The sequence below is a fragment of the Hydrogenophaga sp. SNF1 genome (genome assembly GCF_034421675.1).
Classification (GTDB): Bacteria; Pseudomonadota; Gammaproteobacteria; order Burkholderiales; family Burkholderiaceae_C; genus Hydrogenophaga; species Hydrogenophaga borbori.
The window spans coordinates 110,733-221,598 of sequence record NZ_CP139793.1 but is presented as its reverse complement, the minus strand read 5'-3'; the positions used below and the strand labels follow the sequence as shown (position 1 = coordinate 221,598).

At 70.8% G+C, this 110,866-nt stretch carries 107 protein-coding genes and 1 riboswitch (2 of these 108 only partly in view); of the genes, 50 read left to right on the top strand and 57 right to left on the bottom strand.

The genetic code is table 11. The annotated features are described in order from the left end of the window. Positions 1–423, bottom strand: partial view of a CoA-acylating methylmalonate-semialdehyde dehydrogenase gene (locus SOM08_RS01075; protein ID WP_116958945.1) — the beginning only. 1,095 nt of this gene lie to the left of the window's left edge; the window shows 423 of its 1,518 coding nt (coding positions 1–423); its start codon is at positions 421–423; the stop codon falls past the left edge of the window. Positions 424–531: 108 nt separating this feature from the next. On the opposite strand from SOM08_RS01075, the gene SOM08_RS01070 reads away from it, so the two are divergent. From SOM08_RS01070 to SOM08_RS01015, 12 genes are all read left to right on the top strand, one after another. After that, the gene (locus SOM08_RS01070; protein WP_322469880.1) at positions 532–1,485 is read left to right on the top strand and encodes a LysR family transcriptional regulator; all 954 of its coding nucleotides are present in this window, start codon (positions 532–534) and stop codon (positions 1,483–1,485) included. Between the two features lie 133 nt (positions 1,486–1,618). Beyond that, positions 1,619–2,635, top strand: coding sequence for a sulfate ABC transporter substrate-binding protein (locus SOM08_RS01065; protein ID WP_116958946.1), 1,017 nt, complete (start codon positions 1,619–1,621; stop codon positions 2,633–2,635). A gap of 266 nt (positions 2,636–2,901) precedes the next feature. Beyond that, positions 2,902–3,564 carry a hypothetical protein gene (locus SOM08_RS01060; protein WP_322469879.1) on the top strand — a complete coding sequence of 221 codons (663 nt, stop codon included), beginning with the start codon at positions 2,902–2,904 and terminating at the stop codon, positions 3,562–3,564. After that, complete coding sequence (locus SOM08_RS01055; RefSeq protein ID WP_322469878.1) at positions 3,546–6,254, top strand: hypothetical protein; 2,709 nt, start codon at positions 3,546–3,548, stop codon at positions 6,252–6,254. The genes SOM08_RS01060 and SOM08_RS01055 overlap by 19 nt, the downstream gene beginning before the upstream one ends. Positions 6,255–6,382: 128 nt before the next feature. Continuing rightward, complete coding sequence (locus tag SOM08_RS01050) at positions 6,383–7,375, top strand: sulfate ABC transporter substrate-binding protein (RefSeq protein WP_116959258.1); 993 nt, start codon at positions 6,383–6,385, stop codon at positions 7,373–7,375. 16 nt (positions 7,376–7,391) lie between these two features. Further along, complete coding sequence (cysT, locus tag SOM08_RS01045) at positions 7,392–8,267, top strand: sulfate ABC transporter permease subunit CysT (RefSeq protein WP_181936475.1); 876 nt, start codon at positions 7,392–7,394, stop codon at positions 8,265–8,267. Then, a complete protein-coding gene (gene cysW / locus SOM08_RS01040; protein ID WP_116958949.1) occupies positions 8,264–9,151 on the top strand; it encodes a sulfate ABC transporter permease subunit CysW in 888 nt (295 codons plus the stop codon). Before cysT ends, cysW begins: the two co-directional genes overlap by 4 nt. Before the next feature lie 58 nt (positions 9,152–9,209). Continuing rightward, on the top strand, positions 9,210–10,214 hold the full coding sequence (locus tag SOM08_RS01035) for a sulfate/molybdate ABC transporter ATP-binding protein (protein WP_116958950.1): 1,005 nt from the start codon (positions 9,210–9,212) through the stop codon (positions 10,212–10,214). Between the two features lie 76 nt (positions 10,215–10,290). Further along, positions 10,291–10,950, top strand: coding sequence for an exopolysaccharide biosynthesis protein (locus tag SOM08_RS01030; RefSeq protein WP_116958951.1), 660 nt, complete (start codon positions 10,291–10,293; stop codon positions 10,948–10,950). 51 nt (positions 10,951–11,001) lie between these two features. Beyond that, positions 11,002–12,468 (top strand): UbiA family prenyltransferase, encoded by a 1,467-nt coding sequence (locus SOM08_RS01025; protein WP_322469877.1) that lies wholly within the window; start codon positions 11,002–11,004, stop codon positions 12,466–12,468. After that, complete coding sequence (locus tag SOM08_RS01020) at positions 12,465–12,824, top strand: DMT family transporter (protein ID WP_116958953.1); 360 nt, start codon at positions 12,465–12,467, stop codon at positions 12,822–12,824. Before SOM08_RS01025 ends, SOM08_RS01020 begins: the two co-directional genes overlap by 4 nt. Positions 12,825–12,930: 106 nt before the next feature. Next, positions 12,931–14,472 (top strand): ArnT family glycosyltransferase, encoded by a 1,542-nt coding sequence (locus tag SOM08_RS01015; RefSeq protein ID WP_116958954.1) that lies wholly within the window; start codon positions 12,931–12,933, stop codon positions 14,470–14,472. A gap of 100 nt (positions 14,473–14,572) precedes the next feature. On the opposite strand, the gene SOM08_RS01010 is transcribed toward SOM08_RS01015, so the two are convergent. The 4 genes from SOM08_RS01010 to alr form a co-directional block, all read right to left on the bottom strand. Next, positions 14,573–15,181, bottom strand: coding sequence for a DJ-1/PfpI family protein (locus SOM08_RS01010; RefSeq protein ID WP_322469876.1), 609 nt, complete (start codon positions 15,179–15,181; stop codon positions 14,573–14,575). Positions 15,182–15,273: 92 nt separating this feature from the next. After that, positions 15,274–15,711, bottom strand: coding sequence for a VOC family protein (locus SOM08_RS01005; RefSeq protein ID WP_322469875.1), 438 nt, complete (start codon positions 15,709–15,711; stop codon positions 15,274–15,276). Positions 15,712–15,799: 88 nt separating this feature from the next. Then, on the bottom strand, positions 15,800–16,621 hold the full coding sequence (locus tag SOM08_RS01000) for a helix-turn-helix domain-containing protein (RefSeq protein ID WP_322469874.1): 822 nt from the start codon (positions 16,619–16,621) through the stop codon (positions 15,800–15,802). A gap of 33 nt (positions 16,622–16,654) precedes the next feature. Beyond that, on the bottom strand, positions 16,655–17,767 hold the full coding sequence (gene alr, locus SOM08_RS00995; RefSeq protein ID WP_116958958.1) for an alanine racemase: 1,113 nt from the start codon (positions 17,765–17,767) through the stop codon (positions 16,655–16,657). Between the two features lie 187 nt (positions 17,768–17,954). Here alr and lplT point away from each other — a divergent pair, with 187 nt between their 5' ends. Further along, entirely contained in the window at positions 17,955–19,226 is a 1,272-nt protein-coding gene (lplT, locus tag SOM08_RS00990) for a lysophospholipid transporter LplT (protein ID WP_116958959.1), read from the top strand. A gap of 21 nt (positions 19,227–19,247) precedes the next feature. Here lplT and SOM08_RS00985 read toward each other — a convergent pair whose 3' ends face one another. Beyond that, positions 19,248–20,474 carry a hypothetical protein gene (locus SOM08_RS00985; protein WP_322469873.1) on the bottom strand — a complete coding sequence of 409 codons (1,227 nt, stop codon included), beginning with the start codon at positions 20,472–20,474 and terminating at the stop codon, positions 19,248–19,250. A 161-nt stretch (positions 20,475–20,635) separates the two neighbouring features. Between SOM08_RS00985 and SOM08_RS00980 the strand changes: the two genes are divergently transcribed. Then, complete coding sequence (locus tag SOM08_RS00980) at positions 20,636–21,121, top strand: glutathione peroxidase (protein ID WP_116958960.1); 486 nt, start codon at positions 20,636–20,638, stop codon at positions 21,119–21,121. On the opposite strand, the gene SOM08_RS00975 is transcribed toward SOM08_RS00980, so the two are convergent. After that, the gene (locus SOM08_RS00975) at positions 21,058–22,812 is read right to left on the bottom strand and encodes a hypothetical protein (protein ID WP_322469872.1); all 1,755 of its coding nucleotides are present in this window, start codon (positions 22,810–22,812) and stop codon (positions 21,058–21,060) included. The two genes, SOM08_RS00980 and SOM08_RS00975, sit on opposite strands and share 64 nt — an antisense overlap. A gap of 221 nt (positions 22,813–23,033) precedes the next feature. Here SOM08_RS00975 and SOM08_RS00970 point away from each other — a divergent pair, with 221 nt between their 5' ends. After that, on the top strand, positions 23,034–23,462 hold the full coding sequence (locus tag SOM08_RS00970) for a CesT family type III secretion system chaperone (protein WP_322469871.1): 429 nt from the start codon (positions 23,034–23,036) through the stop codon (positions 23,460–23,462). A 179-nt stretch (positions 23,463–23,641) separates the two neighbouring features. On the opposite strand, the gene SOM08_RS00965 is transcribed toward SOM08_RS00970, so the two are convergent. The 5 genes from SOM08_RS00965 to SOM08_RS00945 all read right to left on the bottom strand — a co-directional run bounded on the left by SOM08_RS00965 (position 23,642) and on the right by SOM08_RS00945 (position 28,037). Beyond that, on the bottom strand, positions 23,642–24,382 hold the full coding sequence (locus tag SOM08_RS00965) for an LrgB family protein (protein ID WP_116958963.1): 741 nt from the start codon (positions 24,380–24,382) through the stop codon (positions 23,642–23,644). After that, positions 24,379–24,741: a CidA/LrgA family protein gene (locus tag SOM08_RS00960; RefSeq protein WP_116959262.1), complete on the bottom strand. Its 363-nt coding sequence runs from the start codon at positions 24,739–24,741 to the stop codon at positions 24,379–24,381. The genes SOM08_RS00965 and SOM08_RS00960 overlap by 4 nt, the downstream gene beginning before the upstream one ends. Positions 24,742–24,771: 30 nt before the next feature. Beyond that, positions 24,772–26,004 (bottom strand): glycolate oxidase subunit GlcF, encoded by a 1,233-nt coding sequence (gene glcF, locus SOM08_RS00955; protein WP_116958964.1) that lies wholly within the window; start codon positions 26,002–26,004, stop codon positions 24,772–24,774. Position 26,005: 1 nt separating this feature from the next. Further along, positions 26,006–27,172, bottom strand: coding sequence for a glycolate oxidase subunit GlcE (glcE, locus tag SOM08_RS00950; RefSeq protein WP_322469870.1), 1,167 nt, complete (start codon positions 27,170–27,172; stop codon positions 26,006–26,008). Between the two features lie 76 nt (positions 27,173–27,248). Beyond that, positions 27,249–28,037, bottom strand: coding sequence for an IclR family transcriptional regulator (locus SOM08_RS00945; protein ID WP_116958965.1), 789 nt, complete (start codon positions 28,035–28,037; stop codon positions 27,249–27,251). 121 nt (positions 28,038–28,158) lie between these two features. Here SOM08_RS00945 and SOM08_RS00940 point away from each other — a divergent pair, with 121 nt between their 5' ends. Genes SOM08_RS00940 through SOM08_RS00925 form a run of 4 tightly spaced genes read left to right on the top strand, consistent with a single transcriptional unit; the run spans position 28,159 to position 33,128 of the window. Then, positions 28,159–29,580 (top strand): FAD-dependent oxidoreductase, encoded by a 1,422-nt coding sequence (locus tag SOM08_RS00940; RefSeq protein ID WP_322469869.1) that lies wholly within the window; start codon positions 28,159–28,161, stop codon positions 29,578–29,580. 37 nt (positions 29,581–29,617) lie between these two features. After that, positions 29,618–30,583, top strand: a complete 966-nt coding sequence (locus SOM08_RS00935; RefSeq protein WP_116958967.1) for a Bug family tripartite tricarboxylate transporter substrate binding protein — start codon at positions 29,618–29,620, stop codon at positions 30,581–30,583. Positions 30,584–30,627: 44 nt separating this feature from the next. Continuing rightward, positions 30,628–31,641, top strand: a complete 1,014-nt coding sequence (locus SOM08_RS00930) for a tripartite tricarboxylate transporter substrate binding protein (protein WP_322469868.1) — start codon at positions 30,628–30,630, stop codon at positions 31,639–31,641. Continuing rightward, the gene (locus SOM08_RS00925; protein ID WP_322469867.1) at positions 31,641–33,128 is read left to right on the top strand and encodes a M81 family metallopeptidase; all 1,488 of its coding nucleotides are present in this window, start codon (positions 31,641–31,643) and stop codon (positions 33,126–33,128) included. Before SOM08_RS00930 ends, SOM08_RS00925 begins: the two co-directional genes overlap by 1 nt. A 29-nt stretch (positions 33,129–33,157) precedes the next feature. On the opposite strand, the gene SOM08_RS00920 is transcribed toward SOM08_RS00925, so the two are convergent. The 3 genes from SOM08_RS00920 to SOM08_RS00910 form a co-directional block, all read right to left on the bottom strand. Then, complete coding sequence (locus SOM08_RS00920; protein ID WP_116958970.1) at positions 33,158–33,394, bottom strand: hypothetical protein; 237 nt, start codon at positions 33,392–33,394, stop codon at positions 33,158–33,160. A 156-nt stretch (positions 33,395–33,550) separates the two neighbouring features. Next, positions 33,551–34,942, bottom strand: a complete 1,392-nt coding sequence (gene amt / locus SOM08_RS00915; protein WP_322469866.1) for an ammonium transporter — start codon at positions 34,940–34,942, stop codon at positions 33,551–33,553. Positions 34,943–34,978: 36 nt separating this feature from the next. Continuing rightward, entirely contained in the window at positions 34,979–35,317 is a 339-nt protein-coding gene (locus SOM08_RS00910) for a P-II family nitrogen regulator (RefSeq protein ID WP_070400158.1), read from the bottom strand. Positions 35,318–35,605: 288 nt separating this feature from the next. On the opposite strand from SOM08_RS00910, the gene SOM08_RS00905 reads away from it, so the two are divergent. Both SOM08_RS00905 and SOM08_RS00900 read left to right on the top strand, forming a co-directional pair. Then, positions 35,606–37,138 carry a YifB family Mg chelatase-like AAA ATPase gene (locus SOM08_RS00905; RefSeq protein WP_322469865.1) on the top strand — a complete coding sequence of 511 codons (1,533 nt, stop codon included), beginning with the start codon at positions 35,606–35,608 and terminating at the stop codon, positions 37,136–37,138. Then, positions 37,135–38,694 (top strand): hypothetical protein, encoded by a 1,560-nt coding sequence (locus tag SOM08_RS00900; protein ID WP_322469864.1) that lies wholly within the window; start codon positions 37,135–37,137, stop codon positions 38,692–38,694. The genes SOM08_RS00905 and SOM08_RS00900 overlap by 4 nt, the downstream gene beginning before the upstream one ends. A 64-nt stretch (positions 38,695–38,758) precedes the next feature. Here SOM08_RS00900 and metH read toward each other — a convergent pair whose 3' ends face one another. Further along, positions 38,759–41,503, bottom strand: a complete 2,745-nt coding sequence (gene metH, locus SOM08_RS00895) for a methionine synthase (protein WP_116959266.1) — start codon at positions 41,501–41,503, stop codon at positions 38,759–38,761. 31 nt (positions 41,504–41,534) lie between these two features. Continuing rightward, positions 41,535–41,630: riboswitch (S-adenosyl-L-homocysteine riboswitch) on the bottom strand. 150 nt (positions 41,631–41,780) lie between these two features. Here metH and SOM08_RS00890 point away from each other — a divergent pair. Together SOM08_RS00890 and SOM08_RS00885 are read left to right on the top strand one after the other, a co-directional pair. Then, positions 41,781–42,827, top strand: coding sequence for a hypothetical protein (locus SOM08_RS00890; RefSeq protein ID WP_322469863.1), 1,047 nt, complete (start codon positions 41,781–41,783; stop codon positions 42,825–42,827). 75 nt (positions 42,828–42,902) lie between these two features. After that, complete coding sequence (locus tag SOM08_RS00885) at positions 42,903–44,117, top strand: cation:proton antiporter (RefSeq protein WP_116958975.1); 1,215 nt, start codon at positions 42,903–42,905, stop codon at positions 44,115–44,117. Here the strand turns inward: SOM08_RS00885 and SOM08_RS00880 are convergent. Then, the gene (locus tag SOM08_RS00880; RefSeq protein ID WP_322469862.1) at positions 44,114–45,154 is read right to left on the bottom strand and encodes an RNA methyltransferase; all 1,041 of its coding nucleotides are present in this window, start codon (positions 45,152–45,154) and stop codon (positions 44,114–44,116) included. The genes SOM08_RS00885 and SOM08_RS00880 overlap by 4 nt on opposite strands. Before the next feature lie 78 nt (positions 45,155–45,232). On the opposite strand from SOM08_RS00880, the gene SOM08_RS00875 reads away from it, so the two are divergent. Next, positions 45,233–46,105 carry a pirin family protein gene (locus SOM08_RS00875; RefSeq protein ID WP_116958977.1) on the top strand — a complete coding sequence of 291 codons (873 nt, stop codon included), beginning with the start codon at positions 45,233–45,235 and terminating at the stop codon, positions 46,103–46,105. Here SOM08_RS00875 and SOM08_RS00870 read toward each other — a convergent pair. The 9 genes from SOM08_RS00870 to SOM08_RS00830 all read right to left on the bottom strand — a co-directional run bounded on the left by SOM08_RS00870 (position 46,102) and on the right by SOM08_RS00830 (position 54,461). Beyond that, positions 46,102–46,341 (bottom strand): hypothetical protein, encoded by a 240-nt coding sequence (locus SOM08_RS00870; protein WP_322469861.1) that lies wholly within the window; start codon positions 46,339–46,341, stop codon positions 46,102–46,104. The genes SOM08_RS00875 and SOM08_RS00870 overlap by 4 nt on opposite strands. 163 nt (positions 46,342–46,504) lie before the next feature. Next, a complete protein-coding gene (gene cynS / locus SOM08_RS00865) occupies positions 46,505–46,948 on the bottom strand; it encodes a cyanase (RefSeq protein WP_116958979.1) in 444 nt (147 codons plus the stop codon). A gap of 68 nt (positions 46,949–47,016) precedes the next feature. Then, positions 47,017–47,892: an ABC transporter ATP-binding protein gene (locus SOM08_RS00860; RefSeq protein WP_322469860.1), complete on the bottom strand. Its 876-nt coding sequence runs from the start codon at positions 47,890–47,892 to the stop codon at positions 47,017–47,019. Continuing rightward, entirely contained in the window at positions 47,882–48,751 is an 870-nt protein-coding gene (ntrB, locus tag SOM08_RS00855) for a nitrate ABC transporter permease (RefSeq protein WP_322469859.1), read from the bottom strand. Before ntrB ends, SOM08_RS00860 begins: the two co-directional genes overlap by 11 nt. A 2-nt stretch (positions 48,752–48,753) precedes the next feature. Further along, entirely contained in the window at positions 48,754–50,160 is a 1,407-nt protein-coding gene (locus SOM08_RS00850) for a CmpA/NrtA family ABC transporter substrate-binding protein (protein WP_322469858.1), read from the bottom strand. Between the two features lie 134 nt (positions 50,161–50,294). Next, positions 50,295–50,987 carry a response regulator transcription factor gene (locus SOM08_RS00845; RefSeq protein WP_322469857.1) on the bottom strand — a complete coding sequence of 231 codons (693 nt, stop codon included), beginning with the start codon at positions 50,985–50,987 and terminating at the stop codon, positions 50,295–50,297. Beyond that, positions 50,984–52,195 (bottom strand): PAS domain S-box protein, encoded by a 1,212-nt coding sequence (locus tag SOM08_RS00840; RefSeq protein ID WP_116958984.1) that lies wholly within the window; start codon positions 52,193–52,195, stop codon positions 50,984–50,986. Before SOM08_RS00840 ends, SOM08_RS00845 begins: the two co-directional genes overlap by 4 nt. A gap of 55 nt (positions 52,196–52,250) precedes the next feature. Then, the gene (locus SOM08_RS00835) at positions 52,251–53,201 is read right to left on the bottom strand and encodes a TerC family protein (protein WP_116958985.1); all 951 of its coding nucleotides are present in this window, start codon (positions 53,199–53,201) and stop codon (positions 52,251–52,253) included. A 216-nt stretch (positions 53,202–53,417) separates the two neighbouring features. Continuing rightward, positions 53,418–54,461 carry a homocysteine S-methyltransferase family protein gene (locus SOM08_RS00830; RefSeq protein ID WP_116958986.1) on the bottom strand — a complete coding sequence of 348 codons (1,044 nt, stop codon included), beginning with the start codon at positions 54,459–54,461 and terminating at the stop codon, positions 53,418–53,420. A gap of 71 nt (positions 54,462–54,532) precedes the next feature. On the opposite strand from SOM08_RS00830, the gene SOM08_RS00825 reads away from it, so the two are divergent. From SOM08_RS00825 to SOM08_RS00815, 3 genes are all read left to right on the top strand, one after another. Then, the gene (locus SOM08_RS00825) at positions 54,533–54,952 is read left to right on the top strand and encodes a rhodanese-like domain-containing protein (RefSeq protein WP_116958987.1); all 420 of its coding nucleotides are present in this window, start codon (positions 54,533–54,535) and stop codon (positions 54,950–54,952) included. Next, positions 54,949–56,937, top strand: a complete 1,989-nt coding sequence (locus SOM08_RS00820; protein WP_322469856.1) for a RecQ family ATP-dependent DNA helicase — start codon at positions 54,949–54,951, stop codon at positions 56,935–56,937. The genes SOM08_RS00825 and SOM08_RS00820 overlap by 4 nt, the downstream gene beginning before the upstream one ends. Positions 56,938–57,116: 179 nt before the next feature. After that, on the top strand, positions 57,117–57,461 hold the full coding sequence (locus SOM08_RS00815) for a hypothetical protein (RefSeq protein WP_116958989.1): 345 nt from the start codon (positions 57,117–57,119) through the stop codon (positions 57,459–57,461). Positions 57,462–57,548: 87 nt separating this feature from the next. On the opposite strand, the gene SOM08_RS00810 is transcribed toward SOM08_RS00815, so the two are convergent. Continuing rightward, entirely contained in the window at positions 57,549–59,816 is a 2,268-nt protein-coding gene (locus SOM08_RS00810; protein WP_416187028.1) for an ATP-binding protein, read from the bottom strand. A gap of 268 nt (positions 59,817–60,084) precedes the next feature. Between SOM08_RS00810 and SOM08_RS00805 the strand changes: the two genes are divergently transcribed. The 4 genes from SOM08_RS00805 (at position 60,085) to SOM08_RS00790 (ending at position 64,151) form a co-directional block, all read left to right on the top strand. After that, the gene (locus SOM08_RS00805) at positions 60,085–61,284 is read left to right on the top strand and encodes a threonine ammonia-lyase (RefSeq protein WP_322469855.1); all 1,200 of its coding nucleotides are present in this window, start codon (positions 60,085–60,087) and stop codon (positions 61,282–61,284) included. A gap of 47 nt (positions 61,285–61,331) precedes the next feature. After that, the gene (locus tag SOM08_RS00800; protein ID WP_322469854.1) at positions 61,332–61,736 is read left to right on the top strand and encodes a PaaI family thioesterase; all 405 of its coding nucleotides are present in this window, start codon (positions 61,332–61,334) and stop codon (positions 61,734–61,736) included. Positions 61,737–61,805: 69 nt separating this feature from the next. Next, a complete protein-coding gene (locus SOM08_RS00795) occupies positions 61,806–61,946 on the top strand; it encodes a hypothetical protein (protein WP_175442869.1) in 141 nt (46 codons plus the stop codon). 348 nt (positions 61,947–62,294) lie between these two features. Beyond that, positions 62,295–64,151 carry a phosphoenolpyruvate carboxykinase (GTP) gene (locus tag SOM08_RS00790; RefSeq protein WP_322469853.1) on the top strand — a complete coding sequence of 619 codons (1,857 nt, stop codon included), beginning with the start codon at positions 62,295–62,297 and terminating at the stop codon, positions 64,149–64,151. Between the two features lie 85 nt (positions 64,152–64,236). On the opposite strand, the gene SOM08_RS00785 is transcribed toward SOM08_RS00790, so the two are convergent. After that, positions 64,237–64,767: a hypothetical protein gene (locus SOM08_RS00785; protein ID WP_116958994.1), complete on the bottom strand. Its 531-nt coding sequence runs from the start codon at positions 64,765–64,767 to the stop codon at positions 64,237–64,239. A gap of 120 nt (positions 64,768–64,887) precedes the next feature. On the opposite strand from SOM08_RS00785, the gene SOM08_RS00780 reads away from it, so the two are divergent. The 3 genes from SOM08_RS00780 (at position 64,888) to SOM08_RS00770 (ending at position 67,182) form a co-directional block, all read left to right on the top strand. Further along, the gene (locus SOM08_RS00780; RefSeq protein WP_116958995.1) at positions 64,888–65,865 is read left to right on the top strand and encodes a LysR family transcriptional regulator; all 978 of its coding nucleotides are present in this window, start codon (positions 64,888–64,890) and stop codon (positions 65,863–65,865) included. After that, entirely contained in the window at positions 65,865–66,680 is an 816-nt protein-coding gene (locus SOM08_RS00775; RefSeq protein WP_322470724.1) for a metallophosphoesterase, read from the top strand. The genes SOM08_RS00780 and SOM08_RS00775 overlap by 1 nt, the downstream gene beginning before the upstream one ends. Positions 66,681–66,759: 79 nt before the next feature. Continuing rightward, entirely contained in the window at positions 66,760–67,182 is a 423-nt protein-coding gene (locus tag SOM08_RS00770) for a universal stress protein (RefSeq protein ID WP_322469852.1), read from the top strand. A gap of 56 nt (positions 67,183–67,238) precedes the next feature. Here SOM08_RS00770 and SOM08_RS00765 read toward each other — a convergent pair whose 3' ends face one another. After that, positions 67,239–68,156, bottom strand: a complete 918-nt coding sequence (locus SOM08_RS00765; RefSeq protein ID WP_116958998.1) for a LysR family transcriptional regulator ArgP — start codon at positions 68,154–68,156, stop codon at positions 67,239–67,241. A 177-nt stretch (positions 68,157–68,333) separates the two neighbouring features. Here SOM08_RS00765 and SOM08_RS00760 point away from each other — a divergent pair, with 177 nt between their 5' ends. Then, the gene (locus SOM08_RS00760; protein ID WP_322469851.1) at positions 68,334–69,680 is read left to right on the top strand and encodes a D-amino acid dehydrogenase; all 1,347 of its coding nucleotides are present in this window, start codon (positions 68,334–68,336) and stop codon (positions 69,678–69,680) included. Here SOM08_RS00760 and SOM08_RS00755 read toward each other — a convergent pair. From SOM08_RS00755 to SOM08_RS00745, 3 genes are read right to left on the bottom strand one after another with little or no spacing between them, the layout of a single operon-like run. After that, a complete protein-coding gene (locus SOM08_RS00755) occupies positions 69,653–70,918 on the bottom strand; it encodes an acyl-CoA dehydrogenase family protein (protein ID WP_416186987.1) in 1,266 nt (421 codons plus the stop codon). The genes SOM08_RS00760 and SOM08_RS00755 overlap by 28 nt on opposite strands. A gap of 24 nt (positions 70,919–70,942) precedes the next feature. Beyond that, the gene (locus tag SOM08_RS00750) at positions 70,943–71,758 is read right to left on the bottom strand and encodes an alpha/beta hydrolase (RefSeq protein WP_322469850.1); all 816 of its coding nucleotides are present in this window, start codon (positions 71,756–71,758) and stop codon (positions 70,943–70,945) included. Continuing rightward, complete coding sequence (locus SOM08_RS00745; protein WP_322469849.1) at positions 71,755–72,807, bottom strand: peptidase M29; 1,053 nt, start codon at positions 72,805–72,807, stop codon at positions 71,755–71,757. Before SOM08_RS00745 ends, SOM08_RS00750 begins: the two co-directional genes overlap by 4 nt. Positions 72,808–72,881: 74 nt before the next feature. On the opposite strand from SOM08_RS00745, the gene SOM08_RS00740 reads away from it, so the two are divergent. From SOM08_RS00740 to SOM08_RS00730, 3 genes are read left to right on the top strand one after another with little or no spacing between them, the layout of a single operon-like run. Then, on the top strand, positions 72,882–73,403 hold the full coding sequence (locus tag SOM08_RS00740) for a flavin reductase family protein (protein WP_116959002.1): 522 nt from the start codon (positions 72,882–72,884) through the stop codon (positions 73,401–73,403). Beyond that, positions 73,400–73,912, top strand: coding sequence for a MarR family winged helix-turn-helix transcriptional regulator (locus SOM08_RS00735; RefSeq protein ID WP_322469848.1), 513 nt, complete (start codon positions 73,400–73,402; stop codon positions 73,910–73,912). The genes SOM08_RS00740 and SOM08_RS00735 overlap by 4 nt, the downstream gene beginning before the upstream one ends. Before the next feature lie 54 nt (positions 73,913–73,966). Further along, entirely contained in the window at positions 73,967–74,875 is a 909-nt protein-coding gene (locus tag SOM08_RS00730; protein WP_116959004.1) for a DMT family transporter, read from the top strand. A 12-nt stretch (positions 74,876–74,887) separates the two neighbouring features. On the opposite strand, the gene SOM08_RS00725 is transcribed toward SOM08_RS00730, so the two are convergent. Continuing rightward, the gene (locus SOM08_RS00725) at positions 74,888–75,802 is read right to left on the bottom strand and encodes a LysR family transcriptional regulator (protein WP_322469847.1); all 915 of its coding nucleotides are present in this window, start codon (positions 75,800–75,802) and stop codon (positions 74,888–74,890) included. 98 nt (positions 75,803–75,900) lie between these two features. Between SOM08_RS00725 and SOM08_RS00720 the strand changes: the two genes are divergently transcribed. After that, positions 75,901–76,545: an NAD(P)-dependent oxidoreductase gene (locus tag SOM08_RS00720; RefSeq protein ID WP_116959006.1), complete on the top strand. Its 645-nt coding sequence runs from the start codon at positions 75,901–75,903 to the stop codon at positions 76,543–76,545. Here SOM08_RS00720 and SOM08_RS00715 read toward each other — a convergent pair. After that, positions 76,529–78,637: an acetoacetate--CoA ligase gene (locus SOM08_RS00715; RefSeq protein ID WP_416186986.1), complete on the bottom strand. Its 2,109-nt coding sequence runs from the start codon at positions 78,635–78,637 to the stop codon at positions 76,529–76,531. The two genes, SOM08_RS00720 and SOM08_RS00715, sit on opposite strands and share 17 nt — an antisense overlap. Positions 78,638–78,736: 99 nt before the next feature. Here SOM08_RS00715 and SOM08_RS00710 point away from each other — a divergent pair, with 99 nt between their 5' ends. From SOM08_RS00710 to SOM08_RS00700, 3 genes are all read left to right on the top strand, one after another. After that, a complete protein-coding gene (locus SOM08_RS00710; RefSeq protein WP_322469845.1) occupies positions 78,737–79,414 on the top strand; it encodes a TetR/AcrR family transcriptional regulator in 678 nt (225 codons plus the stop codon). Between the two features lie 89 nt (positions 79,415–79,503). Next, complete coding sequence (locus tag SOM08_RS00705) at positions 79,504–80,796, top strand: solute carrier family 23 protein (RefSeq protein ID WP_322469844.1); 1,293 nt, start codon at positions 79,504–79,506, stop codon at positions 80,794–80,796. 2 nt (positions 80,797–80,798) lie between these two features. Beyond that, positions 80,799–81,224 carry a hotdog fold thioesterase gene (locus SOM08_RS00700; protein ID WP_116959008.1) on the top strand — a complete coding sequence of 142 codons (426 nt, stop codon included), beginning with the start codon at positions 80,799–80,801 and terminating at the stop codon, positions 81,222–81,224. 25 nt (positions 81,225–81,249) lie between these two features. Here SOM08_RS00700 and SOM08_RS00695 read toward each other — a convergent pair whose 3' ends face one another. Together SOM08_RS00695 and SOM08_RS00690 are read right to left on the bottom strand one after the other, a co-directional pair. Then, complete coding sequence (locus tag SOM08_RS00695) at positions 81,250–81,588, bottom strand: hypothetical protein (protein ID WP_116959009.1); 339 nt, start codon at positions 81,586–81,588, stop codon at positions 81,250–81,252. After that, positions 81,585–82,151 carry a cob(I)yrinic acid a,c-diamide adenosyltransferase gene (locus SOM08_RS00690; protein ID WP_116959010.1) on the bottom strand — a complete coding sequence of 189 codons (567 nt, stop codon included), beginning with the start codon at positions 82,149–82,151 and terminating at the stop codon, positions 81,585–81,587. The genes SOM08_RS00695 and SOM08_RS00690 overlap by 4 nt, the downstream gene beginning before the upstream one ends. Positions 82,152–82,344: 193 nt before the next feature. On the opposite strand from SOM08_RS00690, the gene SOM08_RS00685 reads away from it, so the two are divergent. Both SOM08_RS00685 and SOM08_RS00680 read left to right on the top strand, forming a co-directional pair. Next, positions 82,345–82,557 (top strand): hypothetical protein, encoded by a 213-nt coding sequence (locus SOM08_RS00685; protein WP_116959011.1) that lies wholly within the window; start codon positions 82,345–82,347, stop codon positions 82,555–82,557. Between the two features lie 53 nt (positions 82,558–82,610). Continuing rightward, positions 82,611–84,038 (top strand): FAD-binding oxidoreductase, encoded by a 1,428-nt coding sequence (locus tag SOM08_RS00680; RefSeq protein ID WP_322469843.1) that lies wholly within the window; start codon positions 82,611–82,613, stop codon positions 84,036–84,038. A 25-nt stretch (positions 84,039–84,063) separates the two neighbouring features. Here the strand turns inward: SOM08_RS00680 and SOM08_RS00675 are convergent, their stop codons facing one another. Then, positions 84,064–84,978 carry a helix-turn-helix transcriptional regulator gene (locus SOM08_RS00675; protein WP_322469842.1) on the bottom strand — a complete coding sequence of 305 codons (915 nt, stop codon included), beginning with the start codon at positions 84,976–84,978 and terminating at the stop codon, positions 84,064–84,066. Between the two features lie 176 nt (positions 84,979–85,154). On the opposite strand from SOM08_RS00675, the gene SOM08_RS00670 reads away from it, so the two are divergent. Next, positions 85,155–85,658, top strand: a complete 504-nt coding sequence (locus SOM08_RS00670; protein WP_116959014.1) for a cupin domain-containing protein — start codon at positions 85,155–85,157, stop codon at positions 85,656–85,658. A gap of 21 nt (positions 85,659–85,679) precedes the next feature. Here the strand turns inward: SOM08_RS00670 and SOM08_RS00665 are convergent, their stop codons facing one another. The 6 genes from SOM08_RS00665 to mnmG form a co-directional block, all read right to left on the bottom strand. After that, the gene (locus SOM08_RS00665; RefSeq protein WP_116959015.1) at positions 85,680–86,600 is read right to left on the bottom strand and encodes a ParB/RepB/Spo0J family partition protein; all 921 of its coding nucleotides are present in this window, start codon (positions 86,598–86,600) and stop codon (positions 85,680–85,682) included. Further along, a complete protein-coding gene (locus tag SOM08_RS00660; RefSeq protein ID WP_116959275.1) occupies positions 86,601–87,146 on the bottom strand; it encodes an RBBP9/YdeN family alpha/beta hydrolase in 546 nt (181 codons plus the stop codon). A gap of 16 nt (positions 87,147–87,162) precedes the next feature. Then, positions 87,163–87,933: a ParA family protein gene (locus SOM08_RS00655; protein WP_116959016.1), complete on the bottom strand. Its 771-nt coding sequence runs from the start codon at positions 87,931–87,933 to the stop codon at positions 87,163–87,165. 6 nt (positions 87,934–87,939) lie between these two features. Continuing rightward, positions 87,940–88,554 (bottom strand): LysE family translocator, encoded by a 615-nt coding sequence (locus SOM08_RS00650; protein WP_116959017.1) that lies wholly within the window; start codon positions 88,552–88,554, stop codon positions 87,940–87,942. Between the two features lie 69 nt (positions 88,555–88,623). Beyond that, positions 88,624–89,286 carry a 16S rRNA (guanine(527)-N(7))-methyltransferase RsmG gene (gene rsmG / locus SOM08_RS00645; RefSeq protein WP_116959018.1) on the bottom strand — a complete coding sequence of 221 codons (663 nt, stop codon included), beginning with the start codon at positions 89,284–89,286 and terminating at the stop codon, positions 88,624–88,626. A gap of 58 nt (positions 89,287–89,344) precedes the next feature. Then, positions 89,345–91,327: a tRNA uridine-5-carboxymethylaminomethyl(34) synthesis enzyme MnmG gene (gene mnmG / locus SOM08_RS00640; RefSeq protein WP_116959019.1), complete on the bottom strand. Its 1,983-nt coding sequence runs from the start codon at positions 91,325–91,327 to the stop codon at positions 89,345–89,347. A gap of 125 nt (positions 91,328–91,452) precedes the next feature. On the opposite strand from mnmG, the gene SOM08_RS00635 reads away from it, so the two are divergent. The 4 genes from SOM08_RS00635 to SOM08_RS00620 all read left to right on the top strand — a co-directional run bounded on the left by SOM08_RS00635 (position 91,453) and on the right by SOM08_RS00620 (position 93,451). After that, complete coding sequence (locus SOM08_RS00635) at positions 91,453–92,049, top strand: NADPH-dependent FMN reductase (RefSeq protein ID WP_116959020.1); 597 nt, start codon at positions 91,453–91,455, stop codon at positions 92,047–92,049. Between the two features lie 13 nt (positions 92,050–92,062). Then, positions 92,063–92,317, top strand: coding sequence for a YkgJ family cysteine cluster protein (locus SOM08_RS00630; protein WP_116959021.1), 255 nt, complete (start codon positions 92,063–92,065; stop codon positions 92,315–92,317). Between the two features lie 74 nt (positions 92,318–92,391). Beyond that, positions 92,392–92,583: a DUF2892 domain-containing protein gene (locus SOM08_RS00625; protein WP_116959022.1), complete on the top strand. Its 192-nt coding sequence runs from the start codon at positions 92,392–92,394 to the stop codon at positions 92,581–92,583. A gap of 97 nt (positions 92,584–92,680) precedes the next feature. Then, a complete protein-coding gene (locus SOM08_RS00620) occupies positions 92,681–93,451 on the top strand; it encodes a class II aldolase/adducin family protein (RefSeq protein WP_116959023.1) in 771 nt (256 codons plus the stop codon). Positions 93,452–93,467: 16 nt separating this feature from the next. On the opposite strand, the gene SOM08_RS00615 is transcribed toward SOM08_RS00620, so the two are convergent. The 11 genes from SOM08_RS00615 to SOM08_RS00565 form a co-directional block, all read right to left on the bottom strand. Continuing rightward, positions 93,468–94,214, bottom strand: coding sequence for a hypothetical protein (locus SOM08_RS00615; RefSeq protein ID WP_116959024.1), 747 nt, complete (start codon positions 94,212–94,214; stop codon positions 93,468–93,470). 37 nt (positions 94,215–94,251) lie between these two features. Continuing rightward, positions 94,252–95,646, bottom strand: coding sequence for a type III glutamate--ammonia ligase (locus SOM08_RS00610; RefSeq protein WP_322469841.1), 1,395 nt, complete (start codon positions 95,644–95,646; stop codon positions 94,252–94,254). Beyond that, positions 95,643–96,950, bottom strand: coding sequence for a 4-aminobutyrate--2-oxoglutarate transaminase (gene gabT / locus SOM08_RS00605; RefSeq protein ID WP_322469840.1), 1,308 nt, complete (start codon positions 96,948–96,950; stop codon positions 95,643–95,645). The genes SOM08_RS00610 and gabT overlap by 4 nt, the downstream gene beginning before the upstream one ends. Positions 96,951–96,960: 10 nt before the next feature. Then, the gene (locus SOM08_RS00600) at positions 96,961–98,451 is read right to left on the bottom strand and encodes an aldehyde dehydrogenase (RefSeq protein WP_322469839.1); all 1,491 of its coding nucleotides are present in this window, start codon (positions 98,449–98,451) and stop codon (positions 96,961–96,963) included. Positions 98,452–98,555: 104 nt separating this feature from the next. Next, positions 98,556–99,392, bottom strand: a complete 837-nt coding sequence (locus tag SOM08_RS00595; RefSeq protein ID WP_116959028.1) for an ABC transporter permease — start codon at positions 99,390–99,392, stop codon at positions 98,556–98,558. A 117-nt stretch (positions 99,393–99,509) separates the two neighbouring features. After that, positions 99,510–100,406, bottom strand: a complete 897-nt coding sequence (locus tag SOM08_RS00590) for an ABC transporter permease (RefSeq protein WP_116959029.1) — start codon at positions 100,404–100,406, stop codon at positions 99,510–99,512. A 12-nt stretch (positions 100,407–100,418) separates the two neighbouring features. Further along, the gene (locus SOM08_RS00585) at positions 100,419–101,516 is read right to left on the bottom strand and encodes an ABC transporter ATP-binding protein (protein WP_116959030.1); all 1,098 of its coding nucleotides are present in this window, start codon (positions 101,514–101,516) and stop codon (positions 100,419–100,421) included. Positions 101,517–101,596: 80 nt separating this feature from the next. Then, positions 101,597–102,772 (bottom strand): extracellular solute-binding protein, encoded by a 1,176-nt coding sequence (locus SOM08_RS00580; protein WP_116959031.1) that lies wholly within the window; start codon positions 102,770–102,772, stop codon positions 101,597–101,599. A 148-nt stretch (positions 102,773–102,920) separates the two neighbouring features. Beyond that, on the bottom strand, positions 102,921–104,360 hold the full coding sequence (locus tag SOM08_RS00575; RefSeq protein WP_322469838.1) for an aspartate aminotransferase family protein: 1,440 nt from the start codon (positions 104,358–104,360) through the stop codon (positions 102,921–102,923). A 15-nt stretch (positions 104,361–104,375) separates the two neighbouring features. Beyond that, entirely contained in the window at positions 104,376–105,737 is a 1,362-nt protein-coding gene (locus tag SOM08_RS00570) for a glutamine synthetase family protein (protein WP_116959033.1), read from the bottom strand. Positions 105,738–105,793: 56 nt separating this feature from the next. Further along, positions 105,794–106,594, bottom strand: a complete 801-nt coding sequence (locus SOM08_RS00565; RefSeq protein ID WP_220377558.1) for a gamma-glutamyl-gamma-aminobutyrate hydrolase family protein — start codon at positions 106,592–106,594, stop codon at positions 105,794–105,796. A 113-nt stretch (positions 106,595–106,707) separates the two neighbouring features. Here SOM08_RS00565 and SOM08_RS00560 point away from each other — a divergent pair, with 113 nt between their 5' ends. After that, positions 106,708–108,195 (top strand): PLP-dependent aminotransferase family protein, encoded by a 1,488-nt coding sequence (locus tag SOM08_RS00560; RefSeq protein ID WP_322469837.1) that lies wholly within the window; start codon positions 106,708–106,710, stop codon positions 108,193–108,195. A gap of 57 nt (positions 108,196–108,252) precedes the next feature. Here SOM08_RS00560 and SOM08_RS00555 read toward each other — a convergent pair whose 3' ends face one another. From SOM08_RS00555 to SOM08_RS00545, 3 genes are all read right to left on the bottom strand, one after another. Further along, a complete protein-coding gene (locus SOM08_RS00555) occupies positions 108,253–109,563 on the bottom strand; it encodes an NAD(P)/FAD-dependent oxidoreductase (RefSeq protein ID WP_116959035.1) in 1,311 nt (436 codons plus the stop codon). Between the two features lie 108 nt (positions 109,564–109,671). Continuing rightward, positions 109,672–110,595 carry an agmatinase gene (speB, locus tag SOM08_RS00550; RefSeq protein WP_116959036.1) on the bottom strand — a complete coding sequence of 308 codons (924 nt, stop codon included), beginning with the start codon at positions 110,593–110,595 and terminating at the stop codon, positions 109,672–109,674. 254 nt (positions 110,596–110,849) lie between these two features. Further along, positions 110,850–110,866, bottom strand: partial view of an AsmA family protein gene (locus tag SOM08_RS00545; protein WP_322469836.1) — the 3' end only. It continues 1,288 nt past the right edge of the window; 17 of the gene's 1,305 nt are visible here — the last part of the coding sequence; its start codon lies off the right edge, out of view; the stop codon is at positions 110,850–110,852.

Here is a 110,866-nt window from a genome sequence, read left to right as displayed (position 1 = left end):
GCGCAGGGTCCAGTTGTCCATGCCGGTGGAGACCTGGTCGGTGAAGTCGCCCTTGAGCAGCTGCGGAATGCCGCAGGCGAATTCGATGATGTCGATGCCGCGCGCCACCTCGCCCTGGGCGTCGGTGAACACCTTGCCGTGCTCGGCCGTGATGAGGCGCGCGAGCGCGTCCTTGTGCTGGTTCACCAGCTCGAGGAACTTGAACATCACGCGCGCGCGGCGGATGGGCGGCGTGTCGGCCCAGGCCGGGAAGGCGGCCTGGGCGGCGGCCACGGCGGCGTCCACGTCGGCGGCGTTGGCCAGGGCCACGCGGCCGGTCACCGCGCCGGTGGCGGGGTTGGTCACGTCCTGCACGCGCGCGGACGTGCCGGCGGCGGCGCGGCCGCCGATGAAGTGGGTGATGGCGCTGGGGTTCGTGGTCATGGCGGGCGGGCGTGGGCGGTGAAGAAGCGGTCCAGTCTAGGCAGAGGGCCTGCCCGCGCCTAGGCCCGTGGCTTGAACGTTTTGTTTGCCATGGTGAACAATCGCCGCATGAGTCTGGAAAAAGCCGAACACCTCTGGTCCCACCTGCACTGGCTCACGGTGCTGGCGCAACACGGCAGCTACACGGCGGCGGCGCAGCGCCTGGGCGTGAGCAAGGCCGCCATGAGCCAGCACATCAGCGAGCTCGAGCGCGCCGCCGGCGTGCCCCTGGTGCAGCGCACCACGCGCAGCGTGCGCCTGACGGAGGCCGGCCAGCGCCTGGTCGACGGCCTGCGCGAGCCCTTCGAGCGCATCGCCCAGGGCTTCGCCAGCGTGCGCGACCTGGCCGCGGTGCCGGTGGGCCGCGTGCGGGTCACCGCGCCGGTGGCCTTCGCGCGCCAGCAGCTGGTGCCGCGCATCGCCGGCTTCCTGCGCGAGCACCCCGGCATCCGCCTCGAGCTGGACCTGTCGGACCGCCTGAGCTCGCTGGCCACCGAGGGCTTCGACCTCGCCATCCGCCACACCGCCACGCCACCCGACACGCACGTGGCCTGGACCCTGTGCCGCACGCGCTCGGTGCTGGTGGCCAGCCGCGCCTACCTGCGCCGCCGCGGCACGCCCGCCACGCCGCAGGACCTGGCGGGCCACGACTGCCTGCACTACCCGCGCGCGCAGGACACGCCGGCCTGGCACTTCCAGCAGGCCGGCGAGGCGCGCCGCCAGGCGCCGGCCCAGCGCCTCACCGTGCCGGTGGCGGGGCCCTTCGCCGCCAACAACAGCGAGGCCCTGCGCGACGCCGCGATCGCGGGCCTGGGCATCGCGCTGGTGCCCGACTTCAGCGCGCAGGCCGCCCTGCGCGCGGGCAAGCTGGTGGAGGTGCTGCCGGACTGGGCCTCGGTGGGCACCTTCAGCGACCACCTCTACGCCATCCGTCCCTACGCGAGCCACGTACCACGCGCGGTGTCGGTGTTCGTGGCCTGGCTGCGCGAGGCGCTGGCGGAGGGGTTTCCGCTGCGCGGCTGAGCCCCGCAAGCGGTGGCCATAGACGTTTTCGTCATAAACAACCAACAACGTATTCGTTCCTTCCTGGCGGTGTTCTCGGGAACATCGCGGCCTCGCTGTCTCACAGCACCGCCATCCGAAGAAGGAACGATCCATGACCGCCCGCCGCCACCTGCTGACCACCCTGGGCGCCGCCGCCCTCGCCCTGAGCGTGGGCGCTGCCCAGGCCCAGACCCCCGCACCCGCGACCCTGCTCAACGTGAGCTACGACCCCACGCGCGAGCTCTACGTCGAGATCAACCAGGCCTTCGCCAAGCACTGGAAGGCCAAGACCGGGCAGGACGTGACGATCAAACAGTCGCACGGCGGCTCGGGCAAGCAGGCGCGCTCCATCATCGACGGCCTGGACGCCGACGTGGCCACGCTGGCCCTGGCCGGCGACACCGATGCGCTGCACACCAACGGCCAGTGGATTCCCAAGGACTGGCAGAAGCGCCTGCCGCACAACAGCTCGCCCTACACCTCCACCATCGTGCTCGCGGTGCGCCAGGGCAACCCCAAGAACATCAAGGACTGGGACGACCTGGTGCGCCCCGACGTGAAGGTCATCACCCCCAACCCCAAGACCTCGGGCGGCGCGCGCTGGAACTACCTGGCCGCGTGGGAATTCGCCAAGCGCAAGTTCGGCGGTGACGCCCAGGCCAAGGACTTCGTCGCCCGGCTCTACAACAACGTGCCGGTGCTCGACACCGGCGCGCGCGGCTCGACCATCACCTTCGCGCAGCGCAACCAGGGCGACGTGCTGATCGCCTGGGAGAACGAGGCCTACCTGCTCGAGAAGGAGTTCGGCACCCGGTTCGACTTCGTCTACCCCTCTCTGTCGATCCTGGCCGAGCCCGCGGTGACCGTGGTGGACAGGAACGTGGACAAGAAGGGCACGCGCGCCGTGGCCCAGGCCTACCTGGAGTACCTCTACACCGAAGAGGCGCAGGACATCATCGGCAAGAACTTCTACCGCCCGGTCTCGGCCAAGGCCCAGGCCAAGGTCGCCAGGCCACTGCCCCCGCTCAAGCTGTTCACCATCGACCAGGCCTTCGGCGGTTGGGACAAGGCCGCGAAGGCGCACTTCGCCGACGGCGGCAGCTTCGACCAGATCTACACCAGGAAGTGAGCGCGCCGCCGCCGTCACCAGCCTCCGGGGCACCGCCGGGTCCCGGGGTGGCCTGAAAGGGGGCCCGGGCCTGCGGACCTGGGCCAGGGCGCGGAACGCGACATCCGCATCATCGAAGCGGCGAGCGGACACGCCCCCCCGGCATGGCCGCTCAGACGTTTCTGTCATGAGCACAGAACCAAACATTGGTTGGTGAAACGGGCCGGCGCACCTAGAGTGCGCCCATTCGTAAGCCTATTTCATTACCGAAACTTTTGGACCTGGCCATGTCGAGCGCACGGACACCCACCCCGCTGGCGGCGGACGCCCAGGCGCCGCTGCGCCGGGCGACCGAAGCGGTCGAGGCCTGGTGCACGAGCGAGCTCATCAACAACCCCCGGCACGGCTGGCTCTCGCGCGTACCCCCCACCCAGGTGCTGCTCCCGCTGTCCGGCCCGCCCACGCCCGACGACCTGGACGATCTGCTGGCCAAGGCCGGGCGGACGCCGACCTTCTTCCTGACCCACCCCCTGGTGATCGCGGCCTTCGAACGCGAATGCGCACGCACCGGTGTGCGGCCGGCCCCCACCGTGCTGTTCGACGCACGCGTCCTCACCTGGCGCGACACGCCCCTGATCCCCTGCGACACGCTGTCCCTGGTCGATGGCAAGGGCAAGGTCCTGCTGCTGTGCGCGGGCGACGGGCGCCCGACCCCACCGGTGCGCGCCTGCGGCAACCAGCGCCGGGCCATCGCCACTTACCTGATCGTTTTGCACCAGGCGCTGGCCGGGCACGCGCCCGACGCGCTCGCGGTGCTGGAAGACGTCGAGATCGGTCGCAGCCACGCGTATCCCGACACCTACAAAGGCTGGACCATGGACCACGGCCCCGCCCCGCGCCGAGCGGCCACGACACAGGAAGGAACGACCCCGTGCAGTCACTGTCCCTAGGCTGGATCCGCCGGCCGCCTTCCCCGCGCAAGGCCCGGGTCGAAAGCCCCCCAACCCGCCCGTCGCCGGACGGCGGCCACGGCAGCGACTCGGCGCCGCGCCGCCCGCGCACGCTCCAGCCCCCCGGCAGCCCATCACACGCCCAAAACAACCTGCGGCAGCTGCACGACCAGCGCGCGTCGCGCCAGCCGTCGGCACCCGGCAGTCCCCGGCCGTCGCCGCGGCAGGGCGTGCGGGCGGCGGCGCCCGCGGACGCCCCGGTCGTCGGTGCCGCGTACGTCGCCCCCGGTCTGCTGGACAGGCCCGACCTCCTGAGCGCGGTCTGCGCCAGCTGGGCGGCGGGGGTGGGCGCCACCAGCGGCGCCGGCCTGGCGAACGCCTTCACCGACAGCGCCGGCGGCGACGCGCTGCCCGCCACGCTGCTGGCGGGCGGCGCCTTCAACCTGCTGTGCTCGCTCGTCGACACCGGCCTGACCCTGCACGCCTGGCGCGAGGCCCGCCAGCAGTACCAGGTGTTCGAGGCGCTGCTGGGGGCGCAGCACCTCCTGCTGCACCAGCTGAACCACCAGCTGCGCCACGGCCCCGACCCGCGCGTGCAGGCCGCGCGCGACCTCGCGCAATTCAACGTGGACGCGCTGATCGGCCTGCTGAAGGGTTTCGAGAAGGCCTATCTGCTGGGCCCGGAGCGCGAGCGGGCCGCTGAGCGGCGCCTGTTGCACCTCGACCATCTGGTGAGCGCCGACGTGGCCCTGCGCTTGCGCCAGCAGGCCCTGGCCTACCCGGATGAACGGCGCCAAGGCCTGGCCGACCACGCCGAGCGGCAGCGCGACGCCTTGCAGGCGCGCATCGATGCCTTCGACGCCGCGTCGCGAGTGCCGCTGTTCGAGCGCATGCGCGACGGCCTGCACCGCCCCCTCGACCTGCTCGGCGGCCTCAGCGACGAGCAGGTCGCCGTCCTGCGCGACGGCGTGCTGCAGGGCGCCAAAGCCCCCTTCCAGCTCTTCAACGCGCTGGCCACGCTGCTGCCCCAGCTGATCACCAGCGGCGCGGCCGGCGCCGCCCTGGACACCGTGGGCCAGGCCGTGCCGCCGGTGGCGGCGCTGCTGGCGCTGGCCGGTCTGCTCACCGCGCACGGGGACCACAGGGGCGGTCGCCAGCGCATCGGCAAGGCGCGGGCCACCCGCCGCGCCAAGCTGCTGACCTTCGAGCGCGTGGTGTGGGGCCTGTCCCCCGACAGCTTCAACCCAGGCGCCGACCCCGAGCAGGTGAAGCAGGCCCAGCAGGTGCGCCGCAACCTCGCCCGGCAACTGGTCAAGGCCATCCAGCGCAGCAACCAGGCCAAGCGGGTGGCCTGGGCCCGCCAATTCCGGGGCAAGCTCAACCTGTTTAATTTTCTGCTCAGCCTGTTGGGCCTGGCCGCGATGGCGGCGGGCACCGGTTCGTATGGGACGATCCCGGCCGCCGTCGTCGGCTCCGCACTGGGCCTCTTCCTGCTCACGCACCTCGCCAAGTACCAGGCCTACCTGGCGGCGGACCGACAGCGCATGCGCCGGCGCGACCGGGAAGCCCAGGCCTTCGGCGATGCGGACGGCGTCAAGGCCGGCCTGCTGTACGCCGGCCGCCTCGACGGCGACACCTCGATGAGCGAGGCCCAGCGGCAGGCGCTGCGCCACAACACCTTCCTAAGCCTCGGCTGGCTGCAGGGCCAGCTCTACGCAGCGGGGCTGCAGGCCAGCCGGGGCCCCGAAGGCGAGCCGCCGCTGTGCGACGCCGAACAGGCCCTGCTGGACGCCGGCGCAACGCCCGACACCTTGCGCGCGCTGCGCCAGGCGGCCGGGGTCCAGACGCGGGAGCAGCACGGCCAGCTGGTGCGCGCCGTGGCCACGGGCACCATCGGCCTGCGGCTGTTGGCTTCGCGCCCGAGCGCACCGCTCGAGGGCGATCGCGCCCCGGTGCCGGTGCTGCGCACGCACGCGGCCCACGCGCCCACGCCCTTTGCCCCTCTCGCGGACCTGATCGACGCCGTCAAACGCGCCGGCAAGGCGGAGCGGCGAAGGGGCCACAACCGCGTGGGGCGCCTCGCGCGCGGCCTCTGGCGCAAGTCCCTCGCCACCCCCAGGCAGGCGCTCAAGGCCCTGGAGCGCCATGAACGGCGCGGCGACACCGACGCGCTCGCCCAGTTGCGGCGCGACCTGCTCCAGCCCCTGCTCAACGGCCTGCCGCTGCGCCCCGACGGCCTGGGCATCGCCTGGCCCGAGCGCTACCGGGGCAATGGCGATGACGACCCGGACACCGCCAACTGCCTGATCCGCTGCCTGCGGGAGCTGCAGGACAGCTGCCGGCTGGGCCAGCTCGCCCTGGCCGACGAGCAGGAGAAGGGGCGATGGTCCGACCGCTGGATGCGGCGGCGACTGCGCGACTGCGCCGAACTGGCCGAGCGCCTGGTACAGGCCGTGCAGCAGGAGCGCGCCCAGCCCGAACCCTGGTGGGACGAACTGGTCGATGGCCCGCCGGTTTTCCGGCTGGCGGACGACGAGGCGGAGCGGTTCGACCGGTGGTCTTGCGGGCGCGAGGGCGATGAGGCGCTGTCCGAGATCGACGGCCCGTTCGATGCCTCGGGGGCGTCCTGGCACGGGGACGCCCCCGAGCCGGCCGCCGGCCCACTGCCGGCCTATGCCATGAAGGTCTGAGCCCACAGGAACCGGGTCGAGGCTACATGCCGCAACGGCATAAAGAAACAAGAAAACTGTCGTTTGCATTTGTGAAGAGCACTTCCAGAATGCCCTTCCCGATTCCCGAACGCCCCGAGTTTCCGACCATGACAACCGCACTGCGCACCACCGCCGCCGCCCTGGGCCTGGCCCTGAGCACGCTGGCCTCGGCCCAGACCACCACGCTGCTCAACGTCTCCTACGACGTGGCGCGCGAGTTCTACAAGGACATCAACACCGCCTTCGTCGAACAGCAAAAGAAGGCCGGCAAGGCCGTGGTGGTGAACCAGTCGCACGCCGGCTCCAGCGCCCAGGCGCGCGCCGTGGCCGACGGCCTGGAGGCCGACGTGGTCACCATGAACACCACCACCGACGTGGACTTCCTGGCCGACAAGGGCGTGGTCGCCAAGGACTGGCGCCAGAAGTTCCCGCACAACGCCGCGCCCACCACCTCCACCATGCTGTTCCTGGTGCGCAACGGCAACCCCAAGCACATCAAGGACTGGGACGACCTCATCAAGCCCGGCGTGCAGGTCGTGGTGGTCAACCCCAAGACCGGCGGCAACGGCCGCTACGCCTACCTGGCCGCCTGGGGCCAGGTGCGCGCCAAGGGCGGCAGCGACGAGCAGGCCGCCGAGTTCGTGAAGAAGCTCTACGCCAACGTGCCGGTGCTGGCGCGCGGCGGGCGCGACGCCACCGGCATCTTCCTGCAGCGCAACATCGGCGACGTGCTGATCACCTTCGAGTCCGAGGTGGTGTCGGTGAACAACGAGTTCGGCGCCGGCAAGGTCGACGCCGTGCACCCGAGCGCGAGCGTCGTGGCCGAGAACCCGGTGGCCATCGTCGAGCGCACGGTGAACAAAAAGGGCACGGCCGCCCAGGCCAAGGCCTACCTCGACTTCCTCTACAGCGACCAGGGCCAGGAAATCGCGGCCAAGCACAACATCCGCCCGCGCTCGGAAGCGGTGCTCAGAAAGCACGCCGACGTCTTCAAGCCCATCAAGCTGTTCACCGTCGAGCAGTACTTCGGCTCCTTCGCCGACGCGCAGAAGGTGCACTTCAACGACGGCGGCAGGTTCGACCAGCTGTACGTGAAGTAAGCCCCCCGCGCTTCGCATGACCACCGCCACCCTGCCCAGGTCCTCCATGGCCACCCCGCGGCGCCCCACGCGCCGCGTGCTGCCGGGCTTCAACATCACCCTGGGCTACACCCTGCTCTACCTGAGCCTGATCGTGCTGATCCCGCTCTCGGCCCTGGTCTTCAAGACCTTCTCCATGAGCTGGGCGCAGTTCTGGGAAGCCGTGGCCTCGCCGCGCGTGCTGGCCGCCTACCGACTGAGCTTTGGCGCCTCGCTGATCGCGGCGCTGGTCAACGTGGTGTTCGGCCTGCTGGTGGCCTGGGTGCTGGTGCGCTACAGCTTCCCGGGCAAGAAGATCGTCGATGCCCTGGTGGACCTGCCCTTCGCCCTGCCCACGGCCGTGGCCGGCATTTCGCTCACCGCGCTGCTGGCCGACAACGGCTGGGTGGGCCAGGTGTTCGCGCCGCTGGGCCTGCAGCTCGCGTTCAACCCCAACGGCGTGGTCATTGCGCTCATCTTCATCGGCCTGCCCTTCGTGGTGCGCACCGTGCAGCCGGTGCTGGAAGACGCCGAGAAGGAGCTGGAGGAAGCCGCCTCCAGCCTGGGCGCCACGCGCTGGCAGACCTTCTCGCGCGTGATCTTGCCGAGCATCGCGCCCGCGCTGCTCACGGGCTTCGCCATGGCCTTCGCGCGCGCCGTGGGCGAGTACGGCTCGGTGATCTTCATCGCCGGCAACATGCCCATGGTGTCGGAGATCACGCCGCTGATCATCATCGCCAAGCTGGAGCAGTACGACTACGCCGGCGCCACCGCCGTGGCCTCGGTGATGCTGGGCATCTCCTTCGTGCTGCTGCTGGTCATCAACGCCCTGCAGGCCTGGCAGCGCCAACGTTCCGGTGGAGCGATGGCATGAGCCTGGCCCGTACCGAGGCGCCCTGGGTGCGCCGCACGCTGATCGGCATCGCCCTGGCGTTCATGGCGCTGTTCCTGCTGCTGCCGCTGGCCGCGGTGTTCACCGAGGCGCTGCGCAAAGGCTGGGAGGCCTACTGGGCGGCGCTGAAGGAGCCCGACGCCTGGGCCGCCATCCGCCTGACCCTGCTCACGGCCGCGATCGCGGTGCCGCTGAACCTGGTGTTCGGCGTGGCCGCGGCCTGGGCCGTGGCCAAGTTCGAGTTCCGCGGCAAGGCCTTCCTCACCACGCTGATCGACCTGCCGTTCTCCGTCTCGCCGGTGGTGGCGGGCCTGATCTACGTGCTGGTGTTCGGCGCGCAGGGCTGGCTGGGCCCCTGGCTGGCCGAGCACGACATCCAGATTGTCTTTGCCGTGCCGGGCATCGTCCTGGCCACCGTCTTCGTCACCTTCCCCTTCATCGCGCGCGAACTCATCCCGCTGATGCAGGCCCAGGGCAACGACGAGGAACAGGCGGCGCAGGTGCTGGGCGCCACCGGCTGGCAGACCTTCTGGCACGTCACGCTGCCCAACATCAAGTGGGGCCTGATCTACGGCGTGATCCTGTGCAACGCGCGCGCCATGGGCGAGTTCGGCGCGGTCTCGGTGGTCTCGGGCCACATCCGCGGCCAGACCAACACCATGCCGCTGCACGTGGAGGTCCTCTACAACGAGTACCAGTCGGTGGCCGCCTTCGCCGTGGCCTCGCTGCTGGCCCTGCTGGCGCTGGTCACCCTGGTCATCAAGACCGTGGCCGAGTGGCGCATGGAGCGTGAACTCAAGGCCCTGGCCGAACTGCCGCCCGAGCGGCCCCGCAACGACACCTCCCTCGCAGGAGCGTCCACATGAGTGCCGCACGGCCGCCCGAAGGCACTCGCACCGCAGCGCGCTGCGCGAAGGTTTCACCATGAGCATCAACGTCCAGAACATCTCCAAGCACTTCGGCGCCTTCCACGCGCTGGACAACATCCGGCTCGACATCCAGAGCGGCGAGCTGCTCGCCCTGCTGGGCCCCTCGGGCTGCGGCAAGACCACCCTGCTGCGCATCATCGCGGGCCTGGAAACGGCCGACGCCGGCCAGATCGTCATCAGCGGCGAGGACAGCACCCACGTGCACGTGCGCGAGCGCAACGTGGGCTTCGTGTTCCAGCACTACGCGCTGTTTCGCCACATGACGGTGGCCGAGAACGTGGCCTTCGGCCTGCGCGTGAAGCCGCGCGGCGAGCGCCCGAGCGACAAGCAGATCCAGGCCAAGGTGTTCGAGCTGCTCAAGCTGGTGCAGCTCGACTGGCTGGCCGACCGCTACCCCGCGCAGCTCTCGGGCGGGCAGCGCCAGCGCATCGCCCTGGCGCGCGCGCTGGCGGTGGAGCCCAAGGTGCTGCTGCTCGACGAGCCCTTCGGCGCGCTCGACGCCCAGGTGCGCAAGGAGCTGCGCCGCTGGCTGCGCCGCCTGCACGACGAGCTGCACGTCACCAGCATCTTCGTCACGCACGACCAGGAGGAGGCCCTGGAAGTGGCCGACCGCGTGGTGCTGATGAACCGCGGCCGCATCGAGCAGGTGGGCTCGCCGCGGGAGGTCTGGGAACACCCGGCCACGCCCTTCGTGGCGCGCTTCCTCGGCGGCGTGCCGCTGGTGGGCGATGGCACGCGCCCGCTGCGCCCGCACGAACTGGAGGTGCAGCGCCTGCTGCCCGGCACCGACACGCGCGGCGCCGTGGTGGCCACGCTGCGGCGCGCGCTGGTGCTCGACCCGGTGGTGCGGCTCGAACTCGAGCCCGAGTCCGGCGCGCACGACCTGATCGAGGCCCGCCTGGGCACGGCGCAGTTCCACTCCCTGGGCCTGCGCGAGGGCGACGCGGTGCTGGTGTCGCCGCGCAGCCCGCTCGGCGCGCCCGAGCCGGCCCTGGCCTGAGGCGGGCGCCCGCCGGGCGCGGGGAACCCCGCTGTCGTCAGCGGGTCATGCAGGGACACCAGCATCTGCCCGCCCCATGGACCACAGCCTCGCCCGCCGCCTGCGCCGCGCCGCCATCCGCCAGGAACGGCGCTGGCGCGCGCACGGCCTGGGCGGCTCGCACGAGGCCGACGAAACCGCCCCGCTGCGCCTGACGCTGGCCGAGCTGCTGAACCTGCACGGCGAGGCCTCGCTGCCGGTGCTGGTGATGGTGCTCTCGCTGTTCACCCTCATCCCGGTGGGCGGCGCGGGCTGGTTCGTGAGTTTCTTCATCGCCGCGCTGGGCTGGTCCTGGGCGCGCGGCCGGGAGCGCGTGGCCCTGCCGGGGGCGCTGGGCGGCTTCACCCTGAACGAACAATGGTCGCGCCGCAGCCTGCACGCCCTGGCCTGGCTGTACGCCCTCGCCGACCGCTGGCTGGGCCCGCGCTGGCAGGCCTGGCGGCACGAGCGCACGCGCGGCTGGTGGGGCGCCTGGATCGCGGCGATGGCGGCCATCATCTTTTTGCCCCTGCCCTTCGGCAACGTGCTGCCCAGCGCCAGCCTGGTGCTGCTGGGCCTGGGCTGGCTGTTCCGCGACGGCCTGGCGCTGGCGGGCTCCACCCTGGCCGGCGCCGCCGCCATCGCCTACACCCTGGCCTTCGGCCAGCTCGCGATCGATCTGGCGCAGCGCGGCTGGGGCTGGCTGATGGGCGCCTGAAGCCGCCGCGGGCGGCCCCTAGAATCGCCCGAGACCCGCAGCACAGGCCCGATGCACAACCCACCCCTGGACGACTGTCCGCTCTACGTGGACCTGGACGGCTCGCTCACGCCGAGCGACACCCTGCACGAATCCATCGTGCTGTTCGCGCGCCGCCATCCGCTGAACCTGCTGCGCATGGTGGGCTGGCTGGCGCGTGGCAAGGCCGGCTTCAAGCGCGCCCTGGCCGACGCCGTGCTGCCCGAGCCCGAGCGCCTGCCCTGGCGCGCGGATTTCATCGAGTTCCTGCGCGCCGAACACGCGCGCGGCCGCCCCCTGGTGCTGGCCACCGCCGCCGACGCGCGCGTGGCGCGGCGCGTGGCCGAGCACCTGGGCGTGTTCAGCGACGTGCTGGCCACCGAAGACGGCGGCCCCAACCTGAGCCGCGCCCACAAGCGCGAGGCCATCGCCGCGCACGCGCGCGCCGCGGGCCATGAGCGCTGGGCCTACGCGGGCAACAGCGCCGATGACCTGCCCGTCTGGGCCGGCGGCGCGCAGGCCATCGCGGTGAACGCCCCGGCCGGCGTGCTGCGGCGCCTGCAGGCCGCGCAGGCGCCCGCCCGCGTCTTCGAACGGCGGCCGCTCACGCTCGCCACCGTGCTGCGCGCGGTCCGCCTCAAGCAGTGGTCCAAGAACGGCCTGCTGTTCGTGCCGCTGCTGGCGGCGCACACCACCGATCCCTCGCTGTGGTTCACGCTGTTCGTGGCCTTCGTCGCCTTCGGGCTCTGCGCCTCGGCCACCTACCTGGTCAACGACCTGCTCGACCTGCCCAACGACCGCGCGCACCGGCTCAAGCGCCTGCGCCCGCTGGCGGCGGGCACGATGGGCATCGGTGCCGCCGTGGCCATCGGCGCGGCCATGCTGCTGGCCGCCTTCGCCCTGGCCTTCTGGGTCGGCCAGGCCTTCACCGGCGCGCTGCTGCTGTACACCGCGCTGACGCTGGGCTACTCGCTGCGCTGGAAGCGCATCCCGCTGTTCGACGTGCTGCTGCTGGCCACGCTCTACACGCTGCGCATCGGCGCCGGCGCGCTGGCCGGGCACGTGGACCTGTCCAACTGGCTGCTGGCCATCTCCATCTTCCTGTTCCTGAGCCTGGCGCTGGTCAAGCGCTGTGCCGAACTGGAAGAGGCGGTGGACGCGCACCAGGCGCCGGCGCCGGGCCGCGGCTACCAGCCGCGCGACCTGGCCACCCTGCGCACCATGGGCATGACCAGCGGCTTCATGTCGGTGCTGGTGCTCACGCTCTACATCGACTCGCCCAACAGCCGCGCGCTCTACGCCCAGCCCGACTGGCTGTGGGCCGCCGCGCCGGTTCTGCTGATGTGGGTGATGCGCATCTGGTTCAAGACCGGCCGGCGCGAACTCCACGGCGAAGACCCGCTGGCCTTCGCGCTGAAGGACCCCTTCAGTTGGGCCACGCTGCTCGTCATGGGCGGCATCGGCCTGGCGGCCACCGTCGGCTGGCAGCCCCACCTATGAAATCCCTCGCCCTGCTGCTCGCGCTGCTCTGCGTGCTCATGTCTTCGGCGGCGCAGCTCGCCATGAAGCGCGGCCTGGGCCCCGGCGGCGCCGACGTGGCCGGCACCTACGTGCAGGCCTTCACCAGCCCCATGGTCTGGCTGGGCCTCCTGCTTTATGGCGCCAGCGCCGTGCTCTGGCTGTGGGTGCTGTCGCGGCTCGACGTGTCGCTGGCCTACCCGCTGGTGAGCCTGGGCTTCGTGGTCACCATGCTGCTGGGCGTGTGGTGGCTGGGCGAGCCCTTCTCGTGGCTGCGCGTGGCCGGCTGCACGCTGATCGTGGTCGGTGTGAGCCTGCTGGCCCTGAGCGCGAAATAGACAACTCCCCCGCGGCGCGGCGCGCGTCCCGGCAACCACCGCCCGGCCCAGCCGCTGGCGCCGTGTTCCTGGAAGGCGCCGCCGCTCGCTGCGACACTCCGTGCCAATGAAAGCCGACAACAACTCCCTCGCGGCCGCGCGCCGCCTTTTCTGGTGGGCCTTTGGCCTCACGCTGCTGCTCAAGGTGTTCCTGGCCGCGGTGTTTCCTTTCACGGGCGACGAGGCCTTCTTCTACCAGTGGGGCGCGCACCCGGCCTGGCACTACTCGGACCACCCGCCGCTGGTGGGCTGGCTGATCGCGCTGCTGCGCGCCATCGGCGGCGACGCGCCCCTGGTGCTGCGCAGCGCCACGCTGCTGGTGACCAGCGCCATCGCCCTGCTGGTGGTGGACCTGCTGCGCCGCCTGCTGCCGGAGGAACGCGAGGCCCAGGCCTGGCTCGCCGGCGCCGTGTACCTGGCCCTGCCCTGGAGCTGGCTGTTCGTGCTGGTCACCACCGACACGCCGCTGATCCTGTTCATGGCGCTGTCGTTCTGGGCCTACGTGCGCGCCGACACCAGCGAGCGCGGCGCCGGCTGGTACCTGCTCAGCGGGGCCCTGCTGGGCGCGGCTTTCTTCGGCAAGTACTTCGCGGCCCTGCTGGGTTTTGCGTACGCGGCCCACGCCTGGGGCTGGCGGCGCGAGCGCTGGTGGGCGCCCGTGCTGGTGTTCGTGGCCGCGCTGCCCGCCATCGGCGCCAACCTCTACCTGAACGCCACGCACGGCTGGAGCCACGTGATGTTCAACGTCTTCAACCGCAACGAAGCCTCGGCCTGGTCCCTGGAGACCTTCCTCACCTACGTCGGCATGGCGCTGTACCTGGTGACGCCGTGGTGGCTGTGGCGTGCCGCGCGCTCGCGCGCGCCCGCCGGCGTGAGCGCCAGCGCGCGCACCACGCTCGCGGTGCTGTGGATCTTCCCCTTCGTGGTGTTCGCCCTGCTGGCCACGCGCCGCACCATCGGCCTGCACTGGGTGCTGGGCTTCGTGCCGGTGTTCGTGGTCTGGGCCGGACTGCGCTGCGAGGTGCGCCCGCTGCGCCGCCTGCTGGGCTACACGGCGGCGCTGTCCCTGCCCCATCTGGTGGTGGTGCTGGCGATCGCGCTGGCGCCGGTGGCGTGGTTCGCCACAACAAAATGGGCCGATCGCGCCGTGTTCCTGCGCGAGAACGCCGCGGTGGTCGCCGGCCTGCGCCATGGCCTGCCCGCCGGGGCCACGCTCATGGCCCAGGCCTACAACCCGGCGGCCATGCTGGCCTTTCGCCACGGCCAGTACGTGCCGGTGTTCGGCCCGGGCCGCCACCACGCGCGCCAGGATGACCAGGTGATCGATTTCCGCCGCTACGACGGCCAGCCGATCCGCGTCTTCCACTACGACGAACCCGATCTCGCGAACTACGCGCCCTACTTCGAGCGCGTGAGCAAGCACGCCTTCGTGGTGGATGGCGCGCGCTTCTGGTACGTCGACGGCGAGGGTTTCCGCTTCGCGCCCTACCGAGACAAGGTGCTGGCCGCCGTGGCGCGCGACTTCCACGACATTCCGCGCTGGCTGCCCGTGCTGGGCAACCCCTTCTGCGAACGCTACGGCTTCGAGGCATGCTCGCCGGGGCGCTGAGCCGCGCGCTTTGACGCACGAATGCCCCCTGGTGGCGCGCCCAGGGGACATGCGCCATCACCGCCGCCCCAGTGCCATCGACGTCTTCGCGCACCTCCCCTCAGACACGCGCGTCGAGGAAGGGCGCGACCTTGGTCATTGCGCGCCGCACGTAGAGGTCCTTCTCGCCCACGGGCGCCACGTAGTGCAGGGCCTCGCGCGCGGCCTGCTCGTCCACCAGGCGCGCGATCAGCCAGGTCGCGAGGTACTGGGAGGCCAGGCAGCCGCCCGCGGTGGCGACGTTGCCGTGGGCCACGAACGGCTGCTCCAGCACGCGCACGCCGGCCTCTTCCACCCAGGGCCTGGTGCTGAGGTCGGTGCAGGCCGGCAGATCGCCCAGCAGGCCCAGCTTGGCCAGCACCAGCGTGCCCGAGCACTGCGCGCCCAGCAGCTGGCGCGCGGGATCGAGCCGCAGCCGCGCCATCAGGGCCGCGTCGGCCGCCACCTCGCGGGTTTTGATGCCGCTGCCGACGATCACCGCGTCGGCCTCACTGGCCTCCCGCAGGTCGGCCTGGGCGTCCAGCACCACGCCGTTCATGGAGCGCACGCGCGGCGTGGGACAGGCGATGGAGACGCGCCAGCCGGGCCGCTTGACGCGGCTGAGGATGCCGAGCGCGACCAGCGAGTCGAGCTCGTTGAAGCCGTCGAAGGTGAGGATGGCGATGTGCATGGCGGCGGTGTCCGTGAGCGGGCCACCATGCTAGGGCGCGCTGGCGCGCGCGAAGGGGCCGCTGGCGCCGCCGCGCGCGGGCCCAATCGCGATCAGTTGAACAGGGCCGTGTAGCGCCGCTGCATTTCCTCGGGCGTCACCTGTTCGATGGCGTGCCCGATCAGCCAGCGGTGGCCGAAGGGGCAGCGCACCACGCCGCTGCGCTCGCCGTAGAACGCGTCGCTGGCCTCGCGTTCCAGCGTGGCGCCGGCCGCCACGGCCTGGGCCAGCATGGCGTCGGCGTCGTCCACGTGCAGGTGCAGGGTCACGGGCGTGGCGCCCAGGCTGCTCGCGCTGCGGATGCCGCACTCGGGAAACTCGTCGCACAGCATCACGGTGTGCGGGCCGAAGGCGAGTTCGGCGTGGCCGATGCGGCCCGAGGGTTCGACCAGGCGGAATTTCTCGGTGGCGCCGAAGGCCTGGCCGTAGAAGCGAATGGCGGCGGCGGTGTCGTGCACGCAGAGATAGGCGTAGGTTTCGTCGATGCGCATGGGCGGCTCCCCGTGGACAGCTGGTGGGACCCCGCACTGTGCCGGCCGCGGCACGCCGCGTATAGAAGAAATTGTTCGCGCCGCCGGCTCAGCCCCGGCGGAACGGCTCCAGGGGCAGGTGGTTGGGCTCCTCGGGCGCCAGCGCGCGAAAGCGCCCGGGCGTGAGGCCGGCCATGGCGCGGAATTCGCGGATCAGGTGCGACTGGTCGCTGTAGCCCAGCGCGGCGGCCAGCTCGGCTGGCGCGGGCGCGTCGGTGGCGGCGAGGGCGCCGACCGCCCGCTGGAAGCGGCGCACGCGTTGCCAGGCCTTGGGGCTCAGGCCCGTGGCCTGCAGAAAGGCCCGCTCGAAGCGGCGCCGGCCCAGGCCGCTGGCGCGCACCGCCGCTCCCACGGAAGGCGATTGCCGCAGCAGCCGTGTCAGCGCGCCCGCCTGGCCTGGCGCCGGCGGGCGGCGCGCCAGCAGCCAGGCCTCGAACCGCGCGAGCCGCGCGTCGGTGTCCGGGGCCTCGAGCAGGCGCTCGCGCAAGCGCTGCGCTTCGGCGCCGAGCAGGGCCTCCAGCGGCACGTGGCGGCCGGCGATGGCGTCCGCGTCCAGGCCCAACAGCCACTGCGCGGCACCGGGCAGCAGCGTGGCGCCCACGCTGGCCGAGCGGGCGTGCAGGCGCTTGAGGTAAGGCGCGGTGCGCGCCCCCCCGAGCACCGCGGGGGCCAGCGGCTCGCCCAGGGGGTCGTCGGGCGAACGCAGCAGGCGCACCGGCGCGTCGTCCAGCCGCAGCACCAGGTGCATGAGCCCGCTGGGCAGCAGGCGCTCGATGCGCGCCTGCGCCTCGCCCGCGGGCTCGGCCGCGCAGCTCCAGACCTCGCGCACGAAGGGGCGCAGCAGCGGGTGAGGGGCGCGGCGCCGGTTCATGGGGACTGGAGCCGGTTCGTCGCGCCCGGGCGCTCAGTCGGCGGCCTCGAAGCGCACGCGCGGCGCCACCGCGCACAGCAGCTCGTAGGCGATGGTGCCGGCCGCGTGCGCGACTTCGTCCACCGGCAGCAGCGCACCGCTGCCGGCGCGGCCCCAGAGCACCACCTCGCTGCCGATGCCCGCGTCCGGCAGCCCGCTCAGGTCCACCGTGAGCATGTCCATGCTCACGCGACCCAGGGTGCGCGTGCGCTGGCCATCCACCAGCGCCGGCGTGCCACTGGGCGCGTGGCGCGGGTAGCCGTCGGCGTAGCCGCAGGCGACAACGCCGATGCGCATGGGCCCGTCGGCGGTGAAGGTGGAGCCGTAGCCGACGGTGTCGCCGGCCTGCAGCCGCTGCACGCCGATCACCCGGGTAGACAGCGTCATGGTGGGTCGCAGGCCCCAGTGCGCGGCGCTGTGCTCCGGGAAGTCGGGCGCGCAGCCGTAGAGCGCGATGCCCTCGCGCACCCAGTCGGCCGCCAGCGAGCCGGCGCCGCGCAGGGCGCCGCGCGCGTGGCGCAGGATGGCCGCGCTGTTGGCCAGCGTGCGCTCGCCGGGCAGGTCGTCGGTGGCCTGCTCGAACAGCGCCACCTGGTGCGCGATGCCGCGCGCGCCGTCGGCGTCGCTGAAGTGCGTCATGTGGCCGATCTCCTCGACCTGCGGCAGCGCATTGAGCCGCGCCCAGGCCGTGCGGTAGGCCGCGGGCGTGAAGCCCAGGCGGTTCATGCCGCTGTTGAGCTTGAGGAAGACCTTGTGCGGCTGCTGGGTCTTGTGCGCGGCCAGCCAGTCGATCTGTTCGTTGCAATGCACCGCGTGCCAGAGGTTCAGGCGCGAGCACAGCTCCAGGTCGCGCGCCTCGAACGCGCCCTCGAGCAGCAGGATGGGACCGCGCCAGTCGAGGGCGCGCAGTCGCTCGGCCTCGGCCAAATCCAGCAAGGCGAAGCCGTCGGCGCCGCGCAGGCCCTCGAACGCGCGCTCGATGCCGTGGCCATAGGCGTTGGCCTTGACCACCGCCCAGACGCGGGCGTCGGGCGCGCGCTCGCGCGCGATGCCGAGGTTGTGGCGCAGGGCGCCGGTGTGCACGGTGGCCAGGATGGGGCGGGGCATGGCGTGAGAAAAGTCAAGAAGGGAAATCCAGTCCGAGCGGCGGGGTGGCCTACCGGCGGCGCCTGCGCACACGCGTGCTATAACCCGCGCCACCTCACGGAGACAAGCCTCAAACTGTCGCACAAACGTGTGGGGTGTCCGTCGATAGGCGCTTCATCCTGGCAGGCAAGCAAACCGATTCATCGCCATGAAGCGCGGCTTCTACACCATCATGACGGCGCAGTTTTTCAGCTCCCTGGCTGACAACGCGCTGTTCGTCGCCGCCATCGAGCTGCTGCGCCACCGCAACGCGCACGAATGGCAAAGCGCGGCGCTGGTGCCCATGTTCGCCCTGTTCTATGTGCTGCTGGCGCCCTTCGTGGGCGCCTTCGCCGACGCCCGGCCCAAGGGCCAGGTCATGTTCATCAGCAACGCCATCAAGGTGGGGGGCTGCCTGCTCATGCTGGTGGGCGTGCACCCACTGCTGGCCTACACCCTGGTGGGCCTGGGCGCGGCGGCGTACTCGCCCGCCAAGTACGGCATCCTGACCGAGCTGCTGCCACCGTCCCAGCTGGTCAAGGCCAATGGCTGGATCGAGGGCCTGACCATCGCGTCCATCATCCTGGGCGTGCTGCTGGGCGGCCAGCTCGTGGGGCCCACGATGTCGTCCTGGCTGCTGGCCCTGCACATCCCCGGCATCCACCACGGCCCGGACGCCGCCATCGCCATGCTGGTGGTGCTCTACATCCTGGCCGCGGGCTTCAACCTGCGCATCCCGCTCACCGGTGTGACACCGCGCCCCATGCCGCGCAACCCGCTGGTGCTGCTGCCCGATTTCTGGACCTGCAACATGCGCCTCTGGCGCGACCACCTGGGCCAGATCTCGCTGTCCACCACCACGCTGTTCTGGGGCGTGAGCGGCAACCTGCGCTACATCGTGCTGGCCTGGGCCGCGGTGGCGCTGGGCTACAGCACCTCCAAGGCCTCGGCGCTGGTGGGCGTGGTGGCGCTGGGCACGGCCGTGGGCGCGGTGGTGGCCTCCATGCGCATGCGGCTCGACCAGGCCACCAAAGTCATCCCCCTGGGCATCGGCATGGGCCTGCTGGTGGTGCTGATGAACTTCATCGACAACGTCTGGGTGGCCGCGCCCTTCCTGGTGCTGCTGGGCGGCCTGGGCGGCTTCCTGGTGGTGCCCATGAACGCGCTGCTGCAGCACCGGGGCCACAACCTCATGGGCGCGGGCCGCTCCATCGCCGTGCAGAACTTCAATGAGCAGGCCTGCATCCTGGGCCTGGGCGCGCTCTACACGGCGTCCACCGGCGCGGGACTGTCGGCCTTCGCGGCCATCACCGCCTTCGGCCTGCTGGTGGCCGGCACCATGTGGCTGATCGGCTGGTGGCACAAGCGCAACCAGCGCGTGCACGGGCACGAGATCGAGCGGCTGCTCGAAATCGCCCGCCGGGACGATTTGCACGGCTGAAGACCGCGCGAAGCGCGACGCTCAGAAACTGCCCACGTTGGTCGGCGCAAAGCCGTTGAGGTTGACAAGCCGGTGCTGGGCCAGCACCTTGTACAGGTCGGCCTCGCTCACCGAGCGCGAAAGGTAGGCGTCGGCGCCGGCCAGTCCGGCCTTCATGCGCTCCATGCTGCCCGCGCTGGGCGCGAACAGGATCACCGTGGCCGCGCCCTTGGGCCCCTTGGCCTGCTTGGCCCAGCGGCAGACCTGGAAGGCGTCGGGCTCGCCGCCGAGGCGGTCGATGACCACCAGCCGGTACGGGTGCGCCTTGAGCATGGCCTGGGCCTGCGCGGGCTCGCGGCACCAGTCCACGCTCAGTTCGTACTTGCGCAGGCGCTTGAGCAGGATGCGGCCTTCGACGAGGCTCTGCCCCACCAGCAGGGCGTCGCCGCGCGCCACCTCGGGCACGGAGGCGTCGCCCTGGCGCAGCCGCGAGGGCAGGCGCGAGCGCGGCGAACGCGGCGCGGGCGGCGCGACATTGAGCAGGTCTTCCAGGTCGGCGTAGTCGGTGACACCGCGCAGGGGGATGCTGACGGTGCCGGCGCGCGGCGCGGCCGGCGCCTTGGCCGGCGCGGCGGGCGGGACCGGGGGCACGGCGGGCGCCGGCGCGGCGCTGGCCGGCGGCGCGCCCCGGGCGCCGCCAGCCGCCTCGCCGGCCATGTCGGCCGCGCGCGCGATCATGGACATGACCTCCTCACGCGTCATGGGCCGCGTGGGGGGGAACTCGGTCTCGGGCGAACGGCGCCGGGCGCGGGCCGAGGGCGGCAGCGGCGCGATCGGCTGCGGCTTGCCGCTGGCCAGGCGCATGCTGGCCTGCAGGCCGTGCAGCTGGGAGGCCTTGAAGGGTTCGGTGGCCGCGAAGCCCGGCGCCAGCGGCGCCGCCGAGGCCGCCGCACGCGCGGTGCGCAGGCCCACCAGCGCGTCGAGCGAGCCCAGCAGAGAGACCAGGCGCACCGGCTTGCGCTCCACCGGCCAGCCGGTGCCGGCGTCGTGGGCGCCGATGAGCAGCACGCGCCCCGGCAGCGAGGCGCCGCGCACCAGCGCCACGGCCTGCGCGTTGTCGGCGTTGACGAGCAGCAGCTGCGCGTCGAGCACCTCCTCCTGCACCCGGTAGGCCGGGGGCCGCCGCGCGGCGAGCCGGAAGAACGATTCGAATGTGGCGCTTTCGTGCTGGGCAAAACCCACCAGCGCCACCGTGTAGGCAGCCTCCATTACCCGCTCCACGTGGTTCGACACTTTTTGAAACCGTTTGTCGGACGGCGCAGTATGGCGTGCCGCCTGGGTTTTGGGTACGGCATGCGGCGCCGCTCGTGCCGCCATGTGAAGATTCTGTCGCGCGCCGGACACCGCGCGCCCACCCAAGGAGCCCCTTCATGCCCAGCGTCTACGACTTCGAAGCCCTGTCCATCACCGGCCAGCCCGTGCCCCTGAGCCACTACAAGGGCCAGGTGATGCTCATCGTCAACACCGCCAGCGCTTGCGGCTTCACGCCGCAGTTCGCGGGGCTGGAGGAGCTGCACAAGGCCTACGGCCCGCGCGGCCTGGCGGTGCTGGGCTTCCCCTGCAACCAGTTCGGCTCGCAGGACCCGGGCAGCAACGAGGAGATCGCCGGCTTCTGCCAGCTCAACTACGGTGTGAGCTTCCCCATGATGGCCAAGATCGACGTCAACGGCGCCGAGGCGCACCCGCTGTACCGCTGGCTCACGGCCGAGGCGCCAGGGCTGCTGGGCAGCAAGGCCATCAAGTGGAACTTCACCAAGTTCCTGGTCGGCAAGGACGGCCAGGTGCTCAAGCGCTACGCGCCGCAGGATGCGCCGGCCAAGCTGGCGGGGGACATCGAGGCGGCGCTGGCGGCTTGATCGCTCGCTGACCACGGGCCTTGCAGGCCCGCCAGGCCATCAGGAGAGGGGCGTCGGCGCGATCGCCTGCGCAGGAGCGCCGCGCTTGCGCCACTCACCGATGGTGAAGGGCTGGACCGGGGCGCTGCGCCCCTCGACACCGTACGCACGGGCCCAGGCCTGGCCGATGGCGACCTCGCACAGCTGGCGCGGATGGCGACCTCGCACAGCTGGCGCGCCGCGACCCGGTTGGGGGCCTCGCCCGGGATGAAGCGCTGAGCGCGCTCGCCCGGGGTTTCGCGCGTGATGAAGCGATTCGGCTCGTTGAACCGAGCGACATCGGCTTGCGTGATCCAGCCCGCATCGTGCAGCTGGAGCATCGCGTTGCTGGCCAAGCGCTGAAGGGTTTCGGCGTCCAGCGAAGTGCTCGCGCCTTCGGGCACCTCGCCACCCAGCACCGTGCCGTACGTCGCCCAGGCGGCATCCACCTGCGCCAGCTTTTCTTCCCGCGTGAACGTCACAGGCTCCCTGACCGGTGGCGCCTCGACCACCGCCTCCGGCTGCACGGGCGCATCGGGCAAGCGGGTGGGTTCGGGGTGGGCAAACAGGCCGACGAAGTCTTGAACCGCCTGCTGTATCGCCGCGATCGGCGTGCTCGACTGGGCCGCGGCCTTGGGTGAAGAGCCGCCCTCGAGATCGCCGGGAGCCGTCGCGGCCGACACCGATTTCTCGATGGGTGGTTCTTGCGCAGGTCCCGACCCGTTCGGGGTGGGGCCCTCGGACGCACCGCCCCGCTCACCACCAAGCAGGCGGTCTTTCAGGTTCAGCAAGCGTTGGGCCACCTGCTTGGCGCCATCCTCGATGTCCTTCCCCCGCGAGGCTACCGCGTCGGGCGCGCCCTCAGCGGGCGCGTCGATCGGCGCCGCGGGATGGGCCTGCACCCAGGCCACCACCGCGTCCACGCGCATGGGCTGCTGGTCGCCCTGCCGGCCCCATTGGCCTTCCAGCAAGCGCTGCCAAGCCTCGCCAATGGTGGCCTCGCACAGCCGGCGCACCGGGTCCGCCTCGCCTCCGAACGGGGAAAAGCGCTGGTTGCGATCGGCGGTTGATTCGGTCGAGAAGCCGTCGCCCGCCCTCATGAACCGCTCGTAGTCCTTCTGTGAAATCCCTCGGTCGTCGCGCAACTGGTGCAGGGCCATCGAGGCCACGCGATCGAATTCGCTGGCATCCGACGTCTCGAACTTGTCGCCCTTGAGCACCTGGGCATAGGTCGTCAGGGCCGCATCGACCCGCGCGATGGCATCAGCCTGCGCTGGGGTGGGGGCGGCGCCGTGTGGCGCGGCAAGTGGGGCCTTCGCCGGCGCCTGGGCTTGAACCGCCCACTGGGTCCTGATCGCGAGGCGAACGGCCATGCGGACCTCGCGTTCGGCATCGTCTGCGGCCTGGCGCTCGACCTTGTGCTGGTCACGCAGCCCATGGCGCTGCGCCTTGCGGCTGGCGTCGATCCACTGCACGGGCTTGGACTTGTCGCTGCGGTAGACCTGTTTCTTGAGGTTGTGCGGCAACAGCGCCACGGCCTTGACGCCGCGAACGAGGTTTTGCGCACCATCCTTGACAGCGCGGCCCACCGCTCCAGCGGTCGACAGCTCGTGTCGGGTCTTGTGGGGGTTTTGAAGCTTGAGAGGAGAAAAACCCATGGCGAAGAACGGCAAGGAGAACAGGGGGCATCCCGATCCGGGACGGTGGCAAGTCAGAAAACCCAACTCGCGGCCTGAGTAGCGACAGGTCCCGTGATCGTTCCTTCACCATCTACCCGGCCTAGTCGCCAGGACACCCATCCCTTTGGCAGATGGCCGGGCGGTCCCGTGGCGACCAGAATCCCGGTTCCTGCCCGGTCGCCGCGCCGGGCGCACGTCCGACGAAAGGCCGCCCCATGACCCCCGACCAATTCCAGGAGTTGTGCCGCGGCACGGCGCGCGCCCTGGGCCTGAGCGAACCCAACGCCCTGTTCAATGGTGGCGAGGTGATCCTCGACGGGGTGAAGGTCGGGGCATTTCACGAGGAAGACCAGGACCCCGAGGGCGTCTTCTGCTACGCCGATCTCGGCCCGGTCGGGCCGGACGCCAACCCCGCGGAGCTGCTGGAGGAGGCGCTGGCCATCAACCTCTCGCTCGACGGCGAGCGCGGCGAGGTGATCGGCCTGGAGCGCGAAAGCCGGCACCTGGTGCTGCGTGTGCGCCTGAACGACGCGCAAGAACCGATGCACGAAGGCCGCCTGGCCGATGAACTGCGGCGCTGCGCGGCGCAGGCGAACGCGCTGTACGACAGCGCCTTGTCCGGCGTGCAACGGCCCACGGTGTAGCCCGCGCCTTGACCGGCGGGCGCTCTCCCCTACCGAGATCCTGTCGGGCTGCTGCTGGCGCATTCGGTCTGCGCCTACCGGCCGGTCTCTTCGAACGCGCCGTCACCCGCGTTCGTTCGTCGGGTACTCGGCCCGATGCGGCACGCCGGCGGACACCAGGCCGGCTCAGGCCGCGCGCACTAGAGCCAGCGCAGCAGCGCCGCCGCCAGCGACGGCAGCACCAGTGCGTTGAGCAAGGCGCTCAGGCCCATGGCCAGGCCCGCGAAGGCGCCGGCCTCTTCGCCCTCTTGAAATGCGCGCGCGGTGCCGATGCCGTGCGCGATGGTGCCCAGCGCGAAGCCGCGCACCGCCGGCTCGTGGATGCGCAGGGCATCGAACAGGAAGCGCCCGCCCACCGCCCCCAGCACGCCCGTCGCCATCACCAGCACAGCGGTGAGCGAGGGCAGACCGCCGATTTTTTCCGAGATGCCCATGGCCACCGGCATGGTGACCGACTTGGGCGCCAGCGAGGCCATGGTGGCGGGCGACGCGCCCAGCGCCCAGGCCACCACGATGGCGGTGGCGGCGGCGGCCAGCGCGCCGGCCACCAGCGCCGCCAGCAGCGGCAACGCCAGGCGGCGCAGCCGGTGCAGCTGCTCGAACAGCGGCACCGCCAGCGCCACCGTGACCGGGCCGAGCAGGAAATGCACGAACTGCGCGCCCTCGAAATAGGTGGCGTAGGGCGTGCCCGTGGCCCACAGCAGCGTGGCCAGCACCAGCACCGTGGGCGGCACCGGGTTGGCCAGGGGATGGAAGCCGCTGCGCCGGTAGAGCACGAAGGCGGCGTGGTAGACGAGCAGCGTGAGCGTGAGCCCCAGCAGCGGCGTGGCCGCGAGGTAGACCCAGATGTCGATCAGGCGGCGCGGGGCCTCGGGATTCACCGCGAAGCCTCCGCGCGGCGGTTCTGGCGCCGCATGAGCCACACCATGGTGCAGGCCGAGACGGCCAGGCCCACCAGCGTGCTGACCACCAGCGCCACGCCGATGGCCAGGGCCTCGTCGCCCAGGCGCTGCAGGTGCTGCATGACGCCCACACCGGCCGGCACGAACAGCAGCGACAGGTGCTGCAGCAGACCTTGCGCGGTGGGCTTGATGGCGTCCAGCCAGGCCGGACGCAGCGCCAGCGCGGCCAGCAGCAGGGACAGGCCCACCACCGGCCCCGGCACCGGCGCGCCCGTGAGCAGCACGGCCACCTCGCCGAACAGCTGGAACAGCAGGAGAGTGGCGAGCGCGGGGATCATGCCGGCCATGGCGGGTGGGTTGGCAGCTTCTCAGGCCTGCAGCGCCTCGTCGAGCAGTTCGACCCAGTGCCGCACGGGCGTGGCCGTGCCGCTCTGCAGGTGGGTGATGCAGCCGATGTTGGCGCTGGCGATGACGGCGGGCTGAAGTTCGCCCAGGTGGCCGAGCTTGCGGTCGCGCAGTTCGTAGGCGATCTGCGGCTCCAGCACCGAGTAGGTGCCGGCCGAGCCGCAGCACAGGTGCGCCTCGTTGCGCGCGAGTTGCACGGTGAAGCCGAGCTCGCCCAGGCCGCGCTCCACCCCGCCGCGCAGCTGCTGGCCGTGCTGCTGGGTGCAGGGCGGGTGGTAGGCCACCACGCGCTGCGGGTCGGGCCGGCGCGCCAGCTTGGGCTTCAGCGCGGGCACCAGGTCCGGCAGCAGCTCGGACAGGTCGCGCGTGAGCGCGCTGATGCGCGCGGCCTTGTCGGCGTAAGCGGGGTCGTCGCGCAGCAGGTGACCGTAGTCCTTCACCATCACGCCGCAGCCCGAGGCGTTCATCACCAGGGCCTCGGCGCCCTGCTGCACGAAGGGCCACCAGGCGTCGATGTTGGCGCGCATCTGCGCCAGACCACCGCCGTGGTCATTGAGGTGGAACTTCACCGCGCCGCAGCAGCCGGCCTCGGGCGCCACCAGGGCCTGGATGCCGGCGGCGTCCAGCACGCGCGCGGTGGCGGCGTTGATGTTGGGCGACATCGAGGGCTGCACGCAGCCCGCGAGCATCAGCACTTGGCGCGGGTGCGCACGCGTGGGCCACGCGCCGGCGGGGCGCGGCGCGGGCACCTTGGCCTGGAGCGCGCCGGGCAGCAGGCCGCGCACCGCCTGGCCCAGCTTCATGGCCGGGCCGAACAGCGGCGAGCTCAGGCCCTCCTTGAGCAGCCAGCGCACGGCGCGCTCGCCCGTGGGGCGTGGCACCTTTTCCTCGACCACGGCCCGGCCGATGTCGACCAGGTGGCCGTACTGCACGCCACTGGGGCAGGTGCTTTCGCAGTTGCGGCAGGTGAGGCAGCGGTCCAGGTGCTGTTGCGTCTTGCGCGTGGGCGTGGCGCCTTCGAGCACCTGCTTGATGAGGTAGATGCGCCCGCGCGGGCCGTCCAGCTCGTCACCGAGCAGCTGGTAGGTGGGGCAGGTGGCCGTGCAGAAGCCGCAGTGCACGCACTTGCGCAGGATGGACTCGGCCTCGCGGCCGCGCGCGGTGCCCTGGAACTCGGGAGCGAGCTGGGTCTGCATGTCAGAAGAGGGTCGGGGCCTGGAAGATGCCGTGCGGGTCGAAGGCCTCGCGCAGGCGGCGCATCACGGCCTGCAGCGCGGGGCCGGGCGTGTCCGCGCGCGGCACGCCACCGTCGCCCGAGGCCGGGGCGCGGAACAGCTGCGCGTGGCCGCCGGCCGCGCGCGCGGCGGCGCGGATCTCATCGGCCGCCGCCGCCGGCGCCCACAGCCAGCGCTGGGCGCCCTGCCATTCGATGAGCTGCGGCCAGGTGGCCAGCAGCGGCGCGGCGGTCTGCGGCACGCTGATCCGCCACAGGCCATGGTCGGCCGAGGGCGCGTGGGTGAAGAAGGGCAGGTGCTGGTCGCGGCAGGCGGTCCAGTCGGCGCTGGCGCAGGTGTTGTCCAGGCGCTGGCCCGGCGCTTCGGCGAGCAGGCGCTCGCACGCGGCCTCCACCGCTGCGGCGGCGCCGCGCAGGCGCAGGAACAGGCGATCGTCCCCGTCGGCCTCGCGTTGCCAGCGCGAGGCGTTGAGCGGCAGCGGCTGCCCGCCCCAGCGGTGCAAGCGCTCCAGCGCGTTGGACTGGTCGACGCCGAAGGCCAGCGTGGCCTCGGCCGGCGCCACCGGCAACACCTTCAGGCTGAGTTCGGTGATCACACCGAGCGCGCCCCAACTGCCCGCGAGCGCGCGGCTCACGTCGTAACCGGCCACGTTCTTCATGACCTGGCCGCCGAAGGTGAGCAGCTCGCCGCGCCCGTTGATGAGGCGCGCGCCGAGCACATAGTCGCGCGCGCCGCCCACGCTGGCGCGCGCCGGGCCGGCCAGGCCACTGGCCACGGCGCCGCCCACGGTGCCGCCGGCGCCGAAGCGCGGCGGCTCGAACGGCAGGCATTGGCCGTGCTCGGCCAGCGCGGCTTCCAGCTCGGCCAGCGGCGTGCCGCCGCGCACGGTGACCACCAGCTCGCTGGGCTCGTGGCTAAGGATGCCGCTGTGGGCGCGCACGTCGAGCGCGGCGCCCTGGGCGGGCGCGTGCACGAAGGACTTGCTGCCGCCGCCGGCGATGCGCAGCGGCGCGCGCGTGGCCACGGCGGCGCGCACCTGGTCGATAAGGGCTGAGGGGTGGTCGCTGGCCGGCACGAAGCCCTGCCCGGGGGCAGCGGCGGGGGCCAGCGCGTCGTGGGGCGCGGACATGGTGGCGGCGATGGTAGCGGCCACTCACCACATGGGCCTTGAATTTTTTGCACGCGCGGCTGCAATCCGGGCAGGGTCAGCCCGGGTAGCGCAGCGCCCCGAGTTGGGCCTCGATGGCCTCGGCCTGGCGGCGCAGCTGCGCCAGCAGGCGGGTCTGGCGCGGCATGAGGTCGGTGCCGGTAGCGGCCAGGCTCAGCGAGGCAACCGGGGCGCCACCCGGCGCGCGGATCACCACCCCGATGGCGGCGATGCCCGGGATGATGTCTTCCTGGTTGAAGCCGTAGCCCAGACGGCGCGAGCGCTGCACCATGCGGCGCACGGCGGTCTGGCGCGCCTCGCCCCGGCGCACGATGGCCTGCAGGTTGAGCGCTTCCAGGCGCGCCTGCTCCGCGCGCGGCAGCGCGATCAGCATGGCCACCCCGCCAGCCGACAGGCTCAGCGGTCGGCGCGTGCCCACGTCCACCGTGTAGGCCTTGAGCGCCTTGCGGCCGTCGAAGCGCGCGACGCAGACCGATTCGGCGCCGCTGCGCACGTTGAGGAACACGATGTCGCGCGTCTCGGCCGCGAGCCGCGCCAGTGCGGACGCGGCCAGGCGCTCGATGGCGAAGTGCGGCGCGGCGGCCACGCCCAGTTCGTAGGCCAGCGGACCGATTGCATAGCGCCGCGTGCCCGGCACGCGCACGGCCAAGCCCTCGTCGAGCAGGCAGCCCAGCATGCGGTGCACGGTGGAATGCTCCAGCGCGGCCTCCTGCGCGAGGTCGCTCAGGCGCCAGCCGGTGGCCGTGCGCATGGACAGCAGGCGCAGCAGGCCGATCGCGCGGTGAAGGCTGCGCGCGCCATCGGTGGTGGAAGGGGCTCGGGACATTTTGTCCACTATACGGAAAAACCGCGCCGATCCATGCCCACAAGACGACGGGGCCCCGGAATAATTTTTCCAGGCCCGATCACCTGAGCGGGACGCAGATGGAGCAAGGCAGACGATGACTATGAACGAAGACTTCGCCGCCGCACGGCAGGTGATGGAGAGCGACGTGGTGGTGCTGGGCGCGGGCGCGGCAGGCGTGGCGGCCGCGCTGGCGGCCGCGCGCGCCGGGGCGCGCACCACGCTGGTGGAGGCCGGCGCCCTGCCCGGGGGCGAGCTGGTCAGTGGCATGGCCATCGACGGCGCGCTGAACGCGCGCGGCGAGTGGATCCTGGGCGGCACGGGCCGCGAGCTGCTGGCCGAGTGCGAGCGGCTCGGCGGCTACATCGGCCCCCTCAACGACTGGCGGCTGATCTGGTACGTGTGCCTGGACCCGGAGGTGATGAAGCTCGCGGTGGCGCGCTGCCTGGCGCGCGCCGGGGTGCGCCTGCTGCTGCACACCTGCGCCACCGGCGTGCTGCGCGACGGCGCCACGGTGCGCGCGCTGCAGGTGCGCAACAAGGAAGGCATCACCGAGCTGCGCGCGCCGCTGTTCATCGACTGCTCGGGCGACGCCGACATCGTGCGCGCGGTCGGTGGCCAGGTGCTGCAAGGCGGCACCGACGGCGAGCTGCAACCGGTCTCGCTGATGTTCCGCATGGCCGGCGTGCGCACACAGGCGCTGCTCGATTTCCTCCACGCGCACCCGGAGCACTTCGCGCTCGGCGAGAGCGAGGCGATCCGCCAGGGCCGCACCGACCGCGAGCTGGCCGAGGCAGCGCGCCAGCAAGGCGAGCCCACGGTGTTCCTCAAGGGCGACGGCCCGCTGGTGACTGGCGCCATCGCGCGCGGCGAGCTCTACCCCACCGCGCTGATCATGATCCAGCCCACCTCGCGTCAGCGCGGCGAGGTGTGCCTGAACACCACCCGCGTCGGTGGCATCGACGGCACGCGCACGCAGGCGCTGAGCGCGACGCTGGCCACGCTGTCCGATCAGGTGCTTCAGTGCGCGTCCTTCATGCAGCGCCACGTGCCGGGCTTCGAGCAGGCCGCCTACAGCGGCATCGCCACCCGCGTGGGCGTGCGCGAGACGCGCCGCATCGTCGGCCGCCAGAGCCTGTCGCAGGACGACGTGCTGGGCGCGCGCAAGCGCGAGGACGGCATCGCCAAGGGCTCGCACCACGTGGACATCCACCAGTCGGGCACGGGGCAAATCCGCATCCCCGTTCAGGACGGCGGATCCTACGACATCCCCTGGGGCTGCCTGCTGCCCCAGGGCGTGCCCAACGTCGTGGCCGCGGGCCGCATCCTGTCGGCCGATCGCGGCGCCCACGGATCCGCGCGCGTGATGGGTCCCTGCCTGGCGATGGGCCAGGCAGCCGGCACCGCAGCGGCCATGCTGCTGGACAGCGGCCCTCGCGGCGACGCCGATTTCGCCACCATCCCCGTGCAGGCCCTGCGTGAGCGGCTGCGCGCGGACGGCGCGATCCTGGACGGGACGCACTGATCCTGGCCACCCACCCCACGGAGCACGAGGAGACACCATGCACAAGACCATTGCCGCCCTGGCGCTCGCCGCCGCCAGCCTCACCGCCGCCGCACAAGGCAGCACCGACTACCCCAACGCACCGGTGCGCATCGTGGTGCCCTTCCAGGCCGGCGGGCTCACCGACATCCTGGCGCGCGCCATCGCACAGCACGCCGCGCAGCGCCTGGGCCAGCCCTTCGTGGTGGAGAACAAGCCCGGCGCCAGCGGCAACATCGGCGCCGACGCCGTGGCCAAGAGCAAGCCCGACGGCCACACCCTGCTGATGGGCTCGATCGGTACCAACGCCGTCAACGCGCACCTGTTCTCGCGCATGCCCTACGACACGCTGAAGGACTTCGCGCCCATCAGCCTGGTGGCCAGCGGCACGCTGATGCTGGTTACCCACCCGTCGGTGCCGGTGACCGACATGCGCTCCCTGCTGGCCTACGCGCGCACCCACCCGGGCAAGCTCACCTACGCCTCGGGCGGCGCAGGAGCTTCGCAGCACCTGGCGGGCGAACTGCTCAAGACCATGGCGAAGATCGACATCGTGCACGTGCCGTACAAGGGTGTGGTGCAGGGCGTGACCGACGTGGTGGCCGGCCAGGTGGACATGACCTTCGACCTGGCCACGGTGGAGCCGCACATCCGCGCCGGCAAGCTGCGGCCCATCGCGGTGGCCAATGCGAAGCGCTCCACCGCCTTTCCCGAGGTGCCCACCATCGCCGAGGCCGGCGTGCCGGGCTACGAGGTCAGCGCCTGGTACGGCCTGTTTGCGCCAGTCGGCACGCCGCCGGCCATCGTCAAGCGCCTGCAAGGCGAGGTGGTGAGCGCGCTCAAGGACCCGGCCTTGCTGGAGCGCCTGGCCAAGCTGGGCGCCGAACCTGCCGGGAGCACACCCGAGGATCTGCAGCGCTTCGTGCGCAGCGAGTACGACAAGTGGGGCCAGGTGGTGCGCCAAGCCGGTATCCGGCTGGACTAGGCGCCACCATGGCCGTTCATGACCCCCAAGAAGGAGACCCTGGCATGCCCCAACCCCTAAACCCCCCCCTGCGCACCACACGCCGCCACTGGCTGCGCCTCATGGCCGCCGGCGGCAGCGCCCTCGGCCTCGCGGGTCTGGCCCGCGCCCAGGCGGGCTACCCGGCCCGGCCCATCCAACTGGTGGTGCCCTTCTCGGCAGGCGGCGCCACCGACGTGCTCGCGCGCCACCTCGCGCGCTCGATGGAGCAGTCCCTGCGTCAGCCCGTGGTGGTGGACAACCGCGTGGGCGCGGCCGGCGCCATCGCCGCCACCCACGTGGCGCGCGCGGCCCCGGATGGCCACACCGCGCTGTTCGGCGGCGTGGGCACCAACGCCCTGCTCGAGTACACGCAGCCCGCGCTGCCCTATAGGCCCGCGAGCGATTTCGTCGGCGCGGGCAACTTCTGCTTCGTGGACTTCGTGATGGTGGTTGCCGCCGCCAGCCCCGACCAGGACCTGGCCGGCCTGCTCGCCCGCGCGAAGCAGCGCCCCGGCGAGGTGAGCTATATGTCGGCCGGCCCGCTGGGTACGTTGCACGTGGCGCAGGAGTACCTGTGGAAGCTGGCCGGCGTGTCGCTGAACCACATCCCCTACAAGGGTGAGGCCCATGTGGTGTCCGACCTGGTCTCCGGTCGCGTGGACCTGGCGCTGATGACGCTGTCACTGGCGCGGCAGCTGGCGCAGGAAGGCAAGCTGCGCCAGCTGGCCACGCTAGCGCCCGAGCGGCTGCGCGGCGCGCCCGATCTGCCCACGGTGGCGGAGCTGGGCTTTCCCGGCTTCGCCATGCCCACCTGGAATGGCGTCTTCCTGCCACGCGGCACGCCGGCGGCCAGGGTGGGCACGCTGAACGGCGCCATCAACGCCGCCCTGCGGGACGCCGAGGTGCTGCACAAGGTAGTGGGCATGGGCATCTCGCCAAGCGCTCCCAACACGCCCGAGCAGCACGCGCGCTTCATGCAGGCCGAGCGCGAGCGTTGGCGAGCCATGGTGGAGCGCAGCGGGGTGAAGACGGGTTGATGCGCTCCGGGCCCCGCATCGCGCTCGGCGGCTTCTCGCACGAGTCCAACGCCTTCGCTTCCGCGCAGGACGTGGGACTGGCGCACTTCCTCGCGCGGCGCGACCGCCCGCCGCTGCTGCTGGGCGATGAGCTGCCCCGCGGCCTGGCCCGGGGCAGCTTTCCCACCACGGGCTTTCTGCGCGCGATCGGCGCCGACGCCCACTTGCGGCCCCTGGCCTGGGCCAGCGGTGGCGCGGGCGGCCTGGTGAGCGACGAGGCCTTCGAGCACATCGCGCAGGCCCTGCTTTCGCGCCTGCGCGCGGTCGGCGCGCTCGACGGACTCTTCCTTGAACTGCACGGCGCCATGGCAACGCCCGCCCTGGACGACCCCGAGGCCGAGCTGCTGCGTCGCGTGCGCGGCGTCGTCGGGGACCAACTGCCCATCGTGGTGACGCTGGACTACCACGCCAACCTTTCACCCGACTTCGCGCGCCTGATCGATGGCGCCGTGGTGTACCGCACCTACCCGCATGTGGACCGCGTGCAGTGCGGCGAACTCGCCGCCCGGCTGGTGCGGCGGCTTGCGGGCGGCGGTCGAGTGCCCGGCGTGGCCATCGCGCATCCGCCCTTCCTCATCCCGCTCCACGCCCAGTCCACGCTGGCCGAGCCCAGCCGAGGACTCGCTGCGATGTCGCTGGCGGACGCGGGCGACGTCGTCAGCCGCTGCTATGCCGCCGGCTTCCCGCCGGGCGACAGCCACTGGTGTGGCCCGTCGGTGATGGTGCACGCCACCCACCAGGCGGCGGCCGACGCCGCCTGCGAGGCCCTGCACCGCCAGGTGCTCGACGCCCGAGCCGCCTTCGACGCCCGGCTGTTGCCCTGCGACACCGCCGTGCGCCTGGCCTTGCGACAGGCGCAGGCGCCGGGACGCGGCCCCGTGGTGCTGGCCGACGTGCAGGACAACCCCGGCGCGGGCGGCAGCGCCGCCTGCACGGGCGTGCTCGCCGAGCTGGTGCGCCAGCAGGCCCCCGACGCGCTGCTGGGCATCCTGTGCGACCCCGAGGCCGCGGCCGCCGCGCACGCCGCTGGCGAGGGCGCCTGCCTCGGCCTGGCGCTGGGGGGCACCCACGGGGTACCGGATCAGCCGGCGTTCGTGGGACGCTTCACCGTTGAGCGCCTGGGCGACGGGCGCTTCACCACCACCGGCCAGGTGGCCGGCGGCAACGCCACCGAGCTCGGCCCGATGGCACTGCTGCGCCTCGGTGGCGCGCGCGTGGTGGTCAGCTCCGTGCGCATGCAGGCTTTCGACCCCGCGCCCTTTCACCACCTGGGCGCCGACCCGGCCGCCGCCGCGCTGTTGGCGCTCAAGAGCACCTGCCACTTCCGCGCCGACTTCGGCTCGATGGCGCGCGAGATCCTGCTGGTGGAGGCGCCCGGCGACGCCGTGGCCAACCCGGCGCGCTATCCCTATCGGCGCCTGCGCGCGGGTGTGCACCGCACCCCATAACACGCTGGCCAGGCGTTCAGCTCACCGCTTCAGCGCGAGGTGAATCCCAGGCAGGCGCCAGCGTTGGGACGGCCCTTGCACTCGCGCTTGAGGCGCCGCTCGCGTGCGGCCGGGCTCTCTTCGGAGGGCGCCTTGTGGAACGTGACCTTGCCCGGCGCGCGCCGCGCCGGTGGATCGTCGGCCTTGGCCGCGACGGCCTGACCAGCCACCAGCAGCAGCGCCGCCACTGCCACCGCCACACCACCCCGCCTCTTCATCCAGCCCATGCGCGCGTTCCTTGTTTGATTCGGGCGGCGATGCTAGGGCCTGCTTGCGCCCCCTGCTCCCCGGGGTACGGACCAAAAAAAGCCCGAGGACCTGTCGGGCCTCGGGCCAGAGCCGGAAAGCACCCCGTCTTCGGACGGGGCGCCCCCTGGAGTCAATCAGCGGTGGTAGGCCGTCTCGCCGTGCGAGGTGATGTCCAGGCCCTCGCGCTCGGCCTCTTCCGAGGGACGCAGGCCCATGGTGAGGTCGGCGATCTTGTACGCGATGAAGGCCACGACGCCCGACCAGGCCACGGTCACGAGCACGCTCTTGACCTGCACCCAGACCTGGTGACCCATGGCGAAATCCTCGGCGCCGGTGCCGCCCAGGCCCGGCGCGGCGAACACGCCGGTCAGGATGGCGCCGACGATGCCGCCCACGCCGTGCACGCCGAACACGTCGAACGCGTCGTCCGCGCCCAGCATCTTCTTCAGACCGCTGACGCCCCAGACGCAGACGAAGCCGGCCACGATGCCCAGGACGATGGAGCCCATGGGGCCGACGAAGCCCGCGGCCGGCGTCACGGCCACCAGGCCGGCGACGGCGCCGGACGCGGCGCCCAGCATGGAGGCTTTGCCCTTGAGCAGGGACTCGGCCAGGCACCAGGCCAGGGTGGCGGCGGCCGTGGCCAGCACGGTGTTGATGAAGGCCAGGCCGGCCACGCCGTTGGCGGCGCCGGCCGAGCCGGCGTTGAAGCCGAACCAGCCCACCCACAGCAGCGAGGCGCCCACCATGGTCAGCGTCAGCGAGTGCGGCGTCAGCGCTTCCTTGCCGTAGCCGATGCGCTTGCCCACCACATAGGCGCCCACCAGGCCAGCGACACCGGCGTTGATGTGCACCACGGTGCCGCCCGCGAAGTCGAGCGCGCCGTCGGCCGCCAGCAGGCCGCCGCCCCAGACCATGTGGGCCATGGGGATGTACGAGAAGGTGAACCACAGGGCCGAGAACAGCAGCACGGCGCCGAACTTCACGCGCTCGGCGAAGGAGCCCACGATCAGCGCCACGGTGATGGCGGCGAAAGTGCCCTGGAAGGCGATGAACACGTACTCGGGGATGGTCGCCAGCGCCGACGACATGGTGTCGGCCTTGGTGCCGGCAAGGAACAGCTTGTCGAAGGAGCCGAAGAAGGTGCCCGCACCGCCGAAGGTGAGCGAGAAGCCGTAGATGGCCCACAGCAGGGAGATGAGCGAGAAGATCACCATCACCTGCATGAGCACCGACAGCATGTTCTTCGAGCGCGCCAGGCCGCCATAGAACAGGGCCAGGCCGGGGATGGTCATCAGGATGACGAGCAGCGTGGACGTGAGCATCCACGCGGTGTCGCCGCTGTCGAGTTTGGGCGCTTCAGCGGCGGCGGGGGCGGCCGGCGCGGCAGCGGCGGGCGCTTCGGCGGCGGGGGCCGCGGGAGCGGCAGCGGCCGGTGGGGCCTCGGTGGTCGATTGCGCGATGGCTGCGCCACCGCCGATCGCCAGGCCCAGGCCCAGCAACAGGGAAGCCAGGAGTTTCTTCATTTGGATGGACTCGGTTGGGTTCAGGGGATGGCTGGGTCAGATCGCCTCGTTGCCGGTCTCGCCGGTGCGGATGCGGACCACTTGCTCGAGCGGCGAGACGAAGATCTTTCCGTCGCCGATCTTTCCGGTGCGCGCGGCGCCTTCGATGGCCTCGATGACGCGCTCGACCAGGTCGTCCGCGACGGCCGCTTCGATCTTGACCTTGGGCAGGAAGTCGACCACGTACTCCGCGCCGCGGTAGAGCTCGGTGTGCCCCTTCTGCCGGCCGAAGCCCTTGACCTCGGTGACGGTGATGCCCTGCACGCCCACGCCGGAGAGCGCCTCGCGCACCTCGTCCAGCTTGAACGGCTTGATGACGGCTGAAACCATTTTCACGACGATCCCTCCAGGGGTTGGTTGATCTGGTGTCAGCCTTAGCAGCTTGTGTGCCAACCCGGAGCGCCCGGGTGCCCGCCCCCAGGGGCGGTCGGCACCAGGATGAGGCCCCGCCCGCGCCGCGGCACCCCCGGGGGGCCGGGACGCACCATCAAGGTGCCTGGTGCGCCGAATCGGGGACGGGCCGGCGCCCCGACACCCCCACCCGTGTCGCGCCAGCGGCGCCCGCAGAATCGGCCGCCCCGTGGTCGCCGCCGGCGGCCGCGCACCTGAACAGGGAGAACACCCATGGCGCTGGCGCATGTGCACAGCCGCGCGCTGCAGGGGCTGGCCGCCCGGCCCGTGAGCGTGGAAGTCCACCTGGCCAACGGCCTGCCCAGCTTCACGCTGGTGGGCCTGGCCGACACCGAGGTGAAGGAAGCGCGCGAGCGGGTGCGCGCGGCCATCGCCAACAGCGGCCTGGAGTTCCCGCACAGCCAGCGCATCACCGTGAACCTGGCGCCGGCCGACCTGCCCAAGGACTCGGGGCGTTTCGACCTGCCGATCGCGCTGGGCATCCTGGCCGCCAGCGGGCAGATCGAGGCCGAACCCCTGGCGCGCGGCGTGTACGCGGGCGAGCTGTCCCTGGGCGGCGAACTGCGCCCGGTGCGCGGCGCGCTGGCCATGGCGCTGGCCCTCGCGCAGGACGCGGCCCCCCGCACCCTGGTGCTGCCACCGGGCAGCGCCGAAGAGGCCGCCCTGGTGCCCGGCGCCCATGTGGTGCGCGCGCGCCACCTCATCGACGTGGTGGCGCGCCTGCGCCGCGAGCAGCCGGCCCCGCCGGACGACGCGGGCTGGGCGCGGCTGGAGCCGCGCGACGGCGCCCCGGCGCCGCCCGGGGGACCCGACCTTGCCGACGTGAAAGGCCAGGTGGCCGCGCGCCGCGCGCTGGAGATCGCGGCCGCCGGCGGCCACAGCCGGTTGCTGGTGGGGCCGCCGGGCGCCGGCAAGTCCATGCTGGCGCAGCGCCTGGGCGGGCTGCTGCCGCCCATGGCCACCGACGAGGCCCTGCAGGCCGCGGCCGTGGCCTCGCTGGCCGGGCGCTTCGATCCCGCGCGCTGGGGCGAACGGCCCTTCTGCGCGCCGCACCACAGCGCCTCCGCCGTGGCGCTGGTGGGCGGGGGCTCGCCGCCGCGGCCGGGCGAGATCTCGCTCGCCCACCAGGGCGTGCTGTTCCTCGACGAGCTGCCCGAGTTCGCGCGCCACGCGCTGGAGGCGCTGCGCGAGCCGCTGGAGACCGGCCGCATCCGCGTCTCGCGCGCGGCGCAGCAGGCCGAATTCCCCGCGCGTTTCCAGCTCGTGGCCGCCATGAACCCCTGCCCCTGCGGCTACCGCGGCCACCCGGTGCGGGCCTGCCGCTGCACGCCCGAGCAAGTGCAACGCTACCAGGGCCGGCTCAGCGGCCCGCTGCTCGACCGCATCGACCTGCAGGTGGAGGTGCCCGCGCTGCCCAGCGAGCAGCTGCTGCAGGGCCCGCCCGGCGAGGGCAGCGCCGGGGTGCGCTCGCGCGTGGTGGCCGCCCGCGAGCGCGCGCTGCGGCGCCAGGGCCTGCCCAACCGCGCGCTCGCGGGCGGCGCGCTCGAGGAGCACGCGCGCGCCGAGCCGGCGGCGCTGAAGTTCCTGCACGCGGCGGCCGTGCGCCTGGCCTGGAGCGGGCGCGGCACGCACCGCGCGCTGCGCGTGGCGCGCACCATCGCCGACCTGGCCGGGCACGAGCGCGTGGTTGCGGCCGACGTGGCGGAGGCGGTGCAGTACCGGCGCGTGCTGGAGGCGTTCGCGTGAAGCGCGTCGGGGGCTTTTCCAGCCCCGTCACGACAGTGCCGCGGCGCAACGGCACCGCGCCCACCCCAAGGCCGGCGCTGCTGAACGAGGTGCACGCCTGCATCGGCCACCTCGGCTGCCACATGGCCTACACGGCGCTCCAGCTGCGGGACTGCAGCAGCACCGCGGACCTGGTGGAGGTGTTTTTCGACGCGCAAGCCCACGCCAGCCCCGACTGCGCGGGCCAGTACAGCCTGCTGGTGTTCCTGGACAAGCTGCCCCTGCACGCACGCCCCGCGTTCGCCGTGCTGATGCTGGCGGCCCTGCCCGCGCCATGCAGAAGCAACGGCCTCGCCGAGCACCTGGACCAGCTGCTCGAACACCTGCCCACCAGCGCCGACTGCCCGGCCGAGATGAAGCCCCACCTGGACCGCTGTGTGAAGCGGTTCCTCGCCCGGTTCAATGGCTGCTTCAAGGCGTACGAACGGCGACCGGGGGCCAGGGACGCGCTCAGCGCGATCAAGCACCACGTCGAGCGGCACCTGGCGCCAGCGAACCCCGCGCTCACCGGCTACGTCAACGCGACCCAGCCCGCGCTGGCCGACTTCCCGTACGTCGTCGGCGCGGCCCGGCACATCGTGAGCTGCAAGCCCATTCCCCTGAGCGCCAGGCTGTGGACCGCCCTGTCCCACCTGTCCTGCGGCAGCCACGGCGCCGCGCCGCTGCGACTGTGGCTGGCGACGTTCTCGAACACGGGCGACATGGACGCCCTGCTGAGCTGGCTCTGGGGCATCCACCCCGGGGCCGCGCTGGGTCTGCGGCGCCTGTTGGCGCCGGCGAGCGACCCTCTGGCGCCCAGCGCGCCAGCCACCGCGCCCGACGTCGTCTCCGCGCCGCTGATGCACGCCACCGCCGCCGCCCGCTACCTGCTCGCCCTGGCCGACGCCCATCCTTTGGCCCTGTCGTCCGCCGATCCGCTGCTGGACCCGCCGACGGTGATGCGGGCCCTGAGCGCCTTCGCGGCCTGCGGGGCCGAGCGGGACGTCGTGGCCTTCCTTCGGCACAGCACCCCGCGCCAGCTGCTGGGCGTGCTGGAATGCCTGGGCCGGCTCTACCCGCCCGCCGCCAAGGCCTTCGCCTTTGTCGCGGCCAAGGCCATCCTCGGCGCGCGGACCCGGGCGGTGGCCCCGGGGCTGAAGGCCATTGTGGTGGCCCACTGGCCGGCGGCCGCGCGGTGGGACTGGGGTGCCCCCCGCGACACCCCACAGACCACCCCCTATGCCGAGCAGGAGCTGGCCGACCTCGCCCGCGACCTTCAGGCCATGGCGCTGCCCGAGCCGGTGTTCCACGCCATCAAGCGGCTGTCCGGGTGTCCCTTGGGCGCCCATGAAACGGCCGGCCTCGCGGCCATCCACGACATGCCCGACCCCATCCTGGGAGGGGTGCTCGACGCCTTGTCGCTGAGCGGGAACGACGAGGCCGTCCGGCGCCTGGCCGGCCTGGCGCTGCTGGCGCGAAACCGCTCGCCAGAGGTCCTGGACTGGCTGCGCGGTCTCGCCGGGCATGGCACCGGCTGAGCCTGAGCGCGCCTGGCGCGGCCAAAACGCGCGCACGGGGGCGCGGCGGCCCGCGCGCCGGGGGTCAGAGATTGGGCGCCAGCCAGCGCTGCAGGTCCGCGCGCGCCACGGCGCTGCGCTGGGCCAGGTCGTCCAGCTGGTCCTCGCCGATGCGCCCGACGTTGAAGTAGGTGCTCTGCGGGTGGCTCAGGTAGAAGCCGCTCACGCTGGCCGCCGGCGACATGGCCAGGCTCTCGGTCAGGCCCATGCCGATCTCCTCGGCCTGCAACAGCTCGAACAGGCCGCGCTTGACGGTGTGGTCCGGGCAGGCCGGGTAACCCGGCGCGGGGCGGATGCCCTGGTACTTTTCCTTGATGAGCTCCTCGTTGCTCAGCGCCTCGGTCGGCGCGTAGCCCCACAGGTCGGTGCGCACGCGGTGGTGCATCTGCTCGGCCAGGGCCTCGGCCAGACGGTCGGCCAGGGCTTTGAACATGATGGCCGAGTAGTCGTCGAGGTCGTCGAGGAACTGCTTCTCTTTCTTCTCCACGCCCAGGCCCGCCGTCACCGCGAACACGCCCACGTAGTCCGGGGCCACGCCCTGGGGCGCCACGAAGTCGGCCAGGCAGCGGCTGGGGCGCATCACGCCGTCGATCTCCTGCTTCTCGGTCTGCTGGCGCAGGCCGTGCCACACCAGCACCGGGCGCTCGCGCGACTCGTCGGCGTACAGCGCGATGTCGTCCTGGTTCACGCAGTTGGCCGGGTACAGGCCGATGACCGCGCTGGCCGTGAGCCAGCGGCCGTCGATGATGCGCTGGAGCATGCGCTTGCCGTCGCTGAAGACGCGGCGCGCCTCTTCGCCCACCACCTCGTCCTTGAGGATCTCGGGGAAGGGACCGGCCAGGTCCCAGGTCTGGAAGAAGGGACCCCAGTCGATGTACCTCGCGAGCTCGGCCAGGTCCACGTTCTTGAACACGCGCCGGCCAATGAACTTGGGCACGGGCGGGGTGTAGCCGCTCCACTCGATGGGCGTGCGGTTGGCGCGCGCCTTGTCCAGCGGCCACAGCGGCACCTGCTTCTTGTTGGCGTGCTGGTGGCGCACGCGCTCATAGTCGGCGTTGACCTCGGCGATATAGGCCGTGGCCTGGTCCGACAGCAGGCCCTGGGCCACGCTCACGCTGCGCGAGGCATCGGGCACGTAGACCACCGGGCCTTCGTAGTGCGGCGCGATCTTCACCGCCGTGTGCACGCGGCTGGTGGTGGCGCCGCCGATCAGCAGCGGGATCTTCTTGATGCGGAAGTGCTCGTCCTTCTGCATCTCGCTGGCCACGTACTGCATCTCTTCCAGGCTCGGCGTGATCAGGCCCGACAGGCCCACGATGTCCGCGCCCTCGACCTTGGCCTTGGCCAGGATCTCGTGGCACGGGACCATCACGCCCATGTTCACCACCTCGAAGTTGTTGCACTGGAGCACGACGGTGACGATGTTCTTGCCGATGTCGTGCACGTCGCCCTTGACGGTGGCGATGACGATCTTGCCCTTGGATCGCACGTCGCCGCCGGCCGCTTCCAGGCGCTTCTTCTCTTCCTCGATGTAGGGCAGCAGGTGGGCCACGGCCTGCTTCATCACGCGCGCGCTCTTGACCACCTGGGGCAGGAACATCTTGCCCTGGCCGAACAGGTCGCCCACCACGTTCATGCCGTCCATGAGCGGGCCTTCGATCACGTTGAGCGGGCGCCCGCCGCCGGCCTCGATCTCGCGCCACATGGCCTCGGTGTCTTCGGTGATGAAGTCGTTGATGCCGCGCACCAGCGCGTGCGACAGGCGCTCGCGCAGCGGCAGTTCGCGCCAGGCGTTCTTCTGGGAATCGTCCTTGGCCGCGCCCTTGGCGCTCTCGGCGATCTCGAGCAGGCGCTCGGCGGCGTCCGGGCGGCGGTTCAGCACCACGTCCTCCACGCGCTCGCGCAGCGTGGGTTCCAGCTCGTCGTACACGCCGACCATGCCGGCGTTGACGATGCCCATGTCCATGCCGGCCTGAATGGCGTGGTACAGGAAGACGGTGTGGATGGCCTCGCGCACCGGGTCGTTGCCGCGGAAGCTGAAGCTCACGTTGGACACGCCGCCCGAGACCTTGGCGCCCGGCAGGTGCTGCTTGATCCAGCGCGTGGCGTTGATGAAGTCCACCGCGTAGTTGTTGTGCTCCTCGATGCCGGTGGCGATGGCGAAGATGTTGGGGTCGAAGACGATGTCCTCGGGCGGGAAGCCCACCTCGTCCACCAGGATGCGGTAGGCACGCTCGCAGATCTCGATCTTGCGCTCGTAGGTGTCGGCCTGGCCTTTCTCGTCGAAGGCCATCACCACGGTGGCGGCGCCGTAGCGCTTGATGAGCCGCGCCTGGCGCTTGAACTCCTCCACGCCCTCTTTCATGCTGATGGAGTTGACGACGCCCTTGCCCTGCAGGCAGCGCAGGCCGGCCTCGATGACGCTCCACTTGGAGCTGTCCACCATCACCGGCACGCGCGCGATGTCGGGCTCGCCGGCCATGAGGTTGAGGAAGCGCACCATGGCGGCCTCGCTGTCGAGCATGGCCTCGTCCATGTTCACGTCGACGATCTGCGCGCCGTTCTCCACCTGCTGGCGCGCCACGGCCAGCGCGTCCTCGAAGCGGCCTTCAAGAATCATGCGCGCGAAGGCCTTGGAGCCGGTGACGTTGGTGCGCTCGCCGACGTTGACGAACAGGCTGCCTTCGCCGATGGCGAGCGGCTCCAGGCCCGACAGCAGCATCGGGCGAACGGCGGGGGAAGCGGGGGCGGGGGAGGTCTCGGAGGACATGCGGCTCACCAGGGTTGTTTGCGAAAAACCGAGCTGGTGAGCGTCGTTGGGGCCGGTCCAGCCCACTCAAGCCTGACGGTCCCGGCCCGGGGGGCCTGGGCTGACCGCTGCAACGCTCCTTGAGAGAGGGGGGATTTTAGCGACAGGCGTCGAAACCCCTCGTCCGTTCGGCCTGAACAACCATTTGGCTGGCGCCACGGCTTTCTCAGGCGTTACTGAACGCGCGTCCAGGCCACCTGCTATGGCCATCTGCCCCTCATGTCCCTCCGCAACGCCCATGATTCCTCGATCGACCCCCCGCCCCGGCAAAACACAGGCGCTTCTTTCAGATTCAGCGGATAAGGCTGAGATCTTTGACCTGAGACAGCTGTATGCGTATGGCAAGTCGGTGAACAGGGGATGGCGGATGGGGCCGACCGTTCTGCTCATCAAGGACAAGATCGAGCCCAATGGCGAGCGCACGCAATGCCTCTCCGTCAACGTCCAGAATGCGAATGGCACTACCACCAGCTCCTCGCTGGCCACGGAGCGGCTTGTGCGGACCCTCGCGCGCCGCTTCACTGCGGATCAGCACCATCCGTTGGAGGTGAAGGAGGCCCTGAACTCGATTTTTTGCCGCTTGGCCACGAGCAATCAGGTGGTGCTGGACAGAGCGTTCCTGAAGGACCTCAAGGTGCTGATATATCCGCCCCTCGATCTTGCCCCGACAAGCAGAGTCATCCTTCGCGAGCTGCGCCACTCCGCTGCTGCGGACCAGATCGCGGCAGACGCGGACGTCCAGACCATTGCCGAAGTCATTCGATCGCTGGACTCCCTGGGGCAGCAACGGTTTAGGTACCAGCTGGAGATACGCCCGAACCTTGGCGCCGCTGCCAAGCAGCTGCTGGCGGCGCTGCACCCCAAAGCGCAGACGGCAACTTTCAAGGCCTCAGCAAAGCAACAGCGGGACGACGTGTCCGAGTCTTTGGAGCGACCGCAGGAACCGGAATGGACGCTCGGGATGCTGCCCTACCACAGCAAAGAAAGCGCCGCCTCGATGCACTTCATTGAGGTGCCCGACCAGCCAGTCAAGACACCCCCAGCCTCGGCGCCGCTGGGCCAGTCTTTCATCAAGCGCTTCGGGGCCCAGATCCAAGTGCCCGCCATTGAGCGCTGGGTGACTGTCGCCCCCCATACCACCGTCAAGGCACTGGCTGCGGCCATCGAATGGTTGCCCGACGACCAACTGGCCAGGTTCAAAAGCGACCTGCAACTGGCCGCAGGAGGCTCTTACACGGACGAGGTCAGCGTCACGGCCCGTCAGCTGCTGGAGGAAATGGGCTGAGCCGCCGGTACCCCCGGGGCGCCGCGCCGACCCGCGCGGGCACACTGAGGCCACCTCGATGGCGCGGAGCCCGGCATGACCCCTTCCGAGATCTTTCTGGTCGCGATGCTGATCGTCTTCAGCGTCCCCTACCTGGTCTGGCGGCTCGGCCGCACCGACTACCTCGCGCCCCTGGTGGTGGTACAGATCCTCACCGGCATCGCGCTCGGGCCGGGCGTGCTGGGCGCGGCCTTTCCCGAGTACCACCGCTTCGTTTTCAGCCCGCCGGTGACGCAGGCGCTGTCGGGCGTGGCGCAATGGGCCGTGATGCTGTTCGTCTGCATCGCCGGCATCGAGCTGGACCTGCGCCAGGCCTGGGCGAAGCGGCGTGAGAGCGGCATCACCGCCGGCCTGGCCTTGGGCGTGCCGCTGCTGCTGGGCGCGGCGGCGGGCGCGGTGTTGCTGGCCTGGCCCGACTGGGCCGGCCCCCGGGCCAAGGACTGGCAGTTCCTGCTGGGCATCGGCATGTCCTGCGCCGTCACCGCGCTGCCCATCCTGATCCTGCTGATGGAAAAACTGGGCATCCTGCGCCAGCCGCTGGGCCAGCGCCTGCTGCGCTACGCCAGCCTGGACGACCTGGCCATCTGGGGCGTGCTGGCCGTGATCCTCATGGAATGGGACCGCATGGGCCGCCAGCTGGGTTTCCTGCTCGCCTTCGGCTTGCTCACCCTGTTGTTCCGCCGGCTCATGCGCGCCTTGCCCGAACAAGACCGCTGGACCGCGGCCCTGGTGTGGCTGCTGGCCTGCGGCCTGGGCGCCGATTGGGCAGGCCTGCACTACATGGTGGGCGCGTTCCTCGCGGGCGCGGTGATCGACGCCCACTGGTTCGACCAGGACCGCCTGGACCAGCTGCGCCACCACGTGCTGCTGGTGCTCATGCCGGTGTTCTTCCTCAGCACGGGGTTGCGCACCAAGTGGGCCGTCGGGGGCGCGGCGGTGCTCGCCGCCGCCGCCCTGCTGCTGCTGGTGTCGGTGGCGGGCAAGCTGCTGGCCATGCGCCTGGCCGGCCGCTGGCTGGGCTGGCCGCGCGAGGAAGCGCGCCTGATCGGCTGGCTGCTGCAGACCAAGGCGCTGATCATGATCGTCTTCGCCAACGTGCTGTTGGACAAGGCCCTCATCACCGACGCCACCTTCACCGCGCTGCTGCTGATGGCGGTGGCCAGCACCATGCTGACCATTCCCATGGTGGCGCCGATGCTGGCACGGCGCGCCGCCGAAACCGGTGCCGACGCGGATGTCGGCAGGGCCTAGGCGGCGGCCCGCCGCCGCAGCGCCACCACGCGCTCGCCCGTGTCCAGCGAGCGCGCCCGCAGCTGCCCGCAACCCGCGTCCACGTCCTGCCCCGCCGAGTGGCGCAGCTTGGTCAGGATGCCCTGGCGGTGCAGGCGGCGCGCGATGTCGGCCGCCTTCTCCCAGGCCGGGCGCTGGAACGGCAGACCGTCGACGGCGTTGTAGGGAATGAGGTTGAGCACGCCGTAGCGGCCACCGAGCAGGCGCACGATGCCCTCGATTTCATCGTCGCCGTCGTTCACGCCGTCCAGCAGGGTCCACTGGTATTGCACCGGATAGCCGGTGGCGCGCGCGTAGGCCTCGGCACGCTCCACCAGCTCGGTGGGCGTGAGGCGCGGCGCGCGCGGCAGCAGTTGCTCGCGCAGATCAGGCTTGGTGGTGTGCAGCGACAACGCCAGCGCGGGTTTGACCGCGCCGCGCGGCAGCGCCTCGAAGGCGCGCTCGTCGCCCACGGTGGAGAACACCAGGTTCTTGTGACCGATGCCGCCCACCGTGCCCAGCAGCTCGATGGCCTCGAGCACCGCGTCCAGGTTGTGCGCGGGCTCGCCCATGCCCATGAAAACCACCTTGTTCACCGGCCGGCCGGCGCGCGCCAGCGCCACCTGGGCCAGGATCTCGGCGCTGCCGAGCTGGCGCAGCAGGCCGCCGGTGCCGGTCATGCAGAAGGCGCAGCCCACCGCGCAGCCCACCTGGGTGGACACGCACAGGCCGCCGCGCGGCAGGCGCACGCTCTCGACGGTCTGGCCGTCGCGCAGGGCCACCAGCAGGCGGGCCGAGCCGTCCTCGCCCGGGTGCTCGGCGCGCAGGCGGGCGAGGCCGGCGAGTTCCTCGCGCAGCGCCGGCAGGGCCTCGAACAGGGCCTTGGGGAAATGGTGCTCGGGCTTGCGCCGGCCGGCGTCGGCCGGCAGGGCGTGCAGCCAGTGGCGCAGCACGCGCTGCGCATGCAGCGGCCCGGCCCCGAGGGCGGTGAGGCGTTGGCGCAGTTCGCTCAGTTGCATGGGGCGGGCATTGTCGCGCACAGCCCCGGGGCATCCGCTCCCGGTCGACAATGGCCGGCCACGACCAAGGAGACCCCGATGCTGGAAATGGTGATCGACGCGCGCGCCGCCGACCTGGGCCACGGCCTGACGGTGCGGCGCGTGCTGCCCTACGCGAAGCGCCGCATGGTCGGCCCCTTCATCTTTGTGGACCACGCCGGCCCCGTGACGCTGGCGGCCGAGGACACGCGTGACGCCGACGTGCGACCGCACCCGCACATCGGCCTGTCCACCGTGAGCTACCTGCTCAGCGGACAGATCAAGCACCGGGACAGCCTGGGCGTGGTGCAGGACATCGTGCCCGGCGACGTGAACTGGATGACCGCCGGCCGCGGCATCTCGCACAGCGAGCGCTTCACCCACCCCGAGTCCTTCGCGGGCGGCGGGCTGGAGCTGATGCAGCTCTGGGTAGCGCTGCCCGAGCGCGACGAAGAAACCGAGCCTGCCTTCACCCACTACCCGGCCAGCGATCTGCCGGTGCGCGAACGGGACGGCGTGTGGATGCGCCTGATCGCGGGCGAGGCCTATGGCCTGAAGAGCCCCGTGCGCACGCACTCGCCGCTGTTCTACCTGCACACCGAATGGCAGGCCGGCGCCAGCCTGGCCCTGCCCGGCGGCCACCGCGAGCAGGCGGTGTACGTGGCGCGCGGCGACATCGAGTACGCGGGCGAGGTCTACCGCCCCGGGCAGCTGCTGGTGTTCGGCGACGACGCCGACGCGCTCATCACCGCGCGCGTGCCGAGCACGCTGATGGTCTTCGGCGGCGAGCCATTGGGCGAGCGGCATGTCTGGTGGAACTTCGTGTCTTCACGCAAGGAGCGCATCGAGCAGGCCAAGGCGGACTGGGCCGCCGGGCGCATCCCGCTGCCGCCAGGCGATGACCAGGAGTGGATTCCGCTGCCCAAGGCCTAGGACCAGGACGGATCACCCGCCTGGCGGCGCTGCACCCGCGCCGCGCCCCACACCACGCGCAGTGACCGGCCCTCGCGCGCCAGACTGTCGGCCACCTGGCCGATCACGTGGCGGCGGCGCATGCCGTCGCCGGGCACGTCGAGCTCCCAGAGCTTGAGCGAACCGTCGGGCTGTTCTTCCACCAGGATGGAGAAGCGGCCGCAAGGGTCGCGGTATTTGAGGGTGCGGCAGTACATGTCGGCTCGGCAGCAACGAGCCGGTGAGTGACCGAAGGGTCGAAACGGTTCACCCTCATGACCACGCCCACCGCAACGCCCCCAGAGACACCACGGAACCGGCTCCGCCGGGCCGTCGGTGTCGCCCCCCTCCCAGGGGGGAGGCGCGCAGCGCCGCGGGGGGTCAATACTGCTTGTACGGCAGGAACTTGCCCGACATCACGATGTTCACGCGATCGCCGTTCGGGTCTTTCTCGCGCTTCATGTCCATCTTGAAGTCGATAGCGCTCATGATGCCGTCGCCGAACTCCTCGTGGATGAGCTCCTTGAAGGTGGTGCCGTAGACGCTGATGAGTTCGTAGAAGCGGTAGATCAGCGGGTCGGTGGGCACGCTGGTGGGCAGCGAGCCTTTGTAGGGCACGACCTGCAGCCACTTCTGCTCCTCGGCCGTCAGGCCGAAGACCTTGCCCAGGACCTTGGCCTGCGCGGGCGAGGCGGTCATCTGGCCCAGGCACAGGGCCGTGGTCCATTCCTTGGACTGACCGACTTTCTTGGCGACGTCCTCCCATTTCAGGCCCTTGCTGACCTTGGTGGCGATGATCTTCTCGGTGACTTCGATGCGGCTCATGGTGGGGGGTCCCGTTGTGGTGGTGGGGTGGGGGTTGGGGTTGGAGTGGGCGCGGCGGGGTGCCGCCGTCAATGCGCGGTCGCCCGGGAGACGAGAAAGTCGACGATGTGGTTGCGCAGGGCGTAGTAGCCGTCCAGGTGGTGCAGCTGGGTGCGCGTGCGCTCGCGCGGCAAGGGGTTGTCCACCACCTCGGCCAGGCCGCCCGGCCGGTAGGCGCCATCCACCTCGGCCCCGTTGCTCATGAGCAGGATGCGGTCGGCCAGCAGGATGGCCTCGTCCACGTCGTGGGTGATCATGAACACCGTCTGTTGCGTCTCGCGAACGATGCCCATGAGCTCGTCCTGGATGGTGCCGCGCGTGAGCGCGTCCAGCGCGCCAAAGGGCTCGTCGAGCAGCAGCATCTTGGGCTGAATGGCGAAGGCCCGCGCGATGCCCACGCGCTGCTTCATGCCGCCCGACAGCTGCGAGGGCTTCTTGTCGATGGCCGGGCTCAGGCCCACCATGGCCACGTACTTCTCGACCTGCGCCTCGACCTCGGGCTTCTTCCAGTCGGGCCAGCGCGACTTCACCGCGAAGGCGATGTTCTGGCGCACGGTGAGCCATGGCATGAGCGCGTGGCCCTGGAACACCACGCCGCGCTCCAGGCTGGGGCCAGCGATTTCGCGGCCGTCCATGAACGCATGGCCCGCGCTGGCGGTGTCCAGGCCAGCCAGCACATTGAGGATGGTCGTCTTGCCGCAGCCGCTGTGGCCGATGATGCAGACGAACTCGCCCCTGTCGATGCCGAAGTCGACGTTGGCGAAGACCGGCTTGTCGGCCTGGTAGGCCTTGGCGAGGCGCTCGACCTGCAGGAAGGCGCGGGAATGGGCGCTCATGGCTTGGCCTTTCGCTGGTGTTGCGCGCGTCGCGGCTGCGACGCCCTGTTGCCGGCCGTCACTCCACATAAGTCACCGCCTTCTGCAGTTGCGCGAACATCAGGTCGAGCAGCATGCCCACCACCCCGATCACCAGCACCGCGAAGATCACGTTGGTGAGCGAGAGGTTGTTCCACTCGTTCCACACGAAGTAGCCGATGCCGGTGCCACCCACCAGCATCTCGGCCGCGACGATGACCAGCCAGGCAATGCCCATGCTGATGCGCATGCCCGTGAGGATGGTGGGCGCGGCGGCGGGCAGCACCACCAGGAAGGCCTTGCGCAGCGGGTTCACCTCCAGCGTGGCGGCCACATTGAGCCAGTCGCGCTTGACCGAGGCGACGCCGAAGGCGGTGTTGATCAGCATCGGCCAGACCGAGCAGATGAAGATGACGAAGATGCCGCTGACGTTGCTGTCTTTCAGCGTGTAGAGCGCCAGCGGCATCCAGGCCAGGGGGCTGATGGGCTTGAGCACCTGAACGAAGGGATCGAAGGCCTTGCTCATGAGCGGCGACATGCCGATGAGAAAGCCCAGCGGAATGGCCACCAGCATGGCCAGCGCGAAACCCAGGCCCACGCGCGCCAGCGAATGCGCGATCTGGATGCCGATGCCCTTGTCGTTGGGGCCTTTGTCGTAGAAGGGATCGGACAGGTGTTTCCAGCTAGCCTCGGCCACCGCCAGTGGGGGCGGGAAGCCGTCCGACTTGGCCACGGCCGCGCCGGGGTCCTTGCCCATGAGCTTGGCGTACTCCAGTTCTTCCGGCGTGAGCGAGGCGGTGGCCGAGGACGTGCCGGCGCCGCCCGTGCCGATCTGCCAGGCACCGACAAAGACGACCAGCAGCAGCAGCGAGACCAGCGCGGCGCGCAGGTTCAGGTTCAGCGCCTTCATGCTCAAGCCGCCTTGCGGACCGCGAAGCTGTCGAGGTAGTCCTTCGGCTTGGCCGGGTCGAACACCTTGCCCATGATGGTGTGCTTCTCGTAGCCCGGCCCGGCCTTGAAGTCCTGGCCGAGGGCCTTCATGTGCTTGCGCGCGTCGGTGATGAGGAAGACGCGCTCGGCGATCTGCTTGTAGTTGACGTCGCCTTTGATGTAGCCCCAGCGCTGCATCTGCGTGAGCATCCACACCGCCATGCTTTGCCAGGGCATGGGGTCGAAATCGGCGCGATCGGGCACGTTCTGGATCTTGCCCAGGCCGTCGGCGAAACGGCCGGTGAGCACCTGGGCCACCACGGTCTCGGGCTGGTTCAGGTAGGCCTGCGGCGAGATCACCTTGGCGATGAGTTCACGGTTCTTGGGTTGCCGGGCCATGGCCGCGGCCGTGAGCACCGAGCGGTACAGCGCCGCGAAGGTGTTGGGGTTCTGGCGGATGAATTCGGCGCTGGTGCCGAAGGCGCAGCAGGGGTGGCCGTTCCACAGATCCCTGGTGAGCACGTGCAGGAAGCCGACCTCGTCGTACACCGCGCGCTGGTTGAACGGGTCGGGGCCGAGGTAGCCGTCGATGTTGCCGGCGCGCAGGTTGGCCACCATCTCGGGCGGCGGCACCACGCGGATCTGGATGTCGGTGTCGGGGTTGAGCCCGTGTTCGGCCACGTAGTAGCGCAACAGGAAGTTGTGCATCGAGAACTCGAAGGGCACGGCGAACTTGAAGCCCTTCCACTGCTTCGGATCGCGCTTGTCCTTGTGCTTGACATGCAGCGTGATGGCCTGGCCGTTGGTGTTCTGGATGGTGGCCACGTTCATGGGCGTGGCGTTGGAGCCCACGCCCATGGAAATGGCCAGCGGCATGGGCGACAGGAAGTGCGTGGCGTCGTACTCCTTGTTGATCATCTTGTCGCGGATGAGCGCCCATCCCGCCGTCTTGATGACCTCTACCTTGAGGCCTTCGCGCTGGTAGAAGCCCAGGGGGTGGGCCATGATCAGCGGCGTGGCGCAGGTGATGGGAATGAAGCCGATCTTCAGATCGGTCTTCTCCAGCGGGCCCTTCTCCTGCGCCATGGCCTGCAGGCTGGCGATGGGCAGCACGTTGGCGATGGCGGCCATGGCCGTGCCCTTGCCCACGGCGCGAAGGAAACGCCGGCGCACCGCGTCCTGCGGAAACAGCGCCTTCACCAACGTGGCCTCGATGAAGTCGCGGCTGTAGGCCTCGAACTCGCTGCTCTCGCTGCGTTCGCGCAGCGCGCCCGCGGCCTGCGCGGCGGCCTCTTCGGCCTGGTGCTCAGCGGCGGTGTGGTCGCGGCCGCAGCTGCACTTGAGCATCAGCGGTTTGTCGGCGTTGTACGGGTCGAAGAAGTCGGACATGGCGCACCTCGTGTGTGGGAGATGCGCGGTGCATTGCAAGCCGCGGGCCAGTGGCCGTGCCACGGCGGATGCGCGCGCGATTTCGCGGGCGCTGCGGCGACGCGGCGTAGGGCCAGCCCTACACAGGCGCCGCCTCAGGCGCCGGAACGCTGCCTTTCGGCGTACAGCGCCAGCTCGACGTCGTTCTTGGCGCCGGTCTTTTCGAGGACACGCGCGCGGTAGGTGCTCACGGTGTTCGAGGCCAGGCCCAGCCGCGCACCAATTTCGCTCACGGTCAGGCCCTGCGTGAGCAGGCGGTACACCTGGTGCTCGCGGTGCGAGAGCGCCTCGGGGCCAGCCTGGCCGCCGCCGCTGCCCACGGCGGCGGCCAGGGCCTCGGCCGTGGCGGGCGTGAGGTAGCGGCCACCGCCCGCGCACTTGCGCACCGCCAGCAGCATGTCGTCGGGGTCGGCGCCCTTGTTGAGGTAGCCGCAGGCGCCCAGGCGGATACAGCGCACCGCGTACTGCTTCTCGGGGTAGGTGCTGAGCATGAGCACCGGCAGGTGCGGGTGTTCCTTGCGCAGGCGCTGCAGCACGTCCAGCCCGTCGATGCCCGGCATGGCGACGTCGAGCAGCACCAGGTCCAGGCCTTCGCTGCCGCCCAGCGCACGCACCTGCGTGAGCACGCCCTCGCCGCTGTGGGCTTCGGCCACCACGCTCACGTCGGGCGCGTCGGCCAGGATCTGCTTGAGCCCTTCGCGCACGATGCGGTGGTCGTCGCCGATCAGCACGCGGATGGTGTCGGCCAGCAGATCAAAGCGGCTGGCCTCGCTGTATTGGCTGTTCATGTCACCTCCCCGGGCGTCAGCGCGATGGTGAGTTCCATGTGCGTGCCACGGCCCAGGACGCTTTTGATCCGGATGTCGCCCCCGAAGTGCCCCGCGCGTTCGCGCATGCCCATCACGCCGTAGGCGTTGGCCGCCTCGAAGGCCTGGGGGGCGGCGCCGATGCCATCGTCGCGCACCGACAGCCGCAACAGGCCCTTGCGGTGACGGATGCGCACGGCGATCCGACGGGCACGCGCGTGGCGGCCCACGTTGGACAGCATTTCCTGGAAGATGCGAAAGACCGCGATGGCCAGCGGCTCGGCCGGCTCCGGCGCGCCGTCCACCGCCATGCGCCAATCGAGCGCGAGTTCGGCGCTGGCCACGAACTCCTGCGCCTGCCATTCCAGCGCGGCCCACAGGCCCTGGTGGTCGAGGATGCTGGGGCGCAGGTCGGTGATGATGCGCCCGACGTTGTCGACCGCGCTTTCGATCAGCCGGCTCATGTTCTGGCATTTGCAGCGCATGCGCTCGCGCATGCCCTCGGCCTCCTCGGGCTGGCGCCGCGCCTGCTCGGACAGGCGCCTGTCCATCCAGTTCACGTCCATCTTCAAGGCCACGAGCAGGCTGCCCAGTTCGTCGTGCACTTCGCGCGCGATGCGCGTGCGCTCTTCCTCGCGCACGGCCTCGCTGCGCGCGGCCAGCTCGCGCACCTGGCGCAGCGCGGTCTCCAGCGCGCGCGTTCGCTCGCGCACCCGCTGCTCCAGTTGCTCCTTGGCGCCGCGCAGGGCGTCGGCGGCGCGGCGCCGCTCGGTGATGTCGATGAACGTGACCACGGCGCCGCGCACCTGGCCGCCGTCCACGATGGGGTGGCTGCTGTACTCCACCGCAAAGGCGCTGCCGTCGCGCCGCCAGAACACCTCGGCGTCGATGCGGCAAGGCTCGCCCGCGCGAAAGGCGTTGAAGATCGGGCAGTCCTCCACCGGGTAGGGCGCACCGTCCGCGTGCGAGTGGTGCGTGAGCGCGTGCATATTGCGGCCCAGGAGCTCGACGGGCTCGTAGCCGATCATGCGGGCCCCGGCGTGATTGATGAACACGCACAGGCCGTCCAGGTCGACGCCGAACACGCCCTCGCCCGTGCTGGCCAGCAGCAGGCCCAGGGGGTCGCGCCAGGCCGCCGTGGACGGGGCCACGGCGGCGCTGATCAGTTCGGGAAAGTCCGCGGGCGGCATGGCCCAGGCGAGAGCAAGGCCTGTGCCATGTTGGTGCGCCGCGCGACGCGGGGGCTCAGGTGTTCGGCGCCGTCTTGGCGCTCCAGACCATGGTGATGGCCAGGATGCCCACCACCACCGCCAGCGACACCGCCACCGGGATCTTGAAGACGTCGATCAGCATCATCTTGGTGCCGATGAAGACCAGGATGACCGCCAGGCCGTAGTTCAGCAGGTGGAACTTGCCGGCCACGGCCTGCAGCAGGAAGAACATGGCGCGCAGGCCCAGGATGGCGAACACGTTGCTGGTGAGCACGATGAAGGGGTCGCGCGTGATGGCGAAGATGGCCGGGATGGAGTCCACGGCGAAGATCACGTCGGTCACGCCCACCAGGGCGATCACCATCAGCAGCGGCGTGGCGATGCGCTTGCCGTTCTCCACGGTGAAGAACTTCTCGCCGTCGTAGTGCTGGCTCACGGGCATGAGGCGGCGCAGCAGCTTGAGCGCGGGGTTGTCGTCCAGCGCGGGCTCCTTGCCGGCGGCCCACCACATCTTCACGCCGGTGAGCACCAGGAAGGCGCCGAACACATAGAGGATCCAGTGGAACTGCGCCAGCAGCCAGCCGCCGACCAGGATCATCACCGTGCGCAGCGCGATGGCGCCCAGGATGCCGAGCATGAGCACGCGCTTCTGGTACGCGGCCGGCACCGCGAAGTAGCTGAAGATCAGCAGGAAGACGAAGATGTTGTCGACCGCCAGGCTCTTCTCGATCAGGTAGCCGGTGAGGAACTCCAGCGATTTCTCGTTGGCGAGCGCGGTGGAGCCGGTGCTGTCCTTGATGGCCCACCAGAGCAGACCGTTGAAGACGAAGCTCAAGGCGATCCAGACCAGCGACCAGTTGAGCGCCTCCTTCACGCCCACGGCGTGGGCACCCTGCTTCTTGAGCAGCACGAAATCGACGAACAGGGCGGCCACGACGAACGCGGCGAAGACCACCCACAGCCACAGCGGGGCAATGCTTTCCATGAAAGACCTCGGTTTGGTGTTGACGAACACCCCAAGGTCTGGTCGCGGCCACCCGCTGGGTGGCTGGACGTTCCCGGCGGCCTTTCGGGCCGCGAATTGACGAGAACGCCGCGCCGCCGATGCCTCGCTGTGCGCGGGGTGGCGGGCCGATTACTCCCCTTGAAGGGAAGCCGGATTGTCGACCGGCCGGGCAAATCCCGGCAAGCCGTCGGGTATTCAGGCCGTTTCGGCGTAGAAGGCGGCGCGGTGGCGCGGCGCCAGCGGCGAGACCGCGCGGCCGATGGCGGCGATGTGGTCCGGCGTGGTGCCGCAGCAGCCGCCCACGATGTTGACCAGGCCCTCGGCGGCGAACTCGTGCAGCAGGCGGCTGGTGACCTCGGGCGTCTCGTCGAAGCCGGTGTCGCTCATGGGGTTGGGCAGGCCGGCGTTGGGGTAGCAGCTGATGTAGGTGTCGCCCGCGACCTTGGCGAGCTCCTGGATGTAGGGCCGCATGAGGGCCGCGCCCAGCGCGCAGTTCAGGCCCACGGCCAGGGGCTGCAGGTGGCGCACGCTGGCCCAGAAGGCGCTGACGGTCTGGCCGCTGAGGATGCGGCCCGAGGCGTCGGTGACGGTGCCGCTGATGATCAGGGGCAGGCGCTCGCCGGTGGCGGCGAAGACCTCGTCGATGGCGAACAGCGCGGCCTTGGCGTTGAGCGTGTCGAAGATGGTCTCCACCAGCAGCACGTCGGCGCCGCCTTCCAGCAGGCCTTCGACCTGCTCGCGGTAGGCCGCGCGCAGCTGCTCGAACGTGACGTTGCGCGCGCCGGCGTCGTTCACGTCGGGGCTGATGCTGGCGGTCTTGGGCGTGGGGCCCAGGGCGCCGGCCACGAAGCGCGGCTTGTCGGGCGTGCTGAACTTGTCGCAGGCGGCGCGCGCCAGGCGGGCCGAGGCGACGTTCATCTCGCGCGCGAGGCCCGCCATGTCGTAGTCGTCCTGCGCGATGCTGGTGGCGCCGAAGGTGTTGGTCTCGATCAGGTCGGCGCCAGCGGCCAGGTAGCCCTCGTGGATGTCTCGGATGACGTCGGGCCGGGTCAGGCTGAGCAGCTCGTTGTTGCCCTTGACATCCTTGTGGAAGTCCTTGAAGCGCTCGCCCCGGTACTGGGCTTCGTCCAGCTTGAAGCGCTGGATCATGGTGCCCATGGCGCCGTCGAGGATGGCGATGCGCTGCTCGAGGATGGCCGGCAGGGCCTGGGCACGGGTGAAAGCGGGGGACTTGTCCATCGGGGCATTGTATGAAGCGCTCCCCACCCCCACGCAGGGCAAGGGTGTGGCATGGCCGACAATACGCGCCCATGAAACACCTGTCCCCCCAGGAAGCCTGGACCTGGCTCCAGGCCGAAACCGCGCGCCGCGCCGCGCTGGGCCAGGACCCGCCGCTGTTCGTGGACGTGCGCATGGAGATCGAATCGCTCTATGTGGGCCGCCCGCCCGGCGTCGAGAACATCCCCTGGTACGAATACCCCGACCTCACGCCCGATCCGGCGCGCTTCGCCCAGGCCGTGGCCCGCGAGGCCGGCGACAAGGCGCGGCCCGTCCTGCTGATCTGCCGCAGCGGCAAGCGCACGCTGGACGCCGGCAAGGCGCTGGAGGCCGCGGGCTTCAGCGAGGTCGCCCACGTGCTGCACGGTTTCGAGGGCGAACTCAACGAACACTTCAAGCGCTCCACCGTGAACGGCTGGCGCCACGACGGGCTGCCGTGGGAACAGATGTGATCGACGTCGCCGCCGGCGCCGAGACGCTGGAGGCCTGCGTCGAGGTGCTGCAGTCGGTCTTCGGCTACGAGGCCTTCCGCGGCCCGCAGGCGCAGATCGTCAGCCACGTGAGCGAGGGCGGCGACGCGCTGGTCCTGATGCCCACCGGCGGCGGCAAGTCGCTGTGCTACCAGGTGCCGGCCATCGTGCGCGCCCAGGGCGGGCACGGCGTGGCGGTGGTGGTGTCGCCGCTGATCGCGCTGATGCACGACCAGGTGGGCGCGCTCACCGAGGCCGGCGTGAGCGCGGCCTACCTCAACAGCAGCCTCTCGCTGGAGGAGGCCCAGCGCATCGAACAGCAGCTGCGCCGCGGCGACCTCACCCTGCTCTACGTGGCGCCCGAGCGGCTGCTCACCGCGCGCTGCCAGGCCATGCTGGAGAGCCTGCACGCGCAGGGCCGGCTGTCGCTGTTCGCCATCGACGAGGCGCACTGCGTGAGCCAATGGGGCCACGACTTCCGCCCCGAATACCGCGAGCTCGCGGTGCTGCCCGAGCGCTTCGCCGGCGTGCCGCGCATCGCGCTCACCGCCACGGCCGACGCGCTCACGCGCGCCGACATCGTGGAGCGCCTGCAGCTGCAGGACGCGCGCACCTTCATCAGCAGCTTCGACCGACCCAACATCCGCTACCAGCTGGTCGAGAAGAAGGACGCCACGGCCCAGCTGCAGCGTTTCATCCGCGACGAGCACAGCAACGCCCAGGGCCACGACGCGGGCGTGGTGTACTGCCAGTCGCGCCGCCGCGTGGAAGAGGTGGCGGCCATGCTGCAGCAGGCCGGCTTCAAGGCCCTGCCCTACCACGCCGGTCTGGACGCCGCCGTGCGCCAGCAGCACCAGGACCGCTTCCTGCGCGAAGAAGGCCTGATCATGGTGGCCACCATCGCCTTCGGCATGGGCATCGACAAGCCCGACGTGCGCTTCGTGGCCCACCTGGACATGCCCAAGAACATCGAGGGCTACTACCAGGAGACCGGCCGCGCGGGTCGCGACGGCGAACCCGCCAACGCCTGGATGGCCTATGGCCTGCAGGACGTCGTGAACCAGCGCCGCATGATCGACGACAGCCCGGCGCCCGACGAGTTCAAGCAGGTGCTGCGCGGCAAGCTCGACGCCCTGCTGGCCCTGGCCGAGGCCAGCGACTGCCGCCGCGTGCGCCTGCTCGCCTACTTCGGCGAGACCTACCAAGGACCGCACGCCGGTTTCGCCGCCGGGCCGCCCCAAGGCGAAACGCACCCTCCCCGGGGGGGCAGCGACCCGCGCAGCGGCGCAGCGTGGGGGGTCATGTGCGGCAACTGCGACAACTGCCTCAACCCGCCCGAGCTGTTCGACGCCACCGAGCCCGCGCGCAAGCTGCTGTCGTGCATCTACCGCGTGCAGCAGGCCAGCGGCCACGGCTATGGCGCGGGTCACATCATGGACATCCTGCGCGGCAAGGCCACCGAGAAGGTCGAGGCCAACGGCCACCAGCGGCTCAGCACCTTCGGCATCGGCGCCGACTGGAGCGAGACCCAGTGGCGCGCCCTGCTGCGCCAGCTGATCGCCATCGAGGCGGTGCGCGTGGACGACGCGCCCTACAACACCCTGCACCTGGCCGACGGCGCGCGCGCCATCCTCAAGGGCGAGGGCGAGGTGCGCCTGCGCATCCAGGCCGAACGCGCGCCCTCGCGCTCGCGCAGCGCGCGCGCCAAACCGCCGGTGGGCGACGACGGCACGCCGCTGAGCCTGGCCGAGCGCGACTGCCTGGAGGCGCTGAAGGCCTGGCGCGCCGGCGTGGCCAAGGAGCACAACCTGCCCGCCTATGTGATTTTTCACGACGCGACCCTGCGCGCCATCGCCCAGCGCCGGCCCACCGACGTGACCGACCTGGACGGCATCAGCGGCATCGGCCTCAAAAAGCGCGCGGCCTATGGCGATGCGGTCATCCAGGTGGTGAGTGCTTTTCTCTGAGCCCTCAAGTCCTGCGGGCCCCAGCCGAAAACCATCGGGTGACAGTGCCGACCGCCCGTCGGCCAACCGTCTGTCGCACGTGATGCGCCGCTCAAGCCAACGGCCCTCATGCCGATGTTCCATGCAAGGGGCGGCCTCCGCTCCACCGGTCTCAACGAATCGATTGCACGGAGCGCGTCATGTTTTTCCGCCTGCCCTGGCTGTCCAAGCGAAGGGCCCCCAACTACCACGACACCCTGGCCCTGGACCTGGACTATGTCGTCGATGAATTCCATTCGGCCATGGCCGACATCCAGGATCCCCTGCGCGTGCGCCTGCACGCCGCCCTGATGAACTGCCGCACCCCGCGCGACCTGTGGTTCCTGCGCGGCAAGCTGTTCAACCTGATCTGCAAGCACCACCACGAGGGCGAAGCCAACAAGCGCGTGGGCCGCCTGGACGCCAAGCTGCGCTACTTCGTGGACAACCACCCCGACTACTCGGCGGACGAGGTGCCGAGCCGCCCCATGGGCTTGCTGCACTGACCTCTGCCGCCGCGCCCCCGGGGCGAACCCGGGCACGCGAAACAAAAGGCCACCTTCGGGTGGCCTTTTGCTTGGGGCGGGCGGACCTCAGTGCACAAAGCCCATGCCGCGCGCCTCGCGCACCTCGGGCTTGATGCGGTGCTCGGCCTCGAGCTGGTCCAGGAATTCGGCCGGCTCCATGGTGGCGCCCAGGATCTCGGCCTGGCGCTTGACGGCGGCGAAGTCGCCCGGGCAGAGCTGCTCCAGGCGCGCCAGGCGCTGGCGCAAGCCGTCGTCCAGGCGCTCACTCTGGCCGCCCAGGGCCTCGACCACGAACATGGTCTCCCGCTGCGCGCGCGTGAGCGGCTTGAAGCGGATCTTGAAGGTGAAACGGCGCAGCGCGGCCTGGTCGATGCTGTCCATCAGGTTGGTGGTGCAGACGAAGATGCCCGCGAAGCGCTCCATGCCCTGCAGCATCTCGTTGACCTCGGTCACCTCGTAGGTGCGCTGCGCGCCGCGGCGGTCCTGCAGGAAGCTGTCGGCCTCGTCGAGCAGCAGCACGGCGCGCTCGGCCTCGGCCTCGCGGAACATGGCGGCCATGTGCTGTTCGGTCTCGCCCACGAACTTGCTCACCAGATCACTGGCGCGGCGGACCATCAGGGGGCGGCCGAGCTGCTGAGCGATGTGCTCGGCCAGCGCCGTCTTGCCGGTGCCGGGCGCGCCGTGGAAGCACAGGCAGCCGTGGCCGCGCGCCTTCAGCGCATCGATGATGCGCGGGATGGGGTGGCGCGACTCCACGTGCAGCATGTCCAGGCTGTACTGCGTGACGCTGGGGCGCTGCAGCACGTCGGGCGCGCGGCCCAGGGCCTGGTCGGCGTGGCGCAGCTGGCGCTCGATCAGCTCGTCCAGCAGGGGCGGCGGCCCCAGGCGCGCGGCGGCCTTGCGACCGGTGGCGCGCGCCGGCGCGGCGGCCAGTTCGGCGAAACGCACCGCCGTGCGGATCTGCGCCGGCGTCAGGCCCTTGCGCTCGGTCAGGCGACCCACCAGGGCCTCACTCACCGCCGAGCCCTCCAGCGTCTTGCGCACCAACTGCTCGCGCGCGCCGGGCGGCGGGCTCTTGAGTTCCAGGTGGTAGGCGAAGCGGCGGCGGAAGGCCGGGTCGATCTGCTCGATGCGGTTGGTGATCCACAGCGTGGGCACGGCGTTCGACTCCAGCACCTGGTTCACCCAGGCCTTGCCGCTGACCGAGTGGCTGTGCGGCGCGGCCACGTGCTCGGCGCGCGCCATGAACTGCGCGGCCTCGCTGGAGATCGGCGGGAACACGTCTTCCACTTCGTCGAACAGCAGCGCCGACTGCGCCGTGCCCTTGAGGAACACCTGGGCGATCTGCAGCGAGCGGTAGCGGTCGCGGCCCGAGAGCGCGTTGCCGTCGCGGTCGGCGTACTCGACCTCGAACAGCTCCAGGCCGGCGGCCTTGGCCACCACGCGCGCCAGTTCGGTCTTGCCGGTGCCCGGCGGACCGTAGAGCAGCACGTTGACGCCGGCCTCCTTGCGCGCCACGGCCTCGCGCAGCAAGCCGCTGAGCAGGCGCACGTCCTCGCGGACGTAGTCGAAGTCGGCGGGCGCCAGCGTGGAGCGCGCCGCCGGGCGCGTGAACACCGCCATGAGCTCGCTCTGCGAGCGGTACTCGCGCATCAGCACGGGCGGCAGCTTCTCGCTCACCTTCATCAGGTCGGCGAGGTCGGTGATGTTGTGCTCGGAGATGAGGTTCTCGACCATGCCGATGCGCTCGAGCCGCGAGCCCGCGCGCAGGGCCTCGCCCACCTCGCTGGCCTTGACGCCGGCCACGTCGGCGATGGCGGCGTAGGCCTCGGGCGCGTTGTTCACCTTGAACTCGACCAGGATGGAGCGCAGATCGCGCTGGTAACGCGCCAGCGTGCCGTACAGCAGCAGCGCGCGCTCGGCGCGGTTGAGCTGCAGCAGCCCGGCCAGGGCGTCGATGTTCTTCTCCACCAGGGTGCTCTGCTTCTTGAGCGCCTGGCTCAGCCAGTCGCCGGTGACGGCCAGCACCGAGAGCAGGTCCTTGGGCGCCTCCTTGGCGTATTCGTCCAGGTAGAAGAACAGCGTGCCTTCCTCGTACGGGCCGCGCCAGACGCCGTAGCGGTCCATGAAGGCGGCCGTGGAGAGCCTGTCGTGGCCAGCCCAGAGCTCGTTGTCGCGGCAGCGCCGCTGCAGGAACTCGCGCAGGCGCTGCAGCACGGTGTGTGGCCACACCAGGTGGCGCCCGGCCAGCGAGAGCAGGGTGTTCAGGTCGCGCCGCACGTTGAAGCGCGGACCCTGGCGCGCCGCCAGCGTCAGCACGAAGTGCGAGCACATGAGGTCGAGCACGGGCGCCTGCTTGAGGCCGTGCGGCACGTGAAGGCGCCCTTCACCCAAGGCGCGCGCCTCAGGCGAGCGGACCGCGGGACCGGGTGACAACTGCCGTTTGCTCATGCGCAGGCTCCTGCGACAACCTCCAGCGTGACGGGGCGCCACGGAGCGGGGCCCCTGTGCGGCGGACCATAACGCAGCTTGATGCGCGATGGAAGGGCGCGATGACGGGCGTTCCAGGGCTTTTCCCACGCGGCGGCGCCACAATCGCCGGATGCTGCAAATAGATGACATCCGCGCCGCGGCGGCCCGCCTCGACGGCCAGGTCCTGCGCACGCCCTGCGTGGAATCGCGCACGCTGTCCCAACTGACGGGCTGCCAGGTGTTCCTGAAGTTCGAGAACCTGCAATACACGGCCTCGTTCAAGGAACGCGGCGCGTGCAACAAGCTCGCGCAGCTCACGCCCGAGGAATCCGCGCGCGGCGTGATCGCCATGAGCGCGGGCAACCACGCCCAGGGCGTGGCCTACCACGCGCAGCGCCTGGGACTGCGCGCGGTCATCGTGATGCCGCGCTTCACGCCCGGCGTGAAGATCGAGCGCACGCGCGGCTTCGGCGCCGAGGTGGTGCTGCACGGCGACACCCTCGACGAAGCCCGCGCCCACGCGCGCCACCTGGCCGAGCAGCAGGGCCTGGTGTTCGTGCACCCCTACGACGACGAGGCCATTGCCGCCGGCCAGGGCACGGTGGGGCTGGAGATGCTGGCCGACGTGCCCGGCCTCGACACCCTGGTGGTGGCGGTCGGCGGCGGCGGGCTCATCGGCGGCATCGCCACGGCGGCCAAGGCGCTGAAGCCGGGCATCGAGGTGATCGGTGTGCAGACCGAGCGCTTCCCGGCCATGGTCAACGCCATCAAGGGCACGCGGCACCCGCAGGGCAGCAGCACCATCGCCGAAGGCATCGCGGTGGGCACCCCCGGCGAGATCAACCTGCCCCTGGTGCGCGAGCGCGTGGACGACCTGCTGCTGGTCGATGAAGGCGACATCGAGCAGGCCATCGTGATGCTGCTGGAGATCGAAAAGACCCTGGTGGAGGGCGCGGGCGCCGCCGGCCTGGCGGCCCTGCTCAAGCACCCCCGGCGCTTCGCGGGGCGCCGCGTGGGCCTGGTGCTCAGCGGCGGCAACATCGACCCGATGCTGCTGGCCTCCATCATCGAGCGCGGCATGGTGCGCGCTGGCCGCTTGGCGCGCATCGCCGTGAACGCGCGCGACGTGCCCGGCAACCTGGCGCGCATCACGGCCCTGGTGGCCGAAGCGGGCGCCAACATCGACGAGGTGCACCACCAGCGCGCCTTCACCCTGCTGGCGGCGCAGAACGTGGAGATCGAACTGGTGCTGCAGACGCGCGGGCGCGAGCACGTGAAGCAGGTGATCGACGCGCTCGACGCCGCCGGCTTCGACGCGCACGAGCAGTAATGCGCGCGACGTCCGGCGCCGCACGCGCCTCCGCATAATCGCGCGCCATGAACAACAGCACCCTGCAGGCCGCCCTGGCCGAGTACTTCGCCCCCTGGGTCCAGGCCCTGGGCCTGGTGGTCGACGGCAGCGCCGAAGGCGCCGTCACCCTGCGCCTGCCGCAGAGCGACCAGCTCAGCCGCGTGGGCGGCATGCTCTGCGGCCAGGCCATGATGGCGGCCGCCGACACCGCCATGGTGCTGGCGCTGATCCGCCAGTTCGGCGGGTTCCGGCCCTGCACCACGGTGCAGATGAACACCAGCTTCCTCAAGCCCCTGTCCGGGCAGGACGCCCTGGTCGAGGCGCGCGTGATCCGCGCCGGCAAGAGCCTGGCCTTCGGCGAGATCGACATCCGCGGCGCCACCGACGGCAAGAGCGTGTGCCGCGCCACGACCACCTACGCGCTGCTGTAGGGTCTGCCCGGGAGACAAGGCCCTCTTGGCCTAAAATCGCGCCTTTTAGCGACCTGACCGGAGCGTTTCATGGCCCACCAAGAACACCACACCCCCGAGCACACCGACGACGTGGTCGAGGCCATCACCCCGCTGATGCCCATCGTGCTGCCCCTCGCTGGCGGCGTGCTGATGTTCCTGCTGGCCTTCATCGCCGTGTTCATGGCCTGAAACCGCCTGTCGGGCACCGGGCCGGCCCGCCACTGGGGGCCGGCTTTTTTGTGGGCGCCCGCGCCAGAATCCGCCCACAACGCCGTCAATTGCATCACGTCATGCGGGTTTTGCATGTAACCCGTTAGTAACCCTGAGGGGTAAATCCTAAAATCGACCCAGTCGTCGATTGACGCCCCTCCCCGCGGGGCCACCGCCCCGCTGGCCGCCCGGGCTGCCGCCATCCACCGATGGGCAGCCGGCGCAGTCGACCCGAATTTGCTCGCCCAGATCCCCACGCCGACAGCCGCTGCCCGCGGCTGTCCCCGTCTTGGGCGACCGCCGGTTATCAAACTCTGGAGTCACTCGATGAACTCTCCCGTGATGCAGGGCCTGGCCCTCAACACCCCCTCCTACGTCAAACACGCCCGCCTGATCGCCTGGGTCGCCGACATGGCCGCCCTGTGCAAGCCGGACACCATCGTCTGGTGCGACGGCAGCGACGAGGAATACAACCGCCTGTGCCAGGGCCTGGTGGACGCCGGCACCTTCAAGCGGCTGAACCCGGCCAAGCGCCCGAACAGCTACCTGGCGTGCTCCGATCCCTCGGACGTGGCGCGCGTGGAAGACCGCACCTTCATCTGCAGCGAGCGCCAGGAAGACGCCGGCCCGACCAACAACTGGAAAGCCCCGGCCGAGATGCGCGCCACCCTGCAGCCGCTGTTCGACGGCTGCATGCGCGGCCGCACCATGTACGTGGTGCCTTTCAGCATGGGCCCGCTGGGCAGCCCGATCGCCCACATCGGCGTGGAGCTGTCCGACAGCGCCTACGTGGCCGTGAACATGAAGCTCATGACCCGCATGGGCAAGGCCGTGTTCGACGTGCTGGGCACCGACGGCGACTTCGTGCCCTGCGTGCACACCGTGGGCGCGCCGCTCAAGGCCGGCGAGAAGGACCGTACGTCCTGGCCCTGCAACCCCACCGTCAAGTACATCGTCCACTACCCCGAAACGCGCGAAATCTGGAGCTACGGCTCCGGCTACGGCGGCAACGCGCTGCTGGGCAAGAAGTGCTTCGCGCTGCGCATCGCCTCGACCATGGGCCGCCAGCAGGGCTGGCTGGCCGAGCACATGCTGATCCTGGGTGTGACCAACCCGCAGGGCAAGAAGTACCACGTGGCCGCGGCCTTCCCCAGCGCCTGCGGCAAGACCAACTTCGCCATGCTGATCCCGCCCAAGGGCTTCGAGGGCTGGACCGTCACCACAATCGGCGACGACATCGCCTGGATCAAGCCCGGCGCGGACGGCCGCCTCTACGCCATCAACCCCGAAGCGGGCTACTTCGGCGTCGCCCCCGGCACCAACACGGCCACCAACCCCAACTGCATGGCCAGCCTGAACAAGGACGTGATCTTCACCAACGTGGCGCTCACCGACGACGGCGACGTGTGGTGGGAAGGCATGGGTCCGGCGCCCGAGCACGCCATCGACTGGCAGGGCAAGGACTGGACGCCCCAGACCGCCAAGGAAACCGGCGCCAAGGCCGCCCACCCGAACGCGCGCTTCACCGTGGCCGCCACCAACAACCCCGCGCTGGACGCCGCCTGGGACGACCCCAAGGGCGTGGCCATCGACGCCTTCATCTTCGGCGGCCGCCGCAGCACCACGGTGCCACTGGTGACGCAGGCGCGCGACTGGACGGAAGGCGTCTACATGGCCGCCACCATGGGCTCGGAGACCACCGCCGCCGCCTTCGGCGCGCAGGGCGTGGTGCGCCGCGACCCCTTCGCCATGCTGCCCTTCACCGGCTACAACATGAGCGACTACTTCCAGCACTGGCTGAACCTGGGCGCGCAACTGCAGGCCAAGGGCGCCCAGCTGCCGGGCATCTTCTGCGTCAACTGGTTCCGCAAGGACGAGAACGGCAAGTTCGTCTGGCCGGGCTTTGGCGAGAACATGCGCGTGCTCAAGTGGATGATCGACCGCCTGGAAGGCCAGGGCCAGGGCGTGGAGCACGCCTTCGGCGTCTCGCCGCGCTACGAGGACCTGCACTGGAATGGCCTGGACTTCAGCGCCGAGCAGTACCGCACCGTCACCACCATCGACAAGGCCGCCTGGGTGCAGGAACTGAAGCTGCACGATGAGCTGTTCCAGCAGCTGGCCTACCACCTGCCGCGCGAGCTGACCGACACCAAGGCGCGCATCGAGCAACGCCTGGCGGCCTGAGCGCCATCCCGGCCGATCGACCACCCGATCGGCCACAAAAAAAAAGCCACCCCACGGGGTGGCTTTTTGCTGGGCGCGTGACAGCTCAGATGAAGTGCAGCTTGGCGTAGCGGGCGCGGCTGGCGGCCAGGCGCTCCCAGTAGCTGGCCTGCGGCGCCGCGGCGGCCTTGGCGGTTTCCGGCAGACCCAGGGGGGCGAGCGCTTCGACGAAGTCGGCGGCGGTCGGCTCCCGCTCGGCGCGGTCGCGCGCGGCCATCAGGTCTTTCATCAGGCGCGGGTCGTGGCGGGCCATTTCCCACAGGCGCATGTCGGCGCGGGCTTCGGCCAGCGAACGCGACCAATCGTCGAGCGCGGCCACGGCGCGGCGCGCCACGCGGCGGGCGCTGTCGGCGAACAGGGCCAGGCCGGCGAAAACCAGGGCCCAGAGCAGCACCCAGGCCAGCATCAGGTGGCCGTCGGCCCAGGTGTCGATCAGCTGGTCGGCCACGACGATCAGCGTGGCGATGGCGGCGGCGAGCAGCAGGGCGCTCAGGCCGCGGGCGCCTTCGGGCGCGGGGGTGTTGGTGTCCGCACGCAGGGCGGCGGGCAGCGAGGGGGCGGTGAGAACGGTGCTCATGGCGAACTCCTAAAAACCACGTCTTGTGGACGGAACGAACTCTTGTGGACAGGGGGAATATAGGGTTAACCCGTATATCTCGCCACTTTATTCTGCTGATGGATACCATTCACGGTGTCTATGATTTCACCCAACTTCCGCACCTTCGATCTGAACCTGCTGCGCGTCTTCGACGAGGTGATGGCCGAGCGCAACCTGACCCGGGCGGCGCACAACCTGGCCATGACCCAGCCGGCGGTGAGCAACGCCCTGCGCCGCCTGCGCGAGCTGCTGGGCGACGAGCTGGTGCGGCGGGCGGGCTTCGGCGTCGAACCCACCCCCACCGCCCTGGCCCTGTGGCCCGCCGTGCGCGAGGCCCTGAACCTGCTGCGCGGCGCGCTGGCGCCGGGCGCCTTCGACCCCGCCGCCGCCACCAGCACCTTTCAGCTCGCCATGGCCGACGCCACCTCGGCCAAGCTGATCCCCAGCCTGATCGACATCTTCGAGCGCGAGGCGCCGGGCGTGAACCTGCGCGTGCTGCCACTGACCACGCGCGACCCGCGCGAGCTGCTGGAAAGCGGCGCGGTGGACCTGGCGATCGGGCACTTCCCCGCCGTCATCGCCGAACTCGGCGCGCGGCAGCAGCAGGACGAGCTGCCGCGCTTCGCCTTTGAGCGCCTGTACGACGGCGACTACGTGGTGGTCATGCGCCGCGGCCACCCGCTGGCCGGCCAGCCGCTGTCGCTGGACACCTACTGCGCCGCGCGCCACCTGCTGGTCAGCTTCTCGGGCCGGCCCTTCGGCTTCGTCGACGAGGCCCTGGCCGCGCGCTCGCGCCAGCGCCGGGTGGTGATCACGGTCAACCAGTTTTTCACCGCCGGACGCGTGGTGGCCACCACCGACCTGCTCACCGTGCTGCCGCGCCACTTCCTGTCGGCCACCGGCATGGAAGATGAACTGGCCATCAGCGAGCTGCCGCTGGCCGTGCCCGAGGTGCACGTGGACACGCTGTGGCACCGCCAGCGCCAGCACGACGCCGCCCACCGCTGGCTGCGCGAGGCGGTCTCGCGCTCGGCCGCACGCAGCGGCCTGCAGAGCACGGACACAATCGCCCCATGATGAAGATCCAGTTGCTGAGCGACCTGCACCTCGAGGCCAACCGCGACTTCCAGCCCCAGCCCGCGCCTGGCGCCGACCTGCTGGTGCTGGCCGGCGACGTGGGCTCCTACCAGCGACGGCGCGACGGCAGCGCCATGCCCGAGCCCGACTGGGGCCTGCGCCGCTTCGCCGACTGGCCGGTGCCGGTGCTCTACCTGCCCGGCAACCACGAGTACGACGCCCTCGATGTCGACGAGGCCCACGCCGCCCTGCGCGCCACCTGCGAGCGCCTGGGCCTGCGCTGGCTGGAGCGCGAGACCTGGGTCTGGCGCGGCGTGCGCTTCGTCGGCACCACGCTGTGGAGCGACTACGACGCCATCCGCCCGCCCGGCAGCGAGCCGCTGCTGCAGCGCGAAAAAGCCTTTCGCGCCGCCGACCACTACCTGCGCCAGATGGCCGGGCGGCGCCATGGCCGCCTGTTCGATGCCGCCGCCATGCGCGAGCTCGGCCTGGAGTGCCAGCACTGGCTGCGCGAGGCGCTGGCGCGCCCCTTCGACGGCCCCACGGTGGCCATCACCCATTTCGCGCCCACGCTGCACAGCGCCGATCCGCGCTACGGCCTGACGCCTGGCACGGCCGGCTTCTGCAACGCGCTCGACGAGTTGCTCCCGATGGTCGATCTCTGGCTGCACGGCCACCTGCACTGCCCCACCGACGTGCGCGTGGGCCGCTGCCGCATCCGCGCCAACCCCCTGGGCTACCGCGAGAAGCAGGAACAACTCGCCTTCGATCCCGTCTGTCTGGTCGAGGTGGCGCCGCAATCCCGCCCCGTTTGATCCCGCGCAAAGCCGCGGCCCGACGGGCCCCGTACACTCGGCCCGTCAATCACCACAGTGAACCCCAAGGAGAACCGCGATGAAGATCCTGCTGGCCGTCGATGGCAGTGAGTACACCAAGAAGATGCTCGCCTACCTGACCACCCACGACGAGCTGTTCAGCGCCGACAACGACTTCAGCGCGATCACGGTCCAGTCGCCTCTGCCCCCGCGGGCGCGCGCCGCCGTCGGCGCCGACGTGGCGAACCAGTACTACGAAGAAGAAGCGGCCAAGGTCACCGGCCCGGTGAACAAATTCCTGCAGCGCCACGGCATCACGGCCAAGCTGCTGCACAAAACCGGTTCGGCCGGCGAGGTCATCGCCAAGACGGCCAACTCGGGCAAGTTCGACCTGGTCATCATGGGCTCGCACGGCCACGGCGCGCTGGGCAACCTGGTGCTGGGCTCGGTGGCCACCAAGGTGCTGGCCCATTGCACGGCGCCGGTGCTGATCGTGCGCTGATCCCCCCCGCGATCGATCCCACGGAGCCGCCCTCGGGCGGCTTTTTCACGCCCGCCTCAAGCCGGCGGGCGCAGGCTGTGGGCCGCGGCCGCGCGCAGGGCCGTGCTCAGGGCGTCGAGCACATCGGAGCTGAGGTTCCAGCAATGCCAGTGCAGCGCGACGCCCAGGCGGTGCTTGGGCGCCACGTCCACCAGCTCGCCGCGCTCGATGAGGTCGCGCACCAGCAGCCAGGGCACCACGCTCACGCCCCAGCCCGCCAACACCGCGCGCACCTGCCCCTCGCTGGAAGGCACAAAGCGCTGCTTGAGCAGCACGCGCTGCAGCCCGAAGGCCTCGGACACGAAGGCGTGCTGCAGGTGGTCCTTGCGGTTGAAGGCGATGAAGGGCAGGCGGTGGAAGTTCTGGGTGTTCAGCCCGCGCGGGCAGTGCTCGCGCGCGAAGCCCGGCTGGGCGATCAGCACGTAGTCCATCACGCCCAGTGGCTCCATGCGGCAGCCGCGCAGCGCCTGACCCAGCGAGGTGACGCAGCCCAGCACCTGGCCCTCGCGCAGCCACTCGTGGGTGAATTCCTGGTCGTCGGTGATGATCTCGATCGGCAGGCCACCGCGCGCGAGCCCGTCCAGCGCGGGCAGGGCCCAGGTGGCGATGCTGTCGGCGTTGATGGCCACCGAGATGCGCTCCTCGCCGCGGGCGCTGGCGGCGCTGCTGGGCGCCAGCTCCTTCAGGTCCTTTTCCAGGTCGGCGCGCAGCAGCCGCATCATCTTGGCGTGCTTGATCATGAGCTGCCCGGCCGGCGTGGGCTTGAGTGGGCGGCTGCGCACGATCAGCACCGTGCCCACCTGCGCTTCCAGGGCGCGCAGGCGCTGCGACACGGCCGACTGCGTGATCGACAGCCGCTGGGCGGCGCGCTCGAAGCCACCCTCCTCCACGATGGCGGCCAGGCATTCCAGGGCGTCGGGGTCGAAGGTGCTCATAAAGGGCCTCCGCGCAATGCGCGTCGATGCGAGCCCCTTCGGGCGGCCGGACGGGGCTCTGGGTGCGATCCTGTATCAGCCAAACTGATGAACTCGATTTTGCTTGAATCTCGCTTCACCTGAGTCGGCGATTTCCCGACACTGCCGGGATCAGCGATCCGCTGTTCGGAGAGAGCCATGAAAGTCACCGTTCTGGGGGCCGGCATCATCGGCGTGAGCACCGCCTGGCACCTGCTGCAGCGCGGGCACGAGGTCACGCTGGTGGACCGCCAGCCCGACGCCGCGCTGGAGACCAGCTTCGCCAATGCGGCGCAGATCTCCGTGAGCTACTGCGAGCCCTGGGCCAACCGCGAAGCGCCGCTGAAGGCGCTGAAGTGGATGTTCTCGCCGACCTCGCCGCTGCTGTTCCGCCCACAGCTGGACCCGGCGCAGTGGCGCTGGGGCCTGCAGTTCCTGGCGCAGTGCAACGACGCCGCCTTCGAGCGCAACGTGGCGCAGCTGGTGGCCCTCGGCGCGTACAGCCACGCGGCGCTCAAGGACGTGGTGCGCGAGACCGGCATCCAGTACCAGCGTCTGGAGCGCGGCATCGCCCACTACTACGTGGACCAGCACGCCTTCGAAGGCGCGGCCGGCGCGGCCGAGCTGATGGCGCGCTTCGGCGTCAAGCGCCGCGTGGTCTCGCGCGAGGAGCTGCTGCGCATCGAGCCGGCGCTGTCGGCCTTCGCCGACCGCATCGTGGGCGGCACCTTCACCGAAAGCGACGAGTCGGGCGACGCTCGGGTGTTCACTCAGCAACTCGCCGCCCTGTGCGCGGCGCGCGGCGCGCGCCTGCTGTTCAACCACGACATCGAGCACCTGGACGCCACCGGCGGTGCGTTGAACGCCGTGCGCGTGCGCAGCCGCGCCACCGGCGTGCTCAGCGCCCTCAAGGCCGACGCGACCGTGGTGGCCTGCGGCTCCTACACGACACCGCTGCTGGCGCGCATCGGCGTGCGCGTGCCCATCTACCCCGGCAAGGGCTACAGCGCCACGCTGCCGCTGCTCAAGCACGACCGGGCGCCGGTCGTGAGCATGATCGACGACAGCCTGAAGGTCGCGATGTCGCGCCTGGGCAATGAACTGCGCGTGGCCGGCACCATCGAGCTCGGCGGCTTCGACCTCTCGCTGGACACGCCGCTGGCGCGCCAGCGCTGCGAGATGCTGGTGCGCCGCATCGAGCAGGTCTTCCCCGGCGTGGCCGACACGCGCCTGCCGGCCGAGGGCGGCAACCCGCGCTTCTGGACCGGCCTGCGCCCCGCTACGCCCACCAACATCCCGCTGATCGGCCGCCTGCCGGTGAAGGGCCTGTGGATCAACGCCGGCCACGGCACCCTGGGCTGGACGCACGGCGCGGGCTCGGGCAAGGCCCTGGCCGAACTCATCAGCGGCGAACGTCCCGCCATGGCCTTTGGCTTCCAGGGCATGGAGGCCGCGCGGGCGGCGCGCGGCGCGCCGGCTCAGGCGTCCTTCTCGCCCGGCTCGTAAAGCGTCTCGCGCCCCATGCGGTCGACGATGAGCTCGGCCGTCCAGGGCAGCATGAGCGAGCCGCAGCGGCTGTCGCGGTAGAGGCGCTCCAGCGGCAGGTGCTTCATCATGCTCTGGCCGCCGCAGGTGCGGATGGCCAGGCGCGCGATGTCGTTGGCGCCTTCCATCACCGCGTGGTGCGCGGCGTACAGGCGCAGCTTCTCGTCCTTGCCCGGGTTGGGTCGCGCCTCCTGGATGGCGCGCGAGAACAGCGCCTTCATGCCCTCCAGCTGCAGGCGCATCTGCGCCACCGCGATCTGCTTGGTGGGGTACTGACGGCGCTTGACCGGCGGCTCGCCCTCGACCTCGCCGCGCAGGTACTTCACGGTGAAGTCGTAGGCCGCGTTGGCCAGGCCCAGGTAGGTGGGCGCAAGCGTGAAGAACATGGCCGGCCAGGTCTGCGCGCCCACGAAGTAGATGCCGCGTGGCATGAGCTGCTCGGCGTCGCTCACGAACACGTCCTTGAACGTGAGGTTGCGACTCACGGTGCCGCGCATGCCCAGCGGGTCCCAGTCGCCGCTGATGGACAGGCCCTCGCTGGTGGCGGGCACGCTGATGTACATGGTGTCGCGCGGGTCCGGGTCCTTGCCCTCCACGTCTTCGGTGCAGAGGATGCCGTAGTAGTCGGCCGCGCCCGACAGGCTGGCGAAGATCTTGCGGCCGTTGATGCGCCAGCCGCCGTCCACCTTCTTCGCCGTGGTGCCGAAGGGCGCGCGCCCGGCCGCGGCGGCCGAGCCCTCGCTGAAGGGCTGGGCGTACACCGCGCCCTGGTCGACGATGCGCTGGAAGTGCAGCTCGCGCCGCGCGGCGTGCTCGGCGCGCTGGGTCTCGGTCATGGGAATGCCGTCGGCCAGCACGCCGGTCCACATGGTGCTGCAGATGTGCATGTTCCAGGTGAGCGCTGTGGCACCGCAGAAGCGGCCGACCTCGGCCGCGACCATCATGTAGGTGGGGTACTCGGCGCCCAGGCCGCCGTGGTCCTTGGGCACGCACAGGCGCAGGAAGCCGGCCTCGCGCAGGTCCTCGTAGTTGGCGAAAGGGAAGCTCGCCTCGCGGTCCCACTGGGCGGCGCGCGGCGCGAACTTCTCGCGGCCCAGGCGGTTCGCCACCGTGAGCAGTTCGCGCTGCAATGGCGTGAAGGCCATGTCGCCCACGGCGGGGGTGAAGTCCAGGCCGGTGTTCAGGGGCTCGCGTTGCATGCTCGGTCTCCTTGGATGGTGTGGTCAGTGCAGGTCGCCCGCGGGCGAGGGCGCGCGCTCGGCCAGGAAGTCGAGCAGCAGGCCGTCGAAGTCCTCGGGCGCCTCCAGGTTCATGAGGTGACCGATGCCCTTGAGCTCGGCGTAGCGCGCGTTCGGGATGGCCTCGGCCATCTGCTTCATCACCGACGGCGCGGCCACGCGGTCGAACTCGCCGCCGATGAGCAGCGTGGGCACGCGGATGTCGCGCAGCGCGGCCTGGCGGTCGAAGGTGACCAGGCAGTCCAGCGCGCGACGGTAGGTGGCGGCGGGCACGCCGCCCATGCAGTGCTCGGCCAGGCGCAGGCCCTCGGGCAGCGCGCCGGGGCCGGCCATCTGCGGCACCAGCACCTGGGCCACCTCGGCCATGCTCTTGCCCGCGTCCAGCGGCGCGGTGCGCTGGGCGACGAACTGGCGCGCCCAGGTCTCGGCGTCGCGGCCGTCCGTGCGCTTGCCGAAGGCGGCCGAGGTGCCCGCGAGCACCAGCCGGCTGACCTTGTCGGGCCGGCGCGCGATCACCTCCTGCGCGACCATGCCGCCCATGCTGTGCCCCACCAGCACCACGCTCTCGCATTGCAGGGCGTCGATGAGGTTCACGCAGCTCTGCGCGAGGCCCTTGAAGGTGTAGGGCTCGATGGGCGCGCTGTGGCCATAGCCCGGCATGTCCCAGGCGATGGCGCGGTACCCCGCGCCGGCCAGCGATTCGACCTGCGGCGCGAAGGCCAGGTGGCCGCCGCCGATGCCATGCAGCATCGACACGGTGGCGCCGCTGCCGAGCGCGGTGAAGGTGGGCAGCGCGTTCATTCGCCCACCACCTGGCCGGCGTCGACCACCACCGTGTCGTCCAGCCATACCGTGCAGCCACGCAGCGGGAAATCGAAGTGCCCGCGCGTGTGCCGCCCGGCCACCTCGTTGGCGCCCGTGCTGTAGAGGAAGTTGCCGGCGAAGGCACGCAGCTCGGTGCCGTTGAAGTCGCGCTTGTCGTAAAGCGCCATGCTGTCCCAGCGGGCCTTGGGATTGAGGCCGTAGCCCACGTGGCTCACGGCGTAGGCCTCGGGCTCGCCCCAGGCAGCGTAGTGGCCACGCAGCAGCTCGGCGTCGACGCCGCTGCCCTCGATGCGCGTGACCGTGTCGGCCTCGATGCGCAGGGTGATGGGGCGTTCGATGTAGCGCTTGAAGGTGAGGTTCACGTCGCCCTCGGCCAGCACCAGGGTGCCGTTGACGGTGCCGCGGGCGGGAAAGCCCAGCACCATGCCGCCAGGCCAGTGCGTGAGCGTGCCGGGCCGCGTGGTGCTGCCCCAGTTGCCACCGAGCACGGCGCCGGCGAGGTCGACGTGCAGGTCGGTGCCGGCGGCCGAGGTGACGCGCAAGCGCTTGGCGCCGCGCAGGCGCTTGAGGTGCGCCTTCACGCGCGCCTCGGTGGCCTCGTCGGGCAGCAGGCGCATCAGGGCCTCGGGGTGTTCGTCGCTCACGTAGACCACGCGCGGCTGCGTCTGGCCATTGCCCTGCAGGATGGCCGGCAACTCGGGCGCGTGCATCAGGCCCTCGGCGGTGCAGTCGATCACGAGCTGGCTGCCCGCGAGCGCGGCGATCACCGGCTGCAGCTGCTGGATGGCCGGACTGGCGCCGGTGGAGCGTTGCACCGGCGCGCCGTCGCTGAACACGGAGGGCAGCGTCAGCCGGAAGCAGCGCGCGCCCAGGCGCGCGGCCGCCAGGTGCGCCAGCTCGAGCAGCACCGGCCGGCTTTGCGTTTCGCCCAGGATGGCGACCACCTCGCCCGTCTGCAAGGCGCAGCGCCTGAGCAGGGCCTCGAAGGCGTCGATCCAGGCGGGTTCGATCCGCTCCTGCAGCATCGGGTCTCCTTTTTTGTCGGGGTGGGATTCGCTGGCGGCCCATTATTCATGAAAATTCATGTAAATTGCGCCCCATGTCCCCCGCCCGTCAGGCTGGCCACGCGGCCCGCCCCCCCGATTTCTCGGCGCACGAGTTCCGCGCTTCGCTGGGCATGTTCGCCACCGGCGTGACCATCGTCACCGCGCGCGCGCCCGATGGCGCGCTCATCGGCCTCACCGCGAACTCCTTCAACTCGGTCTCGCTGTCACCACCGCTGGTGCTGTGGAGCCTGGCGCACCACGCCGGCTCCATGGCCTTCTTCCGCAACGGCTCGCACTACGCCATCAACGTGCTTGCGGCCGACCAGCAGGCCCTGGCCGAGCGCTTCGCGGCGCGCGGCATCGACCGCTGGAACGGCGTGGCCTTCAGCGAAGGCGGCAATGGCGCGCCGCTGCTCGACGGCGCGGCCGCCGTGTTCGAGTGCTTCAACCGCAGCCAGTACACCGAGGGCGATCACGTGATCTTCGTCGGCGAAGTGGAGCGCTGCAGCCACCGGCCCGGCGCCTCGCCGCTGCTGTTCCACGGCGGGCGCTTCTACGCGGAGCACCCGCTGTGAAGGAACGGCGCGATCCGCCGCCGGGCCGCGCCAAGGCGGATCAGCCCCCCGGGGGGGCAGCGACCCGCGAAGCGGCGGCGCGTGGGGCCCCCCGTTTCACCGATGACTATCTGGGCTACCTGCTCGGCCAGGCCAACCACGCCCTCTTCAAGGAATTCGACGCCCAGGTGCGCGAGGCCGGCCTGGGCTCGCTGGAGTGGCGCGTGCTGGCGGTGCTCAGCGGCGAGTCGCCGATGGCCGTGGGCCGGCTGGCGCACGAGGTGCTGAGCCAGCAGCCCACCGTCACCAAGCTGCTGCAGCGCCTGGTCGTGCAGGGCTGGGTGGCCCTGCACGACGACCCCGCGGACCAGCGCCGCACGCTGGTGTCCATCACGCCCGCCGGCCAGAAAAAGGTGGCGCCGCTGCTGCGCCGCGCCCGCGCGCACGAGGCCGCCATGCTCGCCGAGTTGTCGGCCGCCGAAGTGCAGCGCCTGAAGACCCAGCTCAAGCGCCTGGCGCAGCCACGCTGAGCGCAGAACCCCTGCGACACGCGCGCCGCGCGGCGCCCCGCACAATCACCGGCCATGCCGCCCGCCACGCCTCCCGTTCGCAAGACCCACCTCGACTCCCTCGCCATCACGCTGCTGGTGGCGTGCTGCGCGTTCTGGGGTTTCCAGCAGATCCTGATCAAGGTGGCCGTGGCCGAGGTGCCGCCGCTGTGGCAGGCCAGCCTGCGTTTCTGGGGCGCCACGCTGCTGCTGTGGCTGTGGTGCCGCGCGCGCGGCGTGCCGCTGTTCCAGCGCGACGGCACGCTCAAGGCCGGCCTGCTGGCGGGCCTGCTGTTCGCGGGTGAGTTCAGCTTCATCTACCTGGGCCTGCAGCTCACCTCGGCCTCGCGGCTCACGGTGTTCCTCTACACCAGCCCCTTCGTGGTGGCCCTGCTGCTGCCGCGCGTGGTGCCCAGCGAGAGGCTGCGCCGCGTGCAGTGGGTGGGGCTGGTGATCGCGTTCGCGGCGGTGGTCACGGCCTTCAGCGAGGGCTTCGCGAACGGCTCGCCCGGGGCCGGCCAGTGGCGCGGCGACGCCATGGCCCTGGGCGCGGGCCTTCTCTGGGGCCTGACCACGCTGACCATCCGCGCCAGCCGGCTCGCCACGGCCAGCGCCGAGAAGACCCTGTTCTACCAGGTGGCCGTCACGGCCGCCGTGGCGCCGCTGCTGTCGCTGGCGCTGGGCGAGACCTGGGGCTGGTCGTACTCGGGTCTGGCCTGGGGCTCGATCGCGCTGCAGTCGGCGGTGGGCGCCTTCGCCAGCTACCTGGCCTGGATGTGGATGCTGCGCCACTACCCGGCCACGCAGATCAGCACCTTCACCTTCCTCACGCCGGTGTTCGCGCTGGTGTTCGGCGTGCTGCTGCTGGGCGAGCCGCTCACGCTGCGGCTGATGCTGGCACTGGGGGGCGTGGCGCTGGGCATCGTGCTGGTGAGCCGGCGCTGAAGCCGAACCGGCTCAGCCGCCGCGCGCGCCGAAGTGCGCCTGCAGCGCCCGCAGCGCGTGGCGCACCTTGGCCGGCTGCTCGTCGCGCCGCGGCGTGACGGCGAAGACCGCAGCCGGCTCCAGGCGCCAGTCGGGCAGCACCGGCACCAGGCGGCCCTGGTCGAGCGCGGCGCCCACGTCGTCGCGCATGCCGACGTACAGGCCCCAGCCTTCGAGCGCCAGGGCCTCCAGCACCGTCACCTGCGACGCCAGCACGCGCGGCTCCACCCGCACCTCGGCGCGCGCGCCCTGCGGTCCCTGGAACTCCAGTGCCGTCGCCGCGCCGCTGCGCGGCGGCAGGCCCAGCCAGTCGTGGCCGGCCAGCTCGCCGGGGTCGCGCGGCCAGCCGCGCTCGGCGAGGTAACGCGGCGCCGCGCCCAGCACGCGCTGCAGTTCGCCCAGGCGGCGCGCCACCAGGGCCGAGTCGGTGAAGCGACCCACGCGCAGCGCCAGGTCCACGCGCTCGGCGATCAGGTCGATGGGCGTGTCGTCCAGCAGGAGGTGCAGGCGCAGGCGCGGGTGGCGCCGCAGCGGCTCCAGGGCGCTGGCCAGCCGATCGCCGAAACCGATGGGCGCGGCCAGGCGCAGCTCGCCCTCGGGCTCGTCGCGCAGGCGCTCCAGGGCCTGATCGGCGCTGCGGGCCTGGGCCACCATGGCCGCGCAGGCCGGGTGGTAGCGCTCGCCGGCCTCGGTGAGCGTGAGCCGGCGCGTGGAGCGGTGCAGCAGCACCAGGCCCAGGGAGCGCTCCAGCAGGCGCAGCTGCTGGCTCACGGCGGACGGCGTGCTGCCCAGGCGGCGCGCGGCCGCGCTGATGGAGCCGCTGTCGACGATCTCGGCGAACAGGGCCATGCGGCGCAGCTTGTCGGCCAGGGCCTGGGCTTCATTCATTAGATTGTCTACAAAATGAATGAGGATTCTGCCATCTGGTCCCTTGTTCGTGTAGTGATGACACTAGATGCCATTCACAACCCGCCAGGAGTTTCCCCATGAAGATCGCCCTGATCGGCGCCACCGGCTTCGTCGGCAGCGCCGTGCTGAACGAACTGCTGTCGCGCGGCCATGCCGTGACCGCGCTCGCCCGCCACCCCGAGAAGTTCACCGCCCGCGACGGCCTGGCGGTGGTGCGCGCCGACGCCCTGGACGCCGCCCAGGTGGCCGCCGCGGTGCGCGGACAGGACGCCATCGTCAGCGCCTACAACCCCGGCTGGAACGAGCCGCGCATCTACGACCTGTTCGGCCAGGGCTACGACGCCATCCTGGCCGGCGCCCGGCAGGCCGGCGTGAAGCGCCTGCTGGCCGTGGGCGGCGCGGGCAGCCTGGAGGTGGCGCCCGGCGTGCAGCTGGTGGACACGCCCGAGTTCCCGGCCGAGTGGAAACAGGGCGCGCTGGCCGCGCGCGACCTGCTCACGCGCCTGCGCGGCGAGACCGCGCTGGACTGGACCTTGCTGTCGCCGCCGATCCTGCTGGCCCCGGGCGAGCGCACGGGCCGCTACCGCGTGGGCGGCGACCAGCCGCTGCCCGGCGAGGGTGGGCAGCCCTCGGGCATTTCGGTGGCCGACCTGGCGGTGGCCATCGCGGACGAGATCGACAGGCCGCAGCACCTGCGGCGCCGCTTCACGGTCGCGAACTGAACCCCGGCGCCACCCCACGCTCGCGCGCCAGCCGCACGTACCAGTCCAGGCTGCCGGGGTTGGCCATGGCCTCCCGGTTGATGACCTTGTCGATCGGCTGGCCCAGCAGCAGCTTCTTGATGGGCAGCTCCTGCTTCTTGCCCGAGAGCGTGCGTGGGATCTCGGCCACCTGATAGATGGCGTCGGGCACGAAGCGCGGCGACAGCGCCTGGCGGATCGCGGCGTTCAGGCGCTGGCGCAGGGCCTCGTCCAGCGTGAGCCCCTCGCGCAGCACCACGAACAGCGGCATCCAGCTCTCTCGGCCCAGGTACTCCAGGTCCACGACCATGGAATCCAGCACCTCGGGCAGGGCCTCGACGGCGCTGTAGATCTCGCTCGTGCCCATGCGCAGGCCGTGGCGGTTGATGGTGGCGTCGGAGCGGCCGTAGATCACGCAGGAACCGTCGGGCAGCACGCGCAGCCAGTCACCGTGGCGCCAGACGGCGCCGGCCTCGGGGCCGAGGTCGCCGCCGCCCGGCCGACGACCGTGGCCGGGCGGGTAGGCGTCGAAGTAGCTGCCGATCAGGCGTCGGTTGTCCGCATCGCCCACGAAGTACAGCGGCATCGAGGGAATGGGCTGGGTGCAGACCAGCTCGCCCACCTCGTCGATCACCGGTTCGCCGCGCTCGTTCCAGGCCTGCACCGCACACCCCAGCAGGCGGCACTGCATGCGCCCGGGCGTCTGGGGCAGCTCGCGGTGGCCGCCGATGAAGGCGCCCGCGAAGTCGGTGCCGCCGCTGATGTTGCACCACCAGATGTCCTTCTGTGCCTCGCCCGAGGCGATGGCGGCGAACTGCGCCGAGCCCCAGCGCTGCGCGTCTTCCGACAGCGGCGAGCCCGTGCTGCCCAGGGCGCGCACGCGCGACAGATCGCCGCAGCGCGACAGGTCCACGCCGGCCTTGAGGCAGTTGGCGTAGAAAGCCGCGCCGGCGCCGAAGAAGGTGACGCCCGTTTCGGCCGCGAAACGCCAGAGGGTGGTCCAGTCGGGCGCGTCCTTGGCGCCACCCGGGTTGCCGTCGTAGATGACGCAGGTGGTGCCGTTGAGCAGGCCGCTGATCTGCGCGTTCCACATCACCCAGCCGGTGGAGCTGTACCAGTGGTAGCGCTCGCCCCAGCTGTTGGGGTCGTAGCTGCAGCCCACGTCGTTGTGCAGGCTCTTGAGCGCCAGGCCCACCAGCACCGTGCCGCCATGGCCGTGCACGATGGGCTTGGGCAAGCCGGTGGTGCCGCTGGAATAGACGATCCACAGCGGGTGGTCGAAGGGCAGGTCCTCGGGCTCGAAGGCCGCGGTCTCGGCGTCGTCGCGGGCCACCACGGCCTCCAGATGCGCGCAGGGCGCGGCCTGCGCCAGCGCGCGCGCTTTCTCATCGGGCGCATCGGCCAGGTTGGTGTGCAGCAGCACGTGGCGCACCGTGGGCAGGGCCGCGCGCAGCTCGGCCACCACGCCCAGGCGGTCGATGTCGCGCAGGCCGTAGGTGACGCCGTCGCAGGCGATCAGCGCCACCGGCTCGATCTGGCGGAAGCGGTCGAGCACGGCGTGGGTGCCCATGTCGGGCGCGCAGACGCTCCACACGGCGCCAATGCCCACCACGGCCAGGAAGGCAACGGCCGTCTCGGGGATGTTGGGCAGGTAGGCGGCCACGCGGTCACCCGGGCGCACGCCCTGGGCCTTCAGGTGCAGGGCCAGCGCGGCCACCTGGCGGCGCAGCTCGGGCCAGCCCAGTTCGGTGTGGCGGCCTTTTTCGTTGCGGGCGATCAGCGCGGGCATGCCCGCCGCGTGGGCCGGCGCCACGTGGCGGAACACCTGGCGCGTGTAGTTGGCGCGCCCGCCCACGAACCACTGGGTGCCGGGCATGGTGTTTTGAAACAAAACGTTCTCTTCATTGAATCCAAAATGCAATCCAAAGTATTCTTCTATCGATGTCCAGAACGCCGGGGGATCGGTGACGGACCACTGCCACAGCCCGTGGTAGTCGTCGAAGCGCAGGCCATGGTGCTGCGCGAGCCAATCGGTGTAGCGGCGGATCTGGGGCACGTAGGGAGGCGTTGGCATGGGGTTCCTGCTGGGATGGCGAGCCGCAGCGTAGCGCCGTCCCGCCGCACTGTCAGTCCCCGCGGCGCGCCTGCGCGACGCCCCCACCCCTTCCGCCTCATGCCACTGCCACGTTCCTCCTTCCCCACGCCGCGCAACGACCGCCAGCAGGCCATCCTGCACGCCGCCGAGCGCCTCTTCGCCCAGCGCGGCTTCCACGCGGTCACGGTCCGCCAGATCGCCGAGGCCGCCGAGGTGCCCCTGGCCCTGGTGGGCTACTACTTCGCCCACAAGGAAGGCCTGTTCCGGGCCATCTTCGCGCACCACGGCCCGCTGCACCACGAAGCCATGCGCGCCCTGGAGGACGCGCGCCGCGCCGCCGCCCTGCCCGGCGAAGCCGACGGCCTGCGCCGCGTGGTCGAGGCCTTCGTGCTGCCGTTGCTGCGCTGGCGCCACCACAGCGCCAGCCAGCACTACGCGCAACTGCTCGCGCGCGAGCTGGCCCAGGCCGCGCCCGAGGCCGAGCCCGCGCTGCAGGAGCACGTCGACCCCCTGCTGCAGCGCCTGTTCGACGCCCTGCAGGCCGCCCTGCCCCGGGCCTCGCGCCACGACCTGGCCGACGCGCTGCGCTTCGCCCTGGGCGCGGTACAGGCGCACCTGGCGGAGCACCGGCTCGACCGGCTCGTGGCCGGCACGCGCGCCGGCCCGGCCAGCGCCCAGCGCCTGAGCGAGTTCATCGCCAACGGCATCCGCGCGGTGTTGGCACCCGCCCGCGCGCAGCCGGCCGAGCGGGCCTGAGCCCGCGCGTGCGCGACGCGACGCGCACGCCACTTGCTTGCACAATCGCGTGCCACTTCGGCACGACAACAACATGAGGAGCGAGTGAGATGGGCCTTTTCAACTGGACGGAGAAACCGGCGAGCACCCTCGGGCAGGGTGGCGTCATCGCCCCCGACGAACGCCTGCCCTGGCCACAAACCACGGTGATGGGCGTGCAGCACGTCATCGCCATGTTCGGCGCCACGGTGCTGGCGCCGCTGCTCATGGGCTTCGACCCGAACGTCGCCATCCTCATGAGCGGCATCGGCACCCTGATCTTCTACTTCATCACCGGCGGCAAGGTGCCCAGCTACCTGGGCTCCAGCTTCGCCTTCATCGGCGTGGTGATCGCGGCCAGCGGCTACGCCGGCAGCGGGCCCAACGCCAACCTGGGCGTGGCGCTGGGCGGCATCATCGCCTGCGGCGTGCTCTATACGCTGATCGGCTTCGTGGTGCAGGCCATCGGCACCGGCTGGGTCGAGCGGCTCATGCCGCCGGTGGTCACCGGCACGGTGGTGGCGGTGATCGGCCTGAACCTGGCGGCCATCCCGATCAAGAACATGGCACCCACGGGCTTCGACGCCTGGATGCAGGCCATCACCTTCGTCAGCGTGGGCCTGGTGGCCGTGTACGCGCGCGGCATGGTGCAGCGCCTGCTCATCCTGGTGGGCCTGATCCTGGCCAGCGTGGTCTACGCCGTGCTCACCAACGGCCTGGGCCTGGGCAAACCCATCGACTTCAGTGGCGTGGCCAACGCGGCCTGGTTCGGGATGCCCTCCTTCGCCGCGCCGGTGTTCAGCGCCCAGGCCATGCTGCTGATCGCGCCGGTGGCGATCATCCTGGTGGCCGAGAACCTGGGCCATGTGAAGGCCGTCAGCGCCATGACCGGCCGCGACCTCAACCCCTACCTGGGCAAGGCCTTCATCGGCGACGGCGTGGCCACCATCGTGAGCGGCGCCTCGGGCGGCACGGGCGTCACCACCTACGCCGAGAACATCGGCGTGATGGCGGCGACCAAGATCTACTCGACCGCCATGTTCGTGGTGGCCGCGCTCATCGCCATCGTGCTGGGCTTCAGCCCCAAGTTCGGCGCGCTGATCCAGACCATTCCCCTGGCCGTGATGGGCGGCGTGTCCATCGTGGTGTTCGGCCTGATCGCGATCGCGGGGGCCAAGATCTGGGTCGACAACCGGGTCGACTTCTCGGACAACCGCAACCTGCTGGTGGCGGCCATTCCCCTGATCCTGGGCACGGGCGACTACACGCTCAAGTTCGGCGGTTTCGCGCTGGGCGGCATCGGTACCGCGACCTTCGGCGCCATCGTGCTGTACTGGCTGCTGGGCCGCGGCCAGAAGGCCTGAGCATGCCGGCGATCTGGACCCGCCCCATCTCCTGCGAGATCCTGCACCAGCTGCACGAGGGCACCGCCGTGCGGCAGCTGGGCATCGAGTTCACCGAGGTGGGCGACGATTTCATCGCCGCGCGCGTGCCGGTGGACGCACGCACCAAGCAGCCCTATGGCCTGCTGCACGGTGGCGTGAGCGTGGTGCTGGCCGAGACCCTGGGTTCCTGCGGCGCGGCCTTCACCTGTGCCGAAGGCCACCGCGCCGTGGGCCTGGACATCAACGCCAACCACCTCAAGGGCGCCACGCAGGGCTGGGTCACGGGCGTCACGCGGCCGGTGCACATCGGCCGCAGCACGCAGGTGTGGCACATCGAGTTGCGCAACGACGCGGGCGAGCTCACCTGCGTCTCGCGCATCACCATGTCGGTGCTGGCGCCGCGATAACCCCGGCACCTCCGATCGGACGCGGCTATCGACGGGTACAGCGCCCCTCGGAGGTGGCCTGCCCCCGAAAGTCGCTGCGCCAGGTGAGCGTGGCGGTGTCGATCTGGATGCGCTCGTTGTCCAGCGCGGTGAGCAGCACGGTGTCGAACACCGAGAAGCTGTAGACCGGCACACCATCGATGGCCACGCCGCGGATGCGGCGCTCATCGAGCGTGAAGCGCACCTCGCGCACCCAGGCGCTGCGCGCGGGCAGGTAGACGGCGTCGCAGCTCAGCACCACCTGCTCGCCCGGCGCGGGTTCGGCGCGCGCCGGGGCCAGCGCCAGCGCCAGCGCCGCCACGGCCAGCGCCGGCAGGGCCTTCACTCGGCGACCCCGCGCTGCAGGCGCTCGCTCTTCCAATAAACGTCGTCGCCGCCGTGCATGCGGTTGAGCACGCGCGCCAGCACGAACATCAGATCGCTCAGGCGGTTGAGGTACTGGCGCGGCGCCTCGCGCACCGCGTCCACGTCGCCCAGGGCCACCACCGCGCGCTCGGCGCGGCGCGCCACGGTGCGGCACACGTGCGCCTGGCTGGCCGCGCGGTTGCCCGCCGGCAGGATGAACTCCTGCAGGCGCGGCAGGGCCGCGTTGTGCTCGGCCAGGGCCTCGTCGAGCGCGGCCACGGCCTCGGGCTTGAGCAACTCGTACCCTGGGATGGACAGCTCACCGCCCAGGTTGAACAGCTGGTGTTGCACCTCCACCAGCAGCCCGCGCACGCCGGCCGGCAGCTCTTCGCACAGCAGCACGCCGATGTGCGAGTTGAGTTCGTCCACGTCGCCCATGGCGTGCACGCGCAGGTGGTTCTTGGACACGCGGGTGTTGTCGCCGAGGCCGGTGGTGCCGGCGTCGCCGGTGCGCGTGGCGATCTGGGTGAGTCGGTTGCCCATGGACGGTCGTCTCCTCTTCTGGCTCGTCGCCGCATTGTGCGCCAGTGATCGGGTGTAACCGCCCGCAGGGAAATGTCACGGGCGTCAAGCGCCGGTCAAGCGCGCAACGGCCGGCAAAAGCACTTGGTTCTGTCACACGGGGGCGTTGCAATCGCGGGCATCGCCCGCAGCTTGGGGCGACAACGGAGACCGAATGAACCGACCCCGCAAGACCCAGGCGCTGTCCCAGCGCTTCGAGGCGCGCAGCGTGCAGCTGCTCGCCGCCTGGACCCTGGTGATCGCCGGCGCCGCCGCCACCGGCCCCTTCCTGCAGAAACCCCGCCAGGGCGCCACGCCCAGCGGCCTGTCCCTGCCGTCGGCCCAGGGCGCCCTGCCCGGCCCCATGGCCCGCGGCGCCCGCCGCTGAACACCCCCGGGCGTACACTGCGCGGTTCAGAAACCGCGCCGGAGACCGCCCCAATGAACGCCCCCACCGACGTCGCCCACCTGCTGCCCACCGTCGAGCAGCGCGAGGTGCCCGAGGCCTTTCTGGCCGCGCTGAAGCAGCGCTTCGGCGCGCAGTGCTCCACCGCCCTGGCGGTGCGCGAACAGCACGGCCGCGACGAGTCCGCCTTCGTCACCGTGCCGCCGCCGGCGGCCGTGGTCTTCGCCGAATCCACGCGCGACGTGGCCGACGCCGTGGCGCTGTGCGCTCAGTACAAGGTGCCGGTCATTCCCTTCGGCGTGGGCTCCTCGCTCGAAGGCCACCTGCTCGCGGTGCAGGGCGGCATCAGCATCGACGTGAGCCGCATGAACCAGGTGCTCGCCATCAACGCCGAGGACCTGACCGTGACCGTGATGCCCGGCGTGACGCGCAAGGCCCTGAACGAGGCCGTGAAAAGCGAGGGCCTGTTCTTCCCCATCGACCCCGGCGCCGACGCCTCCATCGGCGGCATGACGGCCACGCGCGCCAGCGGCACCAATGCCGTGCGCTACGGCACCATGCGCGAGAACGTGCTGGCGCTGGAGGTGGTCACGGCCGAGGGCAAGGTGGTGCGCACCGGCACGCGCGCCAAGAAATCGTCCGCCGGCTACGACCTCACGCGCCTGATGGTGGGCAGCGAAGGCACGCTGGGCGTGATCACCGAGATCACCCTCAAGCTCTATCCGCTGCCCGAGGCCATCTCGGCCGCGGTGTGCTCTTTCCCCTCCATCGAGGCGGCGGTGCGCTGCGTGATCCAGGTCATCCAGCTGGGCGTGCCGATCGCGCGCTGCGAGCTGATCGACGCCAACACCGTGCGCATGGTCAATGCCCACAGCAAGCTGGGGCTGCGCGAGGAACACATGCTGCTGATGGAATTCCACGGCTCGCCCGCCAGCGTGAAAGAGCAGGCCGAGACCGTGCAGGACATCGCCAGCGAGTTCGACGGCAATGCCTTCGAATGGGCCACCACGCCGGAGGAGCGCACGCGCCTGTGGACCGCGCGGCACAACGCCTACTTCGCGGCCATCCAGACCAAGCCCGGCTGCCGCGCCGTGAGCACCGACACCTGCGTGCCCATCAGCCGCCTGGCCGACTGCCTGCTCGATTCCGTGGCCGAGGCCGACGCCAGCGGCCTGCCCTACTTCCTGGTCGGCCACGTGGGCGACGGCAACTTCCACTTCGGCTACCTGATCGACCCCGACAACGTCGACGAGCGCCGCCTGGCCGAAGAACTCAACGTCAAGCTCGTGACGCGCGCGCTGCAGCTGGAAGGCACCTGCACCGGCGAGCACGGCGTGGGCCTGCACAAGATGGGCTTCCTGCTCGACGAGGCCGGCGCCGGCGCGGTGGACCTGATGCGCACGCTCAAGCGCGCGCTGGACCCGGACAACATCCTGAACCCGGGCAAGATCTTCTCGGCCTGAGGCCGGCGGCCGCGCCGCACCCGGCTCAGCCGCGCCGCTGGGCGCGCCAGGCACTGGGCGTGAGACCGTACTGCCGCCGGAACGCGGCGGTGAAATGGCTGGGGCCGCGAAAGCCGCTGTCGCGCGCGATGTCGGCCACGGCCAGCGGGCTGCGCGCCAGCAGGTCCTGCGCGCGCACCAGGCGCCGCTCCAGCACGTAGCGGTGCGGCGTCTGGCCCACCGCCCGCTTGAAGGCGCGCAGGAAGTGGTCGGGCGACAGGTGGGCGATGTCGGCCAGGGCGCTCAGCGTCAGGTGCGCGGCCAGGCGCTCTTCGATGTGCTCGTCGATGTGGGCGAACAGCCGCCGCAGCGTGGCCCCGGTGAGCGCCAGGCGGGACCCCGAACGCTCGGGCGCGGCCGCGGCGCCGCCAGCGTCGCGGCGGATGAGGTGCGCCAGCAGCAGGGCCTGCCACTGCTCCAGCGCCAGCGGATCCAAGCCATCGACCAGGGCCTCGTGCACCAGCCAGTGCAGCAGGCGCGCGAGTTGGGCGTCCTCGGCCGCGAAGAAGTCGCCCAGCCCGTCGGCGGGCCAGGGCCGCGAGAGGCGTTCGGCCGCGTCGCTCAGCGCCTGCGGGTGCACGTAGGCATGGGCCACCCGGCAATGCCCGCCGATGGTCCACTCCGAATCGCGCCGCGCCGGCACCAGGCTCACGCTGCCCACGCGGGAGCGGTGCCCCACGCAACGGCCGTCGGCCCACTTCTCCACCAGCGTGCAGCCCGACAGGTGCAGCGCCAGCGCGTGGTGGTCCAGGCCTTGCACCCGCGTGTGCGTGGGCGGGTGAGACCAGATGGCGCCCACCACCTCGCCCGACTGGCAACGCAGCACGCGCTCGGGTTCGGCGTGCGCGAAGCGGCCGATGGTCCGGGCCGTGTCCTGGGCGCTGGCAAGCGGGGGGTGCATGGCGACATGCTAGGCCGCGCGGGGCCGTCGTCCTAGCGGGTTTCTGTCGAAAAAGCGGCATTGCAAGCGGCCGGCGGCCGCTTTCCCAGGGCTTTCCCGCAGGGCCGTGCCGTCAAGCCCGCCGAGCATGCGCCCGCGGCACCGATGCCGCGAAACCCATTCCCACGGAGACACCCATGCCCATCACCCACGCCAAGACCGGCACCGACCCGCGCGTGTCGCTGCGCTACCCCGACGGCTCGCTCATCGTGCGCACCAAGGAAATTCCCTGGACCCCCTGGGGCATGCCGGGCACGCAATTCAAGCTGCTGCACTGCGACGACGCCTCCAGCCTGCTGGTGATCCTGCTCAAGGTGGAGCCCGGCACCGTGGCCGGCGTGCACAAGCACTTCGGCGCCGCGCACGCCTACATCGTCGAAGGCGGTTTCGGCTACGAACACGGCGAGGTGTTCGCGGGCGACTACATGGTCGAGGCGGGTGGTATCACCCACCAGCCCTTCACCGGCCCGAACGGGCTGATCCTGCTGGGCTTCATGTTCGGCCCCATCGGCGGCCTGGCCGAGGACGGCTCGCTGGCCGGGGTGCTGGACATCGAATGGCACTACCAGACGGCCAAGGCCAACGGCGCGGCCGGCCACATCCACCGCCCGTCCATGGCGCCGGCGCCGGCCCTGGCCTGAACCCGGGCGAGGGGCGGGGCCTCAGTGCCCCGCGCGCAGCCGCTCGATGAGGCCGTTGAGCGCGTCCAGCGAGCCGAACTGGATCGCCAGCTCACCCATCTCCTCGACGCGGCCGTGGCGCTTCACGCGCTTTTTCACGCGCACCTCGACCTCGGCGGTCAGCAGGTCGGCCAGCTCCTCTTCCACGCGGCGGATGTCGCGCGACTTTTCCTTGCGCGGCTTCTGCGGCGCCAGGGTGAACTCGGCCGCCAGCTTCTTCACCAGGTTTTCGGCCTCGCGCACCGACAGCTTGCGGGTCGCGACCTGGTTGGCCGTGGTGATCTGCGCGGCCTTGTCCAGCGGCAGCAGCGCGCGCGCGTGGCCCATGTCGATGTCGCCGGCCATCAGCATGGTCTGCACCGGCTCGGCCAGCTGCAGCAGGCGCAGCAGGTTGCTGGCGGCGCTGCGCGAGCGGCCCACGGCCTGGGCCGCCTGTTCGTGAGTGAGCCCAAACTCCTTCACCAGGCGTTGCAGGCCATGGGCCTCTTCCAAGGGGTTCAGGTCTTCGCGCTGGATGTTCTCGATCAGCGCCATGGCGGCGGCCGACTCGTCCGGCACCTCGCGCACCAGCACAGGCACCTCGCTCAGGCCGGCCAGCTTCGAGGCGCGGAAGCGGCGTTCGCCCGCGATGATCTCGTGCTTGCCGGCGTCCGGGCCGCTGTTCAGCCGGCGCACCAGAATCGGCTGCATGATGCCCTGGGCCTTGATGCTCTCGGCCAGTTCGTACAGGGCGCCCTCGTCCATGCGGGTGCGCGGCTGGTACTGGCCGGGCACCAGCTGGTCCAGCGGCAGGGTGGACGGTGCGCCAGCGGGCGCGGCCTCGGCGGCGGGCTTGTCCTCGACCTTGGGGCCGAGCAGCGCTTCGAGCCCGCGGCCCAGGCCCTTGGGTTTTTTGGTGACCATCTAGTGCTTGTCTTTCGTGAGTTCGTCCAGCCAGGCCTGGCCCTGCGGCCAGTCGCCCAGGCCGGAATCGGCGTTGATGTGGCCGGCACGGCCGAGGTCGGTGAAGGCCGCCCCCCAGTCGGCGGCGAGGCCCCGGGCGCGCTCGAAGCCACAGTAGGGGTCGTCCTGGCTGCCGATCAGGTGGGCGGGGAACGGCAAGCGCTGGCGCACGATGGGCGACCAGCTGGGCAGCAGCTCGCGCAGGTCCTCGCGTTCCGAATCGCCCGGCGCCACCAGCAACGCGCCCACCACGCGGGCGGTGTGCCGGGAATGCGCGGCCCAGGCCGCCGTCAGGATGCAGCCCAGGCTGTGGGCCACCAGCAGCACGGGGCCGTCGGCGCCCAGCACCACGTCTTCCAGGCGGGCCATCCAGTCGCCGCGCTGCGGGTGCATCCAGTCGTGCTGCTCGACGCGGCGGTAGCCAAAGCGCGCCTCCCAGCGGCTCTGCCAGTGTTCGGGCCCGCTGCTCTGCCAGCCGGGCAGGACGAGGACGTTCTGCGGTTTCACGTGGAACACCCTCCTCTCACATCTTCTTGATGCGCTCGACCATCTCCTCGGCAAAGGCGACGAAGGCCTGGCTGCCGCGCGCGGAGGGGTCGAACACCACGCCCGGCAGGCCATAGCTGGGGGCCTCGGCCAGGCGCACGTTGCGCGGGATCACGGTGTCGAACACCTTGTCGCCAAAATGCGCCTTGAGCTGGTCGCTCACCTGCTGCTGCAGGGTGATGCGCGGGTCGAACATGACACGCAGCAGGCCAATGATCTGCAGGTCCTTGTTGAGGTTGGCGTGCACCTGCTTGATGGTGTTGACCAGGTCGGTCAGGCCTTCGAGCGCGAAGTACTCGCACTGCATGGGCACGATGACGCCATGCGCCGAGCACAGGCCATTGAGGGTGAGCATGCTCAGCGAGGGCGGGCAGTCGATCAACACGAAGTCGTACTGGTCGGCCACCTCGGCCAGGGCCTGCTTGAGCCGGCGCTCGCGGCGCTCCACTTCCACCAGCTCCACCTCGGCGCCCGCGAGCTCGCGGTTGGCGCCCAGCACGTGGTAGCCGCACTTGTCGGACCACTGGGCCGCCTCGGCCACCGAGGCGGATTCCAGCAGCACGTCGTACACCGACAGCGCCATGGCCCGCTTGTCCACGCCCGAGCCCATGGTGGCATTGCCCTGAGGGTCCAGGTCCACCATCAGCACCCGCTGGCCGACCTTGGCCAGGCCGGCGGCCAGGTTGACGGTGGTGGTGGTCTTGCCGACGCCGCCCTTCTGGTTGGCCACGCAAAAAATCTTCGCCATGGGTCTTTACTTGGAAAGGGCCAGCTTGACGCCAAAGCCGATGAGGAAGACGCCGGCGAGCTTTTCCAGCGTGCGGCCGATGCGGGGGTTGGCGCGCAGGCGCTCGGCCAGGAAGTGCACGATGAGCGTCATGCCCAGGCCGTAGGCGAAGGTCAGCGCGGCAATGGTGGCCGCCATGGCGCCGAAGGTGATCAGGCCCTGGTGGTGGGCACGGTCGACGAACAGGGGGAAGAAGGCCATGTAGAAGACGATGGCCTTGGGGTTGAGCAGGGTGATGGCGGCCGCCTGCTGGAAGTACTGGCGCGGGCGGATATTGAGGACCGGGGCGTCACCGGGCTTGGCGGTGAGCATTTTCCAGCCGAGCCAGGCGAGGTAGGCCGCGCCGATCCACTGGACCGCGCCGAACAGGGTCGGGGTGGCCGCCAGCAAGGCGGCGACGCCGGCGACGGCCGCCCACATCAGCACCTGGTCGGCGGCGATGACACCCAGGGTGGCGGCGAGTCCGCCGCGCAGGCCGCCCTTGCTGGTGGAGGTGATGAGGGCCAGGTTGCCCGGACCGGGAATGGCGAGGAAAACAACAATGGCGGCGACGAAAGCGCCGTAGTCCGCGATGCCGAACATGGTGGTGGCCCCCAGAAAGCAGGGGTCGAGTGTACGTGACGGGTTCTGCCGGGCCCCGGGCTTCCCAGCTCAGCCCATCCGCTCCCGCATCCAGACGATGCAGCGATCCGCCTTCAAGCCCGGCACCGCCACCGGTTCCACGTGAAACACATCCACGTCCGCCGGCAGCGCCAGCAGTTCCTCCAGGGGGTGCTTGCCCTTGAGGGCCATCCACATGCCCCCGATCTGCAGCGCCGATCGCGACCACTGGATGAAGTCCGCCAGGGAGGAGAAGGCGCGGGACGTGACCACGTCGTAGCCCTCTTCCCCACGCCCCCGGCTGAGCGACTCCACCCGCGCGTGCATCGCGTGCAGGTTCACCAGACCCAACTCCGCCGACACCTGGCGAACAAAAGCCGCCTTCTTGGCCACCGTGTCCACGCAGGTCACTTCGATCTGCGGGCAGGCGATGGCGATCACCACGCCCGGCAGGCCGGCACCCGAACCCACGTCCAGCAGCCGCACCGGGCGGCCGTCGGTTTCGCGCAGCAAGGGGCCGACCACCGCCAGGCTGTCCAGCAGGTGGTGGGTCAGCATCTCTGCCGGCTCGCGCAGGGCCGTCAGGTTGTAGACCCGGTTCCACTTCTGGATGAGCGCCATGTAGGCCATCAGCATGTCGACCTGCTCCTCGTCCAGCGAGAGGTCGAGTGCCTGCAGGCCGATCTGCAGCTCGTGGCGCAGCGCGTCCGTCATCGCAGCACCTCCGTGCTGCGCACTGCGGTGCGAGCGCCTTCGGGCGGCCGTGCGGCGCTCATGGGGCCGAGGCCTCAGTGGCGCCACGGGCCGAGGCCAGGCCACCGAGCCCCCCCTTTTTCAGGTGAATCAGCAACAGGGAAATGCTCGCGGGCGTGATGCCCGAGATGCGCGAGGCCTGGCCCAGGGTCTCGGGCCGGTGCCGGGCCAGCTTCTGCCGCGCCTCGAAGGACAGGGACGTGACCTTCAGGTAATCGATGTCCGCCGGCAGCTTCAGGTGCTCGTAGTGGGCGGCGCGCTCCACCTCGGCCTTCTGCCGGTCGATGTAGCCGCTGTACTTGGCCGCGATCTCCACCTGCTCGATCACCGGGGCCGCCAACTCGCCCAGGGTTTCACGTGAAACCGCGTTGTCGACGAAGGCGCCGCCGTTCATGCCGACCAGGGCTGGGTAGCTCACGCCAGGGCGGCGCAGCAGGTCGAACAGGTTGTGCTCATGCTCGATGGCCTTGCCCAATACACGCTCACCCTCTTCCACCGACAGCAGCTTGGGGTTCACCCAGGTGGATTTGAGACGCTCGGTTTCACGTGAAACCGCGTCGCGCTTGCGGCTGAAGGCGTCCCAGCGGGCGTCGTCCACCAGGCCCAGGCGGCGGCCGGTCTCGGTGAGGCGCATGTCGGCGTTGTCCTCGCGCAGCTGCAGGCGGAACTCGGCGCGGCTGGTGAACATGCGGTAAGGCTCGGTCACCCCCTGGGTGACGAGGTCATCGACCAGCACACCGAGATAGGCCTGGTCGCGCGCCGGCAGCCAGGCGCCCTCGCCCCGGCACTGCAAGGCGGCGTTGATGCCGGCGAACAAGCCCTGGGCCGCGGCCTCCTCATAGCCGGTGGTGCCGTTGATCTGGCCAGCGAAAAACAGGCCGGCGATCTGCTGGGTTTCGAAGCTGCTCTTGAGCGAGCGCGGGTCGAAGTAGTCGTATTCGATGGCGTAGCCCGGCCGCAGGATGTGCGCGTTCTCCAGGCCAGGCATGCTGCGCACCAGGGCGTATTGGATGTCGAAGGGCAGGCTGGTGGAGATGCCGTTGGGGTAGACCTCGTGGGTGCTCAGGCCCTCGGGCTCCAGGAAGATCTGGTGGCTGTCTTTGTCCGCGAAGCGGTTGATCTTGTCTTCCACGCTGGGGCAATAGCGCGGGCCCACGCCCTCGATCTTGCCGGTGAACATGGGGCTGCGGTCGAAACCGCTGCGGATGATCTCGTGCGTGCGCTCATTGGTGTGCGTGATCCAGCAGGAGATCTGGCGCGGGTGCAGGGCCGCGCTGCCCATGAAGCTGAACACCGGCAATGGCGTGCTCGGGGGCGTGCCGTCGGCCGCCGGCATGCCGTCGCCGGGCTGCTCGGTGCACTTCGACCAATCGATGCTGCGGCCGTCCAGGCGCGGGGGCGTGCCGGTCTTCAGCCGGCCCTGGGGCAGCTTGAGCTCCTTCAGGCGCGCCGACAGCGACACCGCCGGCGGATCGCCCGCGCGGCCCGCGCTGTAGTTGTTCAGGCCCACGTGGATCTTGCCGTCCAGAAACGTGCCGGCCGTCAGCACCACGGTGCGCGAGCGGAAGCGAATCCCCACTTGCGTGACGGCGCCCACCACGCGGTCGCCCTCCACCATCAGGTCGTCCACGGCCTGCTGGAACAGCCACAGGTTCGGCTGGTTTTCCAGGCGGCGGCGGATGGCGGCCTTGTAGAGCACGCGGTCCGCCTGGGCGCGCGTGGCGCGCACGGCCGGGCCCTTGCTGCTGTTGAGGATGCGGAACTGGATGCCACCCTCGTCCGTGGCGATGGCCATGGCGCCGCCCAGCGCGTCCACCTCCTTCACCAGGTGGCCCTTGCCGATGCCGCCGATGCTGGGGTTGCAGCTCATCTGACCCAGCGTCTCGATGTTGTGGGTGAGCAGCAGCGTGGCGCAGCCCATGCGGGCGGCGGCCAGCGCGGCCTCGGTGCCGGCGTGGCCGCCGCCGACCACGATGACGTCGAATTCCTGGGGGTACAGCATCTTGAACTCCAAAGCCCGCGGCGACGGGGCGGTCGGCGCGGGCGAGCCCGCGATTGTCCCATCAAGGGGCAAGCCCCGGGCCCGCGCAGGAATCCGGCGCGGCGGCGGTGCCAGAATCCGCCCCCATGACCCCGCCCACCCCCCTCCTCGTCTTCGCGGGCAGCACCCGCGCGCAGTCCCACAACCGCAAGCTCGCCCAGGTCGCCGCCGACCTCGGCCGCGCCGCCGGCGCCCAGGTCACCCTGCTGGAGCTGGCCGACCACGAACTGCCGCTCTACAACGCCGACCTCGAAGCGCGCGGCACCCCCGAGGCCGCGCGCCGCCTGAAAGCCATCTTCCACGCCCATCCCGCCTGGGTCATCTGCTCGCCCGAGTACAACGGCAGCTACACCGGCCTGCTCAAGAACACCATCGACTGGGTGTCCAGCCCCATCAAGGGCGACCCCGAATGGTCCAGCGGCACCAAGCCCTTCGCGGGCAAGGTGGTGGGCCTGCTCAGCGCCTCGCCCGGCGCCCTGGGCGGGCTGCGCAGCCTGTCGCACCTGTCGCCCCTGCTCCTGAACCTGCAGTGCTGGCTGACGCCCAAGCAGTACGCGCTGAGCAAGGCCGGCGAAGCCTTCGACGACCAGGGCCGGCTGATCAGCGGCCTCGCCCAGGCCGCCGTGCAGGGCGTCGTCGAGCAGGCGATCCACGCCGCGCGCAAGCTCAACGCGCCCGACTGAGCCCGCCGACCCCATGGACTGCCGCCCCGGCTGCGCCGCCTGCTGCACCGCGCCTTCGATCAGCAGCGCGATGCCAGGCCTGCCGCAGGGCAAGCCGGCCGGCCTGCCCTGCCCGCACCTGGACGGGGCCCTGCGCTGCCGCCTGTTCGGCCGACCGGAGCGGCCCCTGGTGTGCGCCTCCCTGAAGCCCGATCATGAAATGTGTGGTAGCGAGCGCTCACATGCAATGCAATGGCTCGGGCGCCTCGAGCGCGCGACGGCACCCTGATCTGGATCAAAGCGCGTCCGTTCGTGGCGGCGTCCAATCGGCTTGAACATCATCGTTCACTGATGGAGACCTCCATGACCCCCAACGTCGGCGGTATCGACCGTTCCCTTCGCATCCTTGTCGGCCTTGTCCTCATCGCCCTGGCCGCCACCGGCACGGTGGGCTGGTGGGGCTGGCTCGGCGTGGTGCCCCTGCTCACCGGCGTGGTGGGCTGGTGCCCGCCCTACGCCCTGTTCGGCATCAGCACCTGCAAGACGCGCGGCTGACGCCGCCGCCCTGTCGCTGCACGGACAGCCCCAGCCGGGCCAGCGCGCCTAGAGTGCGTGTCGAGCCGCCCGCCCCGAGGCGGCCCGGAGACACGCCATGCACATTCCCCCCCTGAAAGAAGCCGTCAGCGCCGAAGAGTGGGCGCTGCGTTGCGACCTCGCCGCCTGTTACCGCCTGGTGGCGGCCTATGGCTGGAGCGACCTGGTCTTCACCCACATCAGCGCCAAGCTGCCCGACGGCCTCACCGGCGGTGAGCACCAGTTCCTCATCAACCCCTACGGGCTGATGTTCGACGAGATCACCGCCAGCAGCCTGGTCAAGGTGGACATGGCCTGCAACAAGCTGCACGACTCGCCCTTCCCCGTGAACCCGGCGGGCTTCGTCATCCACAGCGCCGTGCACAGCGCGCGGCCCGAGGCGCAGTGCGTGCTGCACACGCACACCCGCGCGGGCGTGGCGGTGAGCGCGCAGCGGCACGGCATCCTGCCCATCAGCCAGCAGAGCACCTTCGTGCTGAGCTCGCTCGCGTACCACGGCTACGAAGGCGTGGCCCTGCGCCCCGACGAGATTCCGCGCCTGCAGGCCGACCTGGGGCAAGCCAATTACCTGGTGCTGCGCAACCACGGCCTGCTCACCGTGGGCCGCTCCATCGCCGACGCCTTTCTCTCCATGTACACCTTCGAGAACGCCTGCCGCATCCAGATCGACGCGCTGGCCGGCGGCAGCGAACTGACCCAGGTGGACCCGCGCATCCTCGCCGGCATGGCCGAGGTCATGCGCGTGGCCACGGCCGGCCAGGGCGCGCAGATCGCCTGGCCCGCACTGCTGCGAAAACTGGAGCGCCTGGACCCGTCGTACAGAACCTGAGCGCGGCGCGGCGGCTTCAGCGATCGGCCACGAAGGCGGCCATACCTTCCAGCACCGTGCGCAGGCGCATCAGCTCACGCGAGGTGTCGAGCCGCCGCGACCAGGAGGCCAGCCGCGAGATCCGCTGCAGGCGCGGCAGCAGGCGGGCAATGAAGCGGCGCAGCGCCTCGCCCTGCGCCGCGTCCACCGCCGCGTAGGCCTGCAGCACCGCGTGCACCGCGCCGGGCCCCAGGGGCTCGATCAGCCGCGCCAACGACAGCACCAGCTGCAGCACGTCGTAGCGCTGCACCATGTCCAGCGACAGGCCGGGCACCAGGGGCTCCTCGAAGTCCAGCCGCGCGAAGCGCTCGCCATCCCAGGTGATGTTGCGCGCCTGCGCACCGCCATGCCACTGGCCGCGCGCGTGAAAGCCCGCCAGATCGGCGGCGGCCGCGCACATCAGCGGCAGGCGCTCCTCGGGCGCTCGCTGGAACAGCAGGTAGTCCAGGGTGGTGCCCACGTCGCTGGTGACCAGGGTGCGGCCGTCGAAGCCGATCACGCGCGGCACGCACTCGCCCACGGCGGCCAGGGCCAGCAGGCGCTCGTGTTCATGGGCCAGCAGCGCGCGCGGATCGGTCTGGCGCGCGGCCGCCCAGGGAATGGGCACGCCCACGACGTGAGCGAACAGCCACACGCCCGCCGACTTGCGCCAGCTGCGCAGCGGGCGGTCGGTGGTCTTGGTCCAGGTCTTGGTGCCGTCGACGGCGGTGCTTGGGGAACTCACGCGCGCGATTATCCCGATCGCGCCTGGCCCCGACGGCTCAGCCTTCGGCGTAGCGCTCCAGCTCCCAGTCGCTCACCTGCGCGTGGTAGGCGGCCCACTCCGCGCGTTGGAGGGACAGGACCTGGGCCACCAGCGGCTCGCCGAGCGCGGCGCGCAGTGCGGCGTCGCCCTCCAGCGCCAGCAGCGCGTCGTGCAGGTCGCGCGGCAGGCGATCGGGCATCGGCTCGCCGCGCGCGTGGCGCTCGTACAGGTCGTCCCGGCAGGGCCGGGGCGCCACCAGGCCCTGGTCGATGCCGTCGAGCCCGGCCGCCAGCGTGGCCGCGAGCGCCAGGTACACATTGCAGCTCGGGTCCGGCAGCCGCCACTCCAGCCGCCCCGCCACCGCGCGCAGAAGGCAGCTGCGGTTGTTGTCGCCGATGGCCTTCCACACCGGCGACCAGGTGGTGCCCGAGGCGCTGCGGCTCGCCGCCAGCCGCTTGTAGCTGTTGACCGTGGGCGCGCACAGCGCGGCCAGGCCATCGGCGTGGCGCAGCAGGCCGGCCGCGAAGCGCCAGCCGGTCTCGCTCAGGCCCAGCGCGCCCGCACCATCGGCCATCAGCGGCCGGCCGGCGCCGGGTTGCCGCCCGGCGCCGCAGGACATTCCGTCGTCCGTCAGGCTCAGGTGGAAGTGCAGACCGCTGCCCGGCGCGCCCGCCAGCGGCTTGGGCATGGTGGAGAACACGCAGCCATGGCGCTCGGCCACGGCCTGGGCCGTGAGCTTGAAGAGCTGGTAGCGATCGGCCGCGGCCAGCGCCTCGTCGTGCCGGTAGTTGATCTCGTACTGGCCGGCGGCGTCCTCGTGGTCCATCTGCTGCAACTCAAAGCCCAGGGCCGTGAGGGCCTGGCGCATGTCGTCCAGGAAGCCCCGCTGGCGGCCGATGGCGCGCAGGTCGTACGAGGGTTTGGCCAGCGTGTCGCGCGCATCGGCCACGCCCCAGCGGCCATCGGCGCCGCGCTTGAGCAGAAAGAACTCGGGCTCGATGCCCACCCACAGCGTCCAGCCACGCTCGCGCAGGCGCGCCACCTGGCGCTGGAGCGCGCCGCGCGGGTCGGTGTCCAGCGGTTGCCCACCCGCAAAGCCCTCGCACACGGCGTGCGCCACGCCGGGCATGAAGGGCAAGGGCCGCAGCGTTTCGGGCAGCACGCGGCCGAAGTACTCGCTGCGCGGGCCCATGCGCGGCAGCCCGGTGCCCACGATGCTGGGGCCGGCGAAGCCCGCGCCCACGGCCACCGCGTCGGCGAGGCCCTCCAGCGGCACCAGCTTGCCCTTGGGCGTGCCCGCCAGGTCGGTGAAGGTGGCGAGCACCGAGTGCACGCCCATCGCGCGCAGCTCGGCCGCGCGCGACTCCAGCGCGTCGAGCGCCTGTCCCAGGCGCCCGGCGCTGTCGTTCAAGCGGCCACCTCGGCCAGCGCGGCGTCGAAGACCGCGAGGCCCTCGTTGAACACCGCGTCCTCGATGGTGAGCGGGAACAGGAAACGGATCACGTTGGCGTTGACCCCGCAGGTGAGCAGCAGCAGGCCGCGCCGCAGCGCCGCCATCTGCACCCGCTTCGTCGTCTCGGCGTCGGGCGCGCCGGTCTTGGGGTCCACGAACTCGCAGGCCACCATGGCGCCCAGACCGCGCACGTCGCCGATGCATTGCCGCGCCGCGCGCCGGGCGATCAGGGTGGCGATGAGCTGGTCCCCCAGGCGCTGCGCGCGCGCGCAAAGCCCTTCTTCTTCCATCACGTCCAGCACCGCGTGCGCGGCCGCGACGGCGAGCGGGTGGCCGGCGTAAGTGCCGCCCAGGCCGCCGGGCGCGGGGCCGTCCATCACGGCCGCGCGGCCGCACACGGCCGACAGCGTGGTGCCGCCGGCCATGCTCTTGGCCAGGGTCATCAGGTCGGGCCGCACGCCGAAGTGCTCCATGGCGAACATCCTGCCGGTGCGCGCGAAGCCGGTCTGCACCTCATCGGCGATCAGCAGGATGCCGTGCGCGTCGCACAGCTCGCGCAGCCACTGCACCGCGGCGGGCAGGATGGGGTTGAAGCCTCCCTCGCCCTGCACCGGCTCGAACACGATGGCCGCCACGCGGCCGGGCTCGATGTCGGCCTTGAAGAGGTGGGCCATGGCCTTCTTCGCGTCCTCGAAACTGTCGGCCGACACCGGGAAGGGCACGTGGTAGACCTCGGGCGGGAACGGCCCGAAGCCGGCCTTGTAGGGCTGCACCTTGCCCGTGAGCGAGACCGCGAACAGGCTGCGGCCGTGGAAGGCGCCGCCGAAGGCGACGATGCCGCTGCGCCCCGTGGCGGCGCGCGCGATCTTCATCGCGTTCTCGATCGCCTCGGCGCCGGTGGAGAAGAAGGCCGTCTTCACCGGTCCGTCGATGGGCACGATGGCATTGATGCGCTCCGCCAGCGACACGTACTCGGCATAGGGCACCACCTGGTAGCAGCTGTGCGTGAAGCGCTGCAGCTGCGCCGCGATCGCGGCCTGCACCTTGGGGTGCACGTGGCCGGTGTTGAGCACCGCGATGCCGCCCGCGAAGTCGATGAAGCGGCGACCCTCGATGTCCCAGAGCTCGGCGTTCTTCGCGCGGTCGATGAAGAAGTCGCCGAACACGCCCACGCCGCGCGGCGTGGCCGCGAGCCGGCGCTGGTGCCAGGCGGCGTTGGTGTGCGGGGCGTGCAGCGTCTCCGGTGTCTGCGGGGCGTTCATGGCGCTCTCCTCAAATGGGACTGTCGATCCGTATCCAGGTCGTCTTGATCTCGGTGTACTTGTCGAAGGCATGCAGCGACTTGTCGCGGCCCACGCCGCTCTGCTTGAAGCCGCCGAAGGGCACGGTGATGTCGTCCTCGTCGTACTGGTTCACGTGCACGGTGCCCGCGCGCAGCGCGCGCGCCACGCCGTGCGCCTTGTTGATGTCGCGCGTCCACACCGCCGCCTGCAGGCCGTAGATGTTGCTGTTGGCCTGCTTCACCACGTCGGCGGCGTCGGTGAAGGACAGCACCGACAGCACCGGGCCGAAGATCTCCTCGCGCGCGATGGTCATGTCGTTTTTCACGCCGTCGAAGATGGTGGGCAGCACGTAGCAGCCGCCCTTCACGGGCTCGGCCGCCTCGCCGCCCGCGAGCAGCTTGGCGCCCTCCTTCTTGCCCGAGTCGATGTAGCGCAGCACCGTGTCCAGCTGCGTCTTGTCGACGATGGCGCCCATCACCGTGGCCTTCTCCAGCGGGTTGCCCGGCTGGTACTGCGGCACCAGCTTCAGCGCCTTCTCCAGGAAGGCCTCCTTGATCGAGGCCTCGACGAACAGGCGCGAGGGCGCGTTGCAGCTCTCGCCCTGGTTAAAGAAGATGCTGCCCACCGCCGCCTCCACGGCCCTGTCGATGTCCGGGCAGTCGGCGAACACGATGTTGGGCGACTTGCCGCCCAGCTCGGTCCAGGCGCGCTTGAGGTTGCTCTGGCCGGCCATCACATGGATCTGCTTGCCCACGCGCGTGCTGCCGGTGAAGGCGATGCAGTCCACGTCCATGTGCAGGGCCAGCGGGCTGCCGGCCTCGGGGCCGAAGCCCGGCACCACGTTGAACACGCCGGGCGGAATGCCCGCGGCCAGCGCCAGTTCGGCCAGGCGCAACGCGGTCAGCGGGCTCTTCTCGCTGGGCTTGAGCACCACCGAGTTGCCCGCGGCCAGTGCCGGCGCGATCTTCCAGGCCGCCATGATCATGGGGTAGTTCCAGGGCACGATCACGCCCACCACGCCCAGGGGCTCGCGCGTGATCAGGGCCAGGGCGGTGTCGGGCGTGGGCGCGATCTCGTCGTACACCTTGTCCACCGCCTCGCCGTACCAGCGGATGCAGTTGGCCGCGCTGTTCACGTCCACGGCGCGCGCGTAGCGCACGGGCTTGCCCATGTCGAGTGTTTCGGTGAGCGCGAGCTCGTCGGCGTGCTGCTGGATCTGGTGCGCGAAGGCCAGCATGATGCGCTTGCGCTTGGCCGGCGGCAGGCCGGCCCAGCGGCGGTCCTCGAAGGCGGCGCGCGCGGCGGCCACGGCGGCGTCGATGTCGGCGGCCTGGCCGCGCGCCACGGGCGCCAGCAGCCGCCCGTCCACGGGCGAGAAGCAGTCGAAGGTCTGGCCGTCGCGCGCGGCGACGCGCTCGCCGTTGATGAAGGCGCGGCCGTCTGGGGACAGGGAGGGGGCTTGGAGGGCGGTGGTGGTCATGGCAAGGGGGTCGCGGAGGCCGGAAGGATCGGCCCCATGCTACGCCCCTTGCCCACCCGCGTGGGCAGCCACTTTCGGCGGTGGCCGCCCGTCCACTGCGGGCCTCAGCCGCGCACCGCCGCCGCCATCTCCCGCTCGCGCCGGCGCGTGGCCCGCGCCACCCAGACCGCGTAGCTGACCACCACGGCGGTGACCGTGACGATGAGGATGGTGGCCGCCGCGTAGATCGTCGGGTTGATGCCCCGGCGCGCGTAGCCGAAGATCACCTGCGGCAGCGTGCTCACGCCCGGCCCGCTCAGGAATTCGGTGATCACCACGTCGTCGAAGGACAGCGTGAAGGCCAGCAGGAAGGCGGCCAGGATGGCCTGGAAGATGTTGGGCAGCGTGACCAGGAAGAACACCTGGTGCGGGCGCGCGCCCAGGTCCCTGGCGGCCTCCTCGATGGACCGGTCCATCTCCAGCAGCCGGCTCTGGATCACCACCATGCCGTAGGCCATGCCCAGCAGCGTGTGGCCCAGGATGATGGTGAGCATGCCGCGCTGCGGCCAGCCCAGCAGGTTCTGCGCGCCCACGAACAGCAGCAGCAGCGACAGGCCGATGATCACCTCGGGCATGACCAGCGGCGCGTTCACCATGCCGCTGAACACCGTGCGGCCCGCAAAGCGACGGTAGCGCACCAGCACGAAGGCCGCGAAGGTGGCCAGCACAGCCGACAGCACACCGGTGACGGCGGCGATCTGGAGCGAGAGGAAGAAGCCGTCGACGATCTTGCTGTCGTTGAGCAGGGCTTCGTACCAGCGCAGCGAGAAGCCGGTGAAGCGCGCGTCGGTGCGCGTGCTGTTGAACGAGAACAGCACCATGAAGCCCAGCGGCAGGTACAGGAAGCCGAAGACCACCAGCAGCCAGAGCTTGCCGAAGTGCTTTTCGAAGAAAACTTTCATGGAGGCCCCTTCACACAGCCGGAGGAAGTGTCTGGTCGAGAAACGCCATGGAACCGGCTTTGCCGGGCCATGGGCGTTGCCCCCTTGAGGGGGAGCCGCGAAGCGGCGCGGGGGTGATCACTTCTGGTCTCCGGCGTACTTGTAGTAGAAGGCCAGCGGGACCACGATGATCGCGATCATCACGACCGCGAGCGCGGTGGCCTTGGGCCAGTCGTTGGCGGTGAACATCTCGTCCCACACCACACGGCCGATCATGTAGTTCTCGGGGCCGCCCAGCAGCGAGGGAATCACGAACTCGCCCACGCAGGGAATGAACACCAGCATGAAGCCCGCGATGATGCCGGCCTTGGACAGCGGCACCGTGATCAGCCAGAAGGCCTTGAAGGGTGTGGTGCCCAGGTCGTACGCGGCCTCGAGCAAGCGAAAGTCCATCTTCACCAGGTTGGCGTACAGCGGCAGGACCATGAAAGGCAGGTAGACGTAGGTCATGCCCACCAGCATGGACACGTTGGTGTACAGCATGGGGATGGGCTCGCCGCTGATGCCGACGAACATCATGAAGCGGTTGATCACGCCCTGGTCGGCCAGCAGGCCCTTCCAGGCATAGACGCGCAGCAGGAAGGAGGTCCAGAACGGCAGCATCACCAGCAGCAGCAGCGCCGGGCGCACGCTGGCCGGCGAGCGCGCGATGAAGTACGCGAAGGGGTAGCCGATGGCCAGGCAGAACACCGCCGTGAGCAGCGCGTACCAGATCGAGCGCAGGTAGGCGTCGATGTAGAGCGTGCGAAACAGCGGCGCACCCTCTTCCGCCCGGAAGATGGCCAGGTAGTTCTCGTACTTCAGGCGCAGCACGCCGGTGTCGGGGTCCCACAGCGCCTTGAAGGGGCTGATGTCGCCGCCCATGTCCACGAAGCTGATGTACAGCAGGATCAGGAAGGGCAGGAAGAAGAACAGCAGCAGCCAGCCATAGGGCACGCCGATGACGAAGCGCTTGCCGGGCACGGGAAGGTTCATGGTCGCTCTCCCTCAGTCGCGCAGCACCACGCCGGCGGTGTCGCTCCACCAGAAATACACCTCGTCCTCCCAGGTGATGTCCGAGAGGTCGTGGCGCGAGGTGTTGGCCTCGGTGATCTTCACGCGCTGGCCGTTGCTGGCCACGACGATGAAGGTGTTGTGCGCGCCGAAGTAGGCGATCTCCTTGACCTTGCCCTTGAACACATTGGGGCCGGCATCGGCCGGCGGCGGCGCCTTGCTGATCTCGATCTTCTCGGGCCGCACGGCCAGCGCCACCGGCATGCCCAGCGTGCCCGGCATGCCGTGGCCCACATGGATCTCGCCAATGCCGCTGCTCACCGCGCAGCGGTCGGGTTCGTCGACACTGAGCTTGCCCTCGAAGAGGTTCACGTTGCCGATGAAGTCGGCCACGAAGCGGTTCACCGGGTGCTCGTAGATCTCGGACGGCGTGCCCACCTGCAGCACGCGGCCCTTGCTCATGATGGCGATGCGGCTGGCCATGGTCATGGCCTCTTCCTGGTCGTGCGTGACCATCACGCAAGTCACGCCCACCTTCTCGATGATGTTGACCAGCTCGAACTGGGTCTGCTCGCGCAGCTTCTTGTCCAGCGCACCCAGGGGCTCATCCAGCAACAACAGCTTGGGCCGCTTGGCCAGGCTGCGCGCCAGGGCCACGCGCTGCTGCTGGCCGCCCGAGAGCTGGTGCGGCTTGCGCTTGGCGTAGGGCGTGAGCTGCACCAGGGCCAGCATCTCGTCGGTGCGCTGCTGGATCTCGGCCTTGGGCAGGCCCTCGCGGCGCAGGCCGAAGGCCACGTTCTCCCACACCGACAGGTGCGGGAACAGCGCGTAGCTCTGGAACATCATGTTCACGGGCCGCTCGTAGGCCGGCACCGTGGCCAGGTCCTGGCCGCCGAGCAGGATGCGCCCGGCGGTGGGCGTCTCGAAGCCCGCGAGCATGCGCAGCAGCGTGGACTTGCCGCAGCCCGAGCTGCCCAGCAGGGCGAAGATCTCGCCCTTGCGGATGGACAGCGAAACTTCGTCGACGGCCAGCGCATCGTCGAAGCGCTTGACCACTTTTTCGGTCACCAGGAAGCCGGCGGGGTCTGTCATGAAAGTGCCTCCAGAAAGAAAAAGGGCTGTTCGTCCTGATGGATGAACAGCCCCGGTGCGTGCCGAGCGGCGCCGGCGGTTTACTTGCCGCGCTTGAACGCGTTGTAGGTGTCGTTGAGCACGCTAGAGATGTCGTTCGAGAAGCCGCCGGTGGGGATCAGGCGCGCGGTGTCCTCGGGACCCAGGAAGATGGTCTTGTTGCCCTTGACCTCATCCTTGATGTCGGCCAGCGCGGCCTTGTTGCCGGTCGGGTAGTTCATCTCGTTGGCCATGGCGGCGGCGTTGGCGGCGCGCAGGTAGAAGTCGATGAACACGTGGGCGTTGTTCACGTGCTTGGCGTCCTTGGGGATGGCCATGGTGTCGATGAACACCAGGCCGCCGCCGGTGGGCAGCAGGGGCACGATCTCGTCCTTGCCACCGGTTTCCTTCACGCGGCCGGCGGCGATGTTGATGTCGCCCGACCAGCCGATGAAGGCGCAGGCCTTGCCGCTGGCGATGTCGTCGATCATGGTGCTGGAGAACAGGCGCACGCTGCCGCGGACCTTCTTGAGCATGTCCAGCGCGACCTTGAAGTCCTCGGGGTTCTCGCTGTACGCGGGCTTGCCCACGTAGTGCAGGGCCACCGGCAGGATCTCGCTGGGCGAGTCCAGGTAGGCGATGCCGCAGGACTTCAACTTGTTGGCGTACTCGGGCTTGAAGACCAGGTCCCAGGCGTTCTCGGGCATGGCCATGCCGCCCAGGGCCTTCTCGACCTTCTGCTTGTTGATGCCCACGGTGGTGAAGCCCCAGGCCCAGGGCACCAGGTACTTATTGTCGGGGTCGACGCCGGCGATCTTCTTCATGAAGTCCGGGTCGAGGTTGCCGTAGTTCGTGAGCCGGCTCTTGTCGATGGGCTGGTACAGGCCGCCATCGATCTGCTTCTTGGCGAAGCCGGCGGTGGGGATGACGATGTCGTAGCCCGAGTTGCCCGCGACGAGCTTGGCGTGCAGGGCCTCGTTGTTCTCGAAGGTGTCGTAGTTGACCTTGACGCCGTACTCCTTCTCGAAGTCGGCGAGCATGCTCTCGGTGATGTAGTCGGGCCAGTTGTAGACGTTGAGAACCTTCTCGTCGTCGAGCACCGGGCCGGCGGGCGCGGGGGCCGGCGCCGGGGCGGTCGCCACGGGGGCCGGGGCGGGGGCAGGAGCGGGCTCCTCCTTCTTGCCGCAGGCGGCGACCATCACGGCCGCCATCGCGAGAACCAGAACGTGCTTCTTCATGGTGATGCTCACTCCAAGGGAGGTGGGTTGGGACCAAAACCGCCAACGCAGGGCGGCTGATGACCTGCTCGAGGCATGCAAGTTCCAGACCCGGGAAGCCCGTTCCGTGACCGCCATGCCCCAACAAAGGGACCGGCGGCCATTCTAGTCATGCATGCAACCCTTTTTGGCGCAGTTCCGTCAAGGTGTCGTCCAGGCAGCGCTGGATCAGGGCCACCATCTCGTCGATCTGCTCGCGCGTCATCACCAGCGGCGGCGCGATGATCATGCGGTCGCCCACCGCGCGCATGATCAGCCCATTTCTGAAGCAGTGGGCGCGGCACATCATGCCGACGGCCAGGTCCGGGTCGTACATCGCCCGGGAGGCCTTGTCCTTCACCAGCACCAGGCCGGCCACGAAGCCGCAGGTCTCGGCCAGGCCCACCAGCGGGTGCTCGGCGATCTCGGCGAAGCGCTTGGCCAGGTAGGGCGCCAGGTCCTCGCGCACCTTGCGCGGCAGGTCCTCGCGCTCCATCAGCTCCAGGTTGGCCAGGCCGACGGCACAGGCCACGGGGTGGCCGCTGTAGGTGTAGCCATGGTTGAACTCGCCGCCCTTGTCGATCAGCACCTGCGCCACGCGGTCGCCCACCATCACGCCGCCCAGGGGGATGTAGCCGCTGGTGACGCCCTTGGCGAAGGTCACCAGGTCGGGGCGGTAGCCGAACTTCTCGTAGGCGAACCAGTGGCCCAGGCGGCCGAAGGCGCAGATCACCTCGTCGCTGATGAGCAGGATGCCGTACTGGTCGACGATGCGCTGGATCTCGGGCCAGTAGGTCGAAGGCGGGATGATCACGCCGCCGGCGCCCTGCACCGGCTCGGCGATGAACGCGGCCACCTTGTCCGGGCCGACGGCCAGGATCTTTTCCTCCAGCCAGCGCGCCGCGCGCAGGCCGAACTCGGCCTCGCTCTCGCCGGGCCGGCCGTTCTCGAAGAAATAGGGCTGCTCGATGTGCACCACGCCGGGGATCGGCAGGTCGCCCTGCGCGTGCATGCCGCTCATGCCGCCGAGCGAGGCCCCGGCCATGGTGGAGCCGTGGTACGCGTTGTGGCGGCCGATGAGGGTCTTGCGCTGTGGCTGGCCCATCAGGTCCCAGTAGCGGCGCACCAGGCGCACGTTGGTGTCGTTGCTCTCGCTGCCGCTGGAGCTGAAGAAGACATGCTCGAAGCGGCGCCCCCGCACCTCGGGCGCCAGCGCGGCCAGCTTGGCCGCCAGCTGCACCGCCGGCACGTTGGTGGTCTGGAAGAAGCTGTTGTAGTACGGCAGCGTCATGAGCTGCTGGTAGGCCGCGTCGGCCAGTTCCTTGCGCCCGTAGCCCGCGTTCACGCACCACAGGCCACTCATGGCGTCCAGGATCTTCTGGCCCTCGGAGTCCCAGATGTAGATGCCCTGGGCCTGCGTGATCACGCGCGCGCCGCGCGTGGCCAAATCGCCGTGGTCGGTGAAGGGGTGGATGTAGTGCGCGCTGTCCAGCGCCTGGATGGCTTTCGTGTCGTGCCGCTCGGCGCGGCGCACCAGGGCGGGCGGGGCGATCAGGGGGTTCGGGTTCATCGCGGGAATTCCAGGTCAGACATGCAAAAGGAGGTGCTCGCGCTCCCAGGGCGAGATCACCTTCATGAACTCGTCGAACTCGAGTTCCTTGATCTCGGTGTAGATGGTCACGAACTCATGGCCCAGCACCTCGTGCAGATCGGGCTCGCGGCGCAGCCAGTCCAGCGCCTCGCCCAGGCTGCGCGGCAGCGCGTAGGGCGAGAGGTAGGCATCGCCCTTCATCTCGGGCTTGGGCTTGATCTTGTTCTTCATGCCCAGGTAGCCGCAGGCCAGGGTCATGGCCATGGCCACGTAGGGGTTGGCGTCAGCGCCGATCACGCGGTTTTCCACGCGGCGCGCCTCGGGTGAGGCGATCGGCGAGCGGATGCCCACGGTGCGGTTGTCGTGGCCCCATTCGATGTTGATCGGCGCGGCCGTGTGGCGCGACAGGCGCCGGTAGCTGTTCACGTAAGGCGCCACCAGCGCCATCGCGGCCGGGATGTAGCGCTGCAGGCCGCCGATGTAGTGGAAGAACTCATCGGACGCGGTGCCGTCGGCGTTGCTGAAGATGTTCCGGCCGTTGTCCTTGTTGAGCACGCTCTGGTGCATGTGCATCGCGCTGCCCGGCTCGCCCGCGATGGGCTTGGCCATGAAGGTGGCGTACATGTCGTGGCGCAGCGCGGCCTCGCGCACGGTGCGCTTGAAGAAGAACACCTCGTCGGCCAGGCCCAGCGGGTGGTCGTGGAAGAAGTTGATCTCCATCTGCCCGGCGCCGATTTCGTGGATCAGCGTGTCCACGTTCAGGCCCATGAGGTTGCAGTACTCGTAGATCTCCTCGAACAGCGGGTCGAACTCGTTCACCGCGTCGATCGAGTAGGCCTGGCGCGAGGTCTCGGCGCGCCCGCTGCGGCCAATGGGCGGGCGCAGCAGGGTGTTGGGGTCGGTGTTGCGCGCGGTCAGGTAGAACTCGAGCTCGGGCGCGATCACCGGGTCCCAGCCCTCGGCCTCGTACAGGCCGCAGATGCGGCGCAGCACGCTGCGCGGCGCGTAGGACACCAGCTTGCCCTTGTGGTCGAAGCAGTCGTGGATGACCTGCGCCGTGGGGTCGGTGGCCCAGGGCACGATGCGCACGGTGGTGGGATCGGGCCGCAGCTGCATGTCGCGGTCGGTGGGCTCCACCACGTCGTAGTAGGGGCCGCTGGCGGGCTGCTCGCCCGTCACGCTCATGGCCACGATGGCGTGCGGCAGGCGCATGCCGCGGTCCTCGGTGAATTTCTCGCGCGGCAGGATCTTGCCGCGCGCCACGCCGGTCAGGTCGGGCACCAGGCATTCGACTTCGGTGACGCGGTGTTCGTTGAGCCAGCTTTCCAGCTCGTTGAAGTTCTTGGGGGCGCTCATGGCCGGGCTCCTTGGCTTGGGTATTGGTTCGGGTTCGCGGAGGGCGGACAGCGAACCTAACCCGGCTGGCTGCGCGCCAGGTCGTTGGCCTGCAGGCGCAGGCTGCGGCGCTGGCGGCAGGCGCGGCCGAAGGCCTCGAAGATCGCGGCGTAGAACGGGGTGTCCCAGCAGCGCCACTCGGGGTGCCACTGCATGGCGTAGGCGAAGGTGCGCGCGCCCTTGACCCAGAAGGCCTCGACCAGGCCGTCCGGCGCCCAGGCCAGCGGCGTGAGCCCGTCGGCCAGGCGCGCGATGCCCTGCCCATGCAGGGAATTGACCTGCGCCTCGGTGCCACCCGCCCACTCGGCCATCACGCTGCCCTCGGCGATGCGGATGGGATGTCGGGGCGCGTACTGCTCGTCGGGCGGCGCGGTCTTGGGCTCGCGGTGGTCGTTCATGCCAGGCACCAGGTGCACGCGCTGGTGCAGCGCGCCGCCCAGGGCCACGTTGATTTCCTGGAAGCCGCGGCAGATGCCCATCAGCGGCACGCCCAGGTGCACGCAGGCCTTCACCAGCGCCAGGGTCAGCAGGTCGCGGTCGGCGTCCAGCGGCAGGCTGGGATCGGCCACCTCTTCCTGGAAATGCGAAGGGTGTACGTTGGAGGGCGAGCCGGTGAGCATCACCCCGTCGACCATGCCGAGCAGCTCGTCGATCTGCTCGACCTCGGCCAGGGGGAACATCACGGGCTGGGCCTGGGCGCCGACCTTCACGGCCCGCGCGTACTTGTCGCCCAGCAACAGAAAGGGCATCTGGTGCCCGTGGTCGCCCAGCAGTCGATGGTCGGCTGGCAGCCAGACCATGCATGGCGGCTTGTTCATGGGTTCTCCACGCAATCGGCGTCCATTGTGGGGGACAAATTGGATCACAATGAGAGCCAGTTGTGCCCATCCCGGGGTGCCACTTACCCTGCCCCGGCACCGCTCACCCGCCCATGCTGTCCGAATACCTGCTGGCCGAAATGAACCGCCTGGGCGCCCAAGACGCCCTGCCTCTGCACCGACAGCTCTACGAGGCGCTGCGCCGCGCCATGCTGGACGGCAAGCTCGGCGCCGGCGAGCGCCTGCCGTCCAGCCGCGACCTGGCGCAGGACCTGGGCCTGTCGCGCAACACCGTGGTGGCCGCCATCAACCAGCTCAGCGTGGAGGGCTACCTGGCCAGCCGCGTGGGCAGCGGCACCTACGTGAACGACCACGTGCCGCGCAGCGGCCTGGCGCGCGGCCCGCGCGCGCCAGGCCAGGCGCCACACCTGCAACCGGCGCGCCTGTCCACGCGCGGACAGTCACTGGCGCACGAGTTCAGCGCCGGCGCGCTGGAGGTGCAGCCCTTCACGCCCGGCATCGCCGACTTCTCGGCCTTTCCGCTCACGCTCTGGCAGCGGCTGCAGAACAAGCATTGGCGCATGACCTACCCGGACATGCTGGACTACAACACCTCGGGCGGCTACGCGCCGCTGCGCCGCGCCATCGCCGACTACCTGCGCGTGTTCCGCAGCGTGCAACTGGACGCCGACCAGGTCATCGTCACCAGCGGCACGCAGCAGTCGCTGGAGCTGTGCGCCCGCCTGCTGGCCGACCACGGCGACACCGTGTGGGTGGAGGACCCGGCCTACTGGGGCGCCATGAAGGCCTTCATCGCCACCGGCCTGTCCGTGCACCCGGTGGCCACCGACGAGCAGGGCCTCAACCCCGGCCCGGCCGACGATCCGAAGCCGCCGCGACTGATCTACGCCACGCCCTCGCACCAGTACCCCCTGGGCGCGGTCATGTCGCTGGCGCGGCGCCACCAGCTGCTGGCCACCGCGCGCGCGCACGGCGCCTGGGTCATCGAAGACGACTACGACAGCGAGTACCGCTTCAGCGGCCCGCCGCTGTCCAGCCTGGAAGGCCTGGACCCGGATGGGCGGGTGCTCTACATGGGCACCTTCTCCAAGGTGCTCTACCCGGGCCTGAAGCTGGGCTACCTGGTGGTGCCCAAGGGCCTGGTCGAGGCCTTCCGCCAGGCCCACTACGACCTCAACCGCCCCGGCCAGATGCCCACGCAGGCGGCGCTGGCCGAGTTCATCGAGATGGGCCATTTCGCCAGCTCGCTGCGCCGCGCGCGCCAGACCTACGCCGAGCGCCGGCAGTGCCTGCTGGAGGCGCTGAAGCCCGTGTTGGGCGAGGGCCCCGACGCCCCGCGCATCAGCGGCGCCGAGCAGGGCCTGCACCTGTGTCTGCGCCTGCCGCTCGCGGTGGACGACCAGGCCATCGCGCGCCGCCTCGCGCAACAGGGCCTGACGGTGCGCCCGCTGTCGGCCTACTGCCTGCGGCGGCAGGATCTGCGCGGGCTGGTCATCGGCTACGGCTACGCGCCGCTGGAAGCCATCCGGCGCTGCGGGCCGGTGGTGGCGGCGGCGGTGCGGCAGGCGGTGATGGGCTGAGCGACGCCACGCGCCTGACAGATCCGACATCGCATTCCCGATCGGCAGGAACGCCGCTCACACCGCGTCGCGCAGCCGGTGCCACCACATGCCCAGCGCCAGGCTGGGCGTGCGCAGCAGCGCGCCACCGGGGAAGCGGTGGTGCTTCAGGCGCGCGTAGAGGTCGAAGCGGCCGGCCTGGCCCAGCACGGCCTCGGCCACGAGCTGGCCCGCCAGGCCCGTGAGCGCCACGCCGTGGCCACTGAAGCCCTGCAGGTAATACAGGTTGTGGCCCAGGCGGCCGAAATCGGGCGCGCGGTTCATGCTGATGTCGACGAAGCCGCCCCACAGGTGCTCCACCGGCACCGCGCCCAGCTCGGGGAACACGGCCGCCATGCGCGCGCGCATGGTGGCCTGCAGGTGGCGCGGCGTCATGGTGGTGTAGCTGACGCGGCCGCCGAAGAGCATGCGGCGGTCGGCGCTGAAGCGGAAGTAGTCCAGCACGAAGTTGTTGTCGCAGACCGCCGCGTCGCCGGGGATCAGGCGCTCGGCCAGTTCCGCGCCCACCGGCGCCGTGCCCAGGATGTAGGTGCCCACGGGCATGATGCGCGCCGCGATCTCGGGCGCCACCTCGGGCCCGTGCTCGGGCAGCATGCAGTTGCCCGCCAGCACGCCGAAGCGCGCCGAGACCTGGCCGCGCGCCGTGCGCGCCACCAGGGTGTCGCCGCGCTGCAGCGCGGTGACGGCCGAGCGTTCGAAGATCCGCACCCCCGCGGCCTCGGCGGCGCGCGCCAGGCCCAGGGCGTACTTCAGCGGGTGCAGGTGGCCGCTGCGCTGCTCACGCGCCGCCGCCGCGTAGTGGTCGGTGCCGATCAGGCGGCGCGCGTCGGCGCCCTCGGCCCAGTCCACCGCGATGCCACGCGCGGCCAGGCCATCCATCTCGGCGCGCAGCTCGCGCGCCTTGCGCGCGGTCTCGGCCACATAGACGTAGCCGAAGCGCCGGTCGCACTCGATGCCGTGCTCGGCGATGCGCTGGTCGATCAGGTCCACAGCCTCCACCGACATCGCCCAGGCGCGCTCGGCGTCCTCGCGACCCAGCTGCTGCTCGAACGGGCCCTGCCCGCTCGCGTAACCCACGATGGCCTGGCCACCATTGCGCCCGCTGGCGCCGCTGCCGATGCGATCGGCCTCCAGCACCACCACCGACAGGCCGCGCCGCGCCATCTCCAGCGCCGCCGACAGGCCCGAGAAGCCCGCGCCCACCACCACCGCGTCCACCTTCAGGTGTTCCTGCAGCGGCGCGCGCGCCGGCCCGCGCTGCACGCTGGCCTCGTAGTAGCTGCGCTGGTTGAGCTGGGTGTCCGAGCCGATGAGTGAAGCGCCCCACATATCAGCCGCCCCCGTGCCGCGCGGCAGGCCTTCCCCCCGCAGAGGGGACGGCGCCTGCGGCCTGGCAAAGCCCGCTTGGCGGCGCCCCACGATGAAGACAGGCCGCGCTCATCGCTGCTGTGCCACGCGGCCGGCCAGGTAGGTCCACACAAAGCAGGCGGCCGCGTTGCTGGTGAGTTCGGCGTGGTCGTAGGCGGGCGCCACCTCCACGCAGTCCATGCCGATCCAGCGCAGGTCGGCCAGTTCTTCCAGGAAGGTGAGCACCTGCGAACTCGTGAGCCCACCGGGTTCTGGCGTGCCGGTGCCGGGCGCGAAGGCCGGGTCCAGCACGTCGATGTCCAGCGTGAGGTAAGCCGGCCGCCCGGCCAGTCGCTCACGGATGGCGCCGATCACCGGCCCCAGGGCCGCGCCGTCCAGCCCGCGCAGCTCGCGCGCGGTAAAGATCTGTCCGCCCTGATCGGCCACGTAGTCGCGCGCGGCGCGCTCGCCGCTGGAGCGGATGCCGATCTGCACCGTGTGCGCGGCGCTCACCAGGCCTTCCTGGATGGCCTCGTAGGTCCAGGTGCCGTGGCCCGAGGGCTCGCCGAAGTGGTCGCTCCAGGTATCGCAGTGGGCGTCGAAATGCACCAGGGCCAGTGGCTCGCCGCCGTGGCGCGCCTTGGCCGCGCGCAGCAGCGAGAGCGTGACCGAGTGGTCGCCGCCCAGGAAGACGCAGTGGTGTTTGTCCATCAGTGCCGTGGCCTGGCGCTCGATGTGCGCGCGCACCTCGGGCAGCGGCGAGGCGTTGGGCAGGCGCATGTCCAGCGCGTCGCCCAGGTGCTCCAGCGGCGAGACGTCGAACACCGGGTGGATGCCGTCGCACAGCATGAGGCTGGCGGCGCGGATGGCCTGCGGCCCGAAGCGCGCGCCGGGGCGGTTGGTCACCACGCCGTCGAAGGGAATGCCACAGACCGCGTACGGCTGGTCGGCCAGCGGCGCGCAGGCCAGGAAACGATTGCTGTTGTTGGCGTAGGCGAACTGACCAAGGGCCATGGCGGGAAGCGGTGTCGGTGAAGGGAGCGCAAGGCGGTGGGCGACGATAGCGCCGCGCCCCGGCGCCACAGGGGACCACTTGGACCGCGAACCCGGTGTCCACCCGCGGCGTTCCCGTCAGGCGAAATCCGGCCCTGGCGGCGGTCACGTCGGCGGCGTCCGCGCGGCAGGCCCAGCGCTTCGTGAACGCACCCGACGGGCCGCTGGGCGCGAAGGTCGCCTGTTGCGGGCCCGATACCGCCTGAGCCCCGGGTTCAGCGCCCCTTCTCGC

Bases quoted from the DNA above. Each gene is read 5' to 3' on its own strand.
- SOM08_RS01070 (WP_322469880.1), top strand. From the start codon at position 532: ATGAGTCTGGAAAAAGCCGAACACCTCTGGTCCCACCTGCACTGGCTC.
- SOM08_RS01065 (WP_116958946.1), top strand. From the start codon at position 1,619: ATGACCGCCCGCCGCCACCTGCTGACCACCCTGGGCGCCGCCGCCCTC.
- SOM08_RS01060 (WP_322469879.1), top strand. From the start codon at position 2,902: ATGTCGAGCGCACGGACACCCACCCCGCTGGCGGCGGACGCCCAGGCG.
- SOM08_RS01050 (WP_116959258.1), top strand. From the start codon at position 6,383: ATGACAACCGCACTGCGCACCACCGCCGCCGCCCTGGGCCTGGCCCTG.
- cysT (WP_181936475.1), top strand. From the start codon at position 7,392: ATGACCACCGCCACCCTGCCCAGGTCCTCCATGGCCACCCCGCGGCGC.
- cysW (WP_116958949.1), top strand. From the start codon at position 8,264: ATGAGCCTGGCCCGTACCGAGGCGCCCTGGGTGCGCCGCACGCTGATC.
- SOM08_RS01035 (WP_116958950.1), top strand. From the start codon at position 9,210: ATGAGCATCAACGTCCAGAACATCTCCAAGCACTTCGGCGCCTTCCAC.
- SOM08_RS01030 (WP_116958951.1), top strand. From the start codon at position 10,291: ATGGACCACAGCCTCGCCCGCCGCCTGCGCCGCGCCGCCATCCGCCAG.
- SOM08_RS01025 (WP_322469877.1), top strand. From the start codon at position 11,002: ATGCACAACCCACCCCTGGACGACTGTCCGCTCTACGTGGACCTGGAC.
- SOM08_RS01020 (WP_116958953.1), top strand. From the start codon at position 12,465: ATGAAATCCCTCGCCCTGCTGCTCGCGCTGCTCTGCGTGCTCATGTCT.
- SOM08_RS01015 (WP_116958954.1), top strand. From the start codon at position 12,931: ATGAAAGCCGACAACAACTCCCTCGCGGCCGCGCGCCGCCTTTTCTGG.
- SOM08_RS01010 (WP_322469876.1), bottom strand. From the start codon at position 15,181: ATGCACATCGCCATCCTCACCTTCGACGGCTTCAACGAGCTCGACTCG.
- SOM08_RS01005 (WP_322469875.1), bottom strand. From the start codon at position 15,711: ATGCGCATCGACGAAACCTACGCCTATCTCTGCGTGCACGACACCGCC.
- SOM08_RS01000 (WP_322469874.1), bottom strand. From the start codon at position 16,621: ATGAACCGGCGCCGCGCCCCTCACCCGCTGCTGCGCCCCTTCGTGCGC.
- alr (WP_116958958.1), bottom strand. From the start codon at position 17,767: ATGCCCCGCCCCATCCTGGCCACCGTGCACACCGGCGCCCTGCGCCAC.
- lplT (WP_116958959.1), top strand. From the start codon at position 17,955: ATGAAGCGCGGCTTCTACACCATCATGACGGCGCAGTTTTTCAGCTCC.
- SOM08_RS00985 (WP_322469873.1), bottom strand. From the start codon at position 20,474: ATGGAGGCTGCCTACACGGTGGCGCTGGTGGGTTTTGCCCAGCACGAA.
- SOM08_RS00980 (WP_116958960.1), top strand. From the start codon at position 20,636: ATGCCCAGCGTCTACGACTTCGAAGCCCTGTCCATCACCGGCCAGCCC.
- SOM08_RS00970 (WP_322469871.1), top strand. From the start codon at position 23,034: ATGACCCCCGACCAATTCCAGGAGTTGTGCCGCGGCACGGCGCGCGCC.
- SOM08_RS00960 (WP_116959262.1), bottom strand. From the start codon at position 24,741: ATGATCCCCGCGCTCGCCACTCTCCTGCTGTTCCAGCTGTTCGGCGAG.
- glcF (WP_116958964.1), bottom strand. From the start codon at position 26,004: ATGCAGACCCAGCTCGCTCCCGAGTTCCAGGGCACCGCGCGCGGCCGC.
- glcE (WP_322469870.1), bottom strand. From the start codon at position 27,172: ATGTCCGCGCCCCACGACGCGCTGGCCCCCGCCGCTGCCCCCGGGCAG.
- SOM08_RS00945 (WP_116958965.1), bottom strand. From the start codon at position 28,037: ATGTCCCGAGCCCCTTCCACCACCGATGGCGCGCGCAGCCTTCACCGC.
- SOM08_RS00940 (WP_322469869.1), top strand. From the start codon at position 28,159: ATGAACGAAGACTTCGCCGCCGCACGGCAGGTGATGGAGAGCGACGTG.
- SOM08_RS00935 (WP_116958967.1), top strand. From the start codon at position 29,618: ATGCACAAGACCATTGCCGCCCTGGCGCTCGCCGCCGCCAGCCTCACC.
- SOM08_RS00930 (WP_322469868.1), top strand. From the start codon at position 30,628: ATGCCCCAACCCCTAAACCCCCCCCTGCGCACCACACGCCGCCACTGG.
- SOM08_RS00925 (WP_322469867.1), top strand. From the start codon at position 31,641: ATGCGCTCCGGGCCCCGCATCGCGCTCGGCGGCTTCTCGCACGAGTCC.
- SOM08_RS00920 (WP_116958970.1), bottom strand. From the start codon at position 33,394: ATGGGCTGGATGAAGAGGCGGGGTGGTGTGGCGGTGGCAGTGGCGGCG.
- amt (WP_322469866.1), bottom strand. From the start codon at position 34,942: ATGAAGAAACTCCTGGCTTCCCTGTTGCTGGGCCTGGGCCTGGCGATC.
- SOM08_RS00905 (WP_322469865.1), top strand. From the start codon at position 35,606: ATGGCGCTGGCGCATGTGCACAGCCGCGCGCTGCAGGGGCTGGCCGCC.
- metH (WP_116959266.1), bottom strand. From the start codon at position 41,503: ATGTCCTCCGAGACCTCCCCCGCCCCCGCTTCCCCCGCCGTTCGCCCG.
- SOM08_RS00890 (WP_322469863.1), top strand. From the start codon at position 41,781: ATGATTCCTCGATCGACCCCCCGCCCCGGCAAAACACAGGCGCTTCTT.
- SOM08_RS00885 (WP_116958975.1), top strand. From the start codon at position 42,903: ATGACCCCTTCCGAGATCTTTCTGGTCGCGATGCTGATCGTCTTCAGC.
- SOM08_RS00880 (WP_322469862.1), bottom strand. From the start codon at position 45,154: ATGCAACTGAGCGAACTGCGCCAACGCCTCACCGCCCTCGGGGCCGGG.
- SOM08_RS00875 (WP_116958977.1), top strand. From the start codon at position 45,233: ATGCTGGAAATGGTGATCGACGCGCGCGCCGCCGACCTGGGCCACGGC.
- SOM08_RS00870 (WP_322469861.1), bottom strand. From the start codon at position 46,341: ATGTACTGCCGCACCCTCAAATACCGCGACCCTTGCGGCCGCTTCTCC.
- cynS (WP_116958979.1), bottom strand. From the start codon at position 46,948: ATGAGCCGCATCGAAGTCACCGAGAAGATCATCGCCACCAAGGTCAGC.
- SOM08_RS00860 (WP_322469860.1), bottom strand. From the start codon at position 47,892: ATGTGGAGTGACGGCCGGCAACAGGGCGTCGCAGCCGCGACGCGCGCA.
- ntrB (WP_322469859.1), bottom strand. From the start codon at position 48,751: ATGAAGGCGCTGAACCTGAACCTGCGCGCCGCGCTGGTCTCGCTGCTG.
- SOM08_RS00850 (WP_322469858.1), bottom strand. From the start codon at position 50,160: ATGTCCGACTTCTTCGACCCGTACAACGCCGACAAACCGCTGATGCTC.
- SOM08_RS00845 (WP_322469857.1), bottom strand. From the start codon at position 50,987: ATGAACAGCCAATACAGCGAGGCCAGCCGCTTTGATCTGCTGGCCGAC.
- SOM08_RS00840 (WP_116958984.1), bottom strand. From the start codon at position 52,195: ATGCCGCCCGCGGACTTTCCCGAACTGATCAGCGCCGCCGTGGCCCCG.
- SOM08_RS00835 (WP_116958985.1), bottom strand. From the start codon at position 53,201: ATGGAAAGCATTGCCCCGCTGTGGCTGTGGGTGGTCTTCGCCGCGTTC.
- SOM08_RS00830 (WP_116958986.1), bottom strand. From the start codon at position 54,461: ATGGACAAGTCCCCCGCTTTCACCCGTGCCCAGGCCCTGCCGGCCATC.
- SOM08_RS00825 (WP_116958987.1), top strand. From the start codon at position 54,533: ATGAAACACCTGTCCCCCCAGGAAGCCTGGACCTGGCTCCAGGCCGAA.
- SOM08_RS00815 (WP_116958989.1), top strand. From the start codon at position 57,117: ATGTTTTTCCGCCTGCCCTGGCTGTCCAAGCGAAGGGCCCCCAACTAC.
- SOM08_RS00810 (WP_416187028.1), bottom strand. From the start codon at position 59,816: ATGTGCTCGCACTTCGTGCTGACGCTGGCGGCGCGCCAGGGTCCGCGC.
- SOM08_RS00805 (WP_322469855.1), top strand. From the start codon at position 60,085: ATGCTGCAAATAGATGACATCCGCGCCGCGGCGGCCCGCCTCGACGGC.
- SOM08_RS00800 (WP_322469854.1), top strand. From the start codon at position 61,332: ATGAACAACAGCACCCTGCAGGCCGCCCTGGCCGAGTACTTCGCCCCC.
- SOM08_RS00795 (WP_175442869.1), top strand. From the start codon at position 61,806: ATGGCCCACCAAGAACACCACACCCCCGAGCACACCGACGACGTGGTC.
- SOM08_RS00790 (WP_322469853.1), top strand. From the start codon at position 62,295: ATGAACTCTCCCGTGATGCAGGGCCTGGCCCTCAACACCCCCTCCTAC.
- SOM08_RS00785 (WP_116958994.1), bottom strand. From the start codon at position 64,767: ATGAGCACCGTTCTCACCGCCCCCTCGCTGCCCGCCGCCCTGCGTGCG.
- SOM08_RS00780 (WP_116958995.1), top strand. From the start codon at position 64,888: ATGATTTCACCCAACTTCCGCACCTTCGATCTGAACCTGCTGCGCGTC.
- SOM08_RS00775 (WP_322470724.1), top strand. From the start codon at position 65,865: ATGAAGATCCAGTTGCTGAGCGACCTGCACCTCGAGGCCAACCGCGAC.
- SOM08_RS00770 (WP_322469852.1), top strand. From the start codon at position 66,760: ATGAAGATCCTGCTGGCCGTCGATGGCAGTGAGTACACCAAGAAGATG.
- SOM08_RS00765 (WP_116958998.1), bottom strand. From the start codon at position 68,156: ATGAGCACCTTCGACCCCGACGCCCTGGAATGCCTGGCCGCCATCGTG.
- SOM08_RS00760 (WP_322469851.1), top strand. From the start codon at position 68,334: ATGAAAGTCACCGTTCTGGGGGCCGGCATCATCGGCGTGAGCACCGCC.
- SOM08_RS00755 (WP_416186987.1), bottom strand. From the start codon at position 70,918: ATGCAACGCGAGCCCCTGAACACCGGCCTGGACTTCACCCCCGCCGTG.
- SOM08_RS00750 (WP_322469850.1), bottom strand. From the start codon at position 71,758: ATGAACGCGCTGCCCACCTTCACCGCGCTCGGCAGCGGCGCCACCGTG.
- SOM08_RS00745 (WP_322469849.1), bottom strand. From the start codon at position 72,807: ATGCTGCAGGAGCGGATCGAACCCGCCTGGATCGACGCCTTCGAGGCC.
- SOM08_RS00740 (WP_116959002.1), top strand. From the start codon at position 72,882: ATGTCCCCCGCCCGTCAGGCTGGCCACGCGGCCCGCCCCCCCGATTTC.
- SOM08_RS00730 (WP_116959004.1), top strand. From the start codon at position 73,967: ATGCCGCCCGCCACGCCTCCCGTTCGCAAGACCCACCTCGACTCCCTC.
- SOM08_RS00725 (WP_322469847.1), bottom strand. From the start codon at position 75,802: ATGAATGAAGCCCAGGCCCTGGCCGACAAGCTGCGCCGCATGGCCCTG.
- SOM08_RS00720 (WP_116959006.1), top strand. From the start codon at position 75,901: ATGAAGATCGCCCTGATCGGCGCCACCGGCTTCGTCGGCAGCGCCGTG.
- SOM08_RS00715 (WP_416186986.1), bottom strand. From the start codon at position 78,637: ATGCCAACGCCTCCCTACGTGCCCCAGATCCGCCGCTACACCGATTGG.
- SOM08_RS00710 (WP_322469845.1), top strand. From the start codon at position 78,737: ATGCCACTGCCACGTTCCTCCTTCCCCACGCCGCGCAACGACCGCCAG.
- SOM08_RS00705 (WP_322469844.1), top strand. From the start codon at position 79,504: ATGGGCCTTTTCAACTGGACGGAGAAACCGGCGAGCACCCTCGGGCAG.
- SOM08_RS00700 (WP_116959008.1), top strand. From the start codon at position 80,799: ATGCCGGCGATCTGGACCCGCCCCATCTCCTGCGAGATCCTGCACCAG.
- SOM08_RS00690 (WP_116959010.1), bottom strand. From the start codon at position 82,151: ATGGGCAACCGACTCACCCAGATCGCCACGCGCACCGGCGACGCCGGC.
- SOM08_RS00685 (WP_116959011.1), top strand. From the start codon at position 82,345: ATGAACCGACCCCGCAAGACCCAGGCGCTGTCCCAGCGCTTCGAGGCG.
- SOM08_RS00680 (WP_322469843.1), top strand. From the start codon at position 82,611: ATGAACGCCCCCACCGACGTCGCCCACCTGCTGCCCACCGTCGAGCAG.
- SOM08_RS00675 (WP_322469842.1), bottom strand. From the start codon at position 84,978: ATGCACCCCCCGCTTGCCAGCGCCCAGGACACGGCCCGGACCATCGGC.
- SOM08_RS00670 (WP_116959014.1), top strand. From the start codon at position 85,155: ATGCCCATCACCCACGCCAAGACCGGCACCGACCCGCGCGTGTCGCTG.
- SOM08_RS00665 (WP_116959015.1), bottom strand. From the start codon at position 86,600: ATGGTCACCAAAAAACCCAAGGGCCTGGGCCGCGGGCTCGAAGCGCTG.
- SOM08_RS00655 (WP_116959016.1), bottom strand. From the start codon at position 87,933: ATGGCGAAGATTTTTTGCGTGGCCAACCAGAAGGGCGGCGTCGGCAAG.
- SOM08_RS00650 (WP_116959017.1), bottom strand. From the start codon at position 88,554: ATGTTCGGCATCGCGGACTACGGCGCTTTCGTCGCCGCCATTGTTGTT.
- rsmG (WP_116959018.1), bottom strand. From the start codon at position 89,286: ATGACGGACGCGCTGCGCCACGAGCTGCAGATCGGCCTGCAGGCACTC.
- mnmG (WP_116959019.1), bottom strand. From the start codon at position 91,327: ATGCTGTACCCCCAGGAATTCGACGTCATCGTGGTCGGCGGCGGCCAC.
- SOM08_RS00635 (WP_116959020.1), top strand. From the start codon at position 91,453: ATGACCCCGCCCACCCCCCTCCTCGTCTTCGCGGGCAGCACCCGCGCG.
- SOM08_RS00630 (WP_116959021.1), top strand. From the start codon at position 92,063: ATGGACTGCCGCCCCGGCTGCGCCGCCTGCTGCACCGCGCCTTCGATC.
- SOM08_RS00625 (WP_116959022.1), top strand. From the start codon at position 92,392: ATGACCCCCAACGTCGGCGGTATCGACCGTTCCCTTCGCATCCTTGTC.
- SOM08_RS00620 (WP_116959023.1), top strand. From the start codon at position 92,681: ATGCACATTCCCCCCCTGAAAGAAGCCGTCAGCGCCGAAGAGTGGGCG.
- gabT (WP_322469840.1), bottom strand. From the start codon at position 96,950: ATGAACGCCCCGCAGACACCGGAGACGCTGCACGCCCCGCACACCAAC.
- SOM08_RS00600 (WP_322469839.1), bottom strand. From the start codon at position 98,451: ATGACCACCACCGCCCTCCAAGCCCCCTCCCTGTCCCCAGACGGCCGC.
- SOM08_RS00595 (WP_116959028.1), bottom strand. From the start codon at position 99,392: ATGAAAGTTTTCTTCGAAAAGCACTTCGGCAAGCTCTGGCTGCTGGTG.
- SOM08_RS00590 (WP_116959029.1), bottom strand. From the start codon at position 100,406: ATGAACCTTCCCGTGCCCGGCAAGCGCTTCGTCATCGGCGTGCCCTAT.
- SOM08_RS00585 (WP_116959030.1), bottom strand. From the start codon at position 101,516: ATGACAGACCCCGCCGGCTTCCTGGTGACCGAAAAAGTGGTCAAGCGC.
- SOM08_RS00580 (WP_116959031.1), bottom strand. From the start codon at position 102,772: ATGAAGAAGCACGTTCTGGTTCTCGCGATGGCGGCCGTGATGGTCGCC.
- SOM08_RS00575 (WP_322469838.1), bottom strand. From the start codon at position 104,360: ATGAACCCGAACCCCCTGATCGCCCCGCCCGCCCTGGTGCGCCGCGCC.
- SOM08_RS00570 (WP_116959033.1), bottom strand. From the start codon at position 105,737: ATGAGCGCCCCCAAGAACTTCAACGAGCTGGAAAGCTGGCTCAACGAA.
- SOM08_RS00565 (WP_220377558.1), bottom strand. From the start codon at position 106,594: ATGAACAAGCCGCCATGCATGGTCTGGCTGCCAGCCGACCATCGACTG.
- SOM08_RS00560 (WP_322469837.1), top strand. From the start codon at position 106,708: ATGCTGTCCGAATACCTGCTGGCCGAAATGAACCGCCTGGGCGCCCAA.
- SOM08_RS00555 (WP_116959035.1), bottom strand. From the start codon at position 109,563: ATGTGGGGCGCTTCACTCATCGGCTCGGACACCCAGCTCAACCAGCGC.
- speB (WP_116959036.1), bottom strand. From the start codon at position 110,595: ATGGCCCTTGGTCAGTTCGCCTACGCCAACAACAGCAATCGTTTCCTG.